The following is a 115343-nucleotide window of genomic DNA, read 5'->3' on the forward strand; positions in this document are numbered from 1 at the left end:
AAAGCTCTATGTATTAGTTTTTAACAGCATCTTTAAGAGCTTTACCTGCTTTAAATGCTGGAACCTTGCTCGCAGGAATTTCAATTTCCTCACCTGTTTGTGGATTACGTCCTTTACGTGCTGAACGCTCACGTACTTCAAAGTTACCAAAACCGATGATTTGTACTTTTTCACCTTTGCTTAGTGAATCCATGACTGATTCAAAAACTGCATCCACAGCTTTTGCAGCGTCCTTTTTAGAAAGTTCGCTTTTTTCAGCTACTGCATTAACTAAATCTGTTTTGTTCATGATATTCACCTCCTCAACGAAATTATAATTTGTCTACTACAAATTATTTGAAATGTTTAATACATCAACTTTACACTTTGGATGAAAATATTGATGTAAAGCTATACTAACCGACTTTCTTATAAAATTCAACATAAAATCTGTAATTTATTATTTTTTTTATTTTCAGGCATTTGTTTAGCGTAAAATTTTCCAATTCAAACAAAAATAGTAAGAAAATAGTGACTTTTCTCACCATTTTCTTACTACTCCACACGGTCAAATGTCATAAAATGATCGCAATCAGTCCACCTGAGCCCTCATTTATTATTTTTTCTAACGTATCTTTTAATTTATATCGAGCATTTTCTGGCATCAAGGCAATTTTTGCTTGCACACCATCTTGCACAATCGTACTTAATGATCGTCCAAATATATCTGAATCCCACACGGATAAAGGGTCTTCTTCATAATCTTGCATAATATACTTCACTAATTCCTCACTCTGTTTTTCTGTCCCTATAATCGGTGAAAATTCTGAAGCAATATCGACTTTTACCATATGAATAGAAGGTGCAACAGCATTTAAACGAACCCCATATCTTGGACCTTGTTTAATGATTTCTGGCTCATCTAACGACATATCCTCTATCGCTGGTGCTGCAATACCATAACCTGTTTGTTTCACCATTTGAAGTGCCGAGGCAACTTGGTCATACTCTTTTTTGGCAAATGTCAAACTTTGCATTAATGCTAATAGATGATCTTTTCCAGTAATCTCTTCTCCCACAATTTCTTGTAATATTGTATCGTATAAATGTGGTGGTGCCTCCATATTGATTTCGGCTATTCCTTCTCCCATTTCCATATGGACTATTTGTGCATGTTCAATATATTCATGGGTTGTCAGTTGTTGTACAATTTGATCGACATCTCTTAGTCGTTTTATATTTTGCACCGTTGATTCCATTAAACCTTCATATGTTTCTTTTAACCAATGCTCCTCGTCTAATACAGTTACCCAACTGGGTAAATTAATATTTACTTCTAATACAGGAAATTCAAATAATGCTTCTCTTAATATGTTATATATATCCTTTTCTGTCATCGTTTCCACATTTACATTAATGACTGGAACATCATAATATTCCATTAATTCTTGCCGTAATGCTTCTGTTTCAGGCATGGTAGGAGTAGCAGAATTGATGACGACGATGAAAGGTTTTCCTACATCTTTTAATTCTTCTATTACCTTTTCCTCTGCTTCCACATAACTTTCACGTCCCATTTCACCAAAAGAACCATCCGTTGTCACAACAACTCCTATCGTAGAATGGTCTTGTATAACCTTTCTTGTCCCGATTTCAGCCGCATCATAAAATGGTATTGATTCATCATACCATGGTGTATGTATCATTCTTGGTCCATTTTCATCTTCAAATCCTTTCGCACCATCAATCGGATAACCGACACAATCAACCATTCGTACATGAACTGGTAACCCTTCTTCTAAGTTTAATGAAACTGCTTGATTTGGTACAAATTTCGGTTCTGTCGTCATGACGGTTCTTCCTGCAGCACTTTGAGGTATTTCGTCTAACGCACGCATTTTTTCATTTTCATCAGTGATATTAGGTAAGACAACTAATTCCATGAATTTTTTAATAAACGATGATTTCCCACTTCTGACAGCACCGACAATACCTAAATATACATCTCCATCTGTTCGTTTTGAAATATCTTTAAATAACTCCACTTTATTCACCTATATTCCCTCCCATACGATTCACACAATATAACATGCTATTACATACGTATGTCGTAATAGGAATGAAAATTACCTCATTTCAAAAAAAACACCCTTAAAACGAAAAAATAACGTTTTAAAGGTGTTTTATACAAAGGCACTTTACGATATTTTATTTAACTAAAAACTTCGGTTCATTCCCTTCAAGTGTGTAAGGTAATGAATATGTTGGCACAAATGGTGCATGATCTGTTAAAATTGGACGAATATCATCGCCTTCTTTAAAATCATGATCATATTTTTCTAACATTTTTGCTAAATCAATACGATAATCGATAAATAAATCGCCATTCGCATCGATGACAAACGGTAAATTTTCTGAAGAATATGGACTCACTACATATGGCTCACTTTTATAACCTAATTTTTCATAATTTAATTGGAATACCCCTTTTTCTATTTGTTCTCCAAATGGTGGATATGTATTTTTCACACGGTATTCATTGAGTTTTAAATTTACTTCTCTAAGCTTGTCCGTTAAGCGTAAGTCAATTAGCTTTACCGCAATAGCATCTTCTGGATCAATAAGTACATATTGATATACCCCGCCATTTTCATATGCTGTACCTGGAATTTCTGCTAAATATTGTTCTTCTCTTAATTTAGTAAAATCTACCACGTATTTTTCATATAAAGAAACATCATTTTCTTTCGTTTTAATTGGCACAATTCCATTATTCTCTTCTTTATACTGTTCCACAGCTGATTGCACCATTTCGAGTTGGGCCTCATTTGGTACTTGGTTTTTTGTTAATTCACTTTGAGGATATAAACAACCAGTTAACATCATCCCTACCATACAGGCAGTTAATAAACGATACAATTTCTTCACAAATATTACTCCTTTTTTCTTACATTGTCGGACCACTAACGACAATATATAGTACAATTAATCCACCGACAAATAAACAAATATAGGCCATGAATGAAAAGATAAAACGAAAAATTCCTTTTAATTTTTTCCTTGCTAATGTTATAAGTGCAATTGCCAAAATTAATAAACCAATGCCTATAAATGAAATAATTTCATTAATTTCTGCTGCAGACATTTTGTCACTCCTACCATTCATAAATTCCTTCATCATTATAACATATTTTAAGTAGGATATACTTGTTTCACCTATTTAAGATTGGCTAAGAATGATTCAATTATTCTTAGCCAACTGACTAAACAACCCCTCAGCATCTCATACACATGCATGCTCGTAATAGTATATACTATGTCGTCTTCCATTTACATGTATATTTATTTGCCTATCTAATGACCTTATTTTAAAAAATATCGCTGCAAATGATCTGTCGTGGTCGGTGCTTCCCCATCTAAGATTGCTTGCACAATTTGGTCTTCCACATCCCTCGATACCGTATGTCCTGTTAAATGTGATAATTGACGTACAATTGTCCGAATGGCTTCTTCATCTTGTAAAGATGCATGTTGCAAACTATTGGCGACTTGAAATATTTCATCCATCGAAATTTGACTGTTTCTCTCCATATATTCCATCATATTTTTAAGTGCATCATCCATTAAAAATCCCTCCTTACTGTCAACGTTAGTATATGTAAAGAGGGATAATTTGTTATTGATCTAATTCTTTTTTACGTTCTCTACGCATTAATTGTTCCACAACTTCTTTTGGATCTTCATTTTCAAATAAAATACTATACAGGCCATTTGTTATTGGCATTTCAACGTCTTGTTTTATACTTAATTGATATGCTGCCTTTGTCGTACGAATTCCTTCAACGACCATTCCCATATGGGATAATACTTCATCCACTGTTTTTCCTTTACCTAATAAATTACCTGCACGCCAATTACGACTATGTACACTCGTTGATGTAACAATTAAGTCACCGACACCACATAACCCTAAAAATGTTAATGGGTTTGCTCCCATCGAAGTACCAAGTCGAGTAATTTCGGCTAACCCTCGAGTAATTAATGCTGCCTTTGCATTGTCACCGAAGCCTAAACCGTCAGATAATCCAGCACCTAAAGCGATAATATTTTTTAAGGCGCCCCCTAACTCTACACCAACAACATCGTCACTCGTATAGACTCGAAATACTTCATTGATAAACACATGTTGCACTAATTTTGCATATGAATCATTTTTAGAAGCAACGGTTACAGTAGTCGGCTGACGCAATGCAACCTCCTCCGCATGGGACGGTCCAGATAAAATAACAATATTTTCTTGCTTACATATCGGTAATTCTTCTTCGATTATTTCGGAAATTCTTTTTAAAGAATTCGGCTCAATTCCTTTCGAAGCATGTACGAAAACCGTATGGACGGAAACAACATCTTTTATTTTTGCGCATACTTCACGAATCGCACTTGTTGGTACAACGAACAAAACAATTTCCGCATCTTGGACCGCTTCTTCTATATGTTCATATCCTATTAAAGTTTTCGGTAATGTTATATTTGGTAAATATCGTTCATTGCTATGTTTTTCATTTATTTCTTCTACTTGATCTTTTCGATGCGACCATAAACGGACATCATGACCATTATCTGCTAAAACGATACTTAGTGCCGTGCCCCAACTACCTGCACCTAATACTGCTATTTTTTTCATCCTAATCTCCTCTCACGCTCTTCTTCGTGCAATAATATGAATGGGTGTCCCTGTAAAACCAAATGCTTCACGAATTCTATTTTCAATAAAACGTTTAAATGAAAAGTGAACAATTTCTGGATCATTCACAAATAAAACAAATGTTGGTGGTTTTACACCTACTTGGGTAACATATAACACCTTTAATCGGTTCCCTTTCACAGTTGGTGTAGGATTCATAGCCATTGCATCCATAATAATATCATTCAATACATTTGTTGGAACTCGTTTGGAATGACTTTCACTTACTAATTTTACAATGGGGGTTAGTCTTTGTAATCGTTTTTTCGTTTTTGCTGATAAAAAGATGATTGGTGCATAATCTAAAAATGGGAATTGTTCGCGAACCGTTAATTCAAATTCTTTCATTGCAGTCTCCGATGTTTCCACCGTATCCCATTTGTTTACAACGATAACAATCGCTTTCCCTGCATCATGTGCATAACCTGCAATGGTTTTATCTTGTTCCCGAATACCAGTTTCCGCATCTAAAACTACTAAAACAACATCTGAACGTTCGATTGCTCGTAAGGCACGAAGAACACTATATTTTTCTGTCGATTCATACACTTTTCCTTTTTTGCGAATCCCTGCTGTATCAATTATGACAAAATCTTGATCATCTTTATGAATGAATGTATCGATTGCATCACGGGTTGTACCTTCCATATCACTAACAATGACACGGTCTTCATTTAAGATAGCATTTACTAAAGAAGACTTTCCAACATTCGGACGTCCAATTAAACTGAAGTAAATCGTATCTTCATCTTTCTCCGTTTCTTCTATTTCTGGAAAATGATGTACAACCTCATCCAGTAAATCACCAAGCCCTAAACCATGTGTTCCAGAAATAGGGAATGGTTCACCAAAACCTAATGCATAAAATTCATAAAGTAATTCGCGCATTTCAAGATTATCAACTTTATTTACGGCTAAAACAGTTGGTTTATTTGACTTATATAACATCTTTGCTACTTCTTCATCTTGCGCTGTAATCCCATCACGACCATTCACGATGAAAATAATAACATCTGCTTCATCGATCGCTATTTCAGCTTGGTTTTTAATTTTTTGTAACATTGGTTCATCCGATATTTCAATTCCACCTGTATCAATTAAATTAAAAGACGTAGATAACCACTCAACGTCTGCATAAATTCGATCTCGCGTAACCCCAGGTACATCCTCAACAATCGACACTCTTTCCCCAACTAATCTATTAAATATGGTTGATTTCCCTACATTCGGTCGTCCGACAATTGCTACTGTTGCTTTTCTCATAAGGAAGTACATTCCTTTCTATTTTCTAATTATCATAAATCTTTATCCATTTTAGCAAATACAAGCCATTATCACAATTTCTATGTACATATTATCGATTCATTAAGTAGGAAAAGGAACGACAACAAACCATTTTAATGAAACGAAACCCAAATAAAAAAATAATCGTTAATTGTATCATCATATATTGCTCATACATCCCATATTCATGGTGCAAATGATACATCACTAATATAGTTTCGTAAAATGTTTTACCAAAAAACGTACCAATCCACGTGATATATATTTTCCTTCGAAAAGATCCAGGTATGAAAAGAGCAAATAATGCCATATATATAGGAAGTGTCATGAAAGAAACATAGGTGAATAATATTGGGTTTACCAGGGAAAACAATTGTAAGGATGTATAAAAAACCCCAACCATAAAAGTATAATAATAATCACCCTTTTGAAATTTCTCTTTCATAAAGAGAAACAAAACAAAGAAGACAAACACTATTTCAGACATATGGATGGTTACTTGCTGGACCGAAAACGAAAATGGTCGGACACTCAAAAGTAACAAAAGTACCCCTACATAAACGTTTTTATTTGGAAATGTTGAATATGCAAATAGAATAAAACATAAGAACCAAAAAGACCAATAAAATAAAAATGGCGTTTCTATTGTCATCACCGCTTTTTATTTTAGTATTGGCAATGTAAACTTGTCATAAACAAGGAAAAACGTTAGTTTTTAGGTGTCCCAGTGTGAACACATCTAAAATACTAACGTTTTTATACATTACTCGTTCTTGTAATCGTCTAATTGTTGTCCAATAATATCTCCTAGTTGGAAACTAGATGAATCTTCATCTTTTTCATATTGTTCATAATCACTTTTTTCTTGTTGTACTTCTAATTCCTTCATACTTAATGAAATTCGTTCTTCTTGCTCGCTAACTCCTAACACTTTAGCTTTCACAACTTGCCCGACTTCTAACACTTCATCAGGTGTACCAATATGACGGTTTGCGATTTGTGAAATGTGTACAAGTCCTTCTACACCATCTTCAATTTCAATAAATGCCCCAAAAGTAACAAGACGTTTTACTGTTCCTTCCACAATATCGCCTTCTTTTATTCGAGTTTCAACACCTGACCACGGACCAGGTAACGTATTTTTATACGATAAAGAAATTCGTTCATTTTCAGGGTCAACTGAGAGTACTTCTACTTTTATTTCGTCACCTTCATGGATAACATCTGTTACTTTATCTACATGTGTATGTGCAAGTTCTGAAATATGTACCAGTCCATCTACCCCACCGATATCAACAAATGCTCCGAAGTCGGTAATTCTTTGAACTGTTCCATCTAAAACTTGACCTACCTCTATAGACTGTAATAAATTTTGTTTTTGCTCTGCCTCTTCTGATTCTACTACAGCACGGTGTGACAAAATTACTCGATTTTGTTCCTTATTAAGGTCGACTACTTTTACGCGTAATGATTTATTTAAATAGTCAGCAAAGTCTTCTACAAAATAAGTCTCCACTAATGATGCTGGTATAAAACCACGTAAACCTACATCAACAACGAGACCACCTTTTACTATTTCTTTTACTTCCGTCTCAAATACCTCGCCAGATTCTAATTTTGATTGAAGATCTTCCCAAGCAATCTCGGCGTCAACTAATCTTTTGGAAAGTACGACTTCTTCATCATCGACCTTTTTAATTTGTAAAGTTAATTCGTCTCCTTCTTTCACAACATCGCCAGGAGATTCAACATGAAGATTAGATAACTCGCTGATTGGAACAATTCCTTCAGATTTAAAACCGATCTCTACTAATACATGTTTTTCTTCGATTTTAACGACTGTACCTTTTACCGTATTACCTACTTGTAAATCATTGTTCATTTCTTCCATCAGTTACTCACTCCTAAGTCCACAAATTAAAAACTATTGGTTCGGTTGATGAACCTGAGATGTATATTAGTCATAAAGCACATCCAAAAATTTTTGAATGATATATGTATTTTGATAAATAAGTTCATATTTATGTTCTAAACTTAATATAACATACCCTCAGTTTCATTTCTAATAGTATAACATGAAAACGTATTACTTTATAATATCTTACTATAATATTTGAAATATTTACACTTTTTTACGCTTTTACAACATGCATATGACTATCATAATGCATAATTTTTCATGTTTTATAGAAGGAATATAAATTCCCTTCCCCTTCATTTTCTATCCTTTCGGTAAAGATGGGGAATCGTTTTTCTACAAATTGTGACATATAAGGGAGAAAATAAGACTTACTTACGTATATACTTTATACCAGTCTTATTTCCCTTCATCATTTTGTATATACAAGAAATGATTTTATCGTCAATGAACAAATAATAAAGATCATTCATTTGAAACCGTGTTTTTAAATGTTTGAACGGTATCAATTGCTAAAATTTTCTCAACTACTTGTTCAATAGATAAAGATGTTGTATCAATTTCAATTGCATCGTTCGCTTTTATTAAAGGAGATACTTCACGATTCATATCTAATTCATCTCGTTCTTGAATTTCTTGTTTTAATTGTTTTAAATTAGATGAAAATCCTTTAGCAATATTTTCTTGATGACGACGTTCCGCCCTTTCTTCTACAGAGGCAATTAAAAATATTTTCACTTCTGCATCTGGCAGTACATGGGTACCGATATCTCTTCCATCCATCACAACATTTTGATTTGCTGCTAATTGTCTTTGTCTTTCTACCATTTCCTCACGAATGAGACGGTGTGTTGCAACAAGTGACACGTGATTCGTCACATTTTCTTCCCTAATCGTCATCGTAACATCTTTACCATCAACAAAAACTAACTGACCATTTGGTGATTGTTGTAATGTAATACTCGTGTCATGTAATATATCCATTAATGCTTTTTCATCTGTTAAAGATACATTATTTTGTAAAGCAACATATGTTAATGCACGGTACATTGCTCCTGTATCAATATAAATAATCGATAAAGCTTCCGCTAACTGTTTTGCCACAGTACTTTTCCCAGCGGCTGCCGGCCCATCGATTGCAATATTTAACTTCTGTTGTTCCATCATTGTTCCCCCTACTCATTTCAACTAGTACCATTGTATAAAAAAAACTTGGCAAATGCCAAGTTTACATGTAGATACAATTTAAATAGACAAATACGATCATCCCATCATATCAAAATTCATTTCTTTATTACTTAATTTTTCTATTTTTTCTTCGGCACCTGTTTTCGCATCGATAAATACTCGATATGTGTCATTATTCATCGTTCCTATAAATTCATATGCCAAAATTTCATCCCCTCGGTCGTTCTCCACTATTGCAAGATTATCTTCTTCAATTTGAATATTTTCATGTATTTTCTTTTCTGCTTCTTTTTTCGATAGTTTTGGTTTTTCTATGTTTCGATCATGATGATTTCTCACATAATCATATGCCTGTAGGCCAATAATTTCACCATCATCTAGTGCAACTTTTACGGATACTGTATCAGGGAAAATTCGCACATCATCCTGTACGTGAACAAACTTATATAATCCAACATCTTGAAACTGTTGTGTTTCATATAAATCCATTGTTTCAAAATCGAAATCCTCCAGGAACTTTTCTGCTTTTATTTGTCCATCATATAAAGAAATGGTCGCATCATTCACATCCCGATCAATTAGTAATGATAATGGATATCCACCATTTTCCGTCATCTCCACGTACATATACAGATCATCCAATTCACTCGTAAAAGAATATGTTTGAATTGATGCATCTTGTTCACTTTTCGTTACGGTTAAAGGTTGATCTTCTTCAATGGAAAATAATTGACGCACCTTCTTTTCAATCGATTCCTTCGATTCTTTTTTCTCTTTTAAAAGACCATATTTATTTTCCTCATTTTTCACTGATTGTAATAAAGGATTTTTTTGTTCGCTAAATTTAGCTATATGTTCGTCGACTGCTTTAAAACCATCTATAATTTCATGTTCTTCTTCAGAACCGTCTGCTAATAATTGATCGATTTCTACCCATTTTAACCCATCATTTAGTGTAACATGTTGCATTTTACGTAAGTTATCTTTCACCTCCGCAGATTGTTCGTATAAATCTTCTAATGTTTGTATTTCCTCTTTATTTAAAGGGTCATCATCTAAATCACGGATAGATGTTTCATAGGTGAAATTACCAACCTCATGTAGAAATTGCTCCGTATCATGAACTGGTACAAGGTCTAATGGAAGTTGACTTACATTTCCTTTTGCTTCAGATGTTACCTTCCAAATTTCAACAAACTGTGGTGAAAGACTATCTTTCGAATTCATTGCTAATGATGTCCCGATATGATCGTGTAAAAGGTCCATATGGTACGTTAATTCATGGAATGCCCGTTGATAATTATTTTCAACAGAGGTGAGAAAATTTTCTTTTTCCTTATTTGAATTATAAGCAAATACCGATAATCCAATCACACCAATTGCGAGGACACCAATTACTATATTTCGTATCATCGTCTTGTCCCCTTCCTATTCACAAAAAATATGTTTCCCAATTTTTTTAATTTGTGGACGTGACCAAATCCACGGCGATGTTGCAGTATCAGGATTAAAATAGTATATGGCGTCTCCAGTTGGATCCCAACCATTCATCGCATCTAATACAGCACGTTCTGCCGTTTTATTCGGTGTTAACCATATTTGACCATCTGCTACGGCTGTAAAAGCGCGTGGTTCAAAAATAACACCTGAAATCGTATTAGGAAAATTTTCGTGCTTCACTCGATTAATAATAACTGAAGCTACGGCAACTTGTCCTTCGTAAGGTTCTCCTCTTGCTTCCCCGTATACCGCATTTGCCATTAGTTTAATATCGTTTTGTGAAAACCCATGTGGTACATTTGTTGCGGTAGGTGTTACTTCTGCTTTATTTTGTACTTGCTTGTTTGTCGTAGGTTGATTGGTCGTTTGATACATTTCTTTTTTTGTTTGTTCCGGGTCATACTTGGTAGCCTTCACTAATTTTTCTTTTGTTGTACTACCAGCCATCCCATCAATTTCAATCCCGAACTCATATTGAAAATTACGTAATGCCCAATATGTACTCCACCCAAATACTCCGTCAATTTCTTTAGAATAAAAGCCGATATGTTTCAATCGCGCTTGTAATTCGATGACGTCTTCCCCAACAGCTCCCTGACGAATCACTTGGTCTGTAAATGCATCAGATTTCAGCGGGGCAAACATAGACATGAAAAAAAAGGGTACAATCCAACATAATATATAGTAGCGTTTTTTCATTTTACTCCTCCAAATAAATGTGCTACTTGTATATTTTGTTAAATGACCCTTTTTATACATTCTTTTATTTATTTTTCACACTTTTCAACAATAGATGCCGCAATTTTTTCACCATGAAAACGACCATTCTCTATAAAAGTTTCGTTTCCATTATATCCAGATATTATAACACCTGCGACATAAATATTTTCTATGTTCGTTTCAAAAGTTGTATCATTTTTGTATGGCTTACCAGTTTCTTGATCAATTTGGATATGACATTTTTCTAAAAATGATATATTCGGTTGATAACCTGTCATGGCAAACACAAAATCATTCGGGATGGAATATTGTTTTCCATCCAGTTCATATATGATCGTCGTTTCTTTTATTTCCTTAACATTAGCATTAAAATACATGCGGATTTCACCTTTTTGAACGAGTGAATCAAAATCAGGTAAAATCCACGGTTTTATACTTGGAGAGTAATCTTTTCCACGATAAAATACTGTTACGTTTGCTCCAGCATGATACAGTTCTAATGCCGCATCAACTGCAGAATTTTTCCCACCAATGATAGCTACATCTGTACCAAAATATGGATGAGCTTCTTTAAAATAATGGGAAACCTTCTCTAATTGTTCTCCTTTAATGCCCATCCATTGAGGTTGGTCATAATACCCTGTTGCCAAAACGACAAATAATGCTTCATATACGCGTTGATGCCCATTTTTCAATGTTGTGACAGTAATACTATCTGCTTCTTTTTGAACATCTATTACTTCTTCATAGGAATGAATACGTAAGTTATTTCTTTTCACTACTTCTCTATAATAACTTAAAGCCTCCAAACGAACTGGCTTTGTATTGGGAGATACAAAGGGCATTTTACCTATTTCTAATTTTTCACTCGTACTAAAAAATGTTTGATGTGTGGGAAAACGATATATCGTATGGACAATATTTCCACGCTCCAAAATTAATGGATCATAACCTGCTTCTTTTAAGTAAAGTGCTGTAGATAAACCACAGGGACCTGCACCTACAATAATAATTTTCTCTTTCATTTATAAGACCTCCAAATGTTCTCTAAAACATGAAAAAAACCGAACGTTTAAGATGAACAAAGGTGTTCATTTAACGTTCGGCATTTATCCATGTAACTATTATACCCATCCACGATATCTAGATGCTTCGGCCATTTTTCGAACACCGACCATATAAGCAGCAAGACGCATATTCACACGACGTGTTTGGGCTGTATGATAAATCGTATCAAAAGATTTCGTCATTACCTCATGTAATCTTTCTTCTACCTCTTCCTCTGTCCAATAATACCCTTGATTATTTTGTACCCATTCAAAATAAGAAACTGTAATACCACCTGATGATGCTAACACATCAGGAACGAGTAATTTCCCACGTTCATTCAATATTTTTGTCGCTTCCATTGTCGTAGGCCCATTTGCCGCTTCGACTATAATACCCGCTTTAATTTTATGTGCGTTGTCGGCGGTAATTTGATTTCCGATTGCTGCAGGTACTAAAATATCACAATCTAATTCTAACAACTCTTTATTCGAGATAGTGTTATGAAACAATGTTGTTACCGTACCGAAACTATCACGACGATCTAATAAATAATCTATATCTAATCCTTCTGGGTCATGCAATGCCCCATATGCATCAGAAATTCCAACAACTTTAGCCCCTGCTTCGTGTAGAAACTTCGCTAAGAAACTCCCCGCATTTCCAAAACCTTGAACGACTATACGTGATCCTTTCAAATCAAGTTCACGCTTTCGAGCAGCCTCTTCAATACAGATCGTTACACCTTTAGCAGTTGCAGATTCACGTCCATGGGAACCACCTAACACAATTGGTTTTCCTGTTATAAAACCTGGATTATTGAACTCGTCAATACGGCTATATTCATCCATCATCCATGCCATAATTTGGGAGTTCGTAAATACGTCTGGTGCTGGAATATCTTTTGTCGGACCAACAAATTGGCTTATCGCTCGTATGTATCCACGACTCAAACTTTCTAATTCACGAAACGACATTTCTCTAGGGTCACAAATAATACCGCCTTTTCCACCACCATAAGGTAAATCAACAATTCCGGCTTTAATACTCATCCAGATTGCTAATGCATTTACTTCGTCTTCATTTACATTTGGATGAAAACGAACACCACCTTTTGTTGGCCCAACTGCATCGTTATGTTGTGCCCTGTATCCCGTAAACACCTTAATAGAGCCGTCATCCATACGGACTGGGATACGAACTTTTAAAATTCGCAAACTATCTTTCAATAATTCATATACTTCATCAGGATAACCTAATTTATCTAAAGCGTCTTTAATAACCGTTCTAGTGGACGTTAATATATTATCATTTTTTTCATTTTCTTCTTTCTTAGATGCTTCTTTATGATCGGCTACCATACCGTTACCTCCTATGAAAACGTATCATATGTAGTATAACTCTTTCTTTAGTGTTAAGTATACACTTTTAAAGGAAATAATCAATGCTATAAAAGGAAGTTCTAACAAGCAATTTATTCATTTCAAAGAGATAATTGGATAATTTGTTCGATCATCTCTTCATAAGAAATTCCAATGCTTTTTGCTGCATCTGGAAATAAACTTGTCGGTGTCATACCAGGAAGCGTATTCACTTCTAAAATATATGGAATTCCTTCTTCAGTTAATAAGAAGTCAGCCCTTGAATATGTTTCACATCCTAAAACTTGATGTGCTAATACTGCATATGCTTGAATTTTTTCCGTTAAATCCTCATCAATTCTTGCAGGGATAATATGCTCACTACCACCAACCGAATATTTTGCCTCATAATCATACAGTTCATTTTTCGGTATAATCTCAATGATTGGTAAAGATTTTTCTTTATGTATTTCTCCGAGCACAGGAACAGTTAATTCCTTCCCTTTTATAAATTGTTCTACTAAAATGTAGAGATCATTTTCAGCAGCTTTTTTTACCGCTTCTTTCGTTTCACTCTCGTGGCGAACAATCGTTAAACCTACCGTTGAACCTTCTCGGTTCGGTTTAATTACGAACGGAAACTCAAAATTTGTATGTATATGATTGACAACTGTATCAATATTTGTTTCTTGATCCATTCGATATTGTTCCCCTTTAGCTACCGGAATACCAACTTGCTCAAATAGTTGCTTCGCTTTAAACTTATTCATTGCAACAGAAGATGCCATGACACCGGAACCGACATAAGGTATTCCTAACATGTCTAATAATCCTTGGACACAACCATCTTCCCCATGTTTTCCATGTAAACCGATAAATACTAAATCAACATTTAATTCAATGACTTCTTGTAACCGCTCTGGATGAAAATCAATTCCAATGACATCATGACCATTTTTTTCTAGCGCTTTCATAATCCCTTTACTAGAGGAAATTGATACTTCCCTTTCATTTGAAACTCCACCATAAAGGACAGCAATTTTCATCGTGTCCACTCCTATCATTTTTTATTCATATATAATAATATGATACCATTATTTATATATTGTTACTATTATTTTTTATGTGTATCTATTTATTTAATGTGTAAAAAAATAAATGATTTCTTCTCCAAAATACATATACATCCCACCGAGAATAAGCAATAAAATGAAAAGTACGAATAAAAACCTTCCAAGCGGACCTTTGAGTGAGATTTTTAACTTTCTTTTTGTCGATACATGAACTTCACTACGTGGAGGCAAACTTAAAACATCAATTTCAACTAAGTCTTGTTTTTCTATTTGTTTTGTTTCTTTTTCATGTTCACTATTTACTTCCTGAAATAATTGCTGTAGTTGCTTTGCTTGTGACTCCTTTAATTCTTCACTCATATGTACTCCTCACTTCCTAAATTTTATGTATATTCCTAATAAAAAGTCTACGATGAAATGGAACACAATCGTGACGAGTAAGTTATTTGTCACTTCAAATAGATAACCAATTCCAAAACTCGTTATAATAATGGCAATAAGTAAAACAGGCTTTTTCAAGTATCGAATATGAACAATTACAAACAATATACTTGCAAAAACGAAGCCAAAGGTCGTTTGAATGACTCCACGGAACAATACTTCTTCACTTATGGCAACAACCATAGAAATACAAAAAATATGAAACATGGACTGATTTTTAAAAACCCGTTCATTTATGCCCCCATCATCTAAATGATGTGTAGGTATTATTTTCGATAATATTATTTCGATTCCTACTAAGCCTAATGCAGGAACAACACCAAACAACATAATCTGCTTGAATTGAACCGAGAATAAGGATTTCCACGTTGAAAACGAGTCGAAAAGAAAAAAACTGAGCAGTAAACTAATCATAATAAAGATAAATTGTGTCACATACAACTGCTCTCTTATTTGTTTATCCGTTAATTGTTTGATGATTTCTGCTTGCTTCATACATATTATTCCTTTACTAAAAGTAATGACCTTAATTGTTCCATCCAATTTAATGGTTGTACAGGTGCGTCGTTTTTCTGTTCAACATCCCAATTAGTTAATTGAAACCCACAATTTGTACAACAATTTGTTACCTGTCGAATAGTTTGTTGGAATCCACGGTACAATTCTTCCCTTAAACATTTATCATACGTCATATACGATTGTAACTCAAATGCTTTTTCCTTCTTTAATTGAATTCTTTCTTGAATATATGCCTCAATGTCATCCCAAATAGACGGGGGGATAGTTTTTTGTACTATCATATTGTTATCCATCATACCACGAGTCTGTAATTGAAAATATAGAAAACGTATTTTTGTTGCTTTCATTTGAAATAACATTTCTACTTCTTCATCTTTTTGTGGCAATGGCTTCTGTTCCTTTATGAAAGGTTGGAGGATATCATTTATAACTAATAATTCATTCTTTGTCGGTAAATCTTGTTCGATTAATTGAAGTGGCAGGTGAATATCTCCATCCTTATATAACACAAAACTAACACTTTGTTTTCCATCTCTACCTGCTCGTCCAATTTCCTGAATAAACGCTTCTATGTTCGATGGCATTTGATAATGAATAACTAAACGAATATTTTTTTTATTAATTCCCATACCGAATGCACTTGTACAACAAATAATATGTAATTGATCATGCATAAATTGTTGTTGTACCTTTAAACGATCATTCGTATCCATTCCGCCGTGATAATAGGCGATAGATCGATGTCCTAAATGCATTTGCAATGTTTGTGCCATCTGTTCTGTCATTTTTCTACTCGAAAAATATATGATGGTTGGTACATGATAATTTTTTAACAATGAAACAAGCATATCTAGTTTTTCTTGCTCATCTGTTACTTTCTCCAATACTAAAGCAATATTTTCTCGATCTATGTTATATAAATGTCTAGCCATATGATGTAATTGTAATTGTCGTTCAATATCATCTTGTACAGCAGGAGTTGCCGTTCCAGTTAACGCCAATACAGGAGGATTCCCTAAAGCGTTTATGACAGCATGCAACCGTAAATAATCTGGACGAAAATCATGCCCCCATTGTGAAATACAATGTGCCTCATCAATAACGAAAAGCGAGATTTTTCTACGAATGCATAGATCCATAATTGTTCGTTGTTGGATTAATTCCGGAGAGATATATAATAATTTATATGCATGGAGATGGCGCAAAATATCCTGTCTTTCTTTCCAAGTTTGCATACTATGTAATGCCACGACTTCTTTAAACCCATAAGCCCTAGCTTCACGTACTTGATCAATCATTAAAGAAATAAGGGGAGAAACGACAATCGTTAAATTTGGTAACACTTTTGCTGGTAATTGATAACAAATTGACTTTCCCGATCCTGTCTTCAGCATTCCTAACACATTTTTCCCTTGTAAGACGTCGTGAATGATTTCTTCTTGTCCTTCATGAAATGAGTCATAAGAAAAATGCCTTTGTAATAATGCTTGTAAGTTTTTCTTCATTTGTCACCTTCCCCTTTCTTTTGTAAATATATGAATGCTAACCGGATTTGAAAATAGGTGATTGATGGACAAACATGATCCTTAATCGGTTTTAATTTAAATGTTTTTGTTCGTTGAATGGCGCCATTTATTTCTTCTATTTTGTCTAATGTGATAAATTGTTCATATGGAAAATTCGGTTCATATAATGCAATTTCAACTAGATGGTCATATATCGTATTTAATTTTAATTTACGTATGGAGGCAATCTTTTCTAATGGATAACCTTGTTGCCATAAATTGTATGTTTGCTTCGTAGAATGGGTTAATTTGGAATGAATCGTTTCATCTCGAATTTGTTGTTTCATAAGGCATAAAATAGGGTGTTGGTCAACATCTATATGTTGTAACATGTAATGAATAACATTCAATGTCTCCAACTCTATATCTGCGATGTCTAACTTATATTTATCAACCAACTGCTGTTTTGATTGCCCAATGATCGTAGCACCTGTCAGTTGATCCACGAATAAAGCAGCTCCAAGTTCCGTCACTTGAACTAATAAACTTCGTAGTTCAATATATAATTTGTCTAAACATTCATTTACACGATCCTTCGTTTTTCCATATACTAATTTCACCCACTGTTCAACAGATCTGTTTTCAACGATCGGAATATATTGTTTGTTTCCGACAGACTTATTTGTCCATACTTGGATTAATAAAAGTAATCGTTCAAAAAAGATGCGATCCATCTGTGCCAATTGTTTCCCATTCAAATGATACATTGAAATTTCATCTTGCAATTGTAAAATAGATTCATCTGTCATATTACATAATGTATATTGTTGGCCCACTATTTTTAGCTTGTCGGCTTCAACGAGTGATAAAATCTCTCTATCGTATACATTTTTGTCTAACTGTTTATAGATAGTAAAAAAACGATTCAAATGAAATAAATTTGCATCTTGAATCGTTTGGATCGATTGTTTTCCTTGTATAATATAATAAGGTGAATTAACGGAGCGTTCACCTTCCATTTTATACAAACAGTATAAAATAATTTGTTGAAACAATGAACTCCTCCTTTTAATGTTGAATATTGAAACGGTCTTTTGCATATCGTTTCATTAAATAAGAAAAAATTGGATAAAGCACCATAATGAACAGGGCATTTCCAATTGCATGATACGTATCATAAGGTAGACCTAAAAGATAGTATGGCCAGAATTTTCCCGCTACTTGGTATGTTACTAGCGATATAATAAATCCATATAAATACCCACAGAAGATTCCATACAATGCTAACATATAAACAGAAATATGTTTTACATATTTACCTATACATCCACTCATTATACCAATTAATCCCCAGGAGAGGACTTGCCATATTGACCAAATCCCCATCCCAAGTAACATATTTGATAAAAATGTAATAAGTAAAGCCAAAACAAATGCAGCGCCTGGTCCCATAATGATACCAGCGATAATAATAATCGCCGTTACTGGTTGTACGTTAGGAATAAAAACTAAAAAAGACCTTCCAACGACCCCTAACGTAGCTAGTATTGCTAATATCGTTAATTTATACGTATTCAACGTTGATTACTCCCAAGGTTGAAAATCAAAATTAACTTCATCTCCATCGGAAAGTTCGTACTCTCCTGCACCAACCATCGCCATTTCATCATTTACAAAATACATCCAAGCCTTTTCTTCTCCTTCTTCAGCTGCTTTTCCATCAATTGACGTAATAAAGCCACCATCTTCTTCAATATCAAAGTTTTCTTTCATAACGTCTAATAAAATCGCACCATCTTCTGTCTTAATTTCCTTTTCTTCTAACACTTCCTCGCCTTTATCCAAAGAAATTACGACATCAATTGTAATCTCCTCTGACACTTCGTTTGTTTCATTGTTTGCTTGATTATTCACAGCGTTATTTGCTTCATTTGCATCATTTGAACACCCGACTAAAACTCCTACAGATAATAATAATGCAGATAAAATCGTCATTAATTTTTTCATTGTAAAACGCTCCTTTATTATAGTATGAAAACAAAAAAGGTTGTAACAAAAGCTCACTCGTTTTGTTACAACCTCTATAAACATATTCATATAGAAGTAGCTTGAACCCCGAAGCTCTTTTACACAATTATTGCTAGGTCTACTGACTTAACCATCATCCTACTTTGGATTCCTTCCCATATCGATGGATACAGTGGATTACATCCATTTCGTCCAGTATTACAGTTGCGAGGACAGTTCTAGATTTACACTAGATTCCCGATGTATGAACATCATTTAGCCAATAATTTTTATGAAATTATTATTGTGGTATGGTGAAATAGAAAGTTGTCCCTTCATGCAATTTACTTTTGACAGAAATGACCCCTTCATGTGCTTGAATAATATGTTTTGTAATTGCTAGTCCTAGTCCTGTACCTTTTTTATCACTTCTCGTTCGTGCTTTATCCGCTTTATAAAAACGTTCAAAAACGAAAGAAAGGTCTTCTTCAGGAATTCCACTACCATTATCACGTACTTCCACATGTAAAGAATCTTCTTTTGATTGGACTACTACTTCCACATGACCACCATTTGGTGTGTGACCGATTGCATTATCGATTAAATTGGTGAAAACTTGTTCCATTCGGTCAGGATCAATGAATAGCAGTGGCTGCTCAATATCCATTGTTAATGATAATTGTACACCATTTTCTTCTGCCATGCCATAAAATTTTTTGTACACTTTTTCTACAAACATTTGTGTGTCTATTTCTTCTTTATTTAACTCAATATGGCCAGCTTCCATTCTTCCAATATCAAGTAATTCATTCACTAAACGACTCATTCTTAAAGATTCTTCGAGAATAATTTGAGCAAGTTCATTTTTCTCCGCTTTACTTTCTGCAATATCATCTACTATTGCTTCACTATATCCTTGCATTAAAGCAATTGGTGTTCGTAACTCGTGAGACACATTAGAAATAAAGTCTTTTCTCAATTTATCCATTTGTCTTTCCTCTGTCATATCACGTATAACAGCAACTGCACCACGAATATATGTATCATCATATAAAGGTGTCATAATCATTACCCAATTTCGTCCTTGTAATTGAACTTCTTGAATAACTTCTTTTTCTTCTTCAATTACCTTTTGGAACACGGCATATACATCGTCAGGTAATTGCTGCATCGTTTCATCTGAAATATTATGCTCAAAATACCAATCCCGTATAAATTGTTCTGCGGGTGGATTAATTACAATTACTTTTGCATCCCTCGTTAAGGTAATAACTCCATCTGCCATTGAATTTACCAATCGACTTAATTGTTCTTTTTCATGTCGTAATGCATCGATATGAAAATTTAATTGTTTCCCCATTTTATTAAATGCAACAGCAAGTTCTCCTATCTCATCATTAGATAACACTGGAAGTTTCGTATTAAATTCTCCTTTTGCCACTTGGATAGCTGCTTTACGCATTTGAATCAATGGAGCAGTAATTCTCGTTGATAAGAAAAATGCAAAAATGGTCGTTAAGACGATTGCAATTGCTGCTCCAACATAAATAATTCTTGTCGTTTCTGCACGTGTTTGGTTAATGACATCCAATGATTGTAAAACATAAATAGCGCCTTGTTGTTTGCGCATTGGAATACCAATAACCATTATTTCCGAATCATTATTTGGTACGGTAAGTTTTTCATTAAACACTTCGTTTTGTGTTGCTACATGCAACATATCTTCATTGACTACCGGAGATATCTCTTTCACCTTAGTTAAAGACTGATTGGTCGTTTTTGATTCCCATAATGATTCATTATGTTTATATAAAAGCACTTTACTGGAAGGTTCTTTTACCGTCTCTACCAAATCCATTACCATATCTTTATCATCATGTTCTTCTACGATCATTGAAATTTTAGTCGCTGCTTGAATCATTGCTTTTTCGGCTTCTTGTACGTGAAATCTTTCGAAAAATTGTAACAGTAAAATCGATAAAATAAATAAGACAAAAGAAACTAGCAATAAAATCGTTATTGCTAGTTTCCCTACTACACTTCTCCAGAACATTATTGTTCTTCTACCTCTAATTTATATCCGATTCCCCATACTGTAACAATCATTTTCGCTGCTTCTTTTGAAACACTTGTTAGTTTTTCACGTAATCGCTTCACATGGGTATCAACTGTTCGTAAGTCACCGAAAAATTCATATTGCCACACTTCTTTTAACAAATCTTCTCGTTTATACACTTTATCAGGCGACTGTGCTAAAAACACTAGTAACTCATATTCTTTAGGAGTTAGCGAAATTTCTTGATCATTTGCAGTAACACGATATGCATCCAAATCAATGGTTAAATGTGGAAAAACGATTAAATTATTTGTTTGCATAGACGTTTGTTTCACATTCGTTTGTCCTGTTCTTCGGAGTACGGCTTTCACACGTAAAACGACTTCACGTGGACTAAAAGGTTTTACAATATAATCATCCGCTCCAACCTCAAATCCTTGAACACGGTTTGATTCTTCCCCTTTAGCTGTCAACATAATGATTGGTGTATTTTTCTCTTCTCGTAATTTTTCACACACTTCAATACCGTCCATTTCAGGCATCATAATATCTAATAAAATACAGTCATAATCGTTTTCTAATGCTTTCTCTAATGCTTCCACACCATTTTCAGCTTCTTCAACAACGAAGTCTTCACGTTCTAAATACATTTTAATTAAGCGACGAATACGTTCTTCATCATCTACTACTAAAATTCTATTCGACTCACTCATCTAATCGGTCCTCCTACTACTTCTTCTATGTTTCTTACATCATTTACTTCATATTTTAAGCATAAGAGTGTAAACCTGCAAGTACTAAGTTTACAACGATAATATTAAACATGATAATTGCAAACCCAACAACTGCCAACCAAGCTGATTTTTCTCCATGCCATCCTCTTGATAAACGTAAATGTAAAAACGCTGCATAGAAGAACCATGTAATTAGTGCCCATACTTCTTTTGGGTCCCAGCCCCAAAAACGATCCCAAGCAATTTGCGCCCATATCGCAGCAAAAATTAATCCACCTAATGTAAATAACGGGAAGCCAATCGCTACTGCACGATACGTAATTTCATCAACTAAATCTAAGTTTACATTTTTTACAAACCTTTGGATTGCAGCACCGACTCTTTTACGTAAAATTAATCTTACAATACCATAAATGATTGTACCGATTAAAAACGACCAAACTAAAGTATTAAACTTTTTAGGTGCTTCATTTCCTTGCATCCATGTTGGAGCGTTAAAGTATGGTTCCATACGATCTGCTGTAGTTAACTCAAATCCTTCGGGTCCTGCAATTGCTGGTAAGTGATATACCATTTTTATATTTTCATTCTCGTTTTGGACGAAAGTTGCTTCATAATCCATTGCATTAAATGTAGACGTAATAATAACAAATCCTAACGTTACAAATAATGAGTATAAAATTATTTCTAACCATGTTGTTTTAGACGAACGTTTTGATTGGTCAATTTTCTTCACTAAATAAATTAATCCCGCAACAAAACTAATTGCTAAAATTCCTTGTGATAAAGATACCGTAATGACATGGATAAATAGCCAATTACTTTGTAAGGACGGTACTAATGGTGAAATTTCACCTGGGAACATACTTGCATAAGCAATGATTAACATTGCAATTGGTAATGCAAACAATCCTAATACATTTAAACGATAAATAAAGAATAGAATGATAAACGCTAAAACGATACTCATTCCTAAAAACGTAACGAATTCAAACATATTACTTACAGGTGCATGTCCACTTGCAATCCATCTTGTCACAAAGTATACGACCTGTGCAATAAATCCAATGATTGTTAAACTAATTGCAATTATGGATGTTTTTGTATTTTTACCATCTGTTGTTCTTTTATCACGAATGGTTGCCGCAAAAAAACCTGTCGCAATTAAATAAACGATAAATGCAGTATATAAGGCATTACTACTGACACTCAATAAACTCTCCATCACTCGAACCTCCTAGGCTTCCTGTTCTTCCTGCTCTTTTCTCTCTCTTTCCTCTTGGTCCACGACCATCTTAATATTCGTATCTGCAATAGCTTTCTCAATATCTTTCTTTAAACCAAACCAGTTTTTGTTCGTATGTGCCGCCATTGCAATACCATTACCTTCGGGATTTATCCAAACTCTTCGGTGTTGCCAATACATTCCTTGAATAACTCCGATCATAAAAATGGCTGCCCCAACTACGAAAAATGGTAATGTATAATCTTTACGAACAGTCAGGCCACTTACATAACGCATCTCAAAATCAACAATTCCTAACTTATATTGATTTTCCCCTGTTGCATCAATATTTTTTCCAATCCCAACAAAGCTTATTTCCTTTTCTCCTGTATCCGGATCTGTTATTTCGAATACAAAAGCTGGATTTCTTGGGAATTTCGATACAGATCTTGGTTCTCCGTTATCCATCTCATAATCTGGGTAATATTTGTTAATATGCACTTCCATTCCATTGTCTAAAGTATATGTTTTTTCAGGAGACATTAAGTTTTCAACCTTCACTTCTCCTAATGGTGTTTCATCTTCATCATTCACATCATACACTTTAAAGGTCATGCTTGAAAACTCATTTTCTTGGAACCCTGATTGATACAATGTATACCCATCAAACTTCAATGGTTTGTTCATTTGAATGGAACCTTCTGTAACTTTTTCTAACTCTGGTTCTACTCCAGTAATTTTTTCTCCCACTACTTTAGAAATGACAACATCTGTTTGATAGTTTTTATGGGTTAATTCCCCTTTTTGTTCCATTGCTGCTTGGAATTTCTCATCGTCTTCATCATATGTTTCTAATATAAAACGATTATTTTTAATATAATAATTCCCATTTGTACTAGGGATTACTTTCTGTTCTCCTTCGCGCACCCAAACATAATCATCTAAAAATAAAAAAGGTGTCATACGTAAAATAGCTGCTAATAAAATAATAATTAATCCAATATGATTTACATATGGACCCCAACGAGAAAAACGGTTTTTTTCTGCTAAAATATTGCCATCTTTGTTCATAATTTTATAACGTTGTTTTTTCAAGCGATCCACAACTAATTCTTGTTCTTCCTTTGATACATTTTCAGATAAACTATATAAACGTTGACGACTTAAGAAACTACTATGACGTTTTGGTTGTTGATTTTTTAATGCGCGACGTAATGGCACAAAACGATCAATACTACATATAACTAACGAAACACCAATTAATGCAATTAAAATCATATACCACCAAGAACTATATAAATTATGTAGTCCTAACTGGTAGTAAATTTTTCCTAATAACCCGTACGATGCTTCATAAAACACTGCAGGGTCTCTATTTTCCGCTTCTGCAGGAATATACATCTCTTGAGGATAAATCGTCCCTAGTCCAGATGCAATTAATGCTAAAACGATGAGCCATACACCGACTTTTACAGAAGAGAAGAAATTCCATATTTTATCGACGATTGTTCGATTATATGTTTGTGACCTTCTTGCTGAACCTTCATACCGCATATTTAGTAATTTCGATTTATCGTTCCCATCGATATGTTGGTTCCGTTCAACCGGCTTTCCGCATGCTTCACATAAAACCGTTCCTTCCGGGTTTACGTGACCACATTCACATTTTATTTTATCCAATTCATATCCCTCACTATACATCGAGTTAGTTAGGTGCGATCATTTGAAACTTTTCCTCTAATGTTTCCAATGTTAATGCACCGGCAACAACCTCTACAATCTTACCTTCCGCATCTATAAAATATGTACTTGGAATTGGACCAACACCATATAAATCCATTACATCACTTTGTGTATCATGTAAAACTGGGAATGTTAAATTGTATTTATCGATAAATTGGTGAATGACTAACTCACTTGCATCCAAACTTACCGCCACTATTTCAATATCATCTTCATATTGTGGATACAGATTTTCCATGTATGGCATTTCCGCTTCACACGGCTTACAGTATGTTGCCCAGAAGTTTAACATAACTCCTTTTCCTTTTAAATCACTTAAACGGATGCTTTCTACTTCATTATTTTCATTTATTTGTGTTAATTGAAAATCTGGTGCTTGATCTCCTTCCTCATAAACGTCTTTATCTGCTGTTAAATTAAAGTATAATGCATACCCTACTGCTGCTAAAAGAATCGCTAACACAATAAATCTGAATATATAGCGCTTTTTCTTTTTATTTTGTTTCTTATCTAGATTAGTTGTCCCCATCTTTATTCACCCCAAAAGACATTATACCATTTATTTTCCATTCAAATTTGTCTATTGTTTAACATTTTTCGTTGCTAAATTCTTTAAAGATGTTATTTCTTGTTTCGTTAATGGGCGATATTCTCCCGGTTGCAAAGTTCCTAAGTCAACAGAACCATACTTTTCCCGTTTAATTTTTATTACTGGATGCCCTAAACCTTCAAGCATTCGACGAATATGACGGTTTTTACCTTCATGTAAGGTAATACGTAAAATCATCGTCTTCTTTTTCTTATCAATCGACATGACTTTAAAATGAATTGCTTTTAATACATCTCCTTCATCTCGTACACCTTTTAACATACGATCTAAAACTTCACGCTTTGCAATTCCTTCTACCTTTACGATATATTCTTTTTCTATTTCATGTTTTGGATGCATCAATAAATGTGCGAAATCCCCATCATTTGTTAACAATAAAATACCAGAAGTATTGTAATCAAGGCGTCCAATTGGATAGATCCTTTCTGTTACATCTTCTAGTAAATCAATGACCGTCTCTCTTCCCGCTTCATCATCTAGGGACGTAATATAACGACGTGGTTTATTTAATACATAATAGACGTGTTTTTCTTTATCAATTGGTACATCATCTACACTAACTTCATCTGATTGTGACACTTTTGTACCTAAAGTCGTTACAAGTGTACCATTTACCTTCACACGACCATCTAAAATAAATTGCTCTGCCTTTCTTCTTGATGTAATACCACTTTGTGCGATTACTTTTTGCAATCTTTCTAATTGTTCACCCATGTATATCTTACCCTCATTTATATTATAGTTCGTTTCGCTTTTTATCATACCATACTTAAAAACAACAAATAAAGCGTTTAAAATTATAAACGCTTTACATCAATAGTAATTTCACAATGATTATGGAAACAATGACACTAACAAAATCTGCCAGAAGCCCAACTTTCATCGCATATTTCATTTTTTTAATTTGGACCGCACCGAAGTAGACAGTTAAAATATACAATGTCGTATCTGTACTTCCTTGCATCGTTGCAACAAGTCGTCCAATAAAGGAATCTGGTCCATAGACTTTCGTTAACTCGGTCATCATAGCTAAAGAAGCCGTACCTGAAATTGGTCTTACGATTGCCAAAGGTACAATTTCTGCAGGAACACCAAAAAATGCTAACACCGGAACAAATAACTGGATAAATGCATCTAACGCACCCGATTCTCGTAATATAGAAATCGATACAAACATTCCTAATAAATAAGGTAAAATGGATATCGCAATATCGATTCCTTCTTTGCCACCTTCGACAAACCATTCATATGCTGGAGCGCGTTTAAAGGTTGCATAACTTAATATACATAAAATGAGCATTGGCATGATCCATAAGCTAATAGTTTGGATCATTCTTTCCAGCCCCCATTTCTCTTTATATCTCTATGATAAAAATATCTGTCAAAAAGAATCGCACAAATAACACTAACGAAAGAGGAAATAATCGTTGTTATGACAATATCAGTTGGACTAACAGAGCCATATTGCATTCTAATTGCTATCACCGTCGTTGGTATAAGGGTAAAACTCGATGTATTAATCGCTAAAAATGTAATCATAGAACGTGTTGCCTCTCCATCTTTACTATCTTTTTTCATTTCTTGCATTGCTTTTATTCCTAATGGGGTGGCAGCATTTCCTAAACCAAACATATTAGCAATAACATTAGAAACGATATAACCGAGGGCAACATTATTATGTCGTAAATCAGGAAATAATCTTTTTAAGAAAGGCGTTAATAATTTCGTTATTTGTTGCAATAAGCCTACTTCTTGTGCAATTTTCATCATCCCTAACCAAAAAACTAAAATACTCAATAGCTGAATGGTTAATGTGACACTCTCTGCTGCACTCGTCAAAATAACTTCATTCACTTCTTCCATGGTGCCATGTATCATCGCATATACAATTCCAATGATTGCCATTAATGCCCAAATCAGATGGATCATTTCCACCACCGGAAAAACCAGTCTTTAAGTTTTATGTAAAATGTTTCTTTTTCATTTTCTTTTTCCTCCAGTGGAATCGTCTGAATGATTTCTTCCTTCGTATAAAATTGAGCATATGGTTTTTTCCCTTCATTTGTTTTTTTCCAAATTACTTTCATTTGAAGTGCATCTTTTTCATTTTGCTGTAAGGGATAGACAACATCCTCACGCACATAAAAATGGAGCTGTTCCTCTTCGTTTTGAATCGTAAACCACCCTTTTTTCATTAATGTAAAGATAGAATAAGTGGAAAACGCCGTTTCAAACATCATCATATGATCTTTCCAATCATCTGGAGCATTTAATGTGACAGCGATTAGTGTCATCTTGTTTTTTTTTGCGGTCGATACTAATGTTCTACCAGATCGTTTTGTAAACCCCGTTTTACCTCCTGTACTTGCATCATACATTCCATGTAATAATTGATTTTTATTCATGTAAGGATAATCTTTTTCTTTTGGTTTATATTTTTTCGTTTCCGAAATTTGTTGGAATTGTTCATGTTTAATTGCTTCTCTCATTAAAAGTGCCATGTCATATGCTGTTGAATAATGATCTGTTTCATCTAATCCATGTGGATTTTTAAAATGAGTGTTGGTCATGCCAATTTTTTCCGCTTTTTCATTCATCATGGATACAAACCCTTCCTCACTTCCACCAATATGTTCCGCAATAGCTATACTCGCATCATTACCTGACCGTAACATTAACCCATATAACAATGATTCTAACGTCATTTCTTCCCCTTTCTTTAAATAAAGGGAGGAGCCATGAATTTGCTCAGCATTTTCACTGATTACGACAAGGTCATCCAATTGACCATGTTCAATCGCAATTAAAGCCGTCATAATTTTTGTAATACTTGCGATTGGCTTCTTCACATTGGCATCTTTTTCATATAAAACTTTCCCAGATTCACTCTCCATGACAATTGCATGTTCGGCAGATAAAGTAAATGTCTCATTCGTTGCTAGTCCACTAGTCGGAAATAAAAAAATAACGATAAAAATCGATACAAATAAAAAAATGCGCATCACATATAGTCCTCCTGCTTCCATCTGGAATACTATATATTATGCGCACATATTGCTTATATGAATGTATCTTTAAAATGGCTCTTCCTTTAATGAATCAAAAAACAAATTTTTCTCTTCATCGAGTAATTGTTCATCAATGTTTTCTGGTAATGGTGGTAAAGCATCTAATGTAGAAAGACCAAAATATGTTAAAAATTCTTTCGTCGTTCCATACATTTTCGGACGGCCTATGGAATCTTTTCGCCCAACTTCTTCAATAAATGATCTTGCAAGTAAAGTTTGCACAGCATAGTCACTATTCACACCACGAATTTCTTCCATTTCGATTTTTGTAATTGGTTGTTTATACGCAATGATTGCTAACGTTTCTAAAACAGCTTGTGACATTCTAGATTTTCGTGGGTTTTGTAACATTTTTTTATAATAATCATTATGTTCTGGCTTCGTTGTCAGATGATAGACGTTATTTGATTGCATGATGGTAATACCTCTTTGTTCATGCTCATAATCATACATTAATTCTTCGATGATATGAAGGACTACCTCTTTAGACATTTGTGTAATTTTTGCAAGTTGTTGAACCGTCATCCCTTCATCACCACTAGCAAAAAGTAATCCTTCTATAATACCTTTCATTTTTAATGTCAAAATTTATTCCTCCATTTTATGTACATAAATTGGCTGAAAATGGGCTGTTTGTGTACAATGTATTTTACCGTTTTTTAATAATTGTAAAATGGCAAGAAATGTCGATACGATATGTTGCTTACTTGGAATCGAAAATAAATCATCAAATAAAACAGGTTCTTTCCCCTTCTGTAAGATAGCTTCTATTTCCATCATTCTCTCTTCTACAGAAATTTCTACTCGATTAATCGTTGTATCAAGTGGTGCTCGTAATTTTTTTCTTTTAAACACCTTTTGTAGTGCTCCAATCATATCGAAGAGAGAAACATCTACATAATTTTCTACTTTATCTAAAACCTCATCTGAAAAGGAGAATGGTGGCCTCGTATATATTTCATTTTCTTGAAGCTCCTGTTCTTGAAGATGGTTTGCTGCTTCTTTAAATTTTCGATATTCGATTAGTCGTAGCATCAATTGTTCACGTGGATCTTCTTCATATGTATCCTCATATTCAGGTTCATGTTTTGGAAGTAGCATCGCACTTTTCATCTCAATGAGTGTGGCAGCCATTACTAAATATTCACTCGCGATATTTAATTCGATTGTTTGCATTGTATGAATATATTGTAAATACTGATCGGTAATTTCTGCTACAGGTATATCATAAATATCAATTTCTAATTCATTAATTAAATGCAACAATAAATCTAATGGTCCTTCAAATTCCGGTAATTTTACCTCATATGTTCGATTCATTATAAACTCCTTCAATCGTTCATTCATATTCTATTATAATATGAAAACACACATTTGCCTATACACCTTTACACCATCATACATACGTTATTATTGAAAATAAAATTCAGTGAAAAGGAGAGATCATTCGTGGGTCATTCATATGAAGGTGGATATCGTAGATTCGGTGGTGGATATGCACTTATTTTAGTGTTATTCATCTTACTCGTTATCGTTGGTGCAGCTTGGTTATAAAACAAATATAAATAGTTTTTGTAAAAAAGGCTAAGATGATAACGAAAAAAATCGTTATCCATCTTAGCCTTTCTTTTATTCTTCTTCCTCTTCTGTATCTGTACATTTATGGAAAAAATCATTCGTTAGTTCATTCGAACAAATGTCGTATTTTTCCCCGTACATTTCTTTTACCGCTTCAATCATTTTTCGGCCAATGCCCATATTTCTATATGATGGATTTACTGATATATGTTGAACGACAACACTTAATTCATCCTCTATTTTAAAACCAATCGCACCTACAATATCATCTTCTTCTTTCCATAAATACAAATGCCAATTTTCATGTTCCATATAGTTACGCATCGTTTGCTGTAACATACGAACATCATCTTTTTCAATCGGCATAAAGGAAAGCAAACCCATTGCAATTTTTTCTTGGTTTTGTTTATAACGAATTAACATTCAAAAACCCCTCATCAACTTTCCATGTTATGTGTAACATTTTTATTTAGATTATATTATACACATTATGTTTAATATGTTCTACTTTCAACCCAACCATGATGTTAAAAAAATAATCTATATATCGTATATCCATCTGATTGTTTCTGTCCAATTTTAAATGGAATTAAATTGACAAAAAATAACCAGAAATTAAATAACATACATAATTGAATACCTAAATGTTCATAAAAAAACAGATCAATGATAAAGAAAATAAATGCGACAATTCCATTAAAGACAGGACCCATCAGTGTTATAACTACTTTTTCTTTCGATGTAAAAGGTTGGTCTCTAACGGTCGCTGTTGCATAATGGAATAAAAATAACCGACGAATAATTATATGGAATTGGGCTTCATCTTTTTCATAAAGTTTTTTCCCTGTTCCAATTGATAACTGTATTTTTGTCGCCTTCATCCTTACCGCACCAAACATATGCCCAAGTTCATGAATGAGCAAACTAAATGGTGCAACAAAAAATATTAAAAAAATAAAGTATAGAACGTATATCATATGTTGACCTTAATCGTTAATAACGATTTTTTGCATTACATCTCCATTTTGCATGTTTTTTGCAAACTCGATGCCTGAAGTAACTTGACCAAATACGGTGTGTACCCCATCTAAATGTGGTTGTGGTTCATGTACGATGAAAAATTGTGATCCACCTGTATCACGACCAGCATGTGCCATGGATAAAGCACCTTCTACATGTTTATGTGGATTTCCTTCTGTTTCACATTTAATAGTATATCCTGGACCACCTGTACCATTCCCATTTGGGCAGCCACCTTGGCTAACAAAACCAGGGATCACACGGTGAAAAGTTAAACCATCATAAAAATTATCATTCGCAAGGGTAACAAAGTTTTCAACTGTTCCTGGAGCCTCTTCTTCAAATAAATTAAATTCAATTTTGTTTCCATCTTCTAATAAAATATATCCTGTTTTCATGCTTTTATTCTCCCTTTTTCATAAAGTTCATTGTATATTTTACACTAGTTATCTATTATGTTCCAGTCGAAACGCTAGATACATATGGTAAATCATGATCAATTAGATCGTCTAAACTCTCTCTTTTCACCACTAATTGTGCTTGTCCATTTTCTACAAATACGATGGCCGGTTTTTCAAATCGGTTATAATTGCTTGCCATCGAATAACCGTATGCACCAGTGGAAAATATCGCTAATATATCTTTATGTTCTACTTTTGGTAACTCGATATCCCAAATTAACATATCTCCTGACTCACAACATTTACCCGCAACTGAAACGGTTTCTTGACCTTTTTCTGTCGCTTTATTTGCAAGAATCCCATCATATTTCGCCTCATATAATGCTGGACGAATATTATCTGCCATCCCACCATCAACAGAGATGTATTTACGGACATTTGGAATGTTTTTCATCGAACCAACAGTGTATAGGGTCGTTCCTGCTTCTCCAACGATGGAGCGACCTGGTTCAATCCAAATTTCCGGCATCGGAATTTGCATCTCTTCTACATGTGACTGAATAGTGGTCACAATAGCTTTCACATACTGATTTAATGGCAATGGTTCATCATCTTCTGTATATCGAATCCCAAACCCTCCACCAACATTTAATACTTCTGGAATGAACTGATCTTGTTCATACCATTGCTGTAGTAACTCAAATAACATATCTATTGCTAATGTAAAACTTTTCGTATTAAATATTTGTGAACCGATATGGCTATGAATACCTTTTAAATGGATATGTTTATATTGTTTCACCAATTCATACGCTTCATTTATTTGATTATTTTGTAAATTGAAGCCAAATTTTGAATCTTCATTTCCAGTCATAATATATTGATGTGTTTCCGATTCAATCCCTGGTGTAACTCGAAATAAAATATCCATCGTTTTCTCTTTAGTTTGAAGAATTTGTTCCAACAATTCCATTTCATAAAAATTGTCTACAATAATACAACCGATATTTGCATCAATCGCCATCGTCAATTCTTCTACCGTTTTATTATTGCCATGAAAATGTATTTTTTCTGGAGGAAATCCCGCTTTTAATGCTGTATAAAGCTCTCCTCTTGAAACAACATCTAAACTTAACCCTTCTTCTTTCATGACTTGCACAATAGCAATAGTCGAGAAAGCTTTACTCGCATATGCAACTTGAGCTTGAACTCCTAACGCTTTAAATGTATCTACAAATCCGCGACATTGTTGACGAATTTTTTCAACGTCATATACATACAGTGGTGTCCCATATTGTTCGGCTAATACTGTCGCGTCTACACCACCAATCATTAAATTTCCTGCTTCATTTATTGGATAAGAATGGTTGGCCATTTTCCTTCAATCCTCCACATCCATTTCGTAAGATAAAAATAATGTACCATATTCAAGTGCAAAACTAAAGTTTAATTATCTTTCACACGTTGTCGAACGATATCTTTTGGATGGATGACAACCGGTCGTTCCTTAACTTTCTGAACTGGTACACGGACGATGAATTGCCAAAGTCCCCTTGGATGAAATGGAATTAAAGGCCAAAAATATGGTGTTCTTAATGTATTTAATTGAATTAAATACAAAATAGCAATCGTACTTGCCAGGACAAATCCAGTTGTCTTAAATAAAATCGTCATCAAAACAATCCAAAATTTAATAAATTTATTTGCAACACTTAATTCATAACTCGGGGTAACGTAACTCCCAATCGTACTAATGGCTACATATAAAATGACTTCTGGAGTAAACAAACCAACCTTTACCGCTATATCTCCAATTAACACTGCAGCAATAAGCCCTAATGCAGTGGCTAACGGGGTTGGTGTATGGACAGCTGCCATTCGTAAAAATTCCACCCCAATATCTGCTACGATTATTTGGATATAGACGGGTATCGAGCTTTTTTCCTTCGGGCCGATGAAGGATAGAGCCTCAGGTAATAAGTTCGGATCTAATACAAACAACAACCATAAAGGTAATAAAAAAATAGATGCTAATACAGCAGTAATTCGAATCCATCTCGTAAACGTACCAACTGTTGGTGTCTGACGATACTCTTCCGCATGTTCTAAATGATCAAAATATGTCGTTGGTAAAATGATTACACTCGGAGATGTATCCACAATTAATACAACATAGCCTGATAAAATATGGTGTGCTGCTACATCTGGCCTTTCTGTAAACCGTACGAGTGGAAATGGGCTCCATTTTTTGTCAATCATTAACTCCACTAACGCTTTATCCGCCATAACTAAATTATCGATATCAATATTATCAAGTAATTTTTCAATTTCTTCGATATAGAAATCATTCGCAATATTATCAATAAAACTAATACAAACATCCGTTTTAGAACGTTTTCCTACTTGTACAATTTTATTTCGTAAACGAGGGTCTTTAATTCTTCTACGCATGAGGCTACAATTTTCGATTATATTTTCGGTAAATCCATCTCTTGCTCCCCTAATAACTCTTTCTGTATCAGGCTCTTCTGGTTGTCTTCCAGCATAATTACGTACATCAATAATGAAAGCATCTTTTTCACCATCGATAAATATAATAATTAATCCTGCAAGTAATTGATCTGTAATATTTTGTAGTTTATTTTCTACCTCCACTTGCTGATTCACGAGCCTGTTTTTTGTTAGCTCAAAAATATCCACTTCTTCATTTTCATGGTCATTTAAATTAACTAATTCTTTTAATAAATGAACGATCACCGTATCATCAACAAGGCCGTTAATATAGTATAGTTGCATTCGATTTTGTAATACGACAATTTCGCGATAATCGACATCAAAAGAAATGCCGACCCCAACTTCCTCTTTCATATATTGTGCATTTTCATCTAGCTTTTTTGAGACGACTTGCAAGGATTTCTTCTGTTTCATCACTCGATGCTCCTTCAATATAGTTAATCGATAAAATACATTGCTTGTAAGATGACACCAATCATTTTTCCAAGTAAAATAGCATATAAAAATATAATAAAGTATTGCTTAATATGTAACGTACTTATCATTTTTGGAAAGACATTCATGATTTCTAATAAGGCAGATGTAAGTATGCCATTAAAAATGCCATGAAAGAAGCCGACTAAAATGGAGCTAAATAATGGCATGGAGATGGAAGCCTCCGTAAACGACATCCATGTCCCGATTAGAACGGAAATTAAAATAACAAATGATAATTTTTGCGATAAATTCGTCGTCGGAAAATAGGTGAAGATTCTCGGAAAAATGGTAAGCAACGTTAATATAGCAGCAAAAATTGCCCCAATTAATAAACCGCTTGAAAAGCCTATTAACCATTCGAGTATCATCACGATGTTGGATTGCCTTTCTTATCATCTTCCTGTTTTTCTAAATAACTTTTACGTGTTTGTTCATATCGAAACATTTCAATATCAATCGGGGATGGTTCTTTTCGTTTATTCGGAAAAAATGATTCATTTAAAAATAACATCATTCCAACACCAATCCCTATTGCATATGGAATTTGAATCATATAAGGATGTTTCACTTTTTCCCCTGTTAATAAGTAATGAATTTTTGTATGTACTTCTTGCATGTTCACATCAAAATGAAAATTCATGATTGTCATTACTGCACCGACAAATAATGTTATCCAAATACCAGTAAGGAGAAAAATAGACGGGCGTTTCGGATGTTTTTCTTGTTCAATTAATACTTCCGTCGGACCAATAAATTGAATGAATAATGACCGGTCATAATCCATTATTTTTTCCACTAATTGAAAACTATCGAGAATAAATGTTGTGATATGTTTAGAGGGAAAGGAAATAGGGATGGTCATTTGTTTTAATGGTGCAATTTTTTCTTCATTTCCTATAAATGATGCGATCTGTTGAAAGGAAACATTTTCTTTCGCTTCAGGAATTGTTATTTTTTTTCGTAAACGAATATAAATAATTTCTTGCATATACCTCTTCCTTCGAAATGATAATACGCATAGTATGAACAACTAACCTAATTCTATGCAAAAAAGAAAAAACTCGGAATTAAAAATGAAAGATAGAATGAAATACGACGAATAAGTTGTTTACGCTTTAGACATGTAGCACACGTAATTTAGAAGTGTCACACTGTTTACGTATCTTTATCACACGTACAGTGTTTTAACGAACATCTGATGTTATTGCTTTAAATTTTAGACTTCTCACAGTCACCCCATCATATATCGTCTTTTATACAAAAATGATGTTAGATTACACCTTCACTGCTCGTCCTAATCGTGTTTTCATGTATAAATTCGTTCCTATAACGATTCATTCGTATTTCATTCCACCGCTTCGTGTTATTCCGAGTGGAGGATTTATTTTTGTTCTGTCATATCTTTTTTCATATCTTGTAATATTTTTTTCTCTAATCTTGACACTTGTACTTGTGATACATTTAGTCGCTTAGCAACACTAGATTGTGTCCAATCTTTAAAATATCGTAAATAAATGATTAACTTTTCCCGTTTATTTAATTTTTCCATCGCATATTGTAATGCTATTTTGTCTATTTCTCCTCCTGCTTCATCTGCAATTTGATCCATTAAATAAATCGGATCCCCCCCACCATCATAAACGGTTTCATAAATTGATTTTGGATTTTTCGTCGCTTCTTCAGCCTGCGCAACTTCTTCTTTCGTTATATTTAAGGCTTCCGCAACTTCTGATACAGTCGGTGCTCTCTTTAATTGTTTCGTTAACATTTCCTTTTCTTTGCGAATTTTATTAGCCATTTCTTTCAATGAGCGACTAACCTTAATCACGCCATCATCCCGAATAAAACGTTGAATTTCTCCGATAATCATCGGAACAGCATACGTAGAAAACCGCACGTCATATGATAAATCAAACTTATCAATCGCTTTTATAAGACCAATACAGCCTATTTGAAATAAATCATCTAATTCATATTGCCTGTGAGCAAATCGTTGAACGACAGACCAGACAAGTCTCGTATTTTTCTCTACTAATATGTCTCGAGCAGTCATATCCCCTGTTTGACTTTTTTGTAATAAATGTCGTACTTCCTCATTCGTTAAACGGTTGTTTTTATATTCTTGCAAATCCGTATGCGTCATGTTATCACCTTATTGAAAAACAGTCGTTTTCACTAGTTGTTTTTTCAATATAACGGTTGTTCCTTTGCCTATCTCTGATTCTACTTGGATACCGTCCATAAATGTTTCCATTATGGTAAAACCCATTCCAGATCTATCTAAATGTTCTTTCGAAGTAAAAAGAGGTTCCATCGCAATCTCTACATTATCAATGCCAATTCCTTCATCGATGATTTTAATCGTTATTTCATCATTTTCTAATAAACAATCAATGACAATCCATTCATCAGAACGATTCTCGTATCCATGGATAATAGCATTTGTCACGGCTTCAGATATAACGGTTTTAATTTCTGTCACTTCATCTAAAGTCGGATCAATTTGTGCAACGAATGCCCCAACAGTTGCCCTTGCAAAAGACTCATTTTCACTTTTACTTAAAAAAGTAATTTGCATTTGATTTTTCATCATACTCCCCCCAAACATAATAATGCTGTTTCTTCTGACACTTCTTTACGAATAATCTTAAATATTCCTGCCATCGTTAATAATCTCTCTACACTTGGATGAACAGCACAAATGACAATCTCCCCATTTTTGGCTTCAATTTCCTTATACCTTCCTAAAATAATCCCGATTCCCGAACTATCCATAAATGTGAGATGTTCCAAATTTAATACAATATGTTGAATATCCTCCTTTTCTATTGCTTCTTGCCATCTACGTTTCAATTCCTTTGTGGCGTGATGGTCTAATTCTCCATCTAAACGAATAATTAATACATCATCCATTTGAACAAAATAACTTTGTAATGCCATATTAACCCTCCTCTTTAACTATATCCTTTCTTCATCCGTGTACTAGTATCCTTGTTTTAGACAAAACTAGTGGATTCACGACAAAAAAACCTATCCACATATATAATATATATAGATAGGTTTTCCAATAAGGATCATTTTTATACAAATTATGAGGAAATAATATCAAAAATTAATGGCACTTTCTTTGGTTTCTCATTAGAAATAATGATATTTTCACTTACTTTTTCTTTTACATTCGCTATATTTTCCGTATTTGCATACAATGTACAGAGTACGTCCCCTTTTCTGACATGTTCCCCAACTTTTTTATGCAATTGTACTCCAACAGCTAAATCAATCTTTGAATCTTTCGTTTCTCGACCTGCACCTAACATCATCGCCGCAGCTCCAATTTCGTTGGCAACAATATGAGACACATATCCAGCTTCATTTGCTAATATATCAAACGTATATGGTGCTATTGGTAGGTTTTGCACATTATCCACGATGGATCCATCTCCGCCTTGTGCTTCAATAAAGGTTTTAAACATCTCGATTGCTTTTCCATTTGTTAATTGATCTTTTAATTGCTGTTTTGCTACTTCTTTCGTCATACTACTGTTCGCTAACACGACCATTTCCGCACCAAGTTCTAAGGACAATTCTGTTAAATCTTTTGGTCCTGCTCCTCGTAAAGTATCTATTGCTTCTCGAATTTCAATAGCGTTTCCAATCGCATTTCCTAATGGTTCTTCCATACTTGAAATGACGGCTGTCGTTTTTCTACCAACTTCATTTCCGATCTGTACCATTGTTTTAGCAAGTTTTCGTGCATCATCTAAATTTTTCATAAATGCACCTGTCCCAACTTTTACATCTAACACAATTGCATTCGCCCCAGAGGCAATTTTTTTACTCATAATGGAACTTGCAATAAGTGGAATCGAACTTACTGTCGCAGTTACATCGCGCAAACTATATAATAATTTATCGGCAGGAGCTAATTGAGTCGATTGTCCGATGACAGCAACTTTATTTTTATTCACTAATTCAATAAATTGCTCATTCGTTATTTCCACATGAAATCCTTTAATAGCTTCTAATTTATCAATCGTTCCACCCGTATGACCTAATCCACGACCACTCATTTTTGCAACTGGAACACCTAAAGATGCAACAAGTGGAGCTAATACCAATGTCGTTGTATCGCCAACACCACCTGTAGAATGTTTATCGACTTTCACACCATCAATCCCACTTAAATCTATCTCTTCTCCCGAATGTACTATTGCCATTGTAAGTGCTGCACTTTCTTCAATTGTCATCCCTTGAAAATAAATTGCCATTAACAATGCACTAACTTGATAATCTGGTATATGATTTGCAACATATTGTTCAATGACAAAGTTAATTTCTTCAGTCGTTAACACATGTCCATCACGCTTTTTTTCAATAATGTCATACATTCGCAATGTATCTCACCTTCTCTTATTTCAATTCGTTTAAAAAACTTTTTCCATATGCTGGAGCTTCTACTGCAAAATTTTCTGCAATGGTTGCTGCGACATCAGAAAACGTATCACGGATTGGTAGTGCCTTCCCTATGTCTATTTGGTTATGATACATCAAAATGGGTACATATTCTCTCGTATGGTCTGTCCCATGATGTGTCGGATCATTGCCGTGATCCGCAGTTAAAATAAGCAAGTCATCATCTTTTAATAAAGGTAAAACTTCTTTTAACTGTTGATCAAATGTTTCCAATGCTTGAGCATAGCCTTCAGGATTTCTTCTATGACCATATTGTGCATCGAAATCTACTAAATTTAAAAAACATAAACCGTGAAAATCCTCTTTTATAGATTCCACTAATTTTACCATTCCATCATCATTATCAACCGTACGAATTGCTTTTGTAATCCCTTCTCCGTCGAAAATGTCGGCAATTTTTCCCAATGAAATGACATCAAGGCCATTCTCTTTTAAACTATCTAATACTGTTTTACCAAAAGGTTTCAGAGCATAATCATGACGATTAGAAGTTCTCGTGAAGTTCCCAACTTCTCCCACAAATGGGCGCGCAATGACACGACCTACTAAATATTCTTCTTTTAATGTTAATTCCCGACAAATTTCACAAATTTTATATAATTCTTCTAATGGAACAACAGATTCATGTGCGGCAATTTGTAAAACAGAATCAGCCGATGTATACACAATGATTGCCCCTGTCTCTATATGTTCCGGACCTAATTCATCGATAATTGCTGTTCCAGATGCTGGTTTATTTCCGATCACTTTTCTTCCTGTTCGTGCTTCAATTTCTTCAATCAGTGAAGCAGGGAACCCTTTAGGGAACGTTTGAAACGGTTGATCAATACGTAAACCCGCTATTTCCCAATGTCCTGTCATCGTATCTTTACCTGCGGAAGCCTCTTCCATTTTTGTATAATATGCTTTTGGGGACGAAACTGCTGCTACTCCGTCTATTGGTGCAATATTTCCTAATCCTAAAGCTTGTAAATTAGGTACATGCAATCCATCCATATGTTTGGCAATATTTCCTAACGTATTAGCACCTACATCATTATATTTATCCGCATCAGGTGCTTCTCCTATACCTACTGAATCTAATACGACTAAAAATACTCTTTTAAATTTGTTCATTTTCTATCTTTCCTTTCCTTTATGCTCGAGGGTGAAATTGCTCGTACATATCTTTTAATCTCGTTTTAGAAATATGTGTATAAATTTGTGTCGTTGAAATGTCCGCATGACCGAGCATTTCCTGAACGGAACGTAAATCTGCACCATTCTCAAGTAAATGAGTCGCAAAGGAATGGCGTAACATATGTGGGGTAATTTCTTTCGTTAACCCTACCTCTTTCGCAACATTTTTTATTATTTTCCAAAACCCTTGCCTTGATAATGAACGACCATGATGATTGACGAATAGCATCACTTCTCGCTCATTCTTTTTGGTCAGTATCGGACGAGAAAATTCAACATATTGTTCTAACGCCTCTTTAGCCATATCACCTAATGGAATAATTCTCTCCTTATTTCCTTTTCCGATACAACGGACAAATCCCATCTCAAGATGAACATCTCTTACATGTAAATTTACTAATTCTGATACACGTAATCCTGTTGCGTACATCAACTCTAGCATCGCTTTATTACGTATTTGTAAAGGTGTATCTTGCTCTAGTTGTAATAGTTGGTCTACTTCTTCCATTGATAAAACAGTCGGAAGTAAACGATCTTTTTTTGGTGTTGAAATATGTAAACTTTCATCCGTCTTCACGACTTGTTCCCGTATTAGGAATTGATGCAAAGCTCTAATCGCTGAAATCATCCGTGCAATTGTCGCGGCTGATTTCCCATCCTCACGTAAGGAACTAAGAAATAACATCATATCATTTCTTGAAACATTATTCCATGCTGTTCGGTTACATGTATCTGTTAAAAATTGTTCATAATGTTGGAGATCTCTTCGATACGACTGAATCGTATTATCAGCTAATCCTCTTTCAATTCGAATATAGTGAAAAAAGTCTTCTATTTCGTTTCGTAACATTTCCCATTCTCCTATGACTAAAATAATCGTATCGTCCGTACTTTTTCATGCCATGTTTTCAACCATTTTACATGTTCAAATGGATCATCAACATATGATTCATATTGCTGATGAAATGACTGGATAGCAAAATAAAATAAAATTGTACAACTAATAAAAACGATTACTGCTTGTAAAAATGATCGAATCCATTTCCACATCTTATCGTACCCTTTCTTCATGATTCATTTATACAATCATTACAGTTTATTTAGTTGCAAAACAAATTAATCATTATGCATACATAGTATATAGATAATTTCACTTTATTAAAAAGGTGTACAATATTCTTTGTTTATATACCTCTATTTTACACTATTATAAAGATTTATGAACAAAAAAAAGTAAAAGCAAATTAATTTGCTTTTACTTCTTTATTTTGACAAACTTTACAAATGCCATGGAATGTTAATCGGTGATCTTTTACTTGAAATTCCCATTGACTTTCGACAATTTTTTCTACATCATGTAACAAATCTTCCATAATTTCTTCTACGGAACCACATTCCATACAAACTAAATGATGATGGAAATGTTCTGCTCCCTCTTTACGTAAATCATATCGAGAGACACCATCACCAAAGTTAATTTTGTCAACAATTTTTAATTCAGATAATAATTCTAATGTACGATATACAGTAGCTAAACCAATATCTGGTGCTTTTTCCTTCACAAGCAAAAATACTTCCTCTGCACTTAAATGATCTTCTTCTCTCTCTAATAAGACCAATAATGTAGCCTCTCGCTGCGGAGTAAGCTTATACCCTTGTGAATGTAGTTGTTTTTTTATTCGTTCTATTCGTTGTTTCATGGATTTACCCCTCCATCTGTCACTTTCATTATAGGCACACGAGAAACAACTGTCAAAAAATAATCATTATATAGTTAAAATAATTATAAAATAGTCATAAATATTTTTAAAAAATATTGAAATAGTTGATTCGAAATAAACGTTTCTACTCCTGAACTTAAAAATGCTAAAGCGAAAAAGAAAAGAAATGCGGTAGCATACATACGCACTAACTGGATCGGAGACATTCTGTTGTTTTTTCCCCATAATTTCTTCCATAAAATAATCGCGAAATGTACACTAACTGTACTCGCTATTATATAGGTAGGCACTGTAATCATATTTTGTGGTGCAACCGACAATGTGGCAAGTCCTAAACCTTTCCACCCTAATTGATGAACGATAAATCCGACAGAAAATCCCACAATTAAGCCTTTCATAAATAAGAGTACCCATATAATGGGTAATCCAATAATCGTCATACCTAAAATGAACAATATAAATAAATATTTCGCATGAAAAAAATAACTCCGTCGCAATAACTCCCAATGATTAACTTCGTTATTTTCTTTTACTAATGTAAAATATTGTTGTAAATGGAAGAAGACATCTTCCTTTTGAACAAAACTCATACTGTTCACGATAATAGCGCCAAAAACAATACCAGTTAAAAACAAAATTGACATAAACAATACAATCCACTTATTTTCCCGTATATAGTTGCGAAAGATAGTTTTCATATACCTCATCATAGCCTCCATCTTTTTCATCGTATATAGAAACAATATGATGAGGTTGTCCAATTCATGCATCTAAAATGACAAACAAGTTTCTTGAAATATAAAGTTTTTCCTGGAATGTTTTAATTTCTTTTCATTTATTTAATTGAATCACTATTTTAATTTCCCATATTTTCCTCCACCACCAGCTTCAATTTGTAGTTTGCCGTGACGTAATTGTATTATTTGTGCTGCAATGGTAGGTTTTACATATTTTTCTAACGTTTCTTGTGGCATATAATGGATAATATGCATTTCTGTTTTTCCGTTCTCTAATAGTTTCTCCATCGTTTTCGGTCCTAGTCCTTTTATATATTCTAAAGGAACTTGATACATATAATCTGGACGCTTATTTACGTTTCCTTCATTGTCTTTCAATGTTTGTATTCGATCAAACACACCATTAATAATTTTGGTACTATGACACTTTTCACATATCATCGATCCAAATGTGACAGGTGTAAAACATTGCTGACAAACGGTCGTATAATATTTCCCTAACAATGGATTCATCCCATAATTCGTTACAACTCTTCGTCCCTCTGCTTCGTGTAACGCAAAAAACAACTCGTTAAATGTTGGTTCTTTCATTTCAATTAATTGATATTCTCGTGCAATTTTTGGTAAAGAATGACTATCTGAATTCGACACAAATGTATACCGATGTAATTCACTTATATTATCTGCCATATTAGTATCTGCACTTAATCCTAATTCGATTCCATCGATTAAATCCGGATCAAACACTTCGGTTAGAGATGTATGGACCCCTTTTCCGTATAGACTTTTAAACGGTGTAAATACATGGGCAGGAATAAAAATGCCTTCCAGTTCTTTTACTTTATACTGCAATGCTTTTGCATCGACATATATTCGTTGGGAACTTAATGTTATATTCTTCATTTTAGGTCGAAGCCATTCTGTAAACTGTTGCATTTTATCAATGGTTGGTAAATAACATAATACGTGAATGGGACCTTGACAATTTTCGTCATATATTTCTAATTCTGCACCTAAGATTAGTGTCACATTTTCAAATTGTATACCACCATTTTTTAATGGAATTGCTTTATTCGCTTCGATAAGTTGTTGCAATTCTTCTTGAACTGCTGGTGCATGACAATCTATGACACCGATCATTTGCAACCCTTTTCGTCGGGATGCCTCTTCTAAAATATTCGTTAATGTTAAATTTTTAGAAGCGGTAATTTTAACTGGTCGATCATATATATCCCTTCCTATGTGGATATGTAGGTCAACAAAATATTGTTGTAACATTATGCATTCGTTCCAATCATTTTTAAATATTGTATTGCGTACACTGTTTTTGCATCATGAATTTTTTGCTCTTGCATATATTGTTCTGCTTCTTCTAATGTTAGAGCAATCAGCTCCACAAATTCATCATCATCTCCGGCTACTTTGTCTGATAATACTTTTAGTTGATTCGTATAATAAATATGAATAATTTCATCTGCAAATCCTGGAGATGTATAAAAAGAAGTTATATATTGTAATTTGTCCGTTGTGTATCCTGTCTCTTCTTCTAATTCACGTTGAGCTGTTACGATTGGCTCCTCATTCGCTTCTATTTTACCAGCAGGTATTTCAACTAAGGAACGTTCTAACGGCTTTCTGTACTGTTCTACAAATATAATTTTCCCCTCATCCGTTACTGCAATGATTGCAACTGCCCCGGGATGTTTTACAAGTTCTCGTTTTCCTTTATTACCATTTGGAAGTAACACATCATCAACTTGTAATGAAATAATATGCCCCTCAAAAACTTGCTTCGTTGCAATTGTCTTTTCTTCAAATTTTTTCATCCAAATCCCTCTTTACTCAAAATGTACTGCTTTCATTTTAGCATATTTACCTCCATGTAAGTATATTTAAAAATTTCCATTACAAATTATTGTATACTAGAATAGAGGAGGAATAAACATGAAGAAACAAAGACTTGGACAATCGGATATATATATTACTCCATTAACACTTGGAGGGATGTCACTTGGTAAAGACAAACAAAAAGCGAGCGATATGATTGATGAAGCATTATATCATGGCATTAACCATATCGATACGGCAGATTTATATGATTTTGGGGAAAATGAACATATTATTGGCGAAACGATTAAAAAGAAACGTCATGATATCATTTTAACATCAAAAGTTGGCAATCATTTTAACAAAGAAAAAAAAGAGTGGTTTTGGGATCCATCCCCCACCTATATCCATCAAGCAATTGATGCAAGTTTAAAAAGACTACAGACTGATTATCTTGATTTATATTTATTACATGGCGGTACAATCGAAGACCCGATAGATGATATTATAGAAACATTTGAACGTTTAAAAGAAAAAGGGAAAATCCGTTCCTATGGCATTTCTTCTATTCGACCGAATGTGATAGATGCGTATGTACATCGTTCAAATATCGATGCAATTATGATGCAATATAATATATTAGATCGTCGTCCAGAGGAACTATTTGCAAAAATAGCAGAAAAAGATATTCATGTTTTAGCAAGAGGACCGTTCGCAAAAGGAATATTATCGGATCAAGCAATGAAACAAATAGCGAAAAAAGCAAATGAAGGATATTTAAGCTACTCTTATGAACAACTGAAAGAGATCCTTGCATCTATTTCATCCCTCTATGAAAGTAATATAGCAACTATAGCCCTTCAATACGTCTTACAACAAGATGTCGTACGTTCGGCTGTTTTTGGTGCTAGTTCAATGGAGCAACTAAATAAAAATATCGCTGCATTTACAAGTGAAAAATTATCACCTAATATATATAAACAACTTCAATCTATCACTAAACAATTAGTATATGAACAACATCGTCTATAAATCAACACCAAGGAAGCAACCAGTTTTTTGTCCTTCCTTGGTGTTTTAAAATTATTTAAATGGAGATTGTGATGGACGTTCCTGAAACGCATCATATGTTTGTTTCCCCCGATAATCACGCACATGATCGTCTTTTTGTTGCTTTACCGGTTCTACCTTTACATGTACTTTCATTTCCCCTATAACATTTACCATAAAAGATAGTGCTACATCAACAGCAATATTTTTGTCCTCATTTATTTTACATTGTAAACAAGTTGGTTGTTTTTCTACTTTAGCCAAAATATCACGACAACTATTTTCTAAACAATGTTCATCTTCTTTCGATAAATTTACATCGATACAATAAGGCACATTTTCAGAAATTACGGTTGTTTTCATATGGTCATTATATGCATACCATACATGGATATCGTACGATCCTGTAATCTCTACTATTTTATTTGATTTACTCTTAGCTTCATACGTATGGTTAATAATCCAACACCCTAATATAGTAGACGGCGTAAATGTAGGGGTAAGTACATGAGACAATGTTGCCTTCTTTTTTCCTCTACTACAAACAGCTTTCGTTATAATCTCGCGATAATCATGATCATAAAAACTCATCGGATTGTATACCTCCTCTTTTGTCATTGTCATTTTATGCACGAATATTTATTTAGTGCATTCGTCTATACAATTTTCTTTCGTAAGAGGCGTTTTATATTTTAATTTATTTCAGAAGAAAGAATATGTATAGTAAGCCCGTAATCAAACAACGCATATCCTACCGAAGCATCTCCTGCTAAGATAGAAATATCAATAGAAGGAGGTGCTTTTCTATGTCGCATGAAGAACTGATCATCGTCCCCGTAACACTCCATCCTGAAAAGAAAGAATCTACGTTAACGACCCCGCCTGCTTCCTCGGAAACTCCTGTTTGCACGATGAAATCAGGAGACCTTGAACTTTCCTTCTTTAACGGTGTGGATGAGCACATCATTCAAACCGTGATAAGGGAGTTGAAAAATGGATGAGGCAAGATTATACAGACGTCAAAAACATTTATATCGTTTGTGGTAAAACTGATATGAGAAAAGGTATTGACGGACTAGCTACGCTCGTTCAAGATAATTTCAAACTAGATCCATATGGAGATTCCATTTTCTTATTCTCTGGTTGGAGCAAAGATCGTTATAAATGTTTATATTTTGACGGTGATGGATTCGCCATGCTTTATAAACGTTTAGATAATGGCAAACTTCAATGGCCTAAAAATGAAAATGAAGTTCGAAATTTGTCGCAACAAGAACTTAGGTGGTTGCTTGAGGGGTTAGCTATTCAGCAGCCAAAAGCAATACAAAAATCTTTAAGAGGTGTTTTTTAACTATTCATTCTTCGTTCAATAGCGTATACTATAGCTATCATAAAATGAACGAAAGGCGGTGAAGTTGCATGGTTCAATCTTCTCCTAATCAGAATGATAAATTAATCAAACTTTTAGAGGAACAATTAAAACATTCGAATCGACAGATTGAAGCTTTGACCGAGCAAGTTCGCCACTTAACGAAGCTATTATATGGCTCAAAAACAGAGCAATCGAAATACAATCTGCCCGATGGGCAAACGTCTTTATTCGATGAGGATGATGACGATTCTTTTAACAGTTCTGAGCACACAGAAGAACAAAGCCAACAGAAGATCGTGTACACTGTTGAACGTAAAGCAAAAAATAGAAAACGCAATGATTTTCTAGCTGATCATCTTGAAACAGAAATTATCCATCATCATCCAGAAGATACAACGTGCGATTGTTGCCAACAAGCCATGATTGAAATGGGTAGCACGATTGTTCGAGAAGAAGCTATGTTTATTCCGGCAACTATAAAGAAAATTCAACATGTAGAACACGCCTATGAATGTAAAAATTGTAAAAGGGATTCCTTTCAAGTTGCACAGATTAAAAGGGGCCAAGCACCATTAGCCCCTATCCAGCGTAGCCTGACAAGTCCTAGTGTTCTAGCAAAAGTGATCTATGATAAATTTACCCAGTACCTTCCCCTTTACCGTCAGGTAAAAGAATGGGAGCGTTGTGGTCTATTTACGAACGATAAAAACTTGTCGAACTGGGTGATAAGGACGGCTGAGGATTGGTTGTTTCCTGTGTACCAGCGAATGAAGGAAATGATGATAAAAAAATCCATTCTTCACGTGGATGAGACATACGGGAAAATTATTCATCGTTCCGATGGTAAACGAGGAAATTCCAACGCCTATAACTGGGTGTATCGTAGCGTTCTTAGCCAGGGACCAGTTATCGTTCTTTTTCAAAGTGCGTTATCACGTGCCCGATCCGTTTTGGAAGGGTTTATAAACAACTTTAGGGGTACAATTATCTGTGACGGCTATTCCGCATACGATAAAATCGCAGATGTTTCTTTCGCAAATTGTTGGGCGCATGTTCGACGGTATTGGTTGAAAGCAAACAGTAAAAACGGCATGATTGGCGTGAACTTTTGTGATGAACTTTATCGCTTAGAAAGGGAATTTAAACATTTATCCCCGAGTAAACGAAGAAAAAGACGTCAGAAACATTCGAAGCCAATCGTCGAGGCATTCTTTCAATGGATAGAAGAGTCTCCATTTTACGGAAATAATGCGATTGGGAAAGCAGCTACATATACACTAAAATTGGCAGATGGACTACGTGCCTTTCTCTACGACGGACGCATTGAAATGGATAATAATCCAGCCGAAAATGCGATACGACCTAGTGTGATCGGTAGAAAAAATTGGATGCACTCCGTTAGCGAAGCTGGTGCCGAGGCCAATGCAATATGTTTGAGCATGGCAGAAACAGCAAAAGCCAATGGTATAGATTTCTATCAATATTTGGTGAAATTACTAACGGAACTTCCCAATCTCAATATCCATCAAACACCAGAAATATTAAATCAGTACATGCCTTGGTCGAAAACAATCCAAGCAACATGTGCAAAAATATAAAATAACCGTAAATCTGTCTAAAAAATCGAAGATTCACGGTTATTTGTCGTCTCTACTTTTAAATTTTCTTAGTTCGGGCTTACTATGTATAGCGCTTTGTCAAATATGGTTGGTATTCTGTCAATTTTTATTCTGAAGGGCATTTCATTAGTTTTCTATTTTTATGCATAAAAAAGGTGCCAGTGGATTTTTTCCACTAACACCATATATGGTTGAGCTATACTTATTCGTTGCTACTACAACAAGCATCTTCTTTATTAGCTACTTTCGTTCCTGTTTCACCACTTAATAAATTTCCGCCAGTATCTTTAATAACGTGATTTGTCACTTCACGTGCAATCGTGCTAGAAACTAATTGTAATACATCGTTTACTACCATTTGAATTTCTTGGAAGTCTTGCACAACAGGAATACTATCTAATTCATTTTGTGCTTCATTAATTGCCTCTTCTACTTTTTCTAATGCAGCTTTTTTATCATATGCTTGTAAATTTACTGCTTGCTTTTGTAATGTCGTAATTTTCTTTACTAAACGTTGAATTTTATCATTTTGATTCACTTTTGCTTCTAACTCTTTGAAACGCTCAATTTCTTCTGTATTTGCTAACATTTCAGCTAATTTTTTTGCTTCATCCATTACCTCTTTACGTGTATACAATGTCATTATCCACTCACCTCAACTGATTGTTCTACTAACTCTCCGTTTAACGACCATGTTCTCGTTTCTGTAATTTTTACATCGACAATTTTACCGATAATTGATTTTGGTCCTTTAAAGTTTACTACTTTGTTTTTCTCCGTATACCCCGCTAAAACAGTATCATCTTTTTTACTCGTACCTTCCACTAGTACTTTCACGATTTTACCTTTATACGTTTCCATTGATTTTGCAGATTGGTCATTTACTAATTTATTTAAGCGTTGTAGACGCTCTTTTTTCACTTCCATTGGAACATCGTCTTTTTGTACGGCAGCTGGTGTTCCTTCACGAGGAGAATAAATAAATGTATATGCCGCTTCAAAACCAACCTCTTCCATTAAGGTCATCGTTTCTTCGAATTGTTCATCTGTTTCATTCGGGAATCCAACAATAATATCTGTCGTTAACGTGACGTTTGGAATTGCTTTTTTTATTTTACGTACGAGTTCCAAATATTCTTCCCGTGTGTATTTACGATTCATTTTTCGTAAAATATGACTACTTCCAGATTGTACTGGCAAATGAATATGGTCTAATAAGTTACCACCCTTTGCTAGTACATCGATTAATGCATCATCGAAATCTCGTGGATGTGACGTTGTAAAACGAACGCGTGGAATATCAATTTTTCTCATATCATCCATTAAATTTGCAAACGTATAATCGATATCTTCAAAATCTTTTCCATAAGCATTTACGTTTTGACCTAGTAATGTAATTTCCTGATAGCCTTGTGCGGCTAAATGACGTACTTCTTGAATAATATCTTCTGGTCGACGACTACGTTCTTTTCCACGTGTCATCGGTACGATACAATACGTACAGAATTTATCACAGCCATACATAATATTAACCCAAGCTTTAATTTTGCCTGTACGTGCCTTCGGAAGATTTTCTATAATATCTCCTTCCTTTGACCACACTTCTACTACTTGTGCCTTACTAAACATCGCTTCTTTAATTAGGTTCGGTAAGCGATGAATATTATGTGTACCAAAAATTAAATCGACATGCTGGTGTTTTTGCATAATACGATTGACAACAGATTCCTGTTGGGACATACATCCACAAACACCAACAATTAAATCTGGTCTTTCAACTTTTAAACTTTTTAAATGCCCAATTTCACCAAAAACACGGTTTTCAGCATTTTCTCTAATGGCACATGTATTTAATAAAACGATATCTGCATCTTCTGTCGTTGTTGTCGCTGTATATCCCATATCTGTCAAAATCCCTGCCATCACTTCTGTATCATGTTCATTCATCTGACAACCATATGTTTGAATTAAAAACTTACGACCTTCTCCAATGGAGCGCATATCTTCTGTGATTTCAAAATCATAATGTACTTCTACTTTATCTCGTCCACGTTTACGTGCTTTTTTAATATCTGGTGGTTGATAAGTCGATTGGAAATAATGCGCAAAATCTTCCGTCGTTTTTTCCGACAATGGTTTATCCTGTCTGGATTTTCTGTCCACGGATATATCTTCTTGTTTAATTTGCGCTTGCTCTTTTCGCTGTTCTTCGTTCATGCTTTATCTCCTTCCATATGTATATTCATACATAATTGCATTCATCATTATAGTATATATTTTTTCTTCGTATTACACAATAAAACCGTATATATTTTGTACATTGTTAATGATTCTGTCATATTTTTATTCCAAGTACATGAAAAATAACCTTAACAGAAAAGGTGACTGTTAAGGTTATTCCGACTTTCCATTCCTTTATTAACGAGGTTCTACAATCAATTTAATTGCTGTTCGTTCTTCATTTTCGATTAAAATATCTGTAAAAGCTGGAACACAAATTAAATCAATTCCACTAGGTGCTACAAACCCTCTTGCAATTGCAACAGCTTTAATCGCTTGATTTAATGCGCCTGCACCAATTGCTTGTAATTCTGCACTGCCATTTTCCCTTAAAACATTTGCTAATGCACCTGCGACTGAGTTTGGATTCGATTTTGCTGAAACTTTTAATACATCCATTACTAAGTACCCCCTTCATTAACTAATATAGATTCACTAATACTATATTCTAAGAAATGATACCTTATTACTTTAATTATGCACGATTTACAGCAAATTACAACCATTCTTCCATAATTTATGAAAAACTCAATTATATTTTTCTTATATTATAAGGTCATAAACGGGTGATCATCATTGATCATAATTCGTTCGATTTTTGTTGCCTTACCAGTTTTCTCATCAATTGTAAGGAGGCAACCATTTAATTGAGCACGACCTTTCGTATCCACTTCAAATCTCGCTGGCATATTCGATGTAAATCGTCGAATAATTGTCTCTTTTTCAACCCCTAAAACACTATCATATGGACCCGTCATTCCTGCATCCGTTATATATGCAGTCCCACCATGTAAAATACGATTATCAGCCGTTTGTGTATGTGTATGTGTTCCAATAACGGCACTTACTCGCCCGTCGACATACCATCCAAATGCCTGTTTTTCACTCGTAGCTTCCGCGTGGAAATCAATGAAAATAATATTCGTTTTTTCTTTTGCTTCTTTAATTAGTTCATCTGCTTTTGTGAATGGATCATCAATAGGATCTAAAAATGTTCTTCCTTGTAAATTGATGACAGCAACTATTACATCATTATATTGTACATAGGAGATACCTTTACCAGGATTTGTTGGTGGAAAGTTTGCTGGGCGGATTAAATTTGGTGCATCCTCGATGAAGTCCACAATTTCGCGCTTGTTCCATGTATGATTCCCCATTGTGACAACTTGAATACCTAATTGCATAAATTGTTTATAAATTTTTTCCGTAATTCCTTTTCCACTTGCAGCATTTTCACCATTTACAATTGTTATTTGTGGTTTATATACTTCTTTTAATTTTGGTACATACTCTTGCACCATTTTTCTACCTGGAGAACCTACCACATCTCCAATAAATAAAATTTTCACACTTACCATTCCTTACTATATACTTTATATACATTTATTATATCATCTCATTGCATTCTTTCCTATGTAACAAAAAAAAGCGGTAAAAACCGCTTTTTTATTATGAGTCATATTGAATTCATTTTTGGCAATTACTTAGCATACTCCACAGATCTCGTTTCACGAATAACGGTTACTTTAATATGTCCAGGATATTCTAATTCACTTTCAATTCGCTTACGAATTTCTCTTGCCATATGCGTTGCCGTTGCATCATCAACTTCATCTGGTTTAACCATAATGCGTACTTCCCTACCAGCTTGAATAGCGTATGATTTTTCAACACCTGTAAACGAATCAGAAATATCTTCTAATTTCTCTAAACGTTTAATGTAGTTTTCAAGTGTTTCACTTCTCGCTCCTGGTCTTGCAGCAGATAATGCATCTGCGGCAGCAACTAGTACAGAAATGATTGATGTTGCTTCTTCATCCCCATGGTGTGATGCAATAGCATTCACAACAACCGGATGCTCTTTGTATTTCATTGCTAATTCTTTACCGATCTCAACGTGACTACCTTCTACTTCATGATCTATCGCTTTTCCAATATCATGAAGTAAACCTGCTCTTCTTGCAAGTACTTCATCTTCTCCTAATTCAGCTGCAAGCAGTCCTGATAGATGCGCAACTTCCATCGAATGCTTTAACACATTCTGACCATAACTTGTTCGATACTTTAAGCGACCTAATATTTTTATGAGGTCAGGATGTAATCCATGTACACCAACTTCAAATGTAACTTCCTCTCCAATTTCACGAATATGATCGTCAACTTCTCGTCTCGCTTTGTCGACCATTTCTTCAATACGAGCTGGATGAATTCGACCATCTTGCACTAATTTTTCTAAAGCAATTCGTGCAATTTCTCGTCTAATTGGATCAAAACCTGATAAAATTACAGCTTCTGGTGTATCATCAATGATTAAATCAATTCCTGTTAACGTTTCAAGCGTACGAATGTTTCGCCCTTCTCGCCCAATTATACGACCTTTCATTTCATCATTAGGTAAATTGATGACAGACACAGTCGTTTCTGCAACATGATCTGCAGCAAGTCGTTGTAAAGCAAGAGATAAAATATTTTTCGCCTTTTTATCCGATTCCTCTTTCGCACGATTCTCTGCTTCTTTGATCATAACCGCAGTCTCTTGGTTCAATTCTGTTTCTACACGATTCAAGATAATTTGTTTCGCTTGTTCACTTGTTAAGCCAGAAATGCGTTCAAGCTCCGTATGTTGCTTTTCAAGTAATGCATCTACTTTGCTTCTCATTTCTTCAATCTGTTGTTGTTGTTCTGCTATATTTTGTTCTCTTTTTTCTAATGAGAGTTCACGATTATCAATTGTAATGCTTTTTTTGTCCAGAATTTCTTCTTTTTGAATTAAGCGATCTTCTTGTTTCTGTACTTCTGTACGTCGTTCACGTAATTCTTCTTCCACTTGTTGACGAAATGCATGGTTTTCTTCTTTTGCCTCTAAAAGTGCTTCTTTTTTAGCTGCATCTGCATTTCGATGTGCTTCTTCAACAATTTGTTTGGCTAAGTTTTCAGCACTTGAAATCTTTGCTTCTCCAATTGATTTCCGAACAAGATAACCAACAACAATACCGACGATTAGGACTAATGCAAGCAAAACGGAGATGAGTATAGGATTGTCCACGTTCTTCACCTCCTATTGCTATAAAATTGTACAATTCTTTATTGTCGGCATAAAAACCTTTAATCAATAGCGAATAAATTTGTATAATGTATAAAATTAATTATACAGTTTAATTTTAAATGTACTAATTACCAATGTCAATGAAAAGCCTTTATTTTATTTGTTTTTCACATAATTTCGTTTGAAAATACAATCCATGTAGTACATTTTCACTTTAATAAAATCAGACCTTTGTCACAAATTGTTCATCGATAGTTGAAATTAAACAACAAACGGACAGATTGCTTTCATTTCGTCCTCAAGCCTTTAATGCTACCTGTTTTTTATTTAATGCATAAAAAAGGTGCCAGTGGATTTTTTCCACCAACACCATATATTGTAGAACCTCTATTTACATTTCTAATAAATTATAATAAATCTTCTTCTTCGATTAATTCATCCATTGATTCTTCTTCTGGCGCTTTTTCAGCAGCTTTATCTAATTCATAATGATCACGAATCGCTTGATGAATTTCATCGCGAATCGCCTCATTTTCTATTAAAAACAGTTTAGAGTTTTCTCGACCTTGTCCTAGGCGTTCTCCTTGATAAGAGTACCATGCTCCACTCTTTTCCACAATTTCCAATTCAGAACCTATATCTAATATTTCACCTTCAATAGAAATCCCTTCTCCATACATAATATCAACCATTGCTTGTTTGAATGGAGGAGCTACTTTATTTTTCACTACTTTGATACGAGTTCTATTTCCAATCATATCTGTTCCCTGTTTTAATGTTTCAGCACGACGTACTTCAAGACGAACAGATGAATAGAATTTTAACGCGCGGCCACCTGGCGTTGTTTCCGGATTTCCGAACATCACACCGACTTTTTCACGAATTTGGTTAATAAAAATAGCTATTGTTTTAGACTTATTAATTGCACCGGATAATTTTCTTAAGGCTTGGGACATAAGACGAGCTTGTAAACCAACATGCGCATCTCCCATTTCCCCTTCAATCTCTGCACTCGGTACTAAAGCTGCAACAGAGTCTACTACTAAAATATCAATCGCACCACTTCGTACTAATGCTTCTGCAATTTCTAATGCTTGTTCACCTGTATCTGGTTGAGATAATAATAATTCATCAATATTAACTCCTAAAGCTCTTGCGTAATTCGGGTCTAAAGCATGCTCAGCATCGATAAAAGCTGCTTGCCCACCTTTTTTCTGTGCCTCTGCAATAGCATGTAATGCTACAGTTGTTTTACCGGATGATTCTGGTCCATAGATTTCAATAATACGCCCTTTCGGATATCCACCAATTCCTAATGCAACATCCAACGCTAAAGATCCGCTTGAAATCGTGTCGATTTTACGTTCCGCTTCTTCTCCAAGCTTCATAATCGATCCTTTTCCAAATTGTTTCTCTATTTTTCTTAATGCTTCATCTAATGCTTTTTGTTTATCACTCACTGGCGTTACCTCCCAATTTTGAACTATCTGCTTTCTATCATACATCGTTTATATAAAATACACAAACAATATGCGAATACATGTTCTTATGTTTTGTTCGTCCTTCTATATGAAAAAGTTCATTTTTCATACCTCATATTGTCCAAAACGGTAGTTTTGTCCGTCATTCATGGTGTAAAAAACTATTTTAAAAATGTAAATAATAATTCATATCCTTTTAATACCGCACGTTCTCTCACCTGTTTACGGTCTCCTGCAAAAACAAATTTACTTACTTTCGTTCCTTCTTCTGTTGCAATACCAATATAAACTGTTCCCGCTTTTTTACCTTCTATCTCATTCGGTCCTGCTACACCTGTAAAACTAATTCCAATAGCACTTCCTAAGATATCGCGAACATTTTCCGCTAATTCTTTTGCACATTGTTCACTCACAGTTCCATGTATACGAATTGTTTCATCTGCTACTTGTAAAACTTGACGCTTGACTGCTGGATCATAACAAACGACCCCACCTTTTAAAATAGCAGACGCACCAGAGTTATCGACGATATTACTTGTAAATAAGCCCGCTGTTAAACTTTCAGCACTTGCAATCGACATTTTCCGTTCTTTTAATAACTCAAATACTTTTTCTTCTAATGTCATACTACCTTCGCCAAAATAAAAACGGCCTATATGCGATAGAATTTCCTTTTTTGTTTTCTCAATCATGGAAAGAGCCTTTTCTTTTGTTTCCGCTTTCGCACTAACGCGAACGGTAATTTTTCCTTTCACGGCTAAAGGGGCAATAGTTGGATTATGTTGTGTTCGAATTAATTCTTCTAAAGTATGTTCTAATACTGACTCACCAATGCCAGTAAAATTCAATACTTTTGATTCAATGACCATTTCACCATTAATGGATTTTAAATATGGAATGACCTCATCTGAAAATATTTGTTTCATTTCTTTTGGTACACCAGGCATAAATATCCATATTACATCTTTATACACAACTAAATTTCCTGGTGCCATTCCTACTTTATTTGGTAATACTTTTGACCCTTCAAAAACCCTAGCTTGCCGTCGGTTATTTGGGGTCATTTCCGTTCCTTGATCACGATAAAAGTCCATGATCTTTTGTAAAGAGTCTTTTTCTTCCACTATACGTAAATCCGTTAACTGTTGAAACGCTTCTCGTGAAAGATCATCTTGTGTCGGTCCTAATCCACCAGTAACGAGCACAACATTCGATCTTTGTTGTGCTCGCTCAAATACAGCTGTTAAACGGTCCATATTATCGCCAACAACTGTATGATAATACGTATTAATCCCATTACCAGCTAGTTCACCTGACAGCCATTGTGCGTTTGTATTTGCAATCTGACCAAGTAATAATTCTGTACCGACTGCAATAATTTCAGTGTTTAATTGCCTTGTCATTTAGAATCCCTCATCACGTGCCAATTTTTAACAAAATAATCAATTCCAGACCAAGTTGTTAAAATAAATGCAATATATAATACAATGATATCTACTGGGATACCGATATATGAAAATGGATAATTATGTAGTAATAATAATGCGATAGCTAAAATTTGTGAAACAGTTTTTAATTTCCCCATATTGCTCGCAGCAAGTACAATGCCTTCGCCCGATGCAACTAGACGTAATCCCGTAACCGCAAATTCTCTACTAATAATTAAAATAACAATCCATGCTGGTGCTAAACCAAGCTGAACAAGTAAAATAAATGCTGCAGATACGAGTAATTTATCCGCTAATGGATCTAAAAATTTCCCCATATTTGTAACTAAATTATATTTTCTAGCATAATAACCATCTAACCAATCTGTTAAAGAAGCAACTAAAAAAATCATCGCTGCAACAAAATGTGTGATTGGTAAGGTTGTTTCTCCTATTTCCCAAGCACCCCAATCAAAAGGAATACTTAAAATAAGGATAAAAAACGGGATTAAGCAAATACGTGAAATCGTAATTTTATTAGGTATATTCATATTTATCGCCTTTCTCTTTATAAAATAAGTAAGATTGAAGTAAGGATTTTTATATGATATCCAAACTTCAATCTTTTATTAGTTTTTAACTAAATTCACCCAAATTTTTTGATGTACTTTCTCATTGCGATCGACTGGATATTCCATTTCGACACCATTAATATAAACGGTTAGACCAGCAGTATTTCCAATATTAAAATACACTCTATCTTCATCCGTTACGTCAAATGTATCAACATCTGCATCTGCCATTAAAGTATCTGCATAATAGACTTCATCTGATGCACCTCTTATTTCAAGATAAGTATCTTGCTCTACTTCAAGTTCTACTTCCACCTTTTCGCCACTATATGTAAATGACATGGTAGATAGAGGGGAGCTTTCTTCTCCTATTTCATCCACTTCAAAAGAACCTGTTTCTTTTTCTTCTTCTTCGTCTGATTCATTTTTCGCATCATTTTCATTTGTTTCAGTTTCATTATCGTTTTCGTTTTCTGTTTGTTTCCCTTCATTCACATCACGAATGATTTCATTATTGTTCTGAACTGCTTCATTTTCTGAATCATTAGATGATTTCTGTAAAAACATCCATGCAACTACGACAATTGCAATAATTAGAATGACGACTATTATTGTCGGAATAATGGATAAAAAGGAAGTACTTTTCGCTTCTTTCGGAGCTTTTGTTCGTTCTAATCTACTATATTGAGCCGTTTCTGTTATATCTTCTGTTTCAATCTTTTCTTCATCGAACTCTGCAAGTAATTCAGTAGCGTTTAAGCCAATTACCTCGGCATATTCTTTTATAAACGCTCTTGCATAAAATCTTCCTGGTAATGCTTGAAACTCATTTTGTTCAATCGCGACGAGATATCGTTTTTGAATTTTCGTCATCTCTTGGATGTCGTCCAATGTAAGAGACTTCTCTTCCCTCGCCTCTTTTAATATTTGTCCAATTTCCATTTTTTAACACCGTCCATCTTAAAAATCAAACATTGAAAATCCTTGATCAAAATTATGTTGTCGCTCCATTATTTCATATGAAATTTCCTCTTCATCATCGCGTCGTATTTCAATAATATAATCAAAATCATCAATCGTATATTCCGTCGCTTGAATGAATACATCCGGATGCTCGACAACTTTCGTTGCTGGTAGCTGCATAATTTCTCTAATTAATTGCCAATGCTGTTCGTTTGCTCTTTGTTGTGATACGACTCCATCAATGATGTAAATATAATCTTCCCCATATTCACCATCAATCAATTTATTTCGAACTGTTTGCTTTAGTAGAGTACTAGAAACAAAAAGCCACTTTTTATTTGCGCTCACACTACCCGCAACAATAGACTCCGTTTTTCCAACTCTCGGCATTCCCCTTACTCCAATTAATTTATGCCCATCACTTTTGAATAATTCAGCCATAAAATCTACGAGTAATCCAAATTCATCTCGAACAAAGCGAACGGTTTTTCGATCTTCCGTATCACGATGAATATATTTTCCATGCCTAACAGCTAAACGGTCTCGTAAAGTTGGTTTACGTAGTTTTCTAATTTTTATCGTTTCTACTTTTTCTAATATCGTTTTCAGACGTTCAATATTATCATCACTTTGTGAAAGTATTAGCATTCCTCTACGCGCATTTTCAATTCCGTTAATCATCACGATGTTAATTGATAACATACCAAGTAACGTAGATATATCTCCTAAGAGTCCTGGTCGGTTATATTGTAATTCGTATTCAAAATACCATTCTTTCTTTTCCATTACAATAACCTCTTTCTATTTATCTTTCACATTGGATGAAAGATTTTCTATAATCTATTTACGTCCTATTTAATTTTACCGAATCGAATGAACAAATGCAATACAATGGTGTATTTGTTTTTAATTTTTATTTTATGTAAGAAGAGCTTGAGACAAAATTAATTAAAAAATGAATATGTTGTGTATCTCAAGCTCTATACAATCTTTCTTTTTAAGACCATCCACCTGATATGTTCATTACTTCCCCTTGAATATAATTTGATTTATCGCTCATTAAAAAACTAACGGCATTTGCGACATCATCTGTCATTCCAGCTCGATTTAAAGGTATATGTGAAATAATTTGTGCTTTTTCAGCCGCTTCCAAATGAGTATTCATTTTTGTATCAATAAATCCAGGACTTACTGCATTAACAGATATACCACTCGGTCCTACCTCTTTCGCTAAAGCACGAACAAAACTGTTTTGCGCACCTTTCACAGACGAATAAATTACTTCATTACTCGCTCCAACATTTCCCCAAATAGATGTAATGAATATAATTTTCCCTTGTTGTTTTTGGATCATATGAGGAAGAAAATGTTGTGTAATATACCAAGGTGATTTCACATGTAAATGTAACATTTGATCCATTATTTCTTCTTCAGTATCCTGAAACAATCCAATATGTGCGGTACCACTTACATAAACAATACCGTCTACTTGATACAATACGGACTCACATAATTTTTTTGCACCTTCATCTCTCGTTAAATCCGCCTGAATGACCTGTAACACACTTTCCTCATGAATATGTTCAAGTAATTGTCGCATAGATGTTTCATTTTTAAAATAATGTAATATTAATTGATATCCTTCATTTGCCAATTGTTTCGTAATTGCTTGGCCAATATCTCCACTCGCTCCTAAAATTAAGACATTTTTCATCTTGTCACCTTTAACTTTCTTTTTCTATCATCGTTACTGTCAATTTATCCTCTTGGACCCAATTTTCAATAAATGATCTAAGGTCTGCCAATGTAATATTATGAGCAATTTGTTGCATTGTAAAAAAGTCAATTCCTTCAAAATAATAATGGCAATATTCATTGGCTATATATTCAAGAGAATCCATTTCAATTATATATTCCCCCATCCACTTCCGCTTCATTTTATCCAAATTTTCTTCCGTAAATGGATAAGATTTTATTTGATATAAAAGAGAAGTCAGTCGTTTATGAAATAATGTTGGGTTTTCTGTGTTACTACTAAAAAGCGTGAAATTAAAAGCTTCTTCAACGGTTGACTGATAATCAAAACTTTCATCAATTAGCTCATCTTTATACAATATTTCATAAAAATCACCACTTGAAGAAAAGAAATAATCAAGTACCCATTGTTCCATTAGTTCATGTTTCATTCTTTCTGTTTCGTTTACAAAATCCGGGTTATGTTTCATACCAATCATCACTTTTGGCATGGAAACATCCATGGACATTACCTGTTCTGCCTTATATACCGTTTCTTTTTCCGTAATTTCCGCTCGCTTAATTGGTGTCGGTGTAGCAAATGTTTTCGTTGCCTGATTTTTTTGAATTGTATCCATTAAATGTTCTACTTGAAAATTTCCCACGATACAAAGCACCATATTGGATGGATGATAAAATGTTTCATAACAAGTATATAGATCGTTTTTTGTAATATGTTGAATCGATTCCACTGTCCCAGCAATATCAATTCGAACTGGATGTGTTTCATACATATTTTGCAATGTTTGCATATACAGTTTAAAGTCTACTTGATCATCGTACATTTTTATTTCCTGTTCAATAATGCCTTTTTCTTTTTCAACAGATTCCTCTGAAAAATAAGGTGATTGTACAAAATCGAGTAATATTTCTACATTTCTTTCAATATTACTCGTCGCCGAGAACAAATATGCTGTTTTAGTAAATGATGTATACGCATTTGGTGATGCACCTTCAGACAAAAAGTCTGTAAATACATCTCTGTCTTCTTTTTCGAATAATTTATGTTCTAAAAAATGAGCGATCCCATCTGGAACTGTCGTCATTTCATTTTTCCCCAAAGGAGTAAATGTCCGATCAATCGAACCATAATTCGTCATAAAAATACCAAATGTTTTTTCTGACTCTGTTTTTGGAATAAGCATCACTTTTAAACCATTTGGCAAAGTCGTCTCATACAATGTTTCATCGATTGCCTCATACACATGTTTATGCATCTTGTTTCACCTCTGCTTCATTTGTTAATAAATAAACCGTATCCAGTTCTATTTGGTTGGCAACTGCAACAATTTCCTCTTTTGTCACGGCATTAATTCGTGCCATAAATGTATCGATAGACCATGGATGTGCTACATATGTTTGCTGATACAATAATTCAACAATTCCTCTAGGATGGTCTAATGTTTCACGAAGGTCATTCAAATATAAGCGCTTTGTTTCTTGAATAATTTCTTCTGTAAATTCCCCTTGTTGCATCGCTTCTAATTGTTTAAATATGATTGTTTTTGTTTTTTCGCTCATGGCACCCTCAATTCCGGCCATCACGATTAATAATCCTTTATGACTTTCTACTCTAGAAGTAGCGTAATAAGCCAAACTTTCTTTTTCACGAACTTCTTGAAATAGTTTTGAATTTGGGTACGTTCCAAAAATACCATTAAATAGTAAAAGTGCAGCATATGCTTCATCATGTAATGTACAGTTCGTGCGATAACCGATATGTAATTTAGCTTGATGGACTTGTTGGATTTCTGTAATATTTTTCACATCTTTTTTGACTACCGTCTCTTCCACGAATGGAGGAACAGAGGTGCTTTTTTTCTGTTCAAATAAATGAGTTATATTTTTTTCCATTTCTTCTGTATTAATATCACCTAATACATAAATATCAACACGATCATCTTGTAACACTTGCTCATAATATGTATACATATTATGTTCATTTAAAAATGGAAGATCTTCTACATATCCATTTGTTGCAATACTAAAGCGTTCCTTTTCGCACATTTCCTCGATTAATCTTTTATTCGAAAAAGCAACTTTATCATCTATGATTGCTTCAATTTCATTTTTAAGCGTTATTTTTTCACGACGAACGACCTCTTTCGGAAAACAACCATCCTCAATATACGGGTGAAAAATAACTTCTCGCAGTAATTGTAATGCCTCCGTTGTTATTCCTTCACTATACGGTAAAAATTTTTCATTCGCTATTTCTAAACGAAAATTTATAATATGATGATTCCCTTGTTTGTTCGCGTCTACAGATAAAGATGCACCATATAAATCATCTAATTTACGCATGAAACTTTTTTCTGTAGGATAGTTTACTGTTCCTTTTTCTAATATATAAGGAAGTAAAGCACGTTTCGTAATGGTTTCTCTATGTAAAGGAGAACGAAATTTCACGATAAATTGAATCGTTTTAAATTTTTTCGTCTCCATAAAATGAACATGATACCCTTCATATTTTTTTATCGTTTCTTGTAATTTATTAAGCATAAAAACGCTCCTTTCACCTCTCGTTCATTTTACATCATTTTAAAACATTTATACATTATCCAATGCCTTTTCTATAAAAAATCAAATATGGGACAAAACGGAGCGAACTATATAATCAATTACAGAAGTGTGCTTTTTGTTGAAATAATATACGATGAATCAAGGTGATTTGCCTTTAGATTTAGAAATAATATATAGCTTTCGCAGTACACGAATTATTAGAAAATATTCGTACACAAGCACGTCAATCTTTTGGACAATGAAAAACGGCAATGTTTATTTTTATTCTAAACATTGCCGTTTTCATCATGAAGTTAATAATATTTAAATTTAATTTTATCTAGTACCTTTAATATAAGGATCTCCCAATGCTTTCGGTGCTTCTGCACGTCCGATAAACCCTGCTAATGCTAACACTGTTAGGACGTATGGAGCGATAGATAAGTATACTTGTGGAACATCTGCTAAAATCGGTACTCCTGAACTGATGACACTTAAACTTTGGGCAAAACCAAAGAATAATGCTGCTCCCATTGCTCCGATTGGATGCCATTTCCCAAAAATGACTGCTGCTAAAGCCATAAATCCTTGTCCGGCAATCGTCGTAGCAGAGAAGTTTAATGCGATTGTCATCGCAAAGACGGAACCACCAAGTCCACCTAACATTCCTGAAATAATTACAGCAATATATCGCATTCTATACACATTGATTCCGTTTGTATCTGCTGCCATTGGATGTTCTCCAACTGCTCGTAAACGTAGACCAAAAGGTGTTTTATACAATATGTACCATGCAACAAATGCTAAAATAATTGCAATATACGATGTTAAATATACTCCTTTAAAGAAAATCGTTCCTATCACAGGAATATCAGATAACAGTGGAATTGTTTTTGTATAAAATGGCTTTGAAATCATATCTGTTTGTCCCTTTTCATACCACTGTTTTGTTAAAAATACGCCAAGACCTAAAGCTAAAAAGTTAATTGCTATTCCACTAACGACATGGTCTGCTCTTAGTGATACGGTTGCAATCGCGTGGATAATCGCAAACAATCCCGAAACAATCATTGCCACGAGCATGGATAACCATGGTGTCCAAGGCCCTAGTGTTTCTGCAAACGTTAGGTTAAAAACGATTCCAACAAATGCACCCATCACCATTAAACCTTCTAACCCAATGTTTACAACACCAGAACGCTCACTAAACACACCACCAAGTGCTGTAAAAATAAGTGGGGCAGAGAAAAATAGTGCTGCTGGTATGATGGCATTTAAAATATCGACCATTTATTTCTCCCCCTTTTGGAAACGTAAAATGATTAAACGAATTAAATAGCTTGAAGCAACGAAGAATATAATAAATGCGATAATAACGTCGACTAATTCACTAGGAACTCCCGCATCGGTCGGCATATTTAGTGCACCGACTTTTAATGCTCCAAATAATATAGCAGCAAACACTACACCGATCGCTCGGTTCGCACCTAATAAGGCAACTGCAATTCCATCGAATCCTAAATTTGTAAATCCTGATTGTATGGACATATTTCCGAATGTTCCTAATCCTTCCATTGAACCAGCTAATCCAGCAAATGCACCAGAGATAACCATGGCTAAAATAATATTTTTACTAACTTTCATCCCTGCATACTCGGATGCATGACGGTTATATCCAACAGAACGAATTTCATATCCGATGGTCGTCTTTTCCATAATAAACCACATGACAAAAACCGCTAACAATGCTAACACAATACCAAAATGCATACGTGAATAATCTGTTAAACCTTGCAACCATTCTGATTGCAGTGATGCAGTTGGAGCGATTTTTTCCGTCTTATCTGCTGAATCCGTTAAAACGTTACGAATAATCGAGTTTACACTAAATAAAACGATATAGTTAAACATTATGGTAACGATTACCTCATGTACTCCTAAACGTGCTTTTAATAATCCAGGAATAAATGCGATCGCGGCACCTGCTAGTGCAGCTACAATAATGGCTAAAGGTAAGTGAATAAATATCGGTAAGTCAAAAGACGTTCCTATCCAAACCGCTGCTAACCACCCAGCAAACACTTGCCCTTCTGCACCGATGTTAAATAACCCTGCTCTAAATGCAAAAGCTACCGCAAGCCCTGTAAAAATATACGGTGTAACTTGGCGAATGGTTTCTCCTAAGAAATACGCATCGCCAAATGCTCCATTCCACAATGCTTTATACCCTTCGATTGGACTATAACCGTAAATCAACATAATAATTGCCCCTGCGATTAATCCAATAAATACGGAAGCAAATGGAACGATGATATTAAATAGACGATTTGATATCATGTCTCCTCACCTACTCTTTCTTCCACACTACCTGCCATTAATAAACCTAATTGTTGTTCATCTGTTTCACTCGGTTTTACATCCGCTACAATTTTACCATCAAAAAGCACTACAATACGATCACTCACATTTAATATTTCATCTAATTCGAATGAAACGAGTAATACTGCTTTCCCATTATCACGTTCTTCAATTAATTTTTTATGAATAAACTCAATAGCTCCGACATCTAATCCTCGTGTTGGCTGTGCTGCAATTAAAAAGTCTGGTGAACGATCTACTTCACGACCGATAATGACTTTTTGTTGGTTTCCACCAGAAAGCGCACTAGTTTTAGTATGAATGGACGGTGTACGCACATCATACTCATCGACGATTTTCTTCGCGTATTGATCTATTTTTTCATATTTTAATAATTTATGTTTAGAATACGGTTCTTTGTAGTAAGATTGTAAAATAATGTTCTCCGATACTGGAAAATCTAATACGAGTCCCATTTTTTGACGATCTTGAGGGATATGTCCTAATCCCATTTCTGTCACTTTTCGTGGGGATAACTTCGTAATTGGTTTTCCATTTAAAGAAATTGAACCGGATTCAACTTTTCGTAGTCCAGCTATCGCTTCAATTAATTCTGTTTGTCCATTTCCATCGACACCTGCGATACCAACAATTTCATTAGCACGTACTTCTAGGTTCAATCCTTTTACTGTCGGTATATTTCGCGTATCATTCACGTGTAAATTTTCCACTTCCAATACGACTTCTTGTGGGTTAGCTTCTGTTTTTTCTGTTTTGAAACTAACAGCTCGTCCAACCATTAATGCTGCCAATTCATCTACTGTTGTATCTGCAACATTGACCGTTCCAATTCCTTCCCCTTTACGAATCACTGTACAGCGGTCACATGTTTGCATAATTTCCTTTAATTTATGAGTAATTAGTATAATCGATTTACCTTCTTTTACTAACGATTGCATAATTTCAATAAGTTCATCAATTTCTTGTGGTGTTAATACAGCAGTCGGTTCATCAAATATCAGTACATCTGCACCACGATATAACATTTTTAAAATTTCTACCCTTTGTTGCATTCCAACCGAAATATCACGAATTTTTGCTCTCGGATCTACTCTTAACCCATATCGATCTGATAATTCTTGTACTTCTTTTTCTGCTTTTCTTAAATCTATTTTAATTCCCTTTTTTGGTTCACTTCCCAAAATAATGTTTTGTGTTACCGTAAAAGGCTCTACTAACATAAAATGCTGGTGTACCATTCCAATTCCTAAATCATTTGCGATATTTGGATTCGTAATGTGTACTTTTTCGCCTTTAATTTTAATTTCACCACGTTCTGGTTGATATAATCCAAATAATACGTTCATTAAGGTGGATTTTCCTGCACCATTTTCGCCTAAGAGAGCATGAATTTCACCTTTTTTAACTTGTAATGTTATATTATTATTTGCTACAACCCCTGGGAATTCCTTACGAATGTCTAACATTTCAATAACGTAATCCACCGCGTTCTTCACCCCTTCACACAAATAACTGTGTTAACCGTTATGTAAGAAAAAGGAGCTAGAGTATTTACTAGCTCCTCTCTTATTATAGCGATTCTTCAAATGTTTTTAACTCTTTACGAGTTTTTGGAACATCTACCTCGCCAGATTTAATTTTTTCTTCCCACTCTTCTACAGCTTCGCGAATTTCATCTGTAAATGCTTCTTCATTCGTATCGGCTATAGAGACACCATCATCTTCTAATCCAAATACTAATGTTTCGCCACCTGGGAATTCTCCATTCATTGTTGCATTTGCTACTTCATGCACTGCAATATCTACTCGTTTCACCATAGATGTTAACGTCACACTAGCAGATTTATCTTCATTAAGTCCTTCTTCATATTGATCACGGTCTACACCGATCACCCATACTTCGCGATCCGGATCGTTTTGTTTAATGTCTTTTGCTTCAGCGAAAGCACCATTTCCAGTGTTTCCTGCTGCATGATAAATAATATCAACCCCATCATTATACATGTTTGAAGCGATTAGTTTTCCTTTATCTACCGCGTTAAAGTTTTCTGCATATTGAATTTTCACTTCAATATCAGGGTTTACTGATTTTGCTCCTGCAACAAATCCTACTTCAAATTTACTAATTAAATCAGATTCAACTCCACCGATGAAACCTAATTTATCTGTTTTTGTTTTCTTTGCCGCAACCACACCAGCTAAGAATGAACCTTCATGTTCAGCAAATGTAATACTTGTAATGTTGTCTGCTTCTTCTGCAACCGTATCGATAATTGCAAAGTGGTTATCAGGATTTTGTGACGCAATTTCTTCTACCGCATCCTGTAATAAAAATCCAACACCGTAAATTAAATCGAAGTCATTTTTCACTAAACGGCTGAAGTTCGGCATGTAATCACTGTCATCTTCTGACTGGGCATAATCAAAACCGTCCACACCTTTTTCTTTTCCGTGCTCTTCACCCCATGCGTTTAAACCTTCCCATGCAGATTGGTTGAACGATTTGTCATCAATACCACCAGTATCTGTAACCATTGCTATTGAAAAATTGTCGCTTGACCCACCGTTATTTCCATTTGCATCATTGTTGCCATTGTTATTGTTCGAGCCACCACATGCTGCTAAAAACATGCTTAAAACTAATATAAATCCTAATGATAATAAAGCCTTTTTATTTTTCATTGTTCTCCTCCATTTTCGTTATTAGCGTAAAACAGATATTATTCCCCCCTTTTTCCATGAATGTATGTAAATTTTATGTTAGTAATATAGCGTTTTTATATTACTAAAATTAATATAGCATTTATTGAAAGTTTTTTGAACTCATATTTTAGTTATTTATGAACTTTTTTCATCATTCTTTTCAATTAAAACCGTACGTGGTTTATTTCCTTCATATGGTCCAACAATATTCCTCTCCTCCATCATATCAATTAAACGAGCTGCTCGCGTATATCCTATACGAAATCTTCTTTGTAGCATGGATACACTTGCACTTTGCATTTCAACAATTAATTGTACCGCTTCTTCAAATAATTCATCTTCTACATCAGATAATGTCTCTGATGGTTCTTCAGGAATCATTTCTTCTTCGTATTGCACATTTTGTTCGTTTTTACAATGGGTGACAATTCTCTCTACTTCATCGTCTGATAAAAATGCCCCTTGAACTCGGATTGGTTTAGACATCCCTACAGGAATATAGAGCATGTCCCCTCTACCAAGTAGTTTCTCCGCTCCGCCAATATCAAGAATCGTTCGTGAATCGACTTGTGATGACACACTAAACGCAATACGAGATGGGATATTCGCTTTAATCACTCCTGTAATGACGTCAACAGAAGGTCTTTGTGTCGCAATAATTAAATGAATTCCTGCTGCTCTAGCCATCTGTGCTAATCTTGTAATAGCATCTTCAACATCATTAGAAGCAACCATCATTAAATCGGCTAACTCATCGACTAAAACGACGATATACGGTAAAGGCTGTACCTTCTCATCTGATAGTTCATTTTGTTTTCGAATATAACTATTATAACTTTCTAAATTTCTTGTACCTGTTTCAGAAAACAATTCATATCGATGTTCCATTTCTACGACAATTTTTCGTAATGCGACAGACGCTTTTTTCGGATCTGTGACGACCGGTGTCAATAAATGAGGTATGCCATTGTACACATTTAATTCCACTTTTTTCGGATCAATCATCATCATCTTTACTTCGTCAGGTGTTGCACGCATTAAAATAGATGTAATAATTCCGTTTATACAAACACTTTTACCACTACCTGTTGCCCCAGCAATGAGTAAATGAGGCATTTTATTTAATTCCCCTTGCACAACATTCCCTGATATATCTTTCCCTAATGCAAATAATAACTTTTTCTCATACACATTCGTTACATCTAATACTTCACGTAGTGAAACAGGTGCAACATCACTATTTGGCACTTCAATTCCAACAGCTGATTTTCCTGGGATAGGTGCCTCAATTCGAATATCTTGTGCCGCTAAAGCTAACGCAATATCATCTTGTAAGTTTACAATTTTACTTACTTTCACTCCTGCTTCAGGATGTACTTCATACTTTGTAACTGCTGGACCGACATGTGCTTTTGTTATTTTTGCTCGAACACCAAAGCTGTCAAACGTTTCTTCTAGTAACTTTACCGTACTTTGAATTTGGGATTTCTCTTTTTGTTGTGTATGTTTAACTGGTTCAGCAAGCAACGATATCGGTGGCAATGTATAATCTTCATTTGTTCCGTTCGACATAGAAAATGAAGCATCCTCTTGTTCTTCTTGTGCCTCTTCCATTAATTGAACTTCTAATTGTCCATGTTCTGTTTCTTCAAAACTATATGCTACATCAACTACATCTTCTTCCATTGGGGAAGGTATTTTTTCTATCTCTTCTTTCTTTTTTAACTTTTTGTCTTGCTGCTTTTGTCGAGTTACACTCATTTTTTCTACCGCCGTGGAAAATATGCGTTTAAAAAACATGCCAATTTGATCAAACGTTATATTTAGCATGAAAAATACACCAATCAAAATGGCAAAAATAGCAATCATTTTCGCTCCAGCCAATGAAAATAAAAATTTTGTCACTACTAATAAAATGGCTCCAAAAAAACCGCCACCTAATAGTGCGTAAGTACCTGTTCCATTAACATAACTCGTATATTGTATCCATGTTTCTTTCAAAACATCCAGATTTTTAATATCATATGGCAACATTTGAAAGGATTGAATATGTGTAAACAATAATAGTCCTAAAAAGAATATATAAAAGCCTACTTTACGTTTCGTAAAAAAGTTCGGATATGCTCTTTTAAATAATAAATACAACCCTATCACAAATATCGCAATAGATAATATGAAATACCATATACCTAAAAAGAATCGGAAAAAGTTTTCTAAAGTTGCAGGAATAAACCCGTCACTTATAATCGATGCCCCACTACCAAAAATCGCTATCAAAATTAATAATAAACCAACCAATTCATGGCGAAGCAGTCGGGTTTCTTTCTTTTTTGATTTTCGTTTCGTTTTTGTTTTTTTTCTTGCCAACTTCTTTCACCTCTATAACATAAGGAGAATGTTATATGCGCTCCTCTCCTAACAATTGACTCTAGTATATCATACTATGAAGATGTCGTAGACCGTTTACAAATAAAAAAAGAAGTTAGAATAAAAGGACTTTTATTCCTTTTACTCTAACTTTCTTTATGACATCCTACTAGATATAAACGGCAGTTTTATTTAATTCGAATGCTTCATGTAAAGCATTGATTGCTAATTTCAGTTGATTATTTTCTACTAATACCCAAATGGTCGTATGACTATCAGCAGATTGTAAAACTTTCACACCGTTTTTCGTTAATGCTGTCGTTATTTTTGCAGCGACTCCAGGTATTCCTGTCATTCCAGCTCCCACTGCAGATACCTTTGCACAATGTTCAACCACTGTCACGGTAAAACCTTTTTCTTCTAATAATTGTACCGCTTTTTTAGCGACCTCATTCGACACAGTATACACAACTTTTGTTGGTGACATATTAATAAAATCTACAGATATATTCGCATCTGCCATCGTTTGAAATATAGTTGCTTGTGATTGAATATCATTTTCCTTAATTGGAATATTTAATTGAGCAATTTCATCAATATGGGCAATACCAGTAACGAGGCGATCTGGAATATCCACTCCCATTTCTTTCGTTCTAGACGATGTAATGAGTGTACCAATATGATCTGAGTATGTCGAACGAATTCGAATTGGGATTTCCGCTTGCATGGCAATTTCCACTGCACGTGGATGGATAACCTTTGCCCCTTGATAAGCTAGATTAGAAGTTTCTGCATATGTGACGACATCGATAATACGAGCTGAATCAACCACTCGTGGGTCAGCTGTCATCATCCCTTCCACATCTGTAAAAATATCTACAGATTCTGCTTGTAAGGATGCACCAAATGCAACCGCAGTCGTATCACTACCACCACGGCCAATCGTCGTAATATCGCCCGATTCCGTCCTACCTTGGAATCCCGCAACAACGACAACATCATGATCTATTAGTTCCTGTTTAATCCGATCTGGCTTTACTTTTTTAATTTTCGCTTCTGTAAATTCATCGTTCGTTATTAAACCAGCCTGTGCACCGGTAAGCGCTGTTGCATTCACCCCGTTTTGTTGTAATTCATTTGATAATACGACAGAGGCGATCGTTTCCCCGCAAGACATTAACATATCTAACTCGCGTTTTGCGTGGATGGATTTCTCTTTATAATCGACCATTTTTAATAATGTGTCGGTTGCATATGGATCAGGATTTCTACCTAAAGCTGAAACAACCACCACTAATTTATTACCAGCGTCTAATCCACGCTTAATTTGTTTGATAACATGTGTTCGATTTTCTTTTGTCTGAACAGAAGTTCCACCAAATTTTTGAACTAATATTTTCATTCTATCATCAAACCTTTTCCTTAAACAATTTTATTTTTTATTAAAGTTTCTGCAATTTGTACTGTATTCCATGCAGCACCTTTTACTAAGTTGTCTGATACAATCCACATATGGAAACCATTTTTATGGTCAATATCTTTACGAATACGACCGACAAAAACTTCCTTCTTATCCGTAGCACTTAATGGTGTCGGATATGTTTGTGTTGATGGATCATCTTCTAACACTAACCCTGCCCCTTGTTTAATCGCTTCTTTAATCTCATCTACAGAAACTTCATTATCTGTCTCAATATAGACACTCTCAGAGTGAGACGTAAATACAGGAAGACGTACACATGTTGCTGCAACTTGTAAATTTGCATCTCCCATAATTTTCTTTGTCTCATTCATCATTTTCCATTCTTCCTTTGTATAACCGAGTTCATCAAACACATCGATTTGTGGAAGTGCGTTAAATGCAATTGGGAAATGACGTTTATCAGAACCTGCAGGTAATACATTTGCTTCCATTTCTTCGCCTGCTAAACGTTGACCCGTTTGTTTTGTTAATTCTTGTTCAGCAGCTAAACCAGCACCTGAAACGGCTTGATAAGTGGAAACGATAATACGTTTTAAACCAAATTTATCTTGAATTGGCTTTAAAGCCGCAACCATTTGTATCGTTGAACAGTTTGGATTTGCAATAATTCCTTGATGGTTTTCTAGATGTTCAGGGTTCACTTCTGGAACTACTAAAGGAACATTTTCATCCATACGGAATTGACTCGTATTATCCACAACAACTGCACCATGTTTTACTGCTTCCGGTGCTAATTTTTCTGAAATAGAGCCTCCTGCAGAGAAAAATGCAATATCGATATTTTTAAAACTATCTGCTGTTGCTTCTTCCACCGTTATCTCTCTATCTTGAAAAGTTACCTTTGTCCCTGCCGATCTTTGAGACGAAAGTAATTTCAATTCGTTAATCGGGAATAAATTTTCCGATAAATAATGTACAATTTTCTGTCCTACTGCTCCAGTTGCTCCAACAACTGCAACATTGTATTGTTTTTCATTAGCCATGTAATTAAAAATCCCCTTCCAAAATCATCTTAATCTAATCTTAAACTTCATTTTAACATATTTCTTCTTGAATTCGAATAAAACATTTTAATTATTTTATTATTTCGTCAATTGGCTTCATAAACAATTAGAATATGTATTACGATAACTTACAATAAAATAAACATTTTTGAGACAACGATTTACTTACTTTTCTAAATTTGAATGCTTTAAGTGGAGGCGGATAACGGACTCACGATATAAAATGGCGTAAAATCAGATGTAACGATGTCACACTGGAAAATAAAGATACATTTCCTTTTTTCATTATATGAAAAAAAGGGGTTAGTGGAAGTTCTTTTCCACCAACCCCTTTTATGGTATATCCTAACAAATTATGTTGATTGACCTAAGGCACATCCTGTATCGTCCATACTATTTATTATTTCGTTTCTGACATAATAACAGCTTTTGAATATTTTCCAGTGAAAATATGTTCAATCAATTCATAAATCATCGTATGGTCTACTTGATCAATTTCTTTTAATGATTCGTCTAATGTTCGATGTTTTTTTAATAATAATTCATTTCTTCCATTTCGACTCATTCTACTATTCGTACTCTCTGAACCTAATACTAAATTTCCTTTTAACTGTTCTTTCTTATTATGAAATTCTTTTTCCGTTAAACCATTTTTCTTTATATCTTCAATCATATCAGTAATTGTCTCTTCTAATAGTGGAAGTTGCTCTTTATTCGTTCCAGCATAAATTCCTAAAACCCCACTATCTAAATAGGAAGAGTGATAAGAAAAGACTGAATAAGCTAAACCACGCTTTTCACGAACCTCCTGGAACAATCTAGAACTCATCCCATTCCCTAAGGCACTATTTAACACCATTAATGCGGGCATCCGTTCATCATCTACTGCAATCCCTTGAAACCCAAAACAAGCATGTGCTTGCTCAATTTCTTTATGTTTCACAATCGTATCAAATAGCATTGTCGGCTTCGTTCGTTTCATCCGTTGTGTTTGTTGTTCAAATTGATCAAATAATTGCTCAACCGTCTGAATAAATGTAGCATCCACATTTCCGGCAATGGAAATAACAACATTTTCTGGAACGTAACATTCTCTTCTATAATCTTGTAATGATTTTTGTGTAAATGAACGAACAAGAGCTTCTGTACCAATAATTGGACGACCTAAAGGATGATTACCAAAGTTTGCTTTTGCTAATAAATCATGCACATGACTATCTGGTGAATCTTCGTACATTTTAATCTCTTCTAAAATAACCTTTTTTTCTCGTTCTATTTCGTCTTCCGGAAAGATAGAATGGAAAAACATGTCAGCAAGTACTTCCATTGCATATACTTTATACGTGTCTAACACACGTGCATAATAGCATGTATATTCTTTAGAGGTAAAAGCATTTACTTGCCCACCAATTGCATCAAAACTTTCGGCTATTTCTTGTGCATTTTTTGTTTTCGTTCCTTTAAAAAACATATGCTCCAAAAAGTGTGAAATTCCACCGTTCGTTTCGGACTCATATCTCGATCCTGTTGCTACCCATACTCCCATCGTGACAGATCGTACAGTAGGTATATTTTCTAAAACGATGCGTACACCGTTCTTACACGTATATGTTTCAATCATAAATTCCCCTCCGATGTTCACCGTCCATCATCCATACATTTGTCTATCATACCAAAATTTATTCCATTTGTTTCTTTCTTCACGCAAAATGTATAAAATAACGGATTATACGTTCTTTTCTCTATTTATTACATCGTTATGTAACTCGGTTTATCATATCAAAAATGCGCTCATTGTGCCAATCTATTGATTGATGCATGGAATTTTTCAATAATTATTTTTAGTTCTTTGTCATAGGAGTATTGACTGCCTAAACATTTAACTGTTTAGAGTTACTCTATCTCATTAAATTGAAACAAATGATCTCCCTCTTAGATTTGATTTTCATCGTCTTTAATTGTAAAGAGAAATTCACTTGTTTTCTATTTTTATGCAGAAAAAAATGGTGACAGATATTTTCCATCAACACCATTTATTGTAAAATCCATTAAAAAAAGAAACTGGATTTCCAGCCTCTTTCTTTTACTTTGTTTTTAATTGTTCTTTATTTTCACGTTCTTCTTGTAATACATCCTTACGTGATAAGTTAACTCTGCCTTGGTTATCGATTTCTTTAACCTTAACCATAATCTTATCACCAAGATCTACAACATCTTCTACTTTATTCGTACGTTTATCTTGTAATTGTGAAATATGAACTAATCCTTCTTTTCCTTTAAACAATTCAACGAATGCGCCAAATTTTTCGATTCGTTTTACTGTTCCTAAGTAAATTTGCCCTACTTCTACTTCACGAACTAAGTCTTCAATAATCTTTTTCGCTTGATCATTCATTTCTTCTTCTGTCGATGAAATAAATACTGTTCCATCTTGTTCGATGTCGATCTTCACGCCAGTTTCCTCAATAATCTTATTGATTTGTTTTCCACTTGGTCCAATGACATCACGAATTTTATCAGGATTAATATGCATCGTTAAAATCTTCGGTGCATATGGTGATAATTTTGACTTTGGCTCATTAATCGTTTCTAACATGGAGTTTAAAATATGAAGACGACCAATTTTCGCCTGTTCTAATGATTCTTGTAAAATTTCCTTCGATAATCCATCAATTTTAATATCCATTTGGATTGCTGTAATACCTTTTTCAGTTCCAGCAACTTTAAAATCCATATCCCCTAAAGCATCTTCTAAACCTTGGATATCTGATAAAATGGAATAATCATCACCTGTTTTAACTAATCCCATTGCAATACCTGCTACAGGTGCTTTAATCGGAACTCCTGCATCCATCATCGCTAATGTACTAGCACAAATACTCGCTTGGGATGAAGAACCATTTGATTCTAGTACTTCCGATACGACTCGGACCGTATATGGAAACTCTGTTTCGGATGGGATTACTTTTTCTAATGCTCTTTCCCCTAATGCTCCATGTCCAATTTCACGACGACCTGGCGCACGAATTGGTCCAACTTCTCCAACACTATATTGTGGGAAATTATAATGGTGCATAAAACGTTTTGATTCTTCTAAATCTAATCCATCTAAAATTTGTACATCGCCAAGTGCCCCTAATGTACAAACACTTAATACTTGAGTTTGTCCACGTGTAAATAGACCAGAACCATGTGTACGAGGTAATAATCCAACACGAGAAGATAATGGACGAATTTCATCTGTTTTACGACCATCTGGACGTACTTTTTCTTCCGTTATTAAACGACGAACCTCATCTTTTAACATATTATCTAATGTTAATTTCACATGTTTTATTACATCTTCTTCTGCTTCTTCATACTGTGCTAATGTTTCTTCTTTTACTTGTTCAATCGCATCTTCACGTGCATGTTTCTCTTCTACTTGAATTGCTTTTGTTAAAGCCTCTTTTGCTTTTGTTTCCACTTCTGCTTTAATTGCTGGATCGATTTCGAATAATTCTATTGCCGTCTTTTCTTTTCCTGCTTGCTCCACGATTTCTTCTTGAAAAGCAACTAAGCGTGCGATTTCTTCATGAGCAAACATAATGGCATCTAGAACAGTCGCTTCAGAAATTTCATTTGCTCCTGCCTCTACCATATTTATTTCGTCTTTCGTTCCAGCAACTGTTAGTTCTAAATCACTTTGCGCTTGCTGTTCAATAGACGGATTAATAATAAATTCCCCATCAACTATTCCAACATTAATACCAGCAATTGGTCCGTTGAAAGGAATGTCTGAAATAGATAAAGCAATAGATGATCCAATCATTGCAGCAATTTCAGATGAACAATCTTGGTCTACACTCATCACTGTACTAATAACTTGCACTTCATTTCTGAATCCTTCAGGAAAAAGTGGACGAATTGGACGGTCAATTAAACGTGATGCTAAAATTGCCTTTTCACTCGGTCTACCTTCACGTTTAATAAATCCTCCAGGAATTTTACCGACTGCATATAATTTCTCTTCATAGTTTACTGTTAAAGGAAAGAACGGTAAGTCTTTTGGCTCTTTAGAAGCTGTTGCGACTGATAATACAGATGTATCTCCATAGTGTACCATACAAGCACCATTCGCTTGTTTTGCCAATTCGCCAACTTCAACCGTTAACTTATTTCCATTAATCGTAGTAGAGAATACTTGCTTGTTTTCTACCATCTTTATTTGTACCCCTTTCAAATGAACATAGGACAATTTTATACTTTACGTAACGCTTCATTATTATGTTCATTTCTTTGTGCATTTCATTTATGAAAAAAAGCAGGATTTCTCCTGCTTCTTACATTATCTACGTAATCCAAGTTTTTGAATCACTTCACGGTAACGTGTAACGTCTTTTTTACGTAAATAGTTTAATAAGTTACGACGCTTACCAACCATTTTTAATAAACCACGACGTGAATGGTGATCTTTTTTATGTGTACGTAAATGTTCGTTTAAATTATTAATTTCATTCGTTAAAATAGCGATTTGAACTTCTGGAGATCCAGTGTCATTTTCGTGTACTTTGAATTCGTTAATAATTTCATTTTTAACATCCTTTGAAATAGCCATGTTGGCACCTCCTAATTTCTATATTATCCCCATCTCCCTAGCAAACGTCGGAGATACATTTTGCCAAGCAGAGGTTCTACTTTTATAGATTAACTTTTTTCCCATAAAAAAGCAAGGCATATCGTTTAAATTTGAAAGTATTTTCGGATGTTTTTTTCATCTTCTGTTAATTGTGCAACAATTTCATCTATCCCGTTAAACTTTCTTTCTTCACGGACAAATGTTATCCATTCAATCTCAATCATTTCACCGTATATATCTTCTTCAAAATCTAAAATATATACTTCTGGAGAAGGCTTCGGTAAATGATCATGAAATGTAGGTTTTACGCCTAAATTCAATAATCCGTAATATTTCTTCCCAGCTACATACACATACACCCCATATACCCCTAGTTTAGGTAGTAATTTATCCTCTTCAATTTGTAAATTTGCTGTTGGAAAACCTATTTGTCTTCCTCGTTTATCTCCATCTACGACCACACCTGAAGTAAAATAAGGACGTCCTAATAGTTGATGCACTTTTTCTACATCGCCTTCTTTTAATGCAGCACGTATATTAGTTGAACTAATCTTTTCGGATGCATAGTCCACTTTATCTATGACTGTCACTTCTACATCATCTGGTAAAAATGTGTGGATGTTTTCCATATTTCCCGCACCTTTATGACCAAAAGTATAGTCAAAACCTGCAACTAGATGTTTAATATGTAGCCCCTCTATAAAATGCTCTAAAAATTGAGCAGGACTTAATTGAGAAAGTTCTTTATTAAACGTAATAATATATAAATAATCTACACCTAATTCAGACAAAAATGCCTCTTTTTCTTTTACAGTCGTTATATAATGAACTGTTTCTTTGCCCTTTTTCAAAACGACGGATGGGTGTGGAAAAAACGTAATCACCGCACTTTTTAATTCCTTCGCTTTCGCTTTTTTCACAGCAGTTTGAATTACCGCTTGATGGCCTTCATGAATGCCATCAAAAAAACCAATTGCCGCAACAGATGGACTTATTTTTTCTTTTTTTAAATTATGAGGATATGTTAATTGTATCGTTTCCATTCTTTCACCTACTTATGCAAATTAAACACTCGAACCGGCTTAATTAAATTTGAATGATTTGGATGGATTTCGTATATTGCCAATAATTTCTGTTCATACATCATTGCAAACGGGTCGTTTGTCTTTATTTCTGATGGCTTAGAAAATTTTTGCCCTTGTAATACACGATCCTTCATTTTTTCATCTACATTATAATGATATAGATGACGAACTGCTTTTTCAACTGGTAAGAGCATGGATGAAATATTGTTTTCGTCTATTTTCCGTTCGATTTCCTCAAATGTAATCGTTTCGTCTAGATGGAATCCATCTGTTTCCATCCGTTTTAAAAAAGACATGTGTGCGGGATACCCTAATGCTTTCCCAATATCAACGGATAACGTACGAATGTATGTTCCTTTTGAACAAGTTACTTTTATACGAAATGGGTTGGTCATTGTTTGATTGGATTGTATATAATCTATATTATAAATCATCACTTTACGTGCTGGACGGTCAATTTCAATATTTTCTCGTGCATATTCATATAATTTTTTCCCATTTACTTTAATTGCAGAATACATTGGAGGTATTTGTGTAATTTCTCCAGTAAATGATGCAAGTACTTGTCTAATTTCTTCCTCTGTTGGAACAGATTCTAATATTTCCTCTTCGATCGTTTCTCCATCTGCATCTTCTGTCGTCGTGCTTCTTCCTAAATATACATCTGCAATATATTGTTTATGTAAAGGTAGTAAAAACGGAATAATTTTCGTCGCTTCTCCAACACAAATCGGTAATACACCTTCCACTGAAGGATCTAATGTACCAGTATGACCCACTTTTTTCGTTTGTAGCATCCGTCTTATTTTCATCACACAGTCATGAGACGTCATTCCTTTTGGCTTATATAAAGGTATTATTCCATGCATCTTGCATCAGCCTTTCTCCCATATAATAAGAAAGAGGCTAAGGAATAGTCGAAAAATAATAGTAGTAAAAAGAAATGTCCATATACTATTTCTCTTTATCATTTACATTTTCTCGCTATTCCCTCAGCCCCATACGCATCCAACTATATATTAATCATTGTTTAATTGACGTAAAATTGCATCGATGCGATTTCCATATTCGTGAGCTTCATCAAACTTAAATGAAATCTCAGGTACTTTTCGTAAACGAATACGACGACCAACTTCCGAACGAATAAATCCACTCGCTTTTGAAAGCCCGATTAAAGACGCCTCTTTTTCAGCCTCGTCTCCATATACAGAAATATATACGGTTGCAATTTGTAAGTCATTTGTTAAATCAACATCTGTTACGGTAACAAAACCTACTCGTGGGTCTTTAATTTTTTGATTAATAATCTCCCCGAGTTCTTTTTTCATTTGTTCTGCCACGCGATTTGTGCGCATATTATCCATTTATTATCACCCTTTCTTCACGAATGTGAGGGATATATTTGTCGTGTCCATATTTATCCTTTAGTATAAACTAATTCAGAAATGTGTACACCATTCACAAAAAGGATTATAAATGGTATCTTTTAAATTTTTCATAAAAATAAATATGTCCGACGATCAGAACAAATACGCAATTTATAATGGATAAATATTTGTAATTGTTCGTTCCACTTCAGGGTTTTGATCTATAAAACGTATAACTTGTTGGATCATTTTTTCTGCATGTACATATTCATTCGATACGGTCGCAATACCTAATTTTGTACGTTGCCATAAATCTTCAAACCCTATTTCTGCAATCGACACATTGAACTCATTTTGTACTCGTTTCGTTATACGTTTTACGATCGATCGTTTTTCCTTCAGAGATTGTACATCATAAATCATGTATTCTATTTCTGCATAGACGACCATTATCGTTCAATCTCAACCATTTCAAATGCCTCAATGATATCGCCTGTTTTAATATCATTGAAATTTTTCACCGTAATCCCACATTCGTATCCAGCATCTACTTCACGTACATCATCTTTAAAACGTTTTAATGCTAATAATTCACCTTCAAATAAGACGATACCATCACGAATAATTCGTACACTTGAATTACGTGTAATTTTTCCGTCTGTTACAAAGCTACCAGCAATCGTTCCAATTTTAGATACTTTAAATGTTTCCCGAACTTCTGCTTGACCAACAACTTGTTCTTCATACTCTGGATCTAATAATCCTTTCATTGCTTGTTCCATTTCTTCAATTGCTTTATATATTACACGGTGTAAGCGTACATCTACCTTTTCAGATTCTGCCGCTTTTTGTGCATTGACATCTGGACGAACGTTAAAACCAATTACAATCGCATTTGATGCAGAAGCTAAAATGATGTCTGATTCATTAATTGCTCCAACGCCTGTATGAATAATATTGATATTTACTGTTTCTACTTCAATTTTACGTAATGAAGCTGCTAATGCTTCAGCAGATCCGTTTACATCGGCTTTAATAATAACATTAAGATCTTTCATTTCACCTTGTTTAATTTGTTCAAACAAATCATCTAAACTAATCTTAGCTTGTGAACCACGACTTTCAATAATATGTTGTTGTTGTCTAGATTCACCAATTTGACGTGCTTGACGCTCATCTCGGAATACGAGGAACTGATCTCCAGCTTGTGGTACACCATTTAAGCCAGTGATTTCTACCGGTGTAGAAGGACCCGCTTCTTCAATACGTTTACCAAGGTCATTTACCATAGCACGAACTCTTCCGTACGTATTTCCTACAACAATTGGATCTCCAACATGTAATGTACCTTCTTGCACTAATAAACTTGCAACAGATCCACGACCTTTATCTAACTGTGCATCGATTACGGTACCAAATGCTACTTTATTCGCATTAGCTTTTAATTCTTCCATTTCAGCAACGAGTAAAATCATTTCTAATAAATCATCGATACCTTCACGTTTTTTTGCGGAAATTGGTACGAAAATAGTGCTTCCTCCCCAATCCTCTGGAATTAACTCATATTCTGTTAATTCTTGCATGACACGATCAGGATTTGCTGCTTCTTTGTCCATTTTATTGACCGCAACAATAATTGGCACATCTGCCGCTTTTGCGTGGTTTAATGCTTCTACCGTTTGTGGCATGACCCCATCATCTGCTGCAACAACTAAAATTGCGATATCTGTTACTTGTGCCCCACGTGAACGCATGCTTGTAAAAGCTTCATGTCCTGGTGTATCTAAAAATGTAATCTTTTTATCATTAACTTCTACTTGATATGCACCGATATGCTGTGTGATTCCACCGGCCTCTCCATCCGTAACTTTTGAATGGCGAATGGAATCTAATGTGGTTGTTTTACCATGGTCAACATGCCCCATGATGGTTACGACAGCAGGACGTTCCACTAAATCTTTTTCTTTATCTTCTTTTCGATATTTATCAAAGTCTGTATCTTCTAATATAATTTCTTTTTCGACGGTCACATTGTAATCACTACAAATTAATTCAACCGTATCGTCATCTAAATCTTGGTTTTTATTCGCCATAACACCTAAAAACATTAGTTTTTTAATGATTTCTGATACATCTTTATTTAGTTTTTCTGCCAATTCGTTTACTGTTAACGTATCATGATAAACGATATGTTCCGGTGTTTCTTTCTTTTCTACTTTTACTTCCTGATGTGCTTGTTTTTGATGACGCTTTTCTTTTTTGTTTATCTTTTTCTTTTTGTTCTTTTTATCTTTTTGTTGTGTTTGTTTTGTTTCATTTTTTTGCTTTTCCATCTTTTTCGCTTCTTTCACTGGAGCTTGTTTTTTCTGAAACATTTCATCCAATTTCTCTCTCATTTCCTTAGAAATTGAAGACATATGGTTACTTACTTCCATATTCAATCCTTGTAACTTTTCAATAACTTCTTTACTTGAAAGATTATTTTTTTTGGCATATTCATAAACTCTCATTTTACCCATACGTTCACCCCCAAAAATATTTATGAAAGTAGTGTGCGTATTTTTTTGGCAAAACCATTATCTAAAATAGCTATAGCAACACGCTCGGATTTTCCGATTGCATGACCTAACGTATATCGGTCATCTACCTCCATATAAGGTACTTCATATGTTGTGCATTTATCTCGTAATTTCTTTTTCGTCTGGTCGCCAACATCTTGTGCCATTAATAATAACGCGACTTTTCCAGCTTGAATATCTTTAATAATCAATTCTTCCCCTGTCGTTATTTTTCTAGCTCGATTTGCTAACCCAACGAGATTCAAATAATTACTTTTCATGTTCCTAATCCTTTACTAAATCCAATAATTGCTCATAAATTGCTGGATCAATTTTCACTTGAAATGTTTTTTCTAACACATGGTCCGCTTCAGCCTTACGAATAACTGTTTCATCTATTGTCATATAAGCACCACGACCATTTTGCTTCCCAGTCGGATCAATAAAAACATCGCCTTCTTTATTACGTACGATACGAATCATCGCTTGTTTCGGTTTCATTTCTTGTGTCACTATACATTTTCGTTGAGGTATTTTTTTGTTTTTCCGCATCGTATTATCCTCCTTGTATATTATAAATCAAGTAAAAAATCGTCTTCTTCGTCTTCCTCTACTTCTTCCGAGTCAAAAAAAGTATCTTCGTCACCTAATAAACCTTCTTCACGTGCCACTGTTTCACTCTTAATATCGATTTTCCATCCTGTTAATTTCGCAGCTAATCGTGCATTTTGGCCACGTTTTCCAATTGCTAATGATAACTGATAATCAGGTACAATAACTGTTGTTGAATTTTCTTCTTCATCGACAATTACTTTTAACACTTTGGATGGACTTAATGCATTCGACACGTATACAACGGGATCTTCTGACCATTCCACAATATCAATTTTCTCCCCATTTAACTCATCCACAACAGCTTGTACTCGTTGTCCTTTTGGTCCAACACAAGAACCGACTGGATCAATCTCTTCGTCACTAGCGTAAACAGAAATTTTCGAACGGTCCCCAGCCTCACGAGAAATAGATTTTACCTCTACAATTCCACCATAAATTTCTGGTACTTCCATTTCAAATAAACGTTTTAATAAGCCTGGATGTGAACGTGAAATATAAATTTGTGGACCTTTATTCGTATTTTCAACTTTTGTGACATACACTTTAATACGATCATGCACATGATATTCTTCGGTCACAATTTGTTCCTGCTTTGCTAATTTTGCTTCAATTTTTCCTAAATCAACATATACATAATTGGGATCTACACGTTGAATAATCCCTGTCATGACATCATCTTCACGGTCTTGGTATTCACTAAAAATAATACCTCTTTCCGCTTCCCTTACACGTTGTGTAACTACTTGTTTCGCAGCCTGTGCAGCGATACGACCAAAGTTCTTCGGTGTTACTTCAATTTCCACGATGTCTCCAATATTATATTGTAAATTAATTTCTCGTGCTTCTTCTAACGTAATCTCTTCTTGTTCGTCTTCTACTTCTTCTACCACTGTTTTTTGTGCATAAATATCCATTGCACCTTTTTCTTCATCAAATAAAACAGACACATTGTTTGCTGATTTAAAATTCTTCTTGTATGCAGAAATTAATGCTGCCTCTAACGCTTCTAATAACACTTCTTTATCGATCCCTTTTTCTTCTTCTAAAAGGTTAATCGCTTGGAACAACTCACTGCTCACTTTTACATCCCCCTCTATAATTTAACAGCAAGTCTAGCTTTTGCAACCTTATCATAAGGAATCTCTACTTGCTTTTTACGATGTTTAAATTGATATTCGATAGTAATAATTTCATTTTCAAAACTTAATAATGTACCGACAAACTCTTTTTCACCTTCGATATGCACATATAAAGATACATAAATATGTTCACCAACATAATTTTGAAAATCTTCTTTTGAAGTTAAAGGTCTTTCAGCACCTGGTGAACTTACTTCAAGAAAATATGCTCCTTTTATCGGATCATGCTCATCTAATAATGCACTTACTTGTTCTGAAACGAGGCTACATAGATTCAAGTCTACACCACCACGTTTATCGATATAAATACGTAGGAAAAAGTCTTGTCCTTCTTTTACATATTCCATGTCAAATAAAGATAACTCATTTTCCTTTAAAACAGGTTCAATTATTTGTTTAACTTCTGCTAAAACGTCATTACTCAAATGTATTCCTCCTTCATCACTTAGTTTATGATGAGATTTTTGTTCTATTCAGCATTGTGTCCTTATTCAATATAAAACCCTTGCCAGATAGATGGGCAAGGGAAAAAAGTCTTTTGTATAGAAGAAAGAGTGGGAATCCCCACTCTTTCACATCGAGTTATCATCAGTCTTTTAACATTATAACATAGGAATACACTGTTGACAATTATTTTATTTCCACTTATCTTTCTTTAAAACAGTGATAGTTGGTTTTCTTCTTCCATTCCATCTAAGCATCCATGTGAATCTAAATATTGTAAAACGGTTTTTGAAATTTTACTTCGTTCACGTAAATCTTCTTTCGATAAGAATTCACCTTGTTCACGAGCTTTTACAATATTTAACGCAGCATTTGTTCCTAATCCATCAACCGCGTTAAACGGTGGAATTAAACTATCTCCTTCCACAATAAAGTCCGTAGCACTAGAACGATACAAATCTACTTTTTGGAATGAAAAACCACGCACCCACATTTCATACGCAACTTCAAGCACTGTCATTAAACTTCTTTCTTTTGGGGGTGCATCGTTTCCTTTTTCTTTAATTTCATTAATTCGTTTTTTTAATGCTTCAGGTCCACGAACCATCGTATCTAACTCAAAATCTGCTGCCCGAATAGAGAAATATGCTGCATAAAAATAAATTGGATAATGCACTTTAAAATATGCAATCCGAACAGCCATTAAAACATATGCCGCAGCGTGTGCTTTTGGGAACATATATTTTATTTTTTTACACGATTCAATATACCAATCTGGCACATTGTTCTTTTGCATTTCTACTACCCATTCATCTCGTAATCCTCTTCCTTTACGGACAGATTCCATAATGGTAAATGCTAAAGATGCTTCTAATCCTTGTTGCATTAAATACACCATAATATCGTCACGACAACCAATTACATCTCCTATTTCACATGTACCATTATTAATTAATTCTTGCGCATTTCCTAACCATACATCTGTACCGTGGGATAATCCAGAAATAATAACGAGTTCCGCAAAGGTGCTCGGTCTTGTTTCTTCTAACATTTGACGAACAAAACTTGTTCCAAATTCTGGTACACCTAATGTTCCTGTAGCACAATCGATGTCTTCTGCCGTGACACCTAATGGTGCTGGACTTGAGAATATACCCATTACTTCTTCATCATCTAACGGAATCGTACTTGGTTCTATTCCACTTAAATCTTGTAACATACGAATTACCGTCGGGTCATCATGCCCTAGTATATCAAGTTTTAACAAGTTGTCTTCAATTGAACGATAATCAAAATGCGTTGTTTTCCATTCACTATTTCGATCATCTGCCGGGAATTGAATGGGGGTAAAATCATAAATCTCCATCTCATTCGGCACAACGATAATTCCACCAGGGTGTTGCCCCGTCGTTCGTTTTACCCCTTCACAACCTTGGACTAATCTATCTACTTCCGCACCTTTAAAATGGATGTTTTTATCACTTGAATACCCTTTTACATAACCATATGCTGTCTTAGTTGCAATGGTTCCAATGGTACCTGCACGAAATACATAGTCTTCCCCGAATAATTCTTTCGTATAATTATGTGCATGTGGTTGATATTCTCCAGAGAAGTTTAGATCAATATCCGGCACTTTATCTCCTTTAAATCCTAAAAACGTTTCAAATGGAATATCTTGCCCATCTTTCTTTAATGATGTTGCACATTTAGGACAATCTTTATCAGGTAAATCAAATCCACTCGCATAAGAACCATCTGTGAAAAATTCATTATAGTGACAGTTTGTACAAACATAATGTGCTGGCAATGGATTCACTTCTGTAATTTCAGTCATCGTTGCAACTAAAGAAGATCCAACAGAACCTCGTGATCCAACTAAGTAACCGTCAATTAATGATTTTTTTACGAGTTTATGTGAAATTAAATAAATCACCGAAAATCCATGTCCAATAATACTTTTTAATTCCTTTTCGATTCGTGCTTCCACAATTTCAGGTAGTGGAGTGCCATAAATACTTTCAGCTGTTTTATACGTTAAATTACGCACTTCCTCTTCTGCACCTTCAATTGTGGGCGTATATAAATCTTTTTTAAGTGGAGCAATATCTTCCACCATGTCTGCTATTTGTTGACTGTTATCGACCACTAATTCATGCGCTTTTTCCATTCCTAAAAACTCGAATTGAACGAGCATTTCATTTGTCGTTCGAAAAGGTGTATTTGGTAATGTAACACGATTTAAAGGATTTCCTTTTTGTGATGCGATTAAAATTTCTCGATACAATTTTTCGTGTTCATCAATATAATGTGCATTACCTGTTGCAACGACTATTTTTCCTGTTTCTTCTCCTAATTGAATCACTTTTTTAATTACTTCTAAAATTTGTGCCTTGTTTTGTACTAATTCTCTTTCAATTAAATGAGCGTAATTTTCCGGAGGTTGTATTTCTAAGTAATCGTAAAAATGCACCATATCTTTTACTTCTTCCACAGACTTCTGCAAACAAGCATCAAAAATTTCTCCTTGATCACATGCAGAACCGACTAAAATCCCTTCACGTAATTTTTCTAATAAGGAACGAGGAATTCGTGGTACACGATAGAAATATTCTGTCAAAGATAGGGAAACTAATTTATATAAATTCTTTAAACCTACCTCATTACGAGCAAGTAAAATAGCATGAGAAGGACGTCCATGTTGGTAACTATCGCCGCCTCCCATATGATCATTTAATTGATTCATATTTGTAATTTCTTTTTCTGCTAACTGTTCTACTAACTTCCAAAATAAATAACCCGTCGCTTCCGCATCATAAATTGCTCGGTGATGGTTCGTTAATTCTACATTAAAATGTTTACATAATGTATTCAAACGGTGGTTTCCTATATTTGGCAATAAAAACCTCGCCAATTCTAATGTATCAATGACAGGAGTACGAATACGATCAATTCCAATTTTACTATATCCTTGGTTTAAGAACCCGATATCAAACGTCGCATTATGAGCAACTAACGTATCTTCCCCAACCCATGCATGGAATTTCTTTAATACGTCTTCTACTTCTGGGGCTCCAACGAGCATATCATCTGTAATGCCAGTAATTTCAATAATTTTATCCGGTAGTGTACGGTGAGGATTAGCAAAACTTTCGAAACGATCGATTATTTCACCCTTATGAATTTTTACTCCCGCAAGTTCTATAATGGTATCGAAAACAGAAGATAATCCCGTTGTCTCTACGTCAAACACAACATAGGTTTCATCACGTAACAATAAGTCTTGTGGGTTGTATGCAATTGGTACACCATCATCTACAATATTTGCCTCTAGTCCATAAATTGCTTTGATGCCATGTTTCTTCGCTGCTGCATATGCCTCCGGAAATCCTTGCACGGCCGCATGATCCGTAATTGCTATTGCTTTATGTCCCCATTTCGCAGCTTGTTCTACTAGTCTCCCTGGGCTAACGACTGCATCCAATTGACTCATTGTCGTATGTGCATGTAACTCTACACGCTTTTTATCTTCTTCTGCATCGTCCATTCTTATTTTCACATCAACTTGTTCCACATCGTTTGCCATCATCGATAATTCATTTGAATACATATCTGTCTGCACACGTCCACGTGCTTTTATCCAAATTCCTGACTGTACGGCTTGGAACATCTCTTCGTCTTCATCATTACGTGAAAACATTTTTATTTCGAGCGAATCTGTATAATCGGTCGCTTTAATAATTAATAAACTTCGTCCTGATCGTAGTTTTCTTACTTCTACATTAAAAATATATCCTTGGACAGTTATTCGCTTTTCTTCTTCTATAATTTCTTCCATATGTACTGGTTCGTCTTTAATCGGATAACCAATTTGTAATCTCGTCACTTCTTGTTGCTTTTCAGCTTTATCTACTTGTTCTTGTTGTTTCTTCATCGTATTTTGTGCTTTTTGACGATCTTCTTCATATGTCTGCATACGAAAATGCTCCAATTCATCTGAAGTTGTTGATACTTCAAATAAAAGTGGATAGGCTTTTAACCCTATTTTTTCCGCATATATTTGAAATTGTGGTTGCAATTTTCGTTGTAAAGAAATTGCTTCTGCCTCTGATTTTACTTCTGTTACAAGATTTCCATCTTTCAATGTGACCGATTGTTGCATAAACATCTCCATATGTGTTGGCAACAATGCCGGCACTTGTCGGATGAAATCTTTCCAATAAAATTGTAATTCTGTTTCCGGACATTGTGTATCTTCTACATACAATGTCATGTCAGTTTGTGCTATATGATGAAATGTTTGTTGTAATCCTTTATGTAATAATTCATATACATGGAATGGAAGGACATTTTTAATATTTAAATGAAAATGCCATTTTTTATTACGTTTATGAACGATTAATTTTTCCATTGTTGCTGTTGAGAAATATTCATCCACGATATTTTCTGGAAGTTTTAATTGTTCGAGCAATATTTCCATCTTTTTTCGTTTTGTTAAATCCATGAACCATTCCTCCAGTAATTATTCGTACAATATTTTATTAAATATAAATTGTACCATAGTTTTAATAGATTCACACACGCAAAAAAATTGGGAGAGTAATTGTTTATACTTATAAACAGTGTAACTATCCCAACTTTTTCCCTTTTATAAAAATAATCGTTGAATATCGTTCCATGTAACGACAAGCATTAATAACATTAGAAGCGCAAAACCAATGACATGTACAAATCCTTCTTTTTGAGGATCAATAGGTTTCCCTCGTACCGCTTCAATCCCTACAAATAGCAATCTTCCCCCATCAAGGGCAGGTAATGGGACTAAATTAATGATTCCTAAATTAATACTTAACATCGCCGTCCACATTATAAAGTTCATAAACCCTGTTTGGACCACTTGATCTGTTGCATCATAAATTCCTACTGGACCTGATAACATATCAAGTGATAGTTGCCCTGTTACAAGCATCGCTAAATTAGTTATAATGAGTTTCGTCGTTTCATACGTTTGGGTAAACCCGTATTTGAATGTACCGATAAACGATTTTTCAAATGCTAATTTTACACCGACTTGTCCAATTGTTTCTTCTTCCACTTGTAACTCTTTCGGGGTAACCGTAAGGTCTGTCTCTTTTCCATCCCGAAGAATCGTAAAATCTAAAGCTATTTCAGGATTTTCCTGTACTGTTGCCGTAAACTCTGTCCATTTTTCAATTTTATTACCTTCAATTGCAATGACTTCATCACCAGCTAACAATCCAGCTGCTTCAGCCCGACTATCCGGTTCTACTTCACCAATTAATGCACGATCTGTCGGTACTCCTTGAACAAGCCCTAAAATAATGAATAAAACTATCGCCAAAATAAAGTTCATCATTGGCCCGGCAAACAATTGCATCGCTCTTTGCCCAACTGTTTTAGAAGCAAATTGGCGATCAAAAGGGGCTATCTGAGTTTCCCTTTCATCCATAATGAAAAATGCATTTCTATCTACTTCAAAACGGTGCACGGTCGTTTCATCGCCTATTTCATATCCAGCGATATACAACTCATGATCCAAGTCAATCGATTCCACTTCAATTAAATGTGCATTTGGATGTTTATCTTTATTATTTACAATAATCTGTTTCACTTTACCCTCATCATTAAACTCTAATCCAATATGATGTCCAGGTTTTAACTCAATAATTTCTGGGTCATCACCGGCAACTCGAACATATCCACCAATAGGTAATAACCGAACCGTATACAACGTTTCATTCTTTGTCATTGAAAAAATCTTCGGTCCAAATCCTATTGCAAATTCTCGTGCTAACATACCAGCACGTTTTGCAAAAATTAAATGACCCCACTCATGCACAGAAACTAATAATCCGAACATGAAAATAAACGCGATAACCGTCGTCAAACGAAACACTCCTTTTAAAACTTTTTTAGAATAGTGGTAAAACGAACAACATTAATAATACAAATAATAAACTATCGAGACGGTCTAATATACCACCATGTCCTGGAAACAGTTTACCATAATCTTTAATCCCATATTGACGCTTAATAGCTGAGGCAACTAAATCTCCCATCTGACCAAAAATAGAAATCGTACATGCAATAACCATTACCATAGTATACGAGATATCAAAAGGATATATCACTTGAAAAATGACTGCTACGATTATTGCTATTACAATACCACCGATTGCCCCACCAATTGTTTTATTTGGACTAATTTCAGGCCATAACTTTCGTTTCCCTAAACTTCTTCCAACAAAATATGCACCCGAATCTGTCGCCCAAATCGTAAATAAAATAAACAATAAATAATTAAGACCAAGCAAACGGATTTCGATTAACATATGAAAAGATATCCCCATATAAAATGTCGCTAAAAACAAAAAGCTTGCCTGTTGAAAGGTAAATCTGTTTTTCGTTAAAACTGTTATGATAAATAGGATGATTGCAAATAGTACAAATGCCTCTAATTTCACATCATTTTGCACTTCGTTATTTAGAAGAATTAGTAAAAATCCTGCACTTATAACCGTATATACTATTCCCTTTTTTGGATTTAACATGCGCATTAGTTCATACAAACCTACTAAAGCAAATAAATACGTCATGACAATAAACGGCCAATTTCCGTATATAATTATTGGTATTAATATAATTAATGCGATAATTGCTGTTACAATTCGCTGCTGCATTTACTTGTCCACTCCTTAAAGTCCACCATAGCGTCTTTTACGTTTTTGATAATCTTTTAATGCATCAAGAAAAATTTGTTCGTTAAAATCAGGCCACATCACATCTGTAAACCAAAACTCTGCATAGGCTAATTGCCATAATAAAAAATTACTTAATCGATGTTCCCCACTTGTCCGGATGAGTAAATCAGGGTCTGGTACATCTTCTGTGTACAAATACTTTGCGATAATCGCTTCATCAATATCTGTTTCAGCAATTGTTCCATCATGAACATCTTGAATGACTTGTTTGGTTGCCCGGACAATTTCATCACGGCTACCATAGTTTAATGCAAAATTTAATAATAAACCATCATTCTGTTTTGTTTGTTCTTTTGCATGTGAAATAGAACGTTTCGTATGTACTGGCAACGAATCAAATTCTCCAATTGTTTTGATGCGTACATTATTTTCAATCATTTCTGGTAAATATTTATTAGAAAATTCGATTGGTAGACGCATTAAAAAGTCAATTTCTCTTTTCGGGCGTTTCCAATTCTCTGTAGAAAAAGCATACAATGTTAATACTTTGATTTTTTGTGCTACCGCTTCTTTTACAATTTTTCGAACGACTTCCATACCTTCTTTATGACCTGCAATTCTTGGAAGGCCTCTTTCACTCGCCCATCTTCCATTTCCATCCATGATAATAGCTACATGATATGGTACATTATCTATTTTTTCTGATTGTATTTGTTTTTCGTTTTTATTAAAAAAAGGCATCCACTTAGACATTCATCGCCCTCCACATTTTAAACTAGCATATATTACTATTTACTTATTAAAATTATACTCAATCTATTAGTGAATTGCGACATAAAAGAATCTTTTCATTTGAAACGTACAATCCACAACTATTGTATTATACCATAAAAAAACAGTGACAACGACTCCATCGTTACCACTGTAAATATTTCGACAAATATTAAACTTCCATTATTTCTGCTTCTTTTTCCGCAGCTAGACGGTCAATTTCAGCAATATAATGATCTGTTTCTTTTTGTACTTTATCTTGAGAAGTGCGTAATTCATCTTCTGTAATTTCCGCATCTTTTTCAAGTTTCTTCAATTGATCATTTGCATCTCTACGAATGTTACGAACTTGTACACGTGATTCTTCAGCGTACTTCCCAACAATTTTCGTTAAATCTTTACGACGTTCTTCTGTTAATGCCGGGATATTAATGCGAATTACATTTCCATCGTTTGAGGGTGTTAATCCTAAATCTGCTTTTTGAATTGCTTTTTCAATGTCAGCTAATGCCGTTTTATCAAACGGTGTAATCACTAACATTCTAGCTTCAGGCGCACCAATTTGCGCTAATTGATTTAATGGTGTAGGAGCACCATAATATTCAACAAAAACATTGTCTAATAAACTCGGATTCGCTCTACCAGCTCGAACCGTTGCTAAATTACGTGAAAATGCTTGGATTGCTGTTTGCATTTTTTCTTCTAATGTAGAAAACACTTCTTTCGTCATTATTATTTCCCCCTAATTGTTGTTCCAAGTACCTCGCCTTGTACAACTCGTTTAATATTTCCTTCTTCTGTAATAGAAAATACGATTAACGGAATATCGTTATCCATACATAATGAAGATGCAGTGGAGTCCATTATTTCTAACCCTTCATTTAACATGTCTAAATAGGTTAATTTATCATATTTCACAGCATCTTTATTTACTTTTGGATCTGCACTATACACCCCATCAACATTATTTTTAGCCATTAAAATTACGTCCGCTTCAATTTCAGCCGCACGTAAAGCTGCTGTTGTGTCTGTAGAGAAGTATGGATTTCCTGTACCAGCTGCAAAAATGACGACACGTTTCTTTTCTAAATGACGTACAGCTTTTCTTCTAATATAAGGTTCTGCTACTTGTCTCATTTCGATAGAAGTTTGAACGCGAGTTGGAATTCCAATTTGTTCTAAACTATCTTGTAACGCTAATGAGTTCATCACAGTTGCTAACATTCCCATATAATCGGCATTGGCACGTTCCATACCCATTTCACTTCCGATTTTACCTCGCCAAATATTTCCGCCACCTACTACTACTGCAACTTCTACCCCTAATTGTGCTACTTCCTTTACCTGTTCAGCAATCGAACGAATAATCTTTGGTTCAATACCAAAACCTTGATCTCCACTTAAAGCTTCGCCACTTAATTTAAGTACAATTCTACGATATCGTGTTGTCATTTTATACCTCCAAAAACAGTGAAATATTTAATCTAATCCATTTATTGTCATTATTTTATACAGCAAAACACGAACAATCTGACAAATAGTGAAATAAACTCCCATTATTTCTGTGAAATTGTTCGTGTTTTACGATGAATTCCTTATTCGTTCATCAAATTATTTTTTAATTTGACTCATAACTTCTTCCGCAAAATCTTCTTCTTTCTTCTCGATTCCTTCGCCCACTTCATAACGAATAAATCCTTTAACTACAGCACCTTTATCAGCCACAAACTTTTTCACTTTCACATCAGAATCTTTAACGAAAGCTTGGTCTAATAAACAAATCTCTTCGAAGAATTTTCCTAAACGACCTTCTACCATTTTCTCAACAATGTTTTCTGGTTTTCCTTCGTTTAATGCTTGCTCTTTTAATACGGTTCTTTCACGGTTTACTTCGTCTTCAGGTACTTCATCACGTGAAACATATTTCGGATTTACAGCTGCAACGTGCATTGCGATATCTTTAGCTGCTGCTTCATCTGTTGTACCTTCTAATAATGCTAACGCACCGATACGTCCACCCATGTGTAAATATTCACCAAATACATCTGCATCTGTTTTCGTTAATACTTCAAAACGACGTAATGTAATTTTCTCTCCAATTGTTGCAATTGCTGAATCAATATATTCTTGAACCGTTTTCTCTTCTGATTCAACTGTTTGTCCTAAAGCTTCCTCTAAGTTAGCTGGTTTGTTTACCACTAAATGCTCTCCTAAATCAGCAACTAATTTTTGGAAAGTTTCGTTTTTCATAACGAAGTCTGTTTCACAGTTTACTTCTAATAAAACTGCGTCATTTCCTTTAACAACAATGGATGTTGTACCTTCTGCAGCGATACGTCCTGCTTTTTTCGCAGCTTTTGCAGCACCGCTTTTACGTAAGAAATCAATAGCTTCTTCCATATTTCCGTTCGTTTCTTGTAATGCTTTTTTACAGTCCATCATTCCAGCACCAGTTTGTTCACGTAACTCTTTTACCATTTTAGCAGTAATTGCCATTGTACAGTCCTCCTAAAAATTTTTATGTTTTTAATAAACATGTATAAAGTTCTCTGTAAAAAAGGTGATAAAAGGTTGTCCCCTTATCACCTCTTACTGTTTACAATTATTCTTCTGTTGATACTTCTTCTGTTTCTACTACTACTTCTTCTGTAGCAGCTTCATCCATTTCTGTACCTTGTCTTCCTTCGATGATTGCATCAGCAATTTTACCTGACAGTAATTTCACCGCACGAATCGCATCATCGTTTGCAGGAATCACATAATCAATCTCGTCTGGATCACAGTTTGTATCGACGATTCCGATAATAGGAATACCTAATTTACGAGCTTCTGCAATTGCAATCGCTTCTTTACGAGGGTCGATTACAAATAATGCATCTGGAAGCTTTTTCATATCTTTAATTCCGCCTAAGAATTTAATTAGACGTTCTTTTTCTTTTAATAAGTTTACTGTTTCTTTTTTAGGTAATACGTCAAACGTACCATCTTCTTCCATTTTTTCAATTTGTTTTAAACGGTTAATACGTTTACGAATTGTTTGGAAGTTTGTTAATGTACCACCTAACCAACGTTGATTAACGAAGTACATACCTGAACGGTTTGCTTCTTCTTTCACTGATTCTTGAGCTTGTTTTTTCGTACCTACGAAAAGAACTGTTCCTCCGTCTTCAGATAATTGTCTTACAAAATTGTACGCTTCTTCAATCTTCTTCACTGTTTTTTGTAAGTCAATAATATAGATTCCGTTTCTTTCTGTAAAAATATACTTTTTCATTTTCGGGTTCCAACGACGTGTTTGGTGTCCGAAATGAACTCCAGCTTCTAACAGCTGTTTCATTGAAATAACTGACATGGTAATTTCCTCCTTTGGTTTTTCCTCCGCCTAAATCATTTTCATATATGACCTTTGTAAGGCACCTATATATAAATCAATAGACGTGTGTAATTGTTTATTTTATTACCATAGATTAAATTATCATATATACATGAATTAAGCAAGTAATTTACGTTAATTCTTATGTAATTTCACAATTAGTTCCACCTCTGTTTTTCCACGGTCAAATGCTCGGGCGATTTCCTCAATTGATTTTCCAGCCTGATACATTTGAATCATTCGAGCTTCTGAGGAAGTTTCAACTTTATCTTGTTCTTTTTCTATCATCTTTTGTAATAGGGAACCAAAACGAATATCTTCTTTTAATTTTTCTCCCGTTTTTTGTTCTTCCATTGTGTGATCTTCTTGTACTGTATCTGTTCTATAAGTGGCTTTCTCCCTTGCTTCTTTCACTCCATCTTCCTGTTTTAATAATTGGATGAGATGATTATTTTCTTCATGAAGTACATGCATAAATTCCGTTAGCAAAGATTCTATTTCTTCTTTTCTAGCGTTTTTTTCCGCTTGCACTTGTTTAAACAAACTGTACACTGCATACATTAATATAATGTGCAGCAAAAAACTTATCATCCATAAAAATGATGTCATTGTTTCACCTCAAAATATATAACTAGCTTAACGTCCTATACTTACCGTGAAAAATCAATATGATTTCCTAAATATGGATGTGATACTTCAGTAAGATTTTTCTCTCGTTCGTCTTCTAGTGTTTTTTTCTCGCTTTGCTTTTTTTCTTGTCGTTCGTTCTCATCTGTATTGTTCCATTGAACTTCTTCTTGCACCTTTACCTTTGTTTGGTTTAATTTAGATTGTTTTAATTCTTTTTCTGTCAATGCATCTTGGAACTGTTGTCCTTGCCTCATTAATTGATCTTGTATACGACTTGCATCTTGTGATCTTGGGATTGCAATTTGCATATCAATTGATTTATGCCCCATATATATTCCTCTTTTCAAAATCAGTTTTTAAACAATTGGACTAAAAAAGATGGGTATGTCTATATTCTTGAGTCGTTTTTTACTGTCAATTCATTTTGCCTTACATATCAAGCTCCTATTTTTATTTCATTCATTTCATTACTTCTGGCAACGACAAAATAGCTTGTAGCTTATTTTCCGAAATGTGAATCTGAAAGTCATTCATTTTTTTCATATACCTACCTCTATATGGGTAGAAGGGATACTAAGCGATTTTTTGAATGATTTTTCTTAATTTCAAAATCGCTCGCTTATGAATTTGACTAATTCTTGAAGTAGTTAATTGTAAAACTTCCCCTATTTCCGTTAATGTCAATTCTTCTTCATAAAATAAACTGATGACAAGCTGTTCATTTTCATTAAGTTGTTTCACACCCTCCATCAATTGTGCCTTCCACTCTTCTTTTAAAAGTTCGTCATCAGGAGAGTGAAGTGTATCATCTTCGATCATCGCACCGAGTGATACCTTTTCTTCTTGATTATTCGACGTTATTGTTTGGTCCATTGATATAATATTTGAAACGAGTGCATGTTGCAGTATATCTTCTACTTCCTCAACAGGCATTTGTAATGCTTCAGAAATTTCACTAGGTGTTGGTGTGTGATGTAATTGTTGTTCTAATGCTTCAGCAACTTTCTCTACACGTTTTGTCTGCTCCCGTAAACCTCGTGGCAACCAATCTTCTTTTCGTAATCCATCCATAATTGCACCTCGAATACGAATGGTTGCATACGTATCGAATTTTAATTGTCTAGATATATCAAATTTATGAAGCGCGTCATACAAACCGATTAAACCTAAACTTTTTATTTCATTTTTTTCAACATTATCGGGTAATGTACTGCTAATTCTATCGACATGATATTGAACTAAGTACATATAATGAGCAATTAACGCATCTGCTACATCATTTTCTTTATCTGCAGTCCATCGCTGCCATAAATCATGTATATATTGGGAGTTTTTCACTTCCACGTCCACTCCTCCCCATTACTTTAAATAATTTTCTCGTCCTTACTTACGGTACGAATATGTAATTCCCCTGTAGATGGATCAAATTCAATTGTTCGTCCATTACTTCCACCTACATCTGAAGCAACAATTGGTATTTGGTGTCGCTTTAAACGTTCCATTACAGCATCAACATTTCTTGGTCCAATACGCATGACATCTGAGGTGCTATTCATTTGAAACATTTGTGCTCCACCAGCGATTTTAGCTTTTAAAAATAATTTTCTCGCATGTTGCGCTAATAACTTTTCAATTAACACATCAATTGCTGTATCTGCATACTTATATGCATTCATAGACGTCTGTTTCGTTAACTGTGAATCCGGCAACATAATATGTGACATACCTGCAATTTGTTCGTTTAAATCATACACAACCACCCCGACACAAGAACCTAATCCCGAAGTCCTTATAACATCTGGTGACTTTGCAATATTTAAATCCGCAATTCCAACCTTTACGACTTTTTTAATTTGTGTCATCCTATTCAATTCCTAACGCATGGAAGAATTTTTGTATAGAATCTGGGTCAGGGACTAATAAGAAATGACCTTTGATGCTATCTTCCGTTGTCATGCTCTGTATTTTAGTATTAATAATAATTGCATGGTCTGTTACAGTTTGAAGTTCAAGTAAACCAGTTACTAAAGTCGCAGCCGCCATATCAACACTTATATATGGTACACTTGGTAGCATGTGCAAATCCGTAAAATCTGCTAAAGCTGTTAAATAAGATCCTGTTAAAATGTTTGCGATCTCTTGTAAAATGGACATAGCCATTTCATTCAAATGATTGTTTTCATCCATCAGTTTAAGTTGATTCATTTGTGTCATTTGATCAATAAAAAACTGTGCTTCTTCTAACGATAAAATGAAATAAACCGTTCCAGTAATTTCACCTTGAATTCGGAAAAAGATTGCAACGATTAATTTTTCCGGTCCCCCTATTAGCTCCATCATTTCATTAATCGTAACAATATTTACTGAAGGTACTTCCATCGTTATTTCTTTTTGAATCATTTGCGACATGGAAGTCGTTGCATTACCTGCCCCGATGTTCCCAATCTCACGCAACACATCTTTTTGTATCGTCGTTAATTTTTTAGCCATCTGTATCAACCTTTTTTACATTCGCCCGCTTTAAGGGTATCCATTTCCAACGCATTTTCTAAATCAACTAAAATGAGTAAACGGTCTTTATACCGAACAACTCCATCAATAAATGGTGCATCCTCTGTCGAATCAATCGTTTCAGGAGGTTGCTCAATGAATGTCGGATCAATATCTACAACATCATTTGCTTCGTCTACGATGACACCAATCGTGAGATGTTCCATATGTACGACTAAAATTCTTGTATCATTCGTAAAAATGGTTTCTTTCCCATAAAATCGTTGTTTCAAATCTACAACAGGTGTTATTATTCCCCTTAAGTTTATAACACCTTTAATAAAATCAACTGTAGACGGTACTCTTGTAATAGGCAATAACTTCTCAATAGATCCTACCATTTGAACAGAAATAGCATATTCACGATGTTCAATTTGAAAAACGATTAATTTATTCTCTAATAAAGTTTGCTCTGTCATGATCGTCCCTCCTCTATTTCACCAGTGCGTTGCTATCTATAATTAACGCTACCTCACCGTTTCCTAGAATCGTTGCACCTGAAATTGCATATACATTCGTTAAATAATCACCTAAAGATTTTAAGACTACTTCTTGTTGTCCGATAAATGTATCTACGACAAGTCCCGTTAATTTATTCCCTTTACGGATGATAACAATCGATACATCATCACTTTCCTCTTGCTTACCGTTCGGAACTTGGAAAACATTCTCTAAAAAAGTTAATGGAATAACATTTCCACGAAAGTCAATTACTTTATTATGATGTGCATCATACATATCAGATGTCTTTAAAATTGCTGTTTCAATAATGGATGATAATGGAATGGCATATTTTTCTTTTCCGACTTCTACGAGAAGAACAGAAATAATAGATAAGGTTAATGGTAATTGAATAGTAAACACAGAACCGATACCTTCTTCAGCGTCGATGGAGATAGCACCACCTAGCGATTCTATGGTCGTTTTAACAACGTCTAAACCAACGCCACGACCAGATACGTCTGAGATTTCTTCATTCGTAGAAAAACCACTAGCTAAAATAAGTTCATATATTTGTTGATCTGTTAATGATTCTGCTTCTTGTGGTGATACCACACCTTTTTCTAACGCTTTTTTAAGTACTTTCTGTTTATTTATCCCTGCGCCATTATCGGCGATTTCCACGAATACATGGTTTCCACTATGATATGCTTTAAGTGTAATTTTTCCTTCGCGATCTTTTCCTTTTCTTTCTCTTTCATCTGGCATTTCAATACCATGATCGATCGCATTACGAATTAAATGTACTAACGGATCCCCAATTTCATCAATAACGGTACGATCTAATTCAGTCTCTGCACCAATAATTTCAATCGAAACTTCTTTTTTTAAATCACGAGCTAATTGTCGTATCATTCGTGGGAATCGATTAAATACGGTGTCAATCGGTACCATTCGCATCGTTAAAATAATGTTTTGTAAATCACTTGAAACACGAGACATTCTTTCGACCGTTTCTTGTAATTCGTTATTATTTAAATCTAAAGAAATTTGTTCTAAACGACCGCGATCAATTACTAATTCTTCAAATAAATTCATTAGTACGTCTAAACGATCAATATTGACACGAATTGTTTTTGCTGGTGCTTGTTTATTTTGTTGTTTTGGTTTCCCAGATTGTTTTTCCGCCTTCGGTTGTTCTTCCTTTTCCACGGAAGTTTGTTTTTCTTTTGCTCCCGCTTCTGATTGTTCGATCGTAAAATTGGTAATCGTAATTTCATCTACTTCAGACACTTTTTTCAATTTATCTTCTAATTCAGTAGCTACTTCCTTCGATACAAAAATAACTCGAAACTCTAAATCGAAATTTTCCTCTTCTAATTCATTTGCAGGAGGATTAGAATAAATGATTTCCCCACTCTTCTCCAGAATGTCAAAAATCATAAAAACCCGAGCACCTTTTAATAAACAATCTTCGCGTAACCGTACATACAATTCATAGGTATGAAATCCTTTATCTTTCGACTCTTGTAAAATAGTTAATTGGAATTCATCTAACTGAACATTGGTAGTTTCGACTATTTCGGCAGCATTTTCCACACTAGTTGTTCCAGATGATTCGTCGGAGAGCTCTTCTCCTTTTTCTAACTTATCTAATTGTGCCATCATTTCGGTTACATCTTTTGTCCCGTCACCACCGTTAGAAATATCTTCAACCATTTCATTTAAGGCATCAACCGTTGTAAATAAAAAGTCCATCATTTCAGTGTACACAGTTAAACGATCATAACGAATGCCATCAAAAATATTTTCTAGTTTATGTGTTAATTTTGCTAAGTCTTCAAACCCCATCGTCGCTGACATACCTTTTAATGTATGTGCAGCCCGAAATATTTCTTCAATATATTGTTTTTCAGTTGGATTTTTTTCCAATTCAAGCAGTTGCTCATACAGTGTATCTAAATGTTCTGTACTTTCATCAATAAAAATACCTATGTATTGCGATGTATCCATTTATGTTCCCCCTTTTTTGTCAAACTGCTCCATTTCACTATGTATAAGTGAATACTTCTCCTACGTGTTAACATTTATATTTAGACGAATATGCAATTTTTATGGATCACTTCGTTTATTTATACAATATATTTCAAAATCGTTTGACTAACTAGTTCAATTGGTACAATTTCTGTGGCAAAATTCGTTGCAATCGCAGCACGAGGCATTCCGTTTACAACGACCGTATCTTTCGCTTCCACAATAACAGTAGTGTGTACGTCATATTGTTTCATTCGTTTAATTCCTTCTGCACCATCTTTTCCCATTCCAGTTAAAATAACCGCTACTTTATTTACGCTCCTTAACAATGCGATCGACTGAAATAAAACATCTACAGAAGGACGATGTGGACGATCATTATATTCCTGATGAATATGAAAACAAAAGGTTCGTTGTTTTTTTCGGACTTCCATATGATAGTTTCCTGGAGCAATATAGACGATTCCTTTTTCTAACGTCTCTAAATGTTCTGCTTCTTTTACATGTATTTCCTTATGAATTCGATTTAATCGATCCGCTAATGATTTTGTGAATTTTTCTGGCATATGTTGCACAATTAAAATTGGTACATCCAAATCCCGGGGCAAATTACGTATTACAACTTCTAATGCACGGGGACCTCCTGTCGATGTACCAATCGCAACGAGCGTTTGAACATTTGTCTTATCCCTAGTTAGATACACATTTTCCATTATAGGTTGCATCATCTGCTTTTCTTGTTTGAACGACTCTTTCTTCCGACTTACTCTTCTTTTTCTTAATTTCTCACATCTGTATACTCGCTTCAACTTCGTTTGCAATAAAGAACTATCCACTTCTTCTAATGGATGAATATTGATATATTGAGCAATACCTAATTGAATAGCATAAACGATTCTCTTCGTTTCATATATATCATCATTTGCTATTAATATGGTTCTTGGCCCATATCGCTCAATAACCTTTTGCAATAATCCATCTGTCACATCAATAGAAAGTAAAATTACATCTGGCATGTTTGAAGTTAATGCTTCTAATACATACGTTTCATTCATGTTCATAAATGAATGAATATTTGCCCATGTCTCTATTGCTTGTTTTACATTCATATCTTTTTTGTCATTTGTTCCTATGAGACTAACAGTAAGTTTATCCATCGTTTCTTATCCTTTACCTAACATTTTTTTCAATCTTAATATAAAGGAACCTCGTTCTTCCGAAAGAGCATCTTCTTGATCTCCACTGACATACGATTGAACAATTATTTTCATTGCTTTTGATACGGAAGCACGTTCATTCAACATCGTATATGGTACTTGTTTAATTACTGCAGTCGTCACAATAGGATCTTCAGGTAATATACCAATTGGTTTTACCTCTTTTTGCAAAAAATGTTCGATTACTTTTGTAAATTTCATCATCGTTTGCTTACCTTCGCGTTCATTTTTACAACGATTAATGAGAACGTTCATAGGTAAAGCATTGTTTCGCTGTATAATATGTTTGATCATACTATACGCGTCTGTAATAGCTGTCGGCTCTGGAGTTGTTAGAACAATACATTCATCAGAAGCTAAAATAAAAGATAGTGTCGCCTCTGTTACCCCTGCACCAAGGTCAAATATCACATAATCATATAATTGTATAACTTTTTCCATTTCATCGAAGAAAAATTGCAACTGTTCGTTCCGCAAATGTACAATTTCTTCTAAACTCGTCCCACCAGCTATATAATGGAGGTTATTTGGACCTAGTTCTATTATATCATTAATGGACAAAAATTCGTTAAATAAATTAGCAATTGAATAATTAGCATCATTCCCGACTAAAATATCGATATTTCCCATACCGATATCTAAATCAATTAATAGCACTTTAAAATCTAATTCTAATAATTGTAAAGCGAAATTCAATGACGTATTAGACTTTCCTACGCCTCCTTTTCCACTTACCACACTAATTGTTTTTGCTTTTTTATCATGATGATGCAACATTTGTCGTAATTTCTTTGCTTGATCACTCATACAGATCCCTACTTACGACCAACTCACTTATTTGTTCTGCGGATGGAATGATGACATCTTCCGGGACATCTTGTCCATCTGTCATATACGCAAGCCTGACATCTTCAGTCCATAATAAATTAATAATTGGGCCATAAGTGGATGTCTCATCCATTTTCGTGAAAATAATATCTTTCACACCGAACAGTTGAAACTGTTTAAAAATATCCATCATATCTTCATTTTTCGCTGTTAAAGATAATACTAAATAAGAAATGACTTGATCGTTATGATCTGAAAGCATCGTTTTTAATGGTTGCACATACTTCTCATCACGGAAGTTTCTTCCCGCCGTATCAACAAAAATTGCATCGTATGAGTCAAACTTTTGTAATGCCCGTTCATAATCTTCCATCGAATACGCAACTTCAACAGGTACATGTAAAATTTTCGCGTATGTTTTTAACTGTTCAATTGCGGCAATTCGATACGTATCTGTCGTAATAAAGGCAATTTTTTTCTGATGTTCCATCATGAACATTGCAGCAATTTTTGCTAATGTGGTCGTTTTTCCAACTCCTGTCGGTCCAACAAACTGAATTATTTTCTTATCCGTCGTTATAGAAGATGGTATTTTCGCTTGAATCGTGTCCGTAATATATAATTGCAACTCTTTGTACCATAGATCTTTATGTAAATCAGGTATATTTTTCGTTTGTTCTAAAATGTGTTCCACTAATTCCTCACAAATAGAGCGTTCAATATATTGTTTCTCTAAATAAGTAAACAAAGGTTGATATAATGGTGGATAGGTTTTTGATTCAATAGTTTGTGATGCTAATAATCTTTTCATTTCTTTTAGTTCGGATAAAATATGTGCTTGTTCTATCGTTTGATTGGATTCAAACGTTACGTTGGCTACTTCTCTTCGTTGTTCTTTACGTATACGTTGTATCGGTTGTTTTTCAATTGCTGCAATTACTTCATATTGCTTTTTTTCGAAAAAGCCTAAAAATCCACCTTTTTTAACCTCTTTACTACTTAAAATAACTGCATCTGTTCCCAATTCTGCTCGTATTTTTTGCATTGCATCTTTCATCGTATGAGCGACATATTTTTTTATTTTCATGATACATTCACTACTCCTACACTTTGAATTTGGATGTTCGATTCTAATTCATTATAGGAAAGAACAGCGACATGGGCTAAGGAACGTTCGATTAACTGTTTCACATACATCCGAATGGTAGGCGAACATAAAATGACAACTTGATCCATTTGATGTGCGATACGTTCATATTCAGAAACGACATTTCGTATAATCGATTCTTGCATAGAAGGTTCAAGTGCTAAGTAAGAGCCATGTTCTGTCTGTTGAATATTAGTACTAATTAATTGTTCTACATCAGGGGCTATCGTCATCACACTTAATGTATTTCCATCTCCGACATATTGTTTCGTTATTTGCACCGCTAATGATTGGCGAACATATTCAGCTAACAATTCTGTATCATTTGTCATTGGGGCAAAATCTGCTAAAGTTTCAAAAATGACCGGCAAATTTCGAATCGATACATTCTCACGTAATAATTTTGATAATACTTTTTGAATTTCACCAACTGATAAAGGATCTGGTGTCACTTCTTCCACTAGAATTTCATACTCTTCTTTTAAATGATCGATTAATTCCTTCGTTTCTTGTCGACCTAATAACTGATATGCATTTTTCTTTAACACTTCAGTTATATGAGTCGAAACGACAGATGGTGGATCTACCACTGTATACCCAAACATTTCTGCTTCATCTTTCTTCTCTTCACTGATCCATTTTGCTGGTAAACCAAATGCCGGTTCCTTCGTTTCGATTCCTTCTACCATATCGTCATCAATTCCAGGTGTCATTGCTAAATAATGATCCAGCAATAGTTCTCCTTCTGCGACAACATTTCCTTTTACTTTTAATCGATATTCATTCGGTGCTAATTGAATATTGTCCCTTATGCGTACTACTGGAATAACGACTCCTAAATCAATTGCTAATTGACGACGAATCATCACAATTCTATCTAATAAATCTCCACCTTGACTCGCGTCCACGAGTGGAATAAGGGAATAACCAAATTCAAATTCAATTGGATCCATACTTAATAAACTTACGACATTTTCTTGTGCTTTCATGTTTTCACTATCTTCTTCATCTAATTGCTCGTCTAACACTTCATCTTCTTCTTTTGTATTCCGTAACATCATATAAGCACTTAATGCAAGTGCAGCAGCAATCGTCGTCGTTAACATAAAGTTAATAGGAGTTAAACCTAATAGAAAAATGGTTCCTGCCGCAATAAATAATAGTTTTGGATAACGTAACAATTGTTCTGTCACATCTGAGCCTAAATTTCCGTCTGTCGATACACGAGTCACGACAATCCCTGTAGCTGTCGCAATCAGTAATGCCGGAATCTGACTCACTAAACCATCTCCAACCGTTAAACGCATAAACGTATTTATCGCTTCATTAAATGACATATCCATTTGAACCATCCCTATAATAAGTCCAAATATGATATTAATTAACACAATAATAATACCTGCAATCGCATCTCCTTTTACGAACTTAGATGCCCCATCCATCGATCCATGGAAATCCGCTTCATTTTCTACTTTTTCACGACGTTCTTTCGCTTCATGTTCTGATATTAACCCAGCATTTAAATCCGCATCGATACTCATCTGTTTTCCTGGCATCGCATCCAACGTAAAACGTGCCGATACTTCTGCAACCCTTTCGGCACCTTTTGTAATAACGATAAATTGAATAATGACTAATATAATGAATACTACAAATCCTACAAGGGGGTTGTTGCCAATAACAAAAGATCCAAAAGTATCAACAACTCCACCTGCATCAGCATTTGCCAAAATAGATCTAGTCGTCGATACATTTAAACCGAGGCGAAATAAGGTAAGTAATAATAATAAAGATGGGAAAATGGAGAACTGCAAAGGTTCTTGTATATTCATGGATACTAATATTACAATTAACGCCAAGGAAATATTACATAAAATAAGCACACTTAATAGCCATCCCGGTAATGGGATGACCAACATTATAATAATTAAAATAACACCTAATAAGACAGATAAATCTCGTAATTTCATGTAATATACTCCTTACTTACTCATTCTATTTTCTTGTTGGAATACGAACGCTAATATTTCTGCAACCATTTTATAAAAGTGTTCAGGTATAACGTCATTTACTTCCACTTCATCGTGTAATGCTCTAGCTAAAGGGCGATTTTCAACGATCATAATATCGTGTTCTTTTGCAATTTCTTTTATCTTTTGAGCGACATCATCTGTTCCTTTTGCAACGACATATGGAACGGAGACAACTGCTTCATCATATTTTAATGCAATTGCATAATGCGTAGGGTTTGTAATAATAACATCTGCTTTTGGTACTTCTGCCATCATCCGACTCATTGCAACTTGTCGTTGTTTTTCTCTAAGCTTTGATTTAATCAATGGGTCCCCTTCTATATTTTTATGCTCGTCTTTTATGTCTTGTTTCGACATTCGAATATTTTTTTCGAAGTCATATTTTTGATACATATAATCGAGTACAGCTAAAAAAAGTAATAATATCGTCGCAGCAATCCCCATAATAATCGTTACTTGACCAAAAAATTGTACTGCATTTTCTGGTTCTTTCATCGCCAACATCATCATGTCGTCCTTGTACATCCAAATAACGAAAAATGTTGTTGCCCCAATTAACGTAATTTTTAACAATGATTTCAATAATTCCACTAAGGCACGAACAGAAAAAATTCGTTTCGCCCCTTTCACTGGATCGATTTTTTTCAAATCAAATTTCAATGGTTCTGTCGTAAATAAGAAACCAACTTGTAATAAATTTGCTGCAATTGAAACAACAATGGCTACTAGCATGACTGGAAACACAATAAAAGCAAAACTTTTTAATACATCGATTAAAATAATTTGCGAGGTGTTTGTATTTAATTCCATATGGATATATTTTGTAAATGTTGTAAAATATAAACTTTCCATCTGTTCTTTAATAAATCCACCAAAAGCAAATAAAACAATGAATGAGCCTAATAACAATAAAGCAGTATTCACATCTGCGCTTTTAGCGACGCGTCCCTTTTTACGTTCGTCTTCTCGTTTTTTCGGAGTTGCTTTTTCAGTTTTTTCACCAGCGAAATATTGTAAATCTAATTGTAGACGCATGTTACCCTCCGAGAATGATCATTAAATCACGCATCGTTTTAAACATCGTTTCAAACAAAAAGCGTGTTACATTTATAAATAGAGAAATAAAAAAAGATAAAACGAGAAAACTAACTATGATTTTTAAAGGTAGTCCAACCACAAAAACATTTAATTGTGGAACGGTCCTTGCAACAATCCCTAAAGCGACATCTACTAAAAAAAGACAGCCTACAATTGGTAAGGACATTTGAAAAGCAATTAAAAACATTTTATTAAATGTTTGAATGGTAAACGATGCAAATATATCACTAAACGAAATGAATGCATCGACTGGAATGAATTGGAAACTATTGTACATCCCATCAATTAATAAATGATGTCCATTAACAGAAAGTAAAAATAGCAAAGCAATGATATAAAAATATTGGCCAATAAGCGGACTTTGTGCACCGGTTTGTGGGTCAATCACATTTGCTACAGCAAAACCCATCTGAAAGTCAATAAATCCCCCAGCAATTTGCACAGCAGATAAAATCATAAATGCAATAAATCCAATCATTAACCCTACGATGACCTCTTTCATGATTAATAAATAATATGTAAAATCAATGTCTGTAATCACAACATCGATATGTAAAGAAATAATCATACTTAAAAAAATAGCAAATCCAATTTTGAACATAGTCGGAATTGTTCGATATGAAAAAAGCGGCATGACTAAAAAGAAACTCGTTATCCGCGCAAATACTAATAAAAATGTTGGTAGAATGGATAAAGGTAATAAATCTAACATTTACTCACCCTATAAACAAGTGCATATTTTCATATATATTCGTCGTAAATTGCACTAGTTTTGTCAACATCCAGGGACCAAAAAACACGACACCAACTAACACAGCAATTATTTTTGGAATAAAAGCTAACGTTTGTTCTTGGATTTGTGTTGTCGCCTGAAAAATACTAACCGCTAATCCAACAGCTAAAGCTAATAACAGTATCGGACCTGCAACTAGTAAAATCGTGATAATACCTCTTTCAGCTAGTGTTAATACAAATTCACTACTCAATCCTTACACACCTTCTTTTTTCATACGGTCAAAAACCTTGTAAAATGGAATGCGTAATTAAATACCATCCATCTACTAAAACGAACAATAAAATTTTAAATGGCAAAGAAATCATCACAGGTGGTAACATCATCATCCCCATCGACATTAAAATACTTGCGACAGCCATATCAATTATTAAAAATGGAATAAAAATCATGAACCCCATTTGAAAGGCTGTTTTTAGTTCACTAATTGCAAATGCCGGTACTAATGTCATTAACGGGATGTCTTCTAATGTTTCGGGATTTTCCGTTCCTGTATAATTTAAAAATAGCGCTAAATCTTTTTGCCTAGTATGTTGAGCCATAAACTCTTTTATCGGTATACTTGCATGATCATATGCCTCATCAAGTGTCATTTCTTCGTTAAATAACGGCTGCAACGCCTCATCATACACCTCACTAAACGTAGGTGCCATAATAAAAAACGTCAAAAATAATGCCAAACCAATTAATACTTGGTTCGGTGGCATTTGTTGAGTAGCAAGAGATGTTCGTACAAATGATAATACAACGATAATTCTCGTGAAACTCGTCATTAATATTAGAATACCTGGTGCAATAGATAAAATGGTTAGTAAAATAATTAATTTCACCGATGTAGAAACTTGTGAAGGATCCGTACTAGAGAACATATTTATAAAATCATTCATCTCGCTCATCCTTCACTTTCTTTTTAAATAAATCTTGTCTATTTTTTGACCAATTCATTAATTCTTCCTTAAAAGTTGCTGCCATGTTTGATTCATCCTTTTCCTTATCTTTTTTAAGAAAGGATGGAATATAATTGGATGGATCCATTTTTTCTTCTGCTGTTTTTTCTAATTGTTGAATCGTATGTTCATCTGTAATTTCTTCTAATAATTGAACATTATCGCCTACACCAAGCATATAAACTTTTTCACCAATTTTGATCAACTGTACAGATTTATTCGTACTTAAAACTAATCCGCCTATGTTTTGTATATTTCCATGCTGAACATTTGTGTAATTTTTCCGTTTTAAAAATAGAAGAATAATGTACAATAATGCTAAAATTAAAAACAGTGCAAAGATCATTTTGATTATATTCATAAAAAAAGAAGGAGATCGTTGCTCACTATCTTGTAACAACATATCATTTGATCCGTCTATTTCTATGCTTGTCGGACTTTGTAATTCCTCACAATCCCCATTTTGCTCCATGCAATCTTTTACATTCGGTGACACATTATTCGCGTATGTAGCAACAGGAAAAAGTAAACAAATGAACATCATTGCTACAACGATCTTTTTCATTTGTATCACTCTCTTATGCTAATGCTTTCGAAACAGCTTCCATTACACGATCAGCTTGAAAAGGTTTTACGATAAAATCTTTTGCCCCGGCTTGAATGGCGTCAATTACCATCGCTTGTTGCCCCATTGCAGAACACATAATAATTGTTGCATTTGGATCTATTTCTTTAATTTCCTTTAAAGCTTGAATACCATCTTTTTCAGGCATTGTAATATCCATTGTCACTAAATCTGGAGTTAATTCTTTATATTTTTCTACTGCAATACTCCCATTTTCAGCTTCACCTACAACGTTATAACCATTCTTCTCTAAAATATCTTTGATCATCATTCTCATAAATGCTGCATCATCTACGATTAATACCTTTTGTGCCATCGTTATTTCCACCTTTATCTATTAATTTAATTTCATTAAACGATCTTTTGGACTGACAATATCTGTCACCCTTACACCAAAGTTCTCATCAATTACAACGACTTCTCCTTTAGCGATTAATTTATTATTCACTAAAACATCTACAGGCTCTCCTGCTAGTTTATCCAGTTCAATAATTGCACCTTGAGATAACTCTAAAATGTCCTCTACCGTTTGCTTCGTTCTCCCTAATTCAACTGTAACTGAAAGTGGTACATCTAAAAGCATATCTAAATTTCGTTTATTCGTTTGATTTAGGGGTGTTGGTTCAAAAGCTTCAAATGCTGCATGTTGAATCGTCGAGTCAGGTGCAATATGATTACCAATATGTTGTGGTTCCGATTGAGTCGATGTCGGTTGCTCCATTTGCGTTGTTTCAACTTCTGTTTGTGTGCCATTTCTGTCAGTTTGTTGAGCAATTTCTCTCATATTTGCCTCTTGATTACTTGAATCTTCTGTAGGTTCAAGTAATTGATTGACTAAATCTTTCGCAAAATCTAATGGGATCAGTTGGAAAATATTCGAATCAATTAAATCTCCAACTTTTAAATTAAAAGCAACTCGCACAAATACATCTTCGCCACTTCCTTTTGCCACTTCCTCTAATTTATCAATATCTTTATAATCTACTTGTGGCGGTGAGATATCAACACGTTTATTAAATACTGTAGACATACTCGTTGCTGAAGCTCCCATCATTTGATTCATCGCTTCTTGTACTGCACTTAATTCAATTTCAGATAATTCCTCATTTGGTTGTAAACCATTGCCTCCAAGCATAATATCTGAAATAATTGCCGCATCTTTCGCTTTCATTAAAAAAATATTTTCCCCATCAAAACCATCACGATAATCTACTTGTAAACTGACATGTTCATATGGAAATTCCTCTTTCATCCCTGTCTTTTTTACAAATGAAACAGTCGGTGTCGTAATATCCACTTTTTGATTTAATAAAGTCGACAATGTCGTTGCTGAACTTCCAAAAGAAATATTACCAATTTCCCCCAGTGCATCCATTTCAAGAGGAGTTAAATATGTATTACTCTCATCTTCATATGTGATATCAGAAGTGCTATCATCTGTTACATTTAATAAAGCATCTATTTCTTCTTGTGTTAATTTGTTATCCATCACGATAAACTCCTCCTTTCGATATGATCCATCACTTGTACTGCTACTTTTTTATGTACCGTTCCAACTTGAACATGCATCTTTGGCTCTCCATTCACTTCTAATGTTAACGGGTCTTGAATCTTTTGATGTAAACTAATGACATCCCCTGTCGATAATTGCAATAACTCATTCACCGTCATAGTTGATTGACCTAAAATAACTTTTGCCTCTAATTCTACTTTTTCCATATGTTTCGATAAAATGGCATATTTTTCAGGATCACGTTCCTTTGTTACGGACTCCATCCAATAGTGGGCAGATAATTTAGGTATAATTGGTTCTAACACGATATGTGGAATACAAATATTAATCATTCCTGATACATCACCAATTTGTGTATTCAAAGAAACAACTACAACTGTTTCATTTGGCGAAACCATTTGTAAAAATTGTGGATTCACTTCAAATTCATCCAACATTGGGTCGATTTCTACGATCGTTGACCAAGCCTCTTGAATATTTACAACAGCTTTTTCGAACATCTGAGTCATGATAGTCGTCTCAATTTCCGTTAAACTATTTGGCTGAACATGACTATTTCCTTTCCCCCCTAGCAACCGATCCATCATACTGTAAGCAATATTTGGATTCACTTCCATCAAAATTCTACCTTCTAAAGGTTCCATGCTAATCACATTTAAAATTGTCATTTTTGGTATGGAACGTATAAATTCTTCATATGGAATTTGGTCCACAGAGGCAACAGAAATATTTACATATGTTCTTAATTGACCTGAAAAAAAGGTCGTTAATAGCCTTGCATAATTTTCATGGATTCGTGATATACTTCGAATTTGATCTTTCGAAAAACGCAATGCACGCTTAAAATCATATACTTTTATTTTTTTATCTTCTTCTTCTTTCTTTAATTCTTCTGCATCCATTTCTCCAGATGAAATAGCTGATAATAAAGCATCTATTTCTGTCTGTGACAAAATTTCTTCAGACAATGTTCATCACCTCCATGACGGAGCAATCATTTATTGCATAATTTTACTTATTGTATATACGTCTTTAATTGTTCCTTCTGTCATCATCTCGTTTAATTTTTCTTGTAATCCTTTTTCTAAATCGGTTAAACCTTCATTAAAATCTTCTTCTGTCATTACTGCCAATTCTTTAATTAACAGATTTTTAATTTGGAATTCACGTTTTTCAATTTCTTTTAAACTAGCTTTGCTATCCATAATTAATTGGAATTGAATACGGACGAATACACCATCTTTTAAATCTGTCGTTACCTCTGGAGTTTCATAGGAAAATTCATTCATTTCATCAATAGATAATTCTTTACTTTCAATATGATTGTTGTTGAAATAAAGTACGGCAACGACGGCAATCATTGCAATGGCAAGTAATGATGCAACAGAGATCACAGTTATTTTTAATGCTTTACTCATCTTGATTCACCTGCTTCGTTTGAAAGCCAATCATCCCTACTTGTTGATACATTTCCAATATTTTTCGCAAAACATCTTCTTTGTTCGTTTGTACGACGAATTTTTTCCCGTTTAATAATGTAATCGTCGTATCTGGTAATGATTGTACCTGCTCCACCATAAATGGATTTAGATAAAATGTTTCTCCGTTTAATCTAGTTAATTCAATCATATTTGGCGAGTTGTAGCGAATACCAATTATATAGGTATTGCTACAACTCTACCTCCTCCATTTATCGTTTTAAGTTTACTAATTCTTGTAAAATTTCATCTGAAGTCGTAATGATTCTTGTATTCGCTTGGAAACCACGTTGTGATACGATCATTTCTGTAAACTCTTCTGCTAAGTCAACATTCGACATTTCCAACGAACTAGCTGCAAGATCTCCTGCTCCATTCATTCCAGGAGCACCATGTTGTGCTTCCCCAGAGTTTTGTGACTCCATATATAAACTGCCTCCGACCTTCTCTAAACCTTCAGGGTTAGCAAAAATAGTTATTCCAATTTTTTGATCACTATTTGTACCATCCGCTGTTACGATGTTGACATCCCCATTTTTTGCAATACTAAAGCTTTGTGTTGTACTAGGATCGATTTGAATCGTACTATTATCATCTTGTAATAAAAAATATCCATCCGCTGTTACGACGTTTCCTGCATCATCTAAATAGAAATTACCTGCACGTGTGTAATAAACATTTTCACCATCAGATACTTTAAAAAAGCCATCCCCTTCAATGGCAACGTCTAATGGACGCCCCGTAGATTGTAAGAACCCTTGTGTATGAATATTATCTACTGAACCAACTTGGGATCCTAAACCAACTTGCATTGGATTGATTCCACCTCGTCCACCTTCCGCAGCTTGTGCTCCTCTTGTCGTTTGTGACATCATATCTTGGAAGGTAACTCGTCCTTTTTTAAACCCTGACGTGTTTACATTTGAAATATTATTCCCAATTACATCTAATTTTGTTTGAAATCCTCTCATACCTGAAATTCCAGAATACATTGAACGTAACATATTTTTCCCTCTTTCATTATTATTCACTATGTCTATCATTCCATAGTGGATAGCCTCTCCTAACAGAGTCCAGCTATATTAAAATCGTTCCATTAATATTAGTAAATATTCGATCATTCGCTTCTGTTTTATGTAATGCTGTAACGACCGTATTGTTTTTTGCGCTAACGATAAGTGCCGCATCATTTAAAACGACGAGAGCTTCTGTCACACCTTTGTTCTTCGCTTCATCAAGTTTCGTTTCAATCTTTCTCCACGTTTGATCTGTTATATGAATATTTCTCTCTTGCATACGGTGTTTGGCATGTTTACTCACTTTTAATCCAGAAACATGTTCAAAAATGGATTGAAAGCTTGTCTTCACTATTGGCTGTTTTTTAGTTGCCGAGTGATGTACATAATGCTGCTGTATTGGATGTATATATTTATGCATCCTTTTTACCTACCTCCTTTACTTTTAAAATTCCATCAGCAAAAACTTTTTGGCCGTTTTCTAACTCTAAAATAGCCCAACCTTCTTGGGAACTAACTGCATTGACAACACTCGTGACAATCGTCTTTTCATTCGTCTCTTCATCGATGGATTCATAGGTCACTTCTTTTCCAATCATATGACTATATTGAATAACCGGAGATACTAATTGATTTTGCACTAATGTATCAATGGAGCTTGCCATATTCATCATTTGTTCTAAAGATGAAAATGTCGCCATTTGTGCAATAAAATCACGATCTTCCATCGGATTTAATGGATCTTGGTTTTGTAATTGTGTCATTAAAATTTTTATAAATTCATCTTTGCCTAGTTCGGAACTAGGTGCACGGTCTTTCGGTACGTTAGATATATATAAATCTGAATCAATTTTTGTCATTTTCTTCCTCCTCTCCTAAATGTTGCAATAATTGCTCAAAATCCATCGACGGAGCTTTTTCATCTTTTCGTTCGTCTTTTTCTTGTTTTGGTTCTTCTTCATTTAGGTCCTCTTCATTGTTTGAAAAGAATTCCTCCTCAGAAATAGTTGGATCCTTTTCAATAATTACTTGATGCGGAGAAAATAGATGTTTTAATTGATGTATGTTACTCTCAAGTATTTTCTTCGTTGCATTGGATGTCACCAACAATTCAACTCGCATTTCTCCATTTACCTCCGACATTCTTATCGTAATATGGCCTAATTGTGTTGGATTAATTTGTAATTGTAGCGGCATCATTCCATCCTGTTTGAACATAGGACTCTTTTGAATGACTGTCGTTAATTTTGATACGAGCTGTTCAGATATTTCTTCTACCTTTCCTATCTGACGAATATGTATATCGTATTGCTGTACTGCATCTATTGGTACCATCGTTGGACTACTTATTTGGGTTGACGTTACTGTATCGTTTATTTGTTGATTACTTGGTGCGGTATCATATCGCAGAAAAGCTTGTTCTAACCAATTTGCGATAGTATTTTTCGTCACTATTGCATCTGTTTGATACTTGTTTTGTGTCGTCATCTCTGTACGTTTTTCAAATGTTTTCACTAAAAGTTTACCTGTCTCTGAAATCTTTTTTTCTTCTAACTGATCTAATTGATGCAAAAGTACTTCTTTATCTTCCATGGACAAATGATTCACCT

121 protein-coding genes and 1 riboswitch (1 of these 122 running past the window's edge) are annotated in these 115343 nt (G+C 34.4%); of the genes, 5 read left to right on the plus strand and 116 right to left on the minus strand.

Features of this window, described 5'->3' with window-relative positions; genetic code table 11:
- Window positions 1–13: 13 nt before the first annotated feature.
- The 32 genes from WKT09_RS02620 to WKT09_RS02770 all read right to left on the minus strand — a co-directional run bounded on the left by WKT09_RS02620 (window position 14) and on the right by WKT09_RS02770 (window position 30042).
- Window positions 14–289 (minus strand): HU family DNA-binding protein, encoded by a 276-nt coding sequence (locus WKT09_RS02620; protein WP_336265617.1) that lies wholly within the window; start codon window positions 287–289, stop codon window positions 14–16.
- A 265-nt stretch (window positions 290–554) separates the two neighbouring features.
- Window positions 555–2033, minus strand: coding sequence for a stage IV sporulation protein A (gene spoIVA, locus WKT09_RS02625; protein ID WP_340414547.1), 1479 nt, complete (start codon window positions 2031–2033; stop codon window positions 555–557).
- Between the two features lie 154 nt (window positions 2034–2187).
- A complete protein-coding gene (locus tag WKT09_RS02630; protein WP_340414548.1) occupies window positions 2188–2907 on the minus strand; it encodes a hypothetical protein in 720 nt (239 codons plus the stop codon).
- A gap of 19 nt (window positions 2908–2926) precedes the next feature.
- On the minus strand, window positions 2927–3124 hold the full coding sequence (locus tag WKT09_RS02635) for a DUF2768 domain-containing protein (RefSeq protein WP_340414549.1): 198 nt from the start codon (window positions 3122–3124) through the stop codon (window positions 2927–2929).
- Window positions 3125–3342: 218 nt separating this feature from the next.
- Window positions 3343–3603 carry a stage VI sporulation protein F gene (locus WKT09_RS02640; protein ID WP_340414550.1) on the minus strand — a complete coding sequence of 87 codons (261 nt, stop codon included), beginning with the start codon at window positions 3601–3603 and terminating at the stop codon, window positions 3343–3345.
- Between the two features lie 52 nt (window positions 3604–3655).
- On the minus strand, window positions 3656–4663 hold the full coding sequence (locus WKT09_RS02645; protein WP_340414551.1) for an NAD(P)H-dependent glycerol-3-phosphate dehydrogenase: 1008 nt from the start codon (window positions 4661–4663) through the stop codon (window positions 3656–3658).
- Window positions 4664–4675: 12 nt separating this feature from the next.
- A complete protein-coding gene (der, locus tag WKT09_RS02650) occupies window positions 4676–5986 on the minus strand; it encodes a ribosome biogenesis GTPase Der (RefSeq protein WP_340414552.1) in 1311 nt (436 codons plus the stop codon).
- A gap of 91 nt (window positions 5987–6077) precedes the next feature.
- Entirely contained in the window at window positions 6078–6659 is a 582-nt protein-coding gene (locus WKT09_RS13765; protein WP_445323964.1) for a YphA family membrane protein, read from the minus strand.
- Between the two features lie 111 nt (window positions 6660–6770).
- Window positions 6771–7901, minus strand: a complete 1131-nt coding sequence (rpsA, locus tag WKT09_RS02655) for a 30S ribosomal protein S1 (protein ID WP_340414694.1) — start codon at window positions 7899–7901, stop codon at window positions 6771–6773.
- A 489-nt stretch (window positions 7902–8390) separates the two neighbouring features.
- A complete protein-coding gene (gene cmk, locus WKT09_RS02660; protein WP_340414553.1) occupies window positions 8391–9089 on the minus strand; it encodes a (d)CMP kinase in 699 nt (232 codons plus the stop codon).
- Between the two features lie 99 nt (window positions 9090–9188).
- Window positions 9189–10526: a germination protein YpeB gene (gene ypeB / locus WKT09_RS02665; protein ID WP_340414554.1), complete on the minus strand. Its 1338-nt coding sequence runs from the start codon at window positions 10524–10526 to the stop codon at window positions 9189–9191.
- A gap of 15 nt (window positions 10527–10541) precedes the next feature.
- Window positions 10542–11264, minus strand: coding sequence for a spore cortex-lytic enzyme (gene sleB / locus WKT09_RS02670; RefSeq protein WP_340414695.1), 723 nt, complete (start codon window positions 11262–11264; stop codon window positions 10542–10544).
- Window positions 11265–11380: 116 nt separating this feature from the next.
- Window positions 11381–12358, minus strand: coding sequence for a YpdA family putative bacillithiol disulfide reductase (locus WKT09_RS02675; protein WP_340414555.1), 978 nt, complete (start codon window positions 12356–12358; stop codon window positions 11381–11383).
- A 99-nt stretch (window positions 12359–12457) separates the two neighbouring features.
- A complete protein-coding gene (locus tag WKT09_RS02680) occupies window positions 12458–13741 on the minus strand; it encodes a Glu/Leu/Phe/Val family dehydrogenase (protein WP_340414556.1) in 1284 nt (427 codons plus the stop codon).
- Between the two features lie 122 nt (window positions 13742–13863).
- Complete coding sequence (locus tag WKT09_RS02685; protein WP_340414557.1) at window positions 13864–14787, minus strand: D-alanine--D-alanine ligase; 924 nt, start codon at window positions 14785–14787, stop codon at window positions 13864–13866.
- A gap of 93 nt (window positions 14788–14880) precedes the next feature.
- The gene (locus tag WKT09_RS02690) at window positions 14881–15174 is read right to left on the minus strand and encodes a hypothetical protein (RefSeq protein WP_340414558.1); all 294 of its coding nucleotides are present in this window, start codon (window positions 15172–15174) and stop codon (window positions 14881–14883) included.
- Window positions 15175–15183: 9 nt separating this feature from the next.
- On the minus strand, window positions 15184–15750 hold the full coding sequence (locus WKT09_RS02695; protein ID WP_340414559.1) for a CPBP family intramembrane glutamic endopeptidase: 567 nt from the start codon (window positions 15748–15750) through the stop codon (window positions 15184–15186).
- Between the two features lie 5 nt (window positions 15751–15755).
- Window positions 15756–17279 carry a RecQ family ATP-dependent DNA helicase gene (locus WKT09_RS02700; RefSeq protein WP_340414560.1) on the minus strand — a complete coding sequence of 508 codons (1524 nt, stop codon included), beginning with the start codon at window positions 17277–17279 and terminating at the stop codon, window positions 15756–15758.
- Entirely contained in the window at window positions 17276–18334 is a 1059-nt protein-coding gene (locus WKT09_RS02705) for a helix-turn-helix domain-containing protein (protein ID WP_340414561.1), read from the minus strand. Before WKT09_RS02705 ends, WKT09_RS02700 begins: the two co-directional genes overlap by 4 nt.
- Before the next feature lie 13 nt (window positions 18335–18347).
- Window positions 18348–18857, minus strand: coding sequence for an ECF transporter S component (locus WKT09_RS02710; RefSeq protein ID WP_340414562.1), 510 nt, complete (start codon window positions 18855–18857; stop codon window positions 18348–18350).
- A gap of 6 nt (window positions 18858–18863) precedes the next feature.
- Window positions 18864–19286: a DUF4430 domain-containing protein gene (locus WKT09_RS02715; protein WP_340414563.1), complete on the minus strand. Its 423-nt coding sequence runs from the start codon at window positions 19284–19286 to the stop codon at window positions 18864–18866.
- 115 nt (window positions 19287–19401) lie between these two features.
- Window positions 19402–19586: riboswitch (cobalamin riboswitch) on the minus strand.
- Window position 19587: 1 nt separating this feature from the next.
- Window positions 19588–21339 (minus strand): ATP-binding protein, encoded by a 1752-nt coding sequence (locus tag WKT09_RS02720; protein ID WP_340414564.1) that lies wholly within the window; start codon window positions 21337–21339, stop codon window positions 19588–19590.
- On the minus strand, window positions 21339–22055 hold the full coding sequence (locus WKT09_RS02725) for a response regulator transcription factor (RefSeq protein ID WP_340414565.1): 717 nt from the start codon (window positions 22053–22055) through the stop codon (window positions 21339–21341). The genes WKT09_RS02720 and WKT09_RS02725 overlap by 1 nt, the downstream gene beginning before the upstream one ends.
- Window positions 22056–22110: 55 nt before the next feature.
- Entirely contained in the window at window positions 22111–23301 is a 1191-nt protein-coding gene (ccsB, locus tag WKT09_RS02730) for a c-type cytochrome biogenesis protein CcsB (protein WP_340414566.1), read from the minus strand.
- Between the two features lie 12 nt (window positions 23302–23313).
- The gene (gene resB / locus WKT09_RS02735) at window positions 23314–24981 is read right to left on the minus strand and encodes a cytochrome c biogenesis protein ResB (RefSeq protein WP_340414567.1); all 1668 of its coding nucleotides are present in this window, start codon (window positions 24979–24981) and stop codon (window positions 23314–23316) included.
- A gap of 25 nt (window positions 24982–25006) precedes the next feature.
- Entirely contained in the window at window positions 25007–25573 is a 567-nt protein-coding gene (resA, locus tag WKT09_RS02740) for a thiol-disulfide oxidoreductase ResA (RefSeq protein WP_340414568.1), read from the minus strand.
- Between the two features lie 51 nt (window positions 25574–25624).
- On the minus strand, window positions 25625–26368 hold the full coding sequence (locus tag WKT09_RS02745) for a pseudouridine synthase (RefSeq protein ID WP_340414569.1): 744 nt from the start codon (window positions 26366–26368) through the stop codon (window positions 25625–25627).
- Window positions 26369–26462: 94 nt separating this feature from the next.
- Window positions 26463–26987 (minus strand): spore maturation protein, encoded by a 525-nt coding sequence (locus tag WKT09_RS02750; protein WP_340414570.1) that lies wholly within the window; start codon window positions 26985–26987, stop codon window positions 26463–26465.
- Window positions 26984–27583, minus strand: a complete 600-nt coding sequence (locus WKT09_RS02755; RefSeq protein ID WP_340414571.1) for a nucleoside recognition domain-containing protein — start codon at window positions 27581–27583, stop codon at window positions 26984–26986. Before WKT09_RS02755 ends, WKT09_RS02750 begins: the two co-directional genes overlap by 4 nt.
- Entirely contained in the window at window positions 27580–28656 is a 1077-nt protein-coding gene (locus WKT09_RS02760; protein ID WP_340414696.1) for a D-alanyl-D-alanine carboxypeptidase family protein, read from the minus strand. The genes WKT09_RS02755 and WKT09_RS02760 overlap by 4 nt, the downstream gene beginning before the upstream one ends.
- A 72-nt stretch (window positions 28657–28728) precedes the next feature.
- Window positions 28729–29295 carry an SMC-Scp complex subunit ScpB gene (gene scpB / locus WKT09_RS02765; protein WP_445323968.1) on the minus strand — a complete coding sequence of 189 codons (567 nt, stop codon included), beginning with the start codon at window positions 29293–29295 and terminating at the stop codon, window positions 28729–28731.
- A 15-nt stretch (window positions 29296–29310) separates the two neighbouring features.
- Window positions 29311–30042, minus strand: a complete 732-nt coding sequence (locus tag WKT09_RS02770) for a segregation/condensation protein A (protein WP_340414572.1) — start codon at window positions 30040–30042, stop codon at window positions 29311–29313.
- A 129-nt stretch (window positions 30043–30171) separates the two neighbouring features.
- Between WKT09_RS02770 and WKT09_RS02775 the strand changes: the two genes are divergently transcribed.
- On the plus strand, window positions 30172–30276 hold the full coding sequence (locus tag WKT09_RS02775; RefSeq protein WP_336265643.1) for a YjcZ family sporulation protein: 105 nt from the start codon (window positions 30172–30174) through the stop codon (window positions 30274–30276).
- A 75-nt stretch (window positions 30277–30351) separates the two neighbouring features.
- On the opposite strand, the gene WKT09_RS02780 is transcribed toward WKT09_RS02775, so the two are convergent.
- The 18 genes from WKT09_RS02780 to WKT09_RS02865 form a co-directional block, all read right to left on the minus strand.
- On the minus strand, window positions 30352–30723 hold the full coding sequence (locus WKT09_RS02780; protein WP_340414573.1) for a GNAT family N-acetyltransferase: 372 nt from the start codon (window positions 30721–30723) through the stop codon (window positions 30352–30354).
- A gap of 104 nt (window positions 30724–30827) precedes the next feature.
- Complete coding sequence (locus WKT09_RS02785) at window positions 30828–31277, minus strand: site-2 protease family protein (RefSeq protein ID WP_340414574.1); 450 nt, start codon at window positions 31275–31277, stop codon at window positions 30828–30830.
- A gap of 9 nt (window positions 31278–31286) precedes the next feature.
- Window positions 31287–31718 (minus strand): peptidylprolyl isomerase, encoded by a 432-nt coding sequence (locus tag WKT09_RS02790; protein ID WP_340414575.1) that lies wholly within the window; start codon window positions 31716–31718, stop codon window positions 31287–31289.
- Between the two features lie 55 nt (window positions 31719–31773).
- The gene (gene lysA, locus WKT09_RS02795) at window positions 31774–33096 is read right to left on the minus strand and encodes a diaminopimelate decarboxylase (RefSeq protein ID WP_340414576.1); all 1323 of its coding nucleotides are present in this window, start codon (window positions 33094–33096) and stop codon (window positions 31774–31776) included.
- 71 nt (window positions 33097–33167) lie between these two features.
- Window positions 33168–34649, minus strand: coding sequence for a spore germination protein (locus WKT09_RS02800; protein ID WP_340414577.1), 1482 nt, complete (start codon window positions 34647–34649; stop codon window positions 33168–33170).
- Window positions 34650–34672: 23 nt separating this feature from the next.
- On the minus strand, window positions 34673–35080 hold the full coding sequence (locus WKT09_RS02805) for a stage V sporulation protein AB (RefSeq protein ID WP_340414698.1): 408 nt from the start codon (window positions 35078–35080) through the stop codon (window positions 34673–34675).
- Window positions 35080–35700: a stage V sporulation protein AA gene (locus WKT09_RS02810; RefSeq protein WP_340414578.1), complete on the minus strand. Its 621-nt coding sequence runs from the start codon at window positions 35698–35700 to the stop codon at window positions 35080–35082. The genes WKT09_RS02805 and WKT09_RS02810 overlap by 1 nt, the downstream gene beginning before the upstream one ends.
- A gap of 393 nt (window positions 35701–36093) precedes the next feature.
- Window positions 36094–36855, minus strand: coding sequence for an RNA polymerase sporulation sigma factor SigF (gene sigF, locus WKT09_RS02815; RefSeq protein WP_340414579.1), 762 nt, complete (start codon window positions 36853–36855; stop codon window positions 36094–36096).
- A 9-nt stretch (window positions 36856–36864) separates the two neighbouring features.
- Window positions 36865–37302, minus strand: coding sequence for an anti-sigma F factor (gene spoIIAB, locus WKT09_RS02820; RefSeq protein WP_340414580.1), 438 nt, complete (start codon window positions 37300–37302; stop codon window positions 36865–36867).
- Complete coding sequence (gene spoIIAA / locus WKT09_RS02825; RefSeq protein ID WP_340414581.1) at window positions 37302–37652, minus strand: anti-sigma F factor antagonist; 351 nt, start codon at window positions 37650–37652, stop codon at window positions 37302–37304. Before spoIIAA ends, spoIIAB begins: the two co-directional genes overlap by 1 nt.
- 149 nt (window positions 37653–37801) lie before the next feature.
- A complete protein-coding gene (locus tag WKT09_RS02830; RefSeq protein ID WP_340414582.1) occupies window positions 37802–39106 on the minus strand; it encodes a pyrimidine-nucleoside phosphorylase in 1305 nt (434 codons plus the stop codon).
- Window positions 39107–39122: 16 nt separating this feature from the next.
- Complete coding sequence (gene deoB / locus WKT09_RS02835) at window positions 39123–40301, minus strand: phosphopentomutase (protein ID WP_340414583.1); 1179 nt, start codon at window positions 40299–40301, stop codon at window positions 39123–39125.
- A gap of 19 nt (window positions 40302–40320) precedes the next feature.
- Window positions 40321–41214, minus strand: a complete 894-nt coding sequence (gene xerD, locus WKT09_RS02840) for a site-specific tyrosine recombinase XerD (RefSeq protein WP_340414584.1) — start codon at window positions 41212–41214, stop codon at window positions 40321–40323.
- Between the two features lie 17 nt (window positions 41215–41231).
- Window positions 41232–41414 (minus strand): DUF4227 family protein, encoded by a 183-nt coding sequence (locus tag WKT09_RS02845; protein ID WP_340414585.1) that lies wholly within the window; start codon window positions 41412–41414, stop codon window positions 41232–41234.
- A 194-nt stretch (window positions 41415–41608) separates the two neighbouring features.
- Complete coding sequence (fur, locus tag WKT09_RS02850; RefSeq protein WP_336265658.1) at window positions 41609–42064, minus strand: ferric iron uptake transcriptional regulator; 456 nt, start codon at window positions 42062–42064, stop codon at window positions 41609–41611.
- Between the two features lie 83 nt (window positions 42065–42147).
- Window positions 42148–42729, minus strand: a complete 582-nt coding sequence (gene spoIIM, locus WKT09_RS02855; protein ID WP_445323965.1) for a stage II sporulation protein M — start codon at window positions 42727–42729, stop codon at window positions 42148–42150.
- Window positions 42730–42936: 207 nt separating this feature from the next.
- Window positions 42937–44100, minus strand: coding sequence for an endonuclease Q family protein (locus WKT09_RS02860; RefSeq protein ID WP_340414587.1), 1164 nt, complete (start codon window positions 44098–44100; stop codon window positions 42937–42939).
- Window positions 44100–44648, minus strand: a complete 549-nt coding sequence (locus tag WKT09_RS02865) for an NUDIX hydrolase (RefSeq protein ID WP_340414588.1) — start codon at window positions 44646–44648, stop codon at window positions 44100–44102. The genes WKT09_RS02860 and WKT09_RS02865 overlap by 1 nt, the downstream gene beginning before the upstream one ends.
- 118 nt (window positions 44649–44766) lie before the next feature.
- On the opposite strand from WKT09_RS02865, the gene WKT09_RS02870 reads away from it, so the two are divergent.
- A complete protein-coding gene (locus WKT09_RS02870) occupies window positions 44767–45681 on the plus strand; it encodes an aldo/keto reductase (RefSeq protein WP_340414589.1) in 915 nt (304 codons plus the stop codon).
- Window positions 45682–45732: 51 nt separating this feature from the next.
- Here WKT09_RS02870 and cotE read toward each other — a convergent pair whose 3' ends face one another.
- Window positions 45733–46290, minus strand: a complete 558-nt coding sequence (gene cotE / locus WKT09_RS02875) for an outer spore coat protein CotE (protein ID WP_340414590.1) — start codon at window positions 46288–46290, stop codon at window positions 45733–45735.
- A gap of 215 nt (window positions 46291–46505) precedes the next feature.
- Here cotE and WKT09_RS02880 point away from each other — a divergent pair, with 215 nt between their 5' ends.
- From WKT09_RS02880 to tnpC, 3 genes are all read left to right on the plus strand, one after another.
- Window positions 46506–46700, plus strand: coding sequence for a hypothetical protein (locus WKT09_RS02880; protein WP_340414591.1), 195 nt, complete (start codon window positions 46506–46508; stop codon window positions 46698–46700).
- Window positions 46697–47050: an IS66 family insertion sequence element accessory protein TnpB gene (gene tnpB / locus WKT09_RS02885; RefSeq protein WP_340414592.1), complete on the plus strand. Its 354-nt coding sequence runs from the start codon at window positions 46697–46699 to the stop codon at window positions 47048–47050. The genes WKT09_RS02880 and tnpB overlap by 4 nt, the downstream gene beginning before the upstream one ends.
- Before the next feature lie 68 nt (window positions 47051–47118).
- A complete protein-coding gene (gene tnpC, locus WKT09_RS02890) occupies window positions 47119–48669 on the plus strand; it encodes an IS66 family transposase (RefSeq protein ID WP_340414593.1) in 1551 nt (516 codons plus the stop codon).
- A 223-nt stretch (window positions 48670–48892) separates the two neighbouring features.
- Here tnpC and WKT09_RS02895 read toward each other — a convergent pair whose 3' ends face one another.
- From WKT09_RS02895 to WKT09_RS03215, 65 genes are all read right to left on the minus strand, one after another.
- Window positions 48893–49333 carry a RicAFT regulatory complex protein RicA family protein gene (locus WKT09_RS02895; RefSeq protein ID WP_340414594.1) on the minus strand — a complete coding sequence of 147 codons (441 nt, stop codon included), beginning with the start codon at window positions 49331–49333 and terminating at the stop codon, window positions 48893–48895.
- Complete coding sequence (miaB, locus tag WKT09_RS02900) at window positions 49333–50907, minus strand: tRNA (N6-isopentenyl adenosine(37)-C2)-methylthiotransferase MiaB (RefSeq protein WP_340414595.1); 1575 nt, start codon at window positions 50905–50907, stop codon at window positions 49333–49335. Before miaB ends, WKT09_RS02895 begins: the two co-directional genes overlap by 1 nt.
- Before the next feature lie 201 nt (window positions 50908–51108).
- Entirely contained in the window at window positions 51109–51369 is a 261-nt protein-coding gene (locus WKT09_RS02905) for a stage V sporulation protein S (protein WP_336265666.1), read from the minus strand.
- 149 nt (window positions 51370–51518) lie between these two features.
- Window positions 51519–52319 carry a TIGR00282 family metallophosphoesterase gene (locus WKT09_RS02910; RefSeq protein WP_340414596.1) on the minus strand — a complete coding sequence of 267 codons (801 nt, stop codon included), beginning with the start codon at window positions 52317–52319 and terminating at the stop codon, window positions 51519–51521.
- A gap of 131 nt (window positions 52320–52450) precedes the next feature.
- Window positions 52451–54016 carry a ribonuclease Y gene (gene rny / locus WKT09_RS02915; RefSeq protein WP_340414597.1) on the minus strand — a complete coding sequence of 522 codons (1566 nt, stop codon included), beginning with the start codon at window positions 54014–54016 and terminating at the stop codon, window positions 52451–52453.
- Window positions 54017–54423: 407 nt separating this feature from the next.
- Entirely contained in the window at window positions 54424–55476 is a 1053-nt protein-coding gene (recA, locus tag WKT09_RS02920) for a recombinase RecA (RefSeq protein ID WP_340414598.1), read from the minus strand.
- A gap of 182 nt (window positions 55477–55658) precedes the next feature.
- Window positions 55659–56900: a competence/damage-inducible protein A gene (locus WKT09_RS02925; protein WP_340414599.1), complete on the minus strand. Its 1242-nt coding sequence runs from the start codon at window positions 56898–56900 to the stop codon at window positions 55659–55661.
- Entirely contained in the window at window positions 56897–57475 is a 579-nt protein-coding gene (gene pgsA, locus WKT09_RS02930) for a CDP-diacylglycerol--glycerol-3-phosphate 3-phosphatidyltransferase (RefSeq protein WP_340414600.1), read from the minus strand. Before pgsA ends, WKT09_RS02925 begins: the two co-directional genes overlap by 4 nt.
- 78 nt (window positions 57476–57553) lie before the next feature.
- Window positions 57554–58438: a helix-turn-helix domain-containing protein gene (locus WKT09_RS02935; RefSeq protein ID WP_340414601.1), complete on the minus strand. Its 885-nt coding sequence runs from the start codon at window positions 58436–58438 to the stop codon at window positions 57554–57556.
- A gap of 18 nt (window positions 58439–58456) precedes the next feature.
- Window positions 58457–59245, minus strand: coding sequence for a YmfK family protein (locus WKT09_RS02940; RefSeq protein WP_340414602.1), 789 nt, complete (start codon window positions 59243–59245; stop codon window positions 58457–58459).
- A gap of 211 nt (window positions 59246–59456) precedes the next feature.
- Complete coding sequence (gene ymfI, locus WKT09_RS02945) at window positions 59457–60173, minus strand: elongation factor P 5-aminopentanone reductase (RefSeq protein WP_340414603.1); 717 nt, start codon at window positions 60171–60173, stop codon at window positions 59457–59459.
- A gap of 10 nt (window positions 60174–60183) precedes the next feature.
- Window positions 60184–61470 (minus strand): EF-P 5-aminopentanol modification-associated protein YfmH, encoded by a 1287-nt coding sequence (gene yfmH, locus WKT09_RS02950; RefSeq protein WP_340414604.1) that lies wholly within the window; start codon window positions 61468–61470, stop codon window positions 60184–60186.
- Window positions 61463–62755: an EF-P 5-aminopentanol modification-associated protein YfmF gene (gene yfmF, locus WKT09_RS02955; protein ID WP_340414605.1), complete on the minus strand. Its 1293-nt coding sequence runs from the start codon at window positions 62753–62755 to the stop codon at window positions 61463–61465. Before yfmF ends, yfmH begins: the two co-directional genes overlap by 8 nt.
- Window positions 62756–63091: 336 nt before the next feature.
- Window positions 63092–64045 carry an ABC transporter permease gene (locus tag WKT09_RS02960; RefSeq protein ID WP_340414606.1) on the minus strand — a complete coding sequence of 318 codons (954 nt, stop codon included), beginning with the start codon at window positions 64043–64045 and terminating at the stop codon, window positions 63092–63094.
- Window positions 64046–65092 (minus strand): ABC transporter permease, encoded by a 1047-nt coding sequence (locus WKT09_RS02965; protein ID WP_340414607.1) that lies wholly within the window; start codon window positions 65090–65092, stop codon window positions 64046–64048.
- On the minus strand, window positions 65089–66618 hold the full coding sequence (locus WKT09_RS02970) for an ABC transporter ATP-binding protein (protein WP_340414608.1): 1530 nt from the start codon (window positions 66616–66618) through the stop codon (window positions 65089–65091). The genes WKT09_RS02965 and WKT09_RS02970 overlap by 4 nt, the downstream gene beginning before the upstream one ends.
- Before the next feature lie 85 nt (window positions 66619–66703).
- The gene (locus WKT09_RS02975; protein ID WP_340414609.1) at window positions 66704–67816 is read right to left on the minus strand and encodes a BMP family lipoprotein; all 1113 of its coding nucleotides are present in this window, start codon (window positions 67814–67816) and stop codon (window positions 66704–66706) included.
- 156 nt (window positions 67817–67972) lie between these two features.
- On the minus strand, window positions 67973–70204 hold the full coding sequence (locus WKT09_RS02980; protein ID WP_340414610.1) for a DNA translocase FtsK: 2232 nt from the start codon (window positions 70202–70204) through the stop codon (window positions 67973–67975).
- 169 nt (window positions 70205–70373) lie between these two features.
- Complete coding sequence (dapG, locus tag WKT09_RS02985; RefSeq protein WP_340414611.1) at window positions 70374–71606, minus strand: aspartate kinase; 1233 nt, start codon at window positions 71604–71606, stop codon at window positions 70374–70376.
- 20 nt (window positions 71607–71626) lie between these two features.
- Window positions 71627–72670, minus strand: coding sequence for an aspartate-semialdehyde dehydrogenase (locus WKT09_RS02990; protein WP_340414612.1), 1044 nt, complete (start codon window positions 72668–72670; stop codon window positions 71627–71629).
- A gap of 421 nt (window positions 72671–73091) precedes the next feature.
- Window positions 73092–74312, minus strand: coding sequence for a M16 family metallopeptidase (locus WKT09_RS02995; RefSeq protein WP_340414613.1), 1221 nt, complete (start codon window positions 74310–74312; stop codon window positions 73092–73094).
- 462 nt (window positions 74313–74774) lie between these two features.
- Complete coding sequence (gene pnp, locus WKT09_RS03000) at window positions 74775–76892, minus strand: polyribonucleotide nucleotidyltransferase (RefSeq protein ID WP_340414614.1); 2118 nt, start codon at window positions 76890–76892, stop codon at window positions 74775–74777.
- A gap of 126 nt (window positions 76893–77018) precedes the next feature.
- The gene (gene rpsO / locus WKT09_RS03005) at window positions 77019–77288 is read right to left on the minus strand and encodes a 30S ribosomal protein S15 (protein ID WP_336265686.1); all 270 of its coding nucleotides are present in this window, start codon (window positions 77286–77288) and stop codon (window positions 77019–77021) included.
- A gap of 125 nt (window positions 77289–77413) precedes the next feature.
- Window positions 77414–78352, minus strand: a complete 939-nt coding sequence (locus WKT09_RS03010; RefSeq protein ID WP_340414615.1) for a bifunctional riboflavin kinase/FAD synthetase — start codon at window positions 78350–78352, stop codon at window positions 77414–77416.
- A gap of 8 nt (window positions 78353–78360) precedes the next feature.
- Window positions 78361–79263 (minus strand): tRNA pseudouridine(55) synthase TruB, encoded by a 903-nt coding sequence (truB, locus tag WKT09_RS03015; protein ID WP_340414616.1) that lies wholly within the window; start codon window positions 79261–79263, stop codon window positions 78361–78363.
- A gap of 150 nt (window positions 79264–79413) precedes the next feature.
- Window positions 79414–79758 carry a 30S ribosome-binding factor RbfA gene (rbfA, locus tag WKT09_RS03020; protein ID WP_340414617.1) on the minus strand — a complete coding sequence of 115 codons (345 nt, stop codon included), beginning with the start codon at window positions 79756–79758 and terminating at the stop codon, window positions 79414–79416.
- A gap of 174 nt (window positions 79759–79932) precedes the next feature.
- Window positions 79933–80211: a DUF503 domain-containing protein gene (locus WKT09_RS03025; RefSeq protein ID WP_340414618.1), complete on the minus strand. Its 279-nt coding sequence runs from the start codon at window positions 80209–80211 to the stop codon at window positions 79933–79935.
- Window positions 80211–82280, minus strand: coding sequence for a translation initiation factor IF-2 (infB, locus tag WKT09_RS03030; protein WP_340414619.1), 2070 nt, complete (start codon window positions 82278–82280; stop codon window positions 80211–80213). The genes WKT09_RS03025 and infB overlap by 1 nt, the downstream gene beginning before the upstream one ends.
- A 20-nt stretch (window positions 82281–82300) precedes the next feature.
- Window positions 82301–82600: a YlxQ family RNA-binding protein gene (locus WKT09_RS03035; RefSeq protein ID WP_340414620.1), complete on the minus strand. Its 300-nt coding sequence runs from the start codon at window positions 82598–82600 to the stop codon at window positions 82301–82303.
- Between the two features lie 4 nt (window positions 82601–82604).
- The gene (gene rnpM / locus WKT09_RS03040) at window positions 82605–82871 is read right to left on the minus strand and encodes an RNase P modulator RnpM (RefSeq protein WP_340414621.1); all 267 of its coding nucleotides are present in this window, start codon (window positions 82869–82871) and stop codon (window positions 82605–82607) included.
- Between the two features lie 20 nt (window positions 82872–82891).
- Window positions 82892–84013, minus strand: coding sequence for a transcription termination factor NusA (gene nusA, locus WKT09_RS03045; protein WP_340414622.1), 1122 nt, complete (start codon window positions 84011–84013; stop codon window positions 82892–82894).
- A 14-nt stretch (window positions 84014–84027) separates the two neighbouring features.
- Window positions 84028–84498, minus strand: a complete 471-nt coding sequence (gene rimP / locus WKT09_RS03050; RefSeq protein ID WP_340414623.1) for a ribosome maturation factor RimP — start codon at window positions 84496–84498, stop codon at window positions 84028–84030.
- Between the two features lie 230 nt (window positions 84499–84728).
- Window positions 84729–89021, minus strand: a complete 4293-nt coding sequence (locus WKT09_RS03055; protein ID WP_340414624.1) for a PolC-type DNA polymerase III — start codon at window positions 89019–89021, stop codon at window positions 84729–84731.
- Window positions 89022–89165: 144 nt separating this feature from the next.
- Entirely contained in the window at window positions 89166–90425 is a 1260-nt protein-coding gene (gene rseP, locus WKT09_RS03060) for an RIP metalloprotease RseP (protein ID WP_340414625.1), read from the minus strand.
- A 25-nt stretch (window positions 90426–90450) separates the two neighbouring features.
- Window positions 90451–91218, minus strand: coding sequence for a phosphatidate cytidylyltransferase (locus WKT09_RS03065; protein WP_340414626.1), 768 nt, complete (start codon window positions 91216–91218; stop codon window positions 90451–90453).
- Window positions 91219–91233: 15 nt separating this feature from the next.
- A complete protein-coding gene (locus WKT09_RS03070; RefSeq protein ID WP_340414627.1) occupies window positions 91234–91992 on the minus strand; it encodes an isoprenyl transferase in 759 nt (252 codons plus the stop codon).
- Window positions 91993–92182: 190 nt separating this feature from the next.
- A complete protein-coding gene (frr, locus tag WKT09_RS03075; protein ID WP_340414628.1) occupies window positions 92183–92740 on the minus strand; it encodes a ribosome recycling factor in 558 nt (185 codons plus the stop codon).
- A 2-nt stretch (window positions 92741–92742) separates the two neighbouring features.
- A complete protein-coding gene (pyrH, locus tag WKT09_RS03080; RefSeq protein ID WP_340414629.1) occupies window positions 92743–93462 on the minus strand; it encodes a UMP kinase in 720 nt (239 codons plus the stop codon).
- Between the two features lie 159 nt (window positions 93463–93621).
- Window positions 93622–94506, minus strand: a complete 885-nt coding sequence (tsf, locus tag WKT09_RS03085; protein WP_340414630.1) for a translation elongation factor Ts — start codon at window positions 94504–94506, stop codon at window positions 93622–93624.
- Between the two features lie 106 nt (window positions 94507–94612).
- The gene (gene rpsB, locus WKT09_RS03090) at window positions 94613–95362 is read right to left on the minus strand and encodes a 30S ribosomal protein S2 (protein WP_340414631.1); all 750 of its coding nucleotides are present in this window, start codon (window positions 95360–95362) and stop codon (window positions 94613–94615) included.
- Window positions 95363–95518: 156 nt separating this feature from the next.
- Window positions 95519–95992 carry a DUF6115 domain-containing protein gene (locus tag WKT09_RS03095; RefSeq protein ID WP_340414632.1) on the minus strand — a complete coding sequence of 158 codons (474 nt, stop codon included), beginning with the start codon at window positions 95990–95992 and terminating at the stop codon, window positions 95519–95521.
- 41 nt (window positions 95993–96033) lie between these two features.
- Entirely contained in the window at window positions 96034–96342 is a 309-nt protein-coding gene (locus WKT09_RS03100) for a hypothetical protein (protein ID WP_340414633.1), read from the minus strand.
- Between the two features lie 244 nt (window positions 96343–96586).
- On the minus strand, window positions 96587–97357 hold the full coding sequence (locus tag WKT09_RS03105) for a FliA/WhiG family RNA polymerase sigma factor (RefSeq protein WP_340414634.1): 771 nt from the start codon (window positions 97355–97357) through the stop codon (window positions 96587–96589).
- 20 nt (window positions 97358–97377) lie between these two features.
- Complete coding sequence (locus WKT09_RS03110; RefSeq protein WP_340414635.1) at window positions 97378–97875, minus strand: chemotaxis protein CheD; 498 nt, start codon at window positions 97873–97875, stop codon at window positions 97378–97380.
- Between the two features lies 1 nt (window position 97876).
- Window positions 97877–98503, minus strand: a complete 627-nt coding sequence (locus WKT09_RS03115) for a chemotaxis protein CheC (RefSeq protein WP_340414636.1) — start codon at window positions 98501–98503, stop codon at window positions 97877–97879.
- A 5-nt stretch (window positions 98504–98508) separates the two neighbouring features.
- On the minus strand, window positions 98509–98982 hold the full coding sequence (locus tag WKT09_RS03120) for a chemotaxis protein CheW (RefSeq protein ID WP_340414637.1): 474 nt from the start codon (window positions 98980–98982) through the stop codon (window positions 98509–98511).
- Between the two features lie 13 nt (window positions 98983–98995).
- Entirely contained in the window at window positions 98996–101017 is a 2022-nt protein-coding gene (locus tag WKT09_RS03125) for a chemotaxis protein CheA (RefSeq protein WP_340414638.1), read from the minus strand.
- Window positions 101018–101136: 119 nt separating this feature from the next.
- Window positions 101137–102195 carry a CheB methylesterase domain-containing protein gene (locus WKT09_RS03130; protein ID WP_340414639.1) on the minus strand — a complete coding sequence of 353 codons (1059 nt, stop codon included), beginning with the start codon at window positions 102193–102195 and terminating at the stop codon, window positions 101137–101139.
- Between the two features lie 6 nt (window positions 102196–102201).
- Entirely contained in the window at window positions 102202–103062 is an 861-nt protein-coding gene (locus WKT09_RS03135; RefSeq protein WP_340414640.1) for a MinD/ParA family protein, read from the minus strand.
- Window positions 103055–104170, minus strand: a complete 1116-nt coding sequence (gene flhF, locus WKT09_RS03140; protein WP_340414641.1) for a flagellar biosynthesis protein FlhF — start codon at window positions 104168–104170, stop codon at window positions 103055–103057. Before flhF ends, WKT09_RS03135 begins: the two co-directional genes overlap by 8 nt.
- Complete coding sequence (gene flhA / locus WKT09_RS03145) at window positions 104167–106200, minus strand: flagellar biosynthesis protein FlhA (protein ID WP_340414642.1); 2034 nt, start codon at window positions 106198–106200, stop codon at window positions 104167–104169. Before flhA ends, flhF begins: the two co-directional genes overlap by 4 nt.
- A gap of 12 nt (window positions 106201–106212) precedes the next feature.
- A complete protein-coding gene (flhB, locus tag WKT09_RS03150; RefSeq protein WP_340414643.1) occupies window positions 106213–107298 on the minus strand; it encodes a flagellar biosynthesis protein FlhB in 1086 nt (361 codons plus the stop codon).
- Between the two features lies 1 nt (window position 107299).
- Complete coding sequence (fliR, locus tag WKT09_RS03155) at window positions 107300–108073, minus strand: flagellar biosynthetic protein FliR (protein WP_340414644.1); 774 nt, start codon at window positions 108071–108073, stop codon at window positions 107300–107302.
- Window positions 108074–108077: 4 nt separating this feature from the next.
- Window positions 108078–108347, minus strand: a complete 270-nt coding sequence (fliQ, locus tag WKT09_RS03160; RefSeq protein WP_336265718.1) for a flagellar biosynthesis protein FliQ — start codon at window positions 108345–108347, stop codon at window positions 108078–108080.
- Between the two features lie 28 nt (window positions 108348–108375).
- A complete protein-coding gene (gene fliP / locus WKT09_RS03165; RefSeq protein WP_340414645.1) occupies window positions 108376–109041 on the minus strand; it encodes a flagellar type III secretion system pore protein FliP in 666 nt (221 codons plus the stop codon).
- Window positions 109034–109666 carry a flagellar biosynthetic protein FliO gene (locus WKT09_RS03170; RefSeq protein ID WP_340414646.1) on the minus strand — a complete coding sequence of 211 codons (633 nt, stop codon included), beginning with the start codon at window positions 109664–109666 and terminating at the stop codon, window positions 109034–109036. Before WKT09_RS03170 ends, fliP begins: the two co-directional genes overlap by 8 nt.
- Before the next feature lie 13 nt (window positions 109667–109679).
- On the minus strand, window positions 109680–110042 hold the full coding sequence (locus WKT09_RS03175; protein WP_340414647.1) for a response regulator: 363 nt from the start codon (window positions 110040–110042) through the stop codon (window positions 109680–109682).
- 21 nt (window positions 110043–110063) lie between these two features.
- Window positions 110064–111215, minus strand: coding sequence for a flagellar motor switch phosphatase FliY (fliY, locus tag WKT09_RS03180; RefSeq protein WP_340414699.1), 1152 nt, complete (start codon window positions 111213–111215; stop codon window positions 110064–110066).
- Window positions 111215–112207: a flagellar motor switch protein FliM gene (fliM, locus tag WKT09_RS03185; RefSeq protein ID WP_340414648.1), complete on the minus strand. Its 993-nt coding sequence runs from the start codon at window positions 112205–112207 to the stop codon at window positions 111215–111217. Before fliM ends, fliY begins: the two co-directional genes overlap by 1 nt.
- Window positions 112208–112237: 30 nt before the next feature.
- On the minus strand, window positions 112238–112657 hold the full coding sequence (locus tag WKT09_RS03190) for a flagellar basal body-associated FliL family protein (RefSeq protein ID WP_340414649.1): 420 nt from the start codon (window positions 112655–112657) through the stop codon (window positions 112238–112240).
- Window positions 112650–112868, minus strand: a complete 219-nt coding sequence (locus tag WKT09_RS03195) for a flagellar FlbD family protein (RefSeq protein WP_340414650.1) — start codon at window positions 112866–112868, stop codon at window positions 112650–112652. The genes WKT09_RS03190 and WKT09_RS03195 overlap by 8 nt, the downstream gene beginning before the upstream one ends.
- A 61-nt stretch (window positions 112869–112929) precedes the next feature.
- Complete coding sequence (gene flgG, locus WKT09_RS03200) at window positions 112930–113721, minus strand: flagellar basal body rod protein FlgG (RefSeq protein ID WP_340414651.1); 792 nt, start codon at window positions 113719–113721, stop codon at window positions 112930–112932.
- A 73-nt stretch (window positions 113722–113794) separates the two neighbouring features.
- Window positions 113795–114154, minus strand: coding sequence for a TIGR02530 family flagellar biosynthesis protein (locus WKT09_RS03205; RefSeq protein ID WP_340414652.1), 360 nt, complete (start codon window positions 114152–114154; stop codon window positions 113795–113797).
- Entirely contained in the window at window positions 114147–114593 is a 447-nt protein-coding gene (gene flgD, locus WKT09_RS03210) for a flagellar hook assembly protein FlgD (protein ID WP_340414653.1), read from the minus strand. The genes WKT09_RS03205 and flgD overlap by 8 nt, the downstream gene beginning before the upstream one ends.
- Window positions 114580–115343 carry the 3' portion of a flagellar hook-length control protein FliK gene (locus WKT09_RS03215; protein WP_340414654.1) on the minus strand. The gene runs 496 nt beyond the window's last position, so 764 of the gene's 1260 nt are visible here — the last part of the coding sequence; its start codon lies beyond the right edge, outside the window; its stop codon occupies window positions 114580–114582. The genes flgD and WKT09_RS03215 overlap by 14 nt, the downstream gene beginning before the upstream one ends.

It is taken from the genome of Pseudogracilibacillus sp. ICA-222130 (genome assembly GCF_037892545.1).
Lineage (GTDB): Bacteria > Bacillota > Bacilli > Bacillales > Amphibacillaceae > Pseudogracilibacillus.

Bases quoted from the DNA above. Each gene is read 5' to 3' on its own strand.
- pyrH (WP_340414629.1), bottom strand. From the start codon at position 93,462: ATGACAACACGATATCGTAGAATTGTACTTAAATTAAGTGGCGAAGCT.
- WKT09_RS03055 (WP_340414624.1), bottom strand. From the start codon at position 89,021: ATGGATTTAACAAAACGAAAAAAGATGGAAATATTGCTCGAACAATTA.
- WKT09_RS02685 (WP_340414557.1), bottom strand. From the start codon at position 14,787: ATGAAAATTGCTGTCCTTTATGGTGGAGTTTCAAATGAAAGGGAAGTA.
- flhF (WP_340414641.1), bottom strand. From the start codon at position 104,170: ATGAAAATAAAAAAATATGTCGCTCATACGATGAAAGATGCAATGCAA.
- WKT09_RS02720 (WP_340414564.1), bottom strand. From the start codon at position 21,339: ATGTTCTGGAGAAGTGTAGTAGGGAAACTAGCAATAACGATTTTATTG.
- WKT09_RS02995 (WP_340414613.1), bottom strand. From the start codon at position 74,312: ATGATTGAAACATATACGTGTAAGAACGGTGTACGCATCGTTTTAGAA.
- frr (WP_340414628.1), bottom strand. From the start codon at position 92,740: ATGACGAAAGAAGTGTTTTCTACATTAGAAGAAAAAATGCAAACAGCA.
- WKT09_RS02935 (WP_340414601.1), bottom strand. From the start codon at position 58,438: ATGGAAATTGGACAAATATTAAAAGAGGCGAGGGAAGAGAAGTCTCTT.
- WKT09_RS03190 (WP_340414649.1), bottom strand. From the start codon at position 112,657: ATGAGTAAAGCATTAAAAATAACTGTGATCTCTGTTGCATCATTACTT.
- fliR (WP_340414644.1), bottom strand. From the start codon at position 108,073: ATGTTAGATTTATTACCTTTATCCATTCTACCAACATTTTTATTAGTA.
- WKT09_RS03110 (WP_340414635.1), bottom strand. From the start codon at position 97,875: ATGACACAAATTAAAAAAGTCGTAAAGGTTGGAATTGCGGATTTAAAT.
- WKT09_RS02975 (WP_340414609.1), bottom strand. From the start codon at position 67,816: ATGAAAAATAAAAAGGCTTTATTATCATTAGGATTTATATTAGTTTTA.
- fliY (WP_340414699.1), bottom strand. From the start codon at position 111,215: ATGGATAACAAATTAACACAAGAAGAAATAGATGCTTTATTAAATGTA.
- lysA (WP_340414576.1), bottom strand. From the start codon at position 33,096: ATGGCCAACCATTCTTATCCAATAAATGAAGCAGGAAATTTAATGATT.
- WKT09_RS02870 (WP_340414589.1), top strand. From the start codon at position 44,767: ATGAAGAAACAAAGACTTGGACAATCGGATATATATATTACTCCATTA.
- WKT09_RS03120 (WP_340414637.1), bottom strand. From the start codon at position 98,982: ATGACAGAGCAAACTTTATTAGAGAATAAATTAATCGTTTTTCAAATT.
- WKT09_RS02810 (WP_340414578.1), bottom strand. From the start codon at position 35,700: ATGCAAGAAATTATTTATATTCGTTTACGAAAAAAAATAACAATTCCT.
- ccsB (WP_340414566.1), bottom strand. From the start codon at position 23,301: ATGGAGAGTTTATTGAGTGTCAGTAGTAATGCCTTATATACTGCATTT.
- tnpC (WP_340414593.1), top strand. From the start codon at position 47,119: ATGGTTCAATCTTCTCCTAATCAGAATGATAAATTAATCAAACTTTTA.
- fur (WP_336265658.1), bottom strand. From the start codon at position 42,064: ATGAAACAACGAATAGAACGAATAAAAAAACAACTACATTCACAAGGG.
- spoIIAB (WP_340414580.1), bottom strand. From the start codon at position 37,302: ATGAAAAATCAAATGCAAATTACTTTTTTAAGTAAAAGTGAAAATGAG.
- WKT09_RS02675 (WP_340414555.1), bottom strand. From the start codon at position 12,358: ATGAAAGAGAAAATTATTATTGTAGGTGCAGGTCCCTGTGGTTTATCT.
- WKT09_RS02780 (WP_340414573.1), bottom strand. From the start codon at position 30,723: ATGTTAATTCGTTATAAACAAAACCAAGAAAAAATTGCAATGGGTTTG.
- WKT09_RS02965 (WP_340414607.1), bottom strand. From the start codon at position 65,092: ATGATATCAAATCGTCTATTTAATATCATCGTTCCATTTGCTTCCGTA.
- cmk (WP_340414553.1), bottom strand. From the start codon at position 9,089: ATGGAACAACAGAAGTTAAATATTGCAATCGATGGGCCGGCAGCCGCT.
- WKT09_RS02700 (WP_340414560.1), bottom strand. From the start codon at position 17,279: ATGAAGAAAAACTTACAAGCATTATTACAAAGGCATTTTTCTTATGAC.
- WKT09_RS03065 (WP_340414626.1), bottom strand. From the start codon at position 91,218: ATGCAGCAGCGAATTGTAACAGCAATTATCGCATTAATTATATTAATA.
- WKT09_RS03125 (WP_340414638.1), bottom strand. From the start codon at position 101,017: ATGGATACATCGCAATACATAGGTATTTTTATTGATGAAAGTACAGAA.
- pnp (WP_340414614.1), bottom strand. From the start codon at position 76,892: ATGGTAGAAAACAAGCAAGTATTCTCTACTACGATTAATGGAAATAAG.
- xerD (WP_340414584.1), bottom strand. From the start codon at position 41,214: ATGTTACGAAACGAAATAGAAGACTTTTTTCACTATATTCGAATTGAA.
- WKT09_RS03205 (WP_340414652.1), bottom strand. From the start codon at position 114,154: ATGCATAAATATATACATCCAATACAGCAGCATTATGTACATCACTCG.
- WKT09_RS03135 (WP_340414640.1), bottom strand. From the start codon at position 103,062: ATGAGTGATCAAGCAAAGAAATTACGACAAATGTTGCATCATCATGAT.
- WKT09_RS03170 (WP_340414646.1), bottom strand. From the start codon at position 109,666: ATGAAAAAGATCGTTGTAGCAATGATGTTCATTTGTTTACTTTTTCCT.
- WKT09_RS13765 (WP_445323964.1), bottom strand. From the start codon at position 6,659: ATGACAATAGAAACGCCATTTTTATTTTATTGGTCTTTTTGGTTCTTA.
- fliP (WP_340414645.1), bottom strand. From the start codon at position 109,041: ATGAATGATTTTATAAATATGTTCTCTAGTACGGATCCTTCACAAGTT.
- WKT09_RS03035 (WP_340414620.1), bottom strand. From the start codon at position 82,600: ATGAAAAGTAATTATTTGAATCTCGTTGGGTTAGCAAATCGAGCTAGA.
- deoB (WP_340414583.1), bottom strand. From the start codon at position 40,301: ATGAACAAATTTAAAAGAGTATTTTTAGTCGTATTAGATTCAGTAGGT.
- WKT09_RS02645 (WP_340414551.1), bottom strand. From the start codon at position 4,663: ATGAAAAAAATAGCAGTATTAGGTGCAGGTAGTTGGGGCACGGCACTA.
- ymfI (WP_340414603.1), bottom strand. From the start codon at position 60,173: ATGAAAAATGTCTTAATTTTAGGAGCGAGTGGAGATATTGGCCAAGCA.
- WKT09_RS03010 (WP_340414615.1), bottom strand. From the start codon at position 78,352: ATGGAAACGATACAATTAACATATCCTCATAATTTAAAAAAAGAAAAA.
- rpsB (WP_340414631.1), bottom strand. From the start codon at position 95,362: ATGTCAGTTATTTCAATGAAACAGCTGTTAGAAGCTGGAGTTCATTTC.
- WKT09_RS02640 (WP_340414550.1), bottom strand. From the start codon at position 3,603: ATGGATGATGCACTTAAAAATATGATGGAATATATGGAGAGAAACAGT.
- WKT09_RS02620 (WP_336265617.1), bottom strand. From the start codon at position 289: ATGAACAAAACAGATTTAGTTAATGCAGTAGCTGAAAAAAGCGAACTT.
- spoIIM (WP_445323965.1), bottom strand. From the start codon at position 42,729: ATGTCAATTTTGTTTTTAACTGGTATTGTTTTTGGCGCTATTATCGTG.
- ypeB (WP_340414554.1), bottom strand. From the start codon at position 10,526: ATGATACGAAATATAGTAATTGGTGTCCTCGCAATTGGTGTGATTGGA.
- WKT09_RS03130 (WP_340414639.1), bottom strand. From the start codon at position 102,195: ATGGATAAACTTACTGTTAGTCTCATAGGAACAAATGACAAAAAAGAT.
- tnpB (WP_340414592.1), top strand. From the start codon at position 46,697: ATGAGGCAAGATTATACAGACGTCAAAAACATTTATATCGTTTGTGGT.
- WKT09_RS02725 (WP_340414565.1), bottom strand. From the start codon at position 22,055: ATGAGTGAGTCGAATAGAATTTTAGTAGTAGATGATGAAGAACGTATT.
- WKT09_RS03025 (WP_340414618.1), bottom strand. From the start codon at position 80,211: ATGGTCGTCTATGCAGAAATAGAATACATGATTTATGATGTACAATCT.
- spoIIAA (WP_340414581.1), bottom strand. From the start codon at position 37,652: ATGGCATTACAAAGTTATTTTGTTCAAATGGATGATGTATTAATTATT.
- truB (WP_340414616.1), bottom strand. From the start codon at position 79,263: ATGCATGGAATAATACCTTTATATAAGCCAAAAGGAATGACGTCTCAT.
- WKT09_RS02895 (WP_340414594.1), bottom strand. From the start codon at position 49,333: ATGACATTGTATACACGTAAAGAGGTAATGGATGAAGCAAAAAAATTA.
- WKT09_RS02635 (WP_340414549.1), bottom strand. From the start codon at position 3,124: ATGTCTGCAGCAGAAATTAATGAAATTATTTCATTTATAGGCATTGGT.
- WKT09_RS02800 (WP_340414577.1), bottom strand. From the start codon at position 34,649: ATGAAACAGAAGAAATCCTTGCAAGTCGTCTCAAAAAAGCTAGATGAA.
- rbfA (WP_340414617.1), bottom strand. From the start codon at position 79,758: ATGGATAATATGCGCACAAATCGCGTGGCAGAACAAATGAAAAAAGAA.
- flhB (WP_340414643.1), bottom strand. From the start codon at position 107,298: ATGCGTCTACAATTAGATTTACAATATTTCGCTGGTGAAAAAACTGAA.
- WKT09_RS02690 (WP_340414558.1), bottom strand. From the start codon at position 15,174: ATGAGTGAAGAATTAAAGGAGTCACAAGCAAAGCAACTACAGCAATTA.
- flgD (WP_340414653.1), bottom strand. From the start codon at position 114,593: ATGACAAAAATTGATTCAGATTTATATATATCTAACGTACCGAAAGAC.
- WKT09_RS02990 (WP_340414612.1), bottom strand. From the start codon at position 72,670: ATGGCTAATGAAAAACAATACAATGTTGCAGTTGTTGGAGCAACTGGA.
- WKT09_RS02790 (WP_340414575.1), bottom strand. From the start codon at position 31,718: ATGAAAACAGGATATATTTTATTAGAAGATGGAAACAAAATTGAATTT.
- WKT09_RS02755 (WP_340414571.1), bottom strand. From the start codon at position 27,583: ATGATCCATCTGATTTGGGCATTAATGGCAATCATTGGAATTGTATAT.
- sleB (WP_340414695.1), bottom strand. From the start codon at position 11,264: ATGTCTATGTTTGCCCCGCTGAAATCTGATGCATTTACAGACCAAGTG.
- rnpM (WP_340414621.1), bottom strand. From the start codon at position 82,871: ATGCGGAAAAACAAAAAAATACCTCAACGAAAATGTATAGTGACACAA.
- WKT09_RS03115 (WP_340414636.1), bottom strand. From the start codon at position 98,503: ATGGCTAAAAAATTAACGACGATACAAAAAGATGTGTTGCGTGAGATT.
- WKT09_RS03100 (WP_340414633.1), bottom strand. From the start codon at position 96,342: ATGGGGCATAAATCAATTGATATGCAAATTGCAATCCCAAGATCACAA.
- flgG (WP_340414651.1), bottom strand. From the start codon at position 113,721: ATGTTACGTTCAATGTATTCTGGAATTTCAGGTATGAGAGGATTTCAA.
- miaB (WP_340414595.1), bottom strand. From the start codon at position 50,907: ATGAACGAAGAACAGCGAAAAGAGCAAGCGCAAATTAAACAAGAAGAT.
- WKT09_RS02905 (WP_336265666.1), bottom strand. From the start codon at position 51,369: ATGGATGTATTAAAAGTTTCAGCAAAATCGAATCCAAACTCAGTCGCA.
- WKT09_RS02680 (WP_340414556.1), bottom strand. From the start codon at position 13,741: ATGGTAGCCGATCATAAAGAAGCATCTAAGAAAGAAGAAAATGAAAAA.
- yfmF (WP_340414605.1), bottom strand. From the start codon at position 62,755: ATGCTTAATAAATTACAAGAAACGATAAAAAAATATGAAGGGTATCAT.
- WKT09_RS03175 (WP_340414647.1), bottom strand. From the start codon at position 110,042: ATGGCACAAAAGGTATTAATCGTAGATGATGCAGCATTTATGAGAATG.
- resA (WP_340414568.1), bottom strand. From the start codon at position 25,573: ATGGGGACAACTAATCTAGATAAGAAACAAAATAAAAAGAAAAAGCGC.
- cotE (WP_340414590.1), bottom strand. From the start codon at position 46,290: ATGAGTTTTTATGATCATGATTATCGCGAGATTATAACGAAAGCTGTT.
- WKT09_RS02760 (WP_340414696.1), bottom strand. From the start codon at position 28,656: ATGCGCATTTTTTTATTTGTATCGATTTTTATCGTTATTTTTTTATTT.
- rpsO (WP_336265686.1), bottom strand. From the start codon at position 77,288: ATGGCTATTTCAAAGGATGTTAAAAATGAAATTATTAACGAATTCAAA.
- der (WP_340414552.1), bottom strand. From the start codon at position 5,986: ATGAGAAAAGCAACAGTAGCAATTGTCGGACGACCGAATGTAGGGAAA.
- WKT09_RS02940 (WP_340414602.1), bottom strand. From the start codon at position 59,245: ATGGAAAAGAAAGAATGGTATTTTGAATACGAATTACAATATAACCGA.
- WKT09_RS03095 (WP_340414632.1), bottom strand. From the start codon at position 95,992: ATGACATCATTTTTATGGATGATAAGTTTTTTGCTGCACATTATATTA.
- WKT09_RS02860 (WP_340414587.1), bottom strand. From the start codon at position 44,100: ATGTTACAACAATATTTTGTTGACCTACATATCCACATAGGAAGGGAT.
- WKT09_RS02770 (WP_340414572.1), bottom strand. From the start codon at position 30,042: ATGAATCGAACATATGAGGTAAAATTACCGGAATTTGAAGGACCATTA.
- WKT09_RS02750 (WP_340414570.1), bottom strand. From the start codon at position 26,987: ATGATCCAAACTATTAGCTTATGGATCATGCCAATGCTCATTTTATGT.
- WKT09_RS02960 (WP_340414606.1), bottom strand. From the start codon at position 64,045: ATGGTCGATATTTTAAATGCCATCATACCAGCAGCACTATTTTTCTCT.
- WKT09_RS02745 (WP_340414569.1), bottom strand. From the start codon at position 26,368: ATGGGTGAACAATTAGAAAGATTGCAAAAAGTAATCGCACAAAGTGGT.
- WKT09_RS02785 (WP_340414574.1), bottom strand. From the start codon at position 31,277: ATGATATACGTTCTATACTTTATTTTTTTAATATTTTTTGTTGCACCA.
- WKT09_RS02715 (WP_340414563.1), bottom strand. From the start codon at position 19,286: ATGAAAAAATTAATGACGATTTTATCTGCATTATTATTATCTGTAGGA.
- dapG (WP_340414611.1), bottom strand. From the start codon at position 71,606: ATGAAAATATTAGTTCAAAAATTTGGTGGAACTTCTGTTCAGACAAAA.
- WKT09_RS02925 (WP_340414599.1), bottom strand. From the start codon at position 56,900: ATGACAAGGCAATTAAACACTGAAATTATTGCAGTCGGTACAGAATTA.
- WKT09_RS03195 (WP_340414650.1), bottom strand. From the start codon at position 112,868: ATGATTGAATTAACTAGATTAAACGGAGAAACATTTTATCTAAATCCA.
- tsf (WP_340414630.1), bottom strand. From the start codon at position 94,506: ATGGCAATTACTGCTAAAATGGTAAAAGAGTTACGTGAACAAACTGGT.
- WKT09_RS03070 (WP_340414627.1), bottom strand. From the start codon at position 91,992: ATGTCTAAGTGGATGCCTTTTTTTAATAAAAACGAAAAACAAATACAA.
- yfmH (WP_340414604.1), bottom strand. From the start codon at position 61,470: ATGCATAAACATGTGTATGAGGCAATCGATGAAACATTGTATGAGACG.
- WKT09_RS02805 (WP_340414698.1), bottom strand. From the start codon at position 35,080: ATGATACTCGAATGGTTAATAGGCTTTTCAAGCGGTTTATTAATTGGG.
- infB (WP_340414619.1), bottom strand. From the start codon at position 82,280: ATGGGTAAAATGAGAGTTTATGAATATGCCAAAAAAAATAATCTTTCA.
- flhA (WP_340414642.1), bottom strand. From the start codon at position 106,200: ATGAAATTACGAGATTTATCTGTCTTATTAGGTGTTATTTTAATTATT.
- WKT09_RS02880 (WP_340414591.1), top strand. From the start codon at position 46,506: ATGTCGCATGAAGAACTGATCATCGTCCCCGTAACACTCCATCCTGAA.
- pgsA (WP_340414600.1), bottom strand. From the start codon at position 57,475: ATGAATATACCTAATAAAATTACGATTTCACGTATTTGCTTAATCCCG.
- sigF (WP_340414579.1), bottom strand. From the start codon at position 36,855: ATGACGCATACGGATTTGCAAGAATATAAAAACAACCGTTTAACGAAT.
- WKT09_RS02865 (WP_340414588.1), bottom strand. From the start codon at position 44,648: ATGAAAAAATTTGAAGAAAAGACAATTGCAACGAAGCAAGTTTTTGAG.
- WKT09_RS02695 (WP_340414559.1), bottom strand. From the start codon at position 15,750: ATGAAGCAAGCAGAAATCATCAAACAATTAACGGATAAACAAATAAGA.
- WKT09_RS02845 (WP_340414585.1), bottom strand. From the start codon at position 41,414: ATGTGGAAATGGATTCGATCATTTTTACAAGCAGTAATCGTTTTTATT.
- scpB (WP_445323968.1), bottom strand. From the start codon at position 29,295: ATGAAAGGTATTATAGAAGGATTACTTTTTGCTAGTGGTGATGAAGGG.